The organism is Ferruginibacter sp. (genome assembly GCF_031391665.1).
Classification (GTDB): Bacteria; Bacteroidota; Bacteroidia; order Chitinophagales; family Chitinophagaceae; genus Ferruginibacter.
This window is the reverse complement of sequence record NZ_JANMUN010000171.1, coordinates 1-106,434: the sequence shown is the minus strand read 5'-3', so window position 1 is coordinate 106,434 and position 106,434 is coordinate 1. Positions and strand designations below refer to the sequence as shown.

General features: G+C 36.5%; 88 protein-coding genes, 1 tRNA gene and 1 pseudogene. 36 read left to right on the top strand and 54 right to left on the bottom strand.

What is annotated here, in order from left to right:
- The 3 genes and pseudogenes from ACY651_RS13060 to ACY651_RS13050 all read right to left on the bottom strand — a co-directional run.
- Positions 1–861: IS91 family transposase (locus ACY651_RS13060; RefSeq protein WP_462253425.1), on the bottom strand; the 861-nt coding region annotated here is incomplete at its 3' end.
- Positions 862–871: 10 nt separating this feature from the next.
- Positions 872–1,009: pseudogene (locus ACY651_RS13055) on the bottom strand (hypothetical protein); the annotation flags it as partial.
- Positions 1,003–1,833, bottom strand: a complete 831-nt coding sequence (locus tag ACY651_RS13050; protein WP_462253423.1) for a tyrosine-type recombinase/integrase — start codon at positions 1,831–1,833, stop codon at positions 1,003–1,005. The pseudogene ACY651_RS13055 and the gene ACY651_RS13050, both read right to left, overlap by 7 nt.
- Before the next feature lie 444 nt (positions 1,834–2,277).
- Here ACY651_RS13050 and ACY651_RS13045 point away from each other — a divergent pair, with 444 nt between their 5' ends.
- From ACY651_RS13045 to ACY651_RS13030, 4 genes are all read left to right on the top strand, one after another.
- Positions 2,278–2,730 carry a hypothetical protein gene (locus ACY651_RS13045; protein WP_462253421.1) on the top strand — a complete coding sequence of 151 codons (453 nt, stop codon included), beginning with the start codon at positions 2,278–2,280 and terminating at the stop codon, positions 2,728–2,730.
- A gap of 224 nt (positions 2,731–2,954) precedes the next feature.
- Complete coding sequence (locus tag ACY651_RS13040) at positions 2,955–3,188, top strand: thioredoxin family protein (protein ID WP_462253419.1); 234 nt, start codon at positions 2,955–2,957, stop codon at positions 3,186–3,188.
- Between the two features lie 72 nt (positions 3,189–3,260).
- Positions 3,261–3,524 (top strand): DUF2024 family protein, encoded by a 264-nt coding sequence (locus ACY651_RS13035; protein WP_462253417.1) that lies wholly within the window; start codon positions 3,261–3,263, stop codon positions 3,522–3,524.
- Positions 3,525–3,526: 2 nt separating this feature from the next.
- Positions 3,527–4,123 (top strand): MarR family winged helix-turn-helix transcriptional regulator, encoded by a 597-nt coding sequence (locus ACY651_RS13030; protein WP_462253415.1) that lies wholly within the window; start codon positions 3,527–3,529, stop codon positions 4,121–4,123.
- Between the two features lie 178 nt (positions 4,124–4,301).
- Here ACY651_RS13030 and ACY651_RS13025 read toward each other — a convergent pair whose 3' ends face one another.
- On the bottom strand, positions 4,302–5,186 hold the full coding sequence (locus ACY651_RS13025) for an alpha/beta hydrolase (protein WP_462253413.1): 885 nt from the start codon (positions 5,184–5,186) through the stop codon (positions 4,302–4,304).
- Between the two features lie 92 nt (positions 5,187–5,278).
- On the opposite strand from ACY651_RS13025, the gene ACY651_RS13020 reads away from it, so the two are divergent.
- From ACY651_RS13020 to ACY651_RS13000, 5 genes are all read left to right on the top strand, one after another.
- Positions 5,279–6,232 carry an ATP-grasp domain-containing protein gene (locus ACY651_RS13020; RefSeq protein WP_462253411.1) on the top strand — a complete coding sequence of 318 codons (954 nt, stop codon included), beginning with the start codon at positions 5,279–5,281 and terminating at the stop codon, positions 6,230–6,232.
- Positions 6,229–6,870 (top strand): Uma2 family endonuclease, encoded by a 642-nt coding sequence (locus tag ACY651_RS13015; RefSeq protein ID WP_462253409.1) that lies wholly within the window; start codon positions 6,229–6,231, stop codon positions 6,868–6,870. Before ACY651_RS13020 ends, ACY651_RS13015 begins: the two co-directional genes overlap by 4 nt.
- 12 nt (positions 6,871–6,882) lie before the next feature.
- Positions 6,883–7,995 (top strand): carboxylate-amine ligase, encoded by a 1,113-nt coding sequence (locus ACY651_RS13010; RefSeq protein ID WP_462253407.1) that lies wholly within the window; start codon positions 6,883–6,885, stop codon positions 7,993–7,995.
- 52 nt (positions 7,996–8,047) lie between these two features.
- Positions 8,048–8,121, top strand: a tRNA-Arg gene (locus ACY651_RS13005).
- Positions 8,122–8,321: 200 nt separating this feature from the next.
- Positions 8,322–11,027 (top strand): family 78 glycoside hydrolase catalytic domain, encoded by a 2,706-nt coding sequence (locus ACY651_RS13000; RefSeq protein ID WP_462253405.1) that lies wholly within the window; start codon positions 8,322–8,324, stop codon positions 11,025–11,027.
- Positions 11,028–11,130: 103 nt separating this feature from the next.
- On the opposite strand, the gene ACY651_RS12995 is transcribed toward ACY651_RS13000, so the two are convergent.
- The 7 genes from ACY651_RS12995 to clpB form a co-directional block, all read right to left on the bottom strand.
- A complete protein-coding gene (locus tag ACY651_RS12995; RefSeq protein ID WP_462253403.1) occupies positions 11,131–11,760 on the bottom strand; it encodes a Crp/Fnr family transcriptional regulator in 630 nt (209 codons plus the stop codon).
- Positions 11,761–11,822: 62 nt separating this feature from the next.
- On the bottom strand, positions 11,823–12,323 hold the full coding sequence (locus ACY651_RS12990; RefSeq protein ID WP_462253401.1) for a YeeE/YedE family protein: 501 nt from the start codon (positions 12,321–12,323) through the stop codon (positions 11,823–11,825).
- Positions 12,324–12,333: 10 nt separating this feature from the next.
- On the bottom strand, positions 12,334–12,903 hold the full coding sequence (locus ACY651_RS12985) for a YeeE/YedE family protein (RefSeq protein ID WP_462253399.1): 570 nt from the start codon (positions 12,901–12,903) through the stop codon (positions 12,334–12,336).
- A gap of 43 nt (positions 12,904–12,946) precedes the next feature.
- Positions 12,947–14,362 (bottom strand): MBL fold metallo-hydrolase, encoded by a 1,416-nt coding sequence (locus ACY651_RS12980; protein WP_462253397.1) that lies wholly within the window; start codon positions 14,360–14,362, stop codon positions 12,947–12,949.
- Between the two features lie 114 nt (positions 14,363–14,476).
- Positions 14,477–15,271 carry a sulfite exporter TauE/SafE family protein gene (locus ACY651_RS12975; protein WP_462253395.1) on the bottom strand — a complete coding sequence of 265 codons (795 nt, stop codon included), beginning with the start codon at positions 15,269–15,271 and terminating at the stop codon, positions 14,477–14,479.
- A 158-nt stretch (positions 15,272–15,429) separates the two neighbouring features.
- Positions 15,430–15,996: a DsbA family protein gene (locus ACY651_RS12970; protein WP_462253393.1), complete on the bottom strand. Its 567-nt coding sequence runs from the start codon at positions 15,994–15,996 to the stop codon at positions 15,430–15,432.
- 75 nt (positions 15,997–16,071) lie between these two features.
- Positions 16,072–18,702 (bottom strand): ATP-dependent chaperone ClpB, encoded by a 2,631-nt coding sequence (gene clpB, locus ACY651_RS12965; RefSeq protein WP_462253391.1) that lies wholly within the window; start codon positions 18,700–18,702, stop codon positions 16,072–16,074.
- Between the two features lie 128 nt (positions 18,703–18,830).
- Here clpB and ACY651_RS12960 point away from each other — a divergent pair, with 128 nt between their 5' ends.
- The 4 genes from ACY651_RS12960 (at position 18,831) to queG (ending at position 22,262) form a co-directional block, all read left to right on the top strand.
- Entirely contained in the window at positions 18,831–19,952 is a 1,122-nt protein-coding gene (locus ACY651_RS12960; protein ID WP_462253389.1) for a serine hydrolase domain-containing protein, read from the top strand.
- 46 nt (positions 19,953–19,998) lie between these two features.
- On the top strand, positions 19,999–20,790 hold the full coding sequence (locus tag ACY651_RS12955) for a hypothetical protein (protein WP_462253387.1): 792 nt from the start codon (positions 19,999–20,001) through the stop codon (positions 20,788–20,790).
- Positions 20,791–20,970: 180 nt separating this feature from the next.
- Positions 20,971–21,333: a hypothetical protein gene (locus tag ACY651_RS12950; RefSeq protein ID WP_462253385.1), complete on the top strand. Its 363-nt coding sequence runs from the start codon at positions 20,971–20,973 to the stop codon at positions 21,331–21,333.
- Positions 21,333–22,262, top strand: a complete 930-nt coding sequence (gene queG, locus ACY651_RS12945) for a tRNA epoxyqueuosine(34) reductase QueG (protein ID WP_462253383.1) — start codon at positions 21,333–21,335, stop codon at positions 22,260–22,262. The genes ACY651_RS12950 and queG overlap by 1 nt, the downstream gene beginning before the upstream one ends.
- Here queG and ACY651_RS12940 read toward each other — a convergent pair.
- The 6 genes from ACY651_RS12940 to ACY651_RS12915 form a co-directional block, all read right to left on the bottom strand.
- Positions 22,259–22,810 (bottom strand): hypothetical protein, encoded by a 552-nt coding sequence (locus tag ACY651_RS12940; RefSeq protein ID WP_462253381.1) that lies wholly within the window; start codon positions 22,808–22,810, stop codon positions 22,259–22,261. The two genes, queG and ACY651_RS12940, sit on opposite strands and share 4 nt — an antisense overlap.
- A gap of 1 nt (position 22,811) precedes the next feature.
- On the bottom strand, positions 22,812–24,080 hold the full coding sequence (locus tag ACY651_RS12935) for an LVIVD repeat-containing protein (RefSeq protein WP_462253379.1): 1,269 nt from the start codon (positions 24,078–24,080) through the stop codon (positions 22,812–22,814).
- A gap of 58 nt (positions 24,081–24,138) precedes the next feature.
- Positions 24,139–25,584: a porin family protein gene (locus ACY651_RS12930; protein ID WP_462253377.1), complete on the bottom strand. Its 1,446-nt coding sequence runs from the start codon at positions 25,582–25,584 to the stop codon at positions 24,139–24,141.
- Positions 25,574–26,134 (bottom strand): RNA polymerase sigma factor, encoded by a 561-nt coding sequence (locus tag ACY651_RS12925; RefSeq protein ID WP_462253375.1) that lies wholly within the window; start codon positions 26,132–26,134, stop codon positions 25,574–25,576. Before ACY651_RS12925 ends, ACY651_RS12930 begins: the two co-directional genes overlap by 11 nt.
- 115 nt (positions 26,135–26,249) lie before the next feature.
- Positions 26,250–27,581, bottom strand: coding sequence for a RagB/SusD family nutrient uptake outer membrane protein (locus ACY651_RS12920; RefSeq protein ID WP_462253373.1), 1,332 nt, complete (start codon positions 27,579–27,581; stop codon positions 26,250–26,252).
- Between the two features lie 19 nt (positions 27,582–27,600).
- Entirely contained in the window at positions 27,601–30,681 is a 3,081-nt protein-coding gene (locus ACY651_RS12915) for a SusC/RagA family TonB-linked outer membrane protein (protein WP_462253371.1), read from the bottom strand.
- Between the two features lie 430 nt (positions 30,682–31,111).
- Between ACY651_RS12915 and ACY651_RS12910 the strand changes: the two genes are divergently transcribed.
- Positions 31,112–32,314, top strand: a complete 1,203-nt coding sequence (locus tag ACY651_RS12910) for an anhydro-N-acetylmuramic acid kinase (protein ID WP_462253369.1) — start codon at positions 31,112–31,114, stop codon at positions 32,312–32,314.
- A gap of 91 nt (positions 32,315–32,405) precedes the next feature.
- On the opposite strand, the gene ACY651_RS12905 is transcribed toward ACY651_RS12910, so the two are convergent.
- Positions 32,406–32,855 (bottom strand): hypothetical protein, encoded by a 450-nt coding sequence (locus ACY651_RS12905; protein ID WP_462253367.1) that lies wholly within the window; start codon positions 32,853–32,855, stop codon positions 32,406–32,408.
- Positions 32,856–32,859: 4 nt separating this feature from the next.
- Positions 32,860–33,972, bottom strand: coding sequence for an ABC transporter permease (locus ACY651_RS12900; RefSeq protein ID WP_462253365.1), 1,113 nt, complete (start codon positions 33,970–33,972; stop codon positions 32,860–32,862).
- Positions 33,973–34,070: 98 nt separating this feature from the next.
- Between ACY651_RS12900 and parS the strand changes: the two genes are divergently transcribed.
- The 6 genes from parS (at position 34,071) to ACY651_RS12870 (ending at position 38,655) form a co-directional block, all read left to right on the top strand.
- A complete protein-coding gene (gene parS / locus ACY651_RS12895) occupies positions 34,071–34,529 on the top strand; it encodes a type II RES/Xre toxin-antitoxin system antitoxin (RefSeq protein WP_462253363.1) in 459 nt (152 codons plus the stop codon).
- Positions 34,526–34,981 (top strand): RES family NAD+ phosphorylase, encoded by a 456-nt coding sequence (locus ACY651_RS12890; RefSeq protein WP_462253361.1) that lies wholly within the window; start codon positions 34,526–34,528, stop codon positions 34,979–34,981. The genes parS and ACY651_RS12890 overlap by 4 nt, the downstream gene beginning before the upstream one ends.
- Positions 34,981–35,460, top strand: a complete 480-nt coding sequence (gene folK, locus ACY651_RS12885; RefSeq protein WP_462253359.1) for a 2-amino-4-hydroxy-6-hydroxymethyldihydropteridine diphosphokinase — start codon at positions 34,981–34,983, stop codon at positions 35,458–35,460. Before ACY651_RS12890 ends, folK begins: the two co-directional genes overlap by 1 nt.
- Before the next feature lie 78 nt (positions 35,461–35,538).
- Positions 35,539–36,171 (top strand): deoxynucleoside kinase, encoded by a 633-nt coding sequence (locus ACY651_RS12880; protein WP_462253357.1) that lies wholly within the window; start codon positions 35,539–35,541, stop codon positions 36,169–36,171.
- Positions 36,172–36,262: 91 nt separating this feature from the next.
- Complete coding sequence (locus ACY651_RS12875) at positions 36,263–37,507, top strand: MFS transporter (RefSeq protein ID WP_462253355.1); 1,245 nt, start codon at positions 36,263–36,265, stop codon at positions 37,505–37,507.
- Between the two features lie 248 nt (positions 37,508–37,755).
- Complete coding sequence (locus ACY651_RS12870; RefSeq protein ID WP_462253353.1) at positions 37,756–38,655, top strand: MBL fold metallo-hydrolase; 900 nt, start codon at positions 37,756–37,758, stop codon at positions 38,653–38,655.
- A gap of 124 nt (positions 38,656–38,779) precedes the next feature.
- On the opposite strand, the gene ACY651_RS12865 is transcribed toward ACY651_RS12870, so the two are convergent.
- A complete protein-coding gene (locus ACY651_RS12865; protein ID WP_462253351.1) occupies positions 38,780–39,265 on the bottom strand; it encodes a YkgJ family cysteine cluster protein in 486 nt (161 codons plus the stop codon).
- A 113-nt stretch (positions 39,266–39,378) separates the two neighbouring features.
- Between ACY651_RS12865 and ACY651_RS12860 the strand changes: the two genes are divergently transcribed.
- A complete protein-coding gene (locus tag ACY651_RS12860) occupies positions 39,379–40,161 on the top strand; it encodes a universal stress protein (RefSeq protein WP_462253349.1) in 783 nt (260 codons plus the stop codon).
- Positions 40,162–40,459: 298 nt separating this feature from the next.
- On the top strand, positions 40,460–43,393 hold the full coding sequence (gene gcvP / locus ACY651_RS12855; RefSeq protein WP_462253347.1) for an aminomethyl-transferring glycine dehydrogenase: 2,934 nt from the start codon (positions 40,460–40,462) through the stop codon (positions 43,391–43,393).
- Positions 43,394–43,496: 103 nt separating this feature from the next.
- On the opposite strand, the gene ACY651_RS12850 is transcribed toward gcvP, so the two are convergent.
- Positions 43,497–43,769 carry a short-chain dehydrogenase gene (locus tag ACY651_RS12850; RefSeq protein ID WP_462253345.1) on the bottom strand — a complete coding sequence of 91 codons (273 nt, stop codon included), beginning with the start codon at positions 43,767–43,769 and terminating at the stop codon, positions 43,497–43,499.
- Between the two features lie 186 nt (positions 43,770–43,955).
- Complete coding sequence (locus ACY651_RS12845; protein ID WP_462253343.1) at positions 43,956–45,035, bottom strand: 3-oxoacyl-ACP synthase III family protein; 1,080 nt, start codon at positions 45,033–45,035, stop codon at positions 43,956–43,958.
- 506 nt (positions 45,036–45,541) lie between these two features.
- On the opposite strand from ACY651_RS12845, the gene ACY651_RS12840 reads away from it, so the two are divergent.
- Positions 45,542–45,745 carry a cold-shock protein gene (locus tag ACY651_RS12840; protein ID WP_462253341.1) on the top strand — a complete coding sequence of 68 codons (204 nt, stop codon included), beginning with the start codon at positions 45,542–45,544 and terminating at the stop codon, positions 45,743–45,745.
- A gap of 58 nt (positions 45,746–45,803) precedes the next feature.
- Here ACY651_RS12840 and ACY651_RS12835 read toward each other — a convergent pair whose 3' ends face one another.
- From ACY651_RS12835 to ACY651_RS12800, 8 genes are all read right to left on the bottom strand, one after another.
- Positions 45,804–47,003 carry an MFS transporter gene (locus ACY651_RS12835; RefSeq protein ID WP_462253339.1) on the bottom strand — a complete coding sequence of 400 codons (1,200 nt, stop codon included), beginning with the start codon at positions 47,001–47,003 and terminating at the stop codon, positions 45,804–45,806.
- A 143-nt stretch (positions 47,004–47,146) separates the two neighbouring features.
- The gene (locus ACY651_RS12830) at positions 47,147–47,578 is read right to left on the bottom strand and encodes an acyl-CoA thioesterase (protein WP_462253337.1); all 432 of its coding nucleotides are present in this window, start codon (positions 47,576–47,578) and stop codon (positions 47,147–47,149) included.
- Between the two features lie 10 nt (positions 47,579–47,588).
- Positions 47,589–49,007 (bottom strand): serine hydrolase domain-containing protein, encoded by a 1,419-nt coding sequence (locus ACY651_RS12825; RefSeq protein WP_462253335.1) that lies wholly within the window; start codon positions 49,005–49,007, stop codon positions 47,589–47,591.
- Positions 49,008–49,155: 148 nt separating this feature from the next.
- A complete protein-coding gene (locus ACY651_RS12820; RefSeq protein ID WP_462253333.1) occupies positions 49,156–51,066 on the bottom strand; it encodes an SPFH domain-containing protein in 1,911 nt (636 codons plus the stop codon).
- A 416-nt stretch (positions 51,067–51,482) separates the two neighbouring features.
- Positions 51,483–52,193, bottom strand: a complete 711-nt coding sequence (locus ACY651_RS12815) for an SGNH/GDSL hydrolase family protein (protein ID WP_462253331.1) — start codon at positions 52,191–52,193, stop codon at positions 51,483–51,485.
- Positions 52,194–52,260: 67 nt separating this feature from the next.
- The gene (gene glgP / locus ACY651_RS12810; protein ID WP_462253329.1) at positions 52,261–53,913 is read right to left on the bottom strand and encodes an alpha-glucan family phosphorylase; all 1,653 of its coding nucleotides are present in this window, start codon (positions 53,911–53,913) and stop codon (positions 52,261–52,263) included.
- 369 nt (positions 53,914–54,282) lie between these two features.
- Complete coding sequence (locus tag ACY651_RS12805) at positions 54,283–54,804, bottom strand: class IV adenylate cyclase (RefSeq protein WP_462253327.1); 522 nt, start codon at positions 54,802–54,804, stop codon at positions 54,283–54,285.
- Between the two features lie 8 nt (positions 54,805–54,812).
- A complete protein-coding gene (locus ACY651_RS12800) occupies positions 54,813–55,199 on the bottom strand; it encodes a RidA family protein (protein WP_462253325.1) in 387 nt (128 codons plus the stop codon).
- Positions 55,200–55,290: 91 nt separating this feature from the next.
- Between ACY651_RS12800 and ACY651_RS12795 the strand changes: the two genes are divergently transcribed.
- Both ACY651_RS12795 and ACY651_RS12790 read left to right on the top strand, forming a co-directional pair.
- On the top strand, positions 55,291–55,950 hold the full coding sequence (locus ACY651_RS12795; RefSeq protein WP_462253323.1) for a metal-dependent transcriptional regulator: 660 nt from the start codon (positions 55,291–55,293) through the stop codon (positions 55,948–55,950).
- Positions 55,943–57,820: an Nramp family divalent metal transporter gene (locus tag ACY651_RS12790; RefSeq protein ID WP_462253321.1), complete on the top strand. Its 1,878-nt coding sequence runs from the start codon at positions 55,943–55,945 to the stop codon at positions 57,818–57,820. The genes ACY651_RS12795 and ACY651_RS12790 overlap by 8 nt, the downstream gene beginning before the upstream one ends.
- Positions 57,821–57,913: 93 nt before the next feature.
- Here ACY651_RS12790 and ACY651_RS12785 read toward each other — a convergent pair whose 3' ends face one another.
- Genes ACY651_RS12785 through ACY651_RS12765 form a run of 5 tightly spaced genes read right to left on the bottom strand, consistent with a single transcriptional unit; the run spans position 57,914 to position 62,798 of the window.
- Positions 57,914–58,483 carry a hypothetical protein gene (locus ACY651_RS12785; protein ID WP_462253319.1) on the bottom strand — a complete coding sequence of 190 codons (570 nt, stop codon included), beginning with the start codon at positions 58,481–58,483 and terminating at the stop codon, positions 57,914–57,916.
- Positions 58,484–58,522: 39 nt separating this feature from the next.
- Positions 58,523–59,524 carry a glycosyltransferase family 9 protein gene (locus tag ACY651_RS12780; RefSeq protein ID WP_462253317.1) on the bottom strand — a complete coding sequence of 334 codons (1,002 nt, stop codon included), beginning with the start codon at positions 59,522–59,524 and terminating at the stop codon, positions 58,523–58,525.
- Between the two features lie 15 nt (positions 59,525–59,539).
- Positions 59,540–60,796, bottom strand: coding sequence for an MFS transporter (locus ACY651_RS12775; RefSeq protein WP_462253315.1), 1,257 nt, complete (start codon positions 60,794–60,796; stop codon positions 59,540–59,542).
- A complete protein-coding gene (locus ACY651_RS12770) occupies positions 60,783–61,511 on the bottom strand; it encodes a DedA family protein (protein WP_462253313.1) in 729 nt (242 codons plus the stop codon). The genes ACY651_RS12775 and ACY651_RS12770 overlap by 14 nt, the downstream gene beginning before the upstream one ends.
- 21 nt (positions 61,512–61,532) lie before the next feature.
- Positions 61,533–62,798, bottom strand: a complete 1,266-nt coding sequence (locus tag ACY651_RS12765; protein WP_462253311.1) for a dicarboxylate/amino acid:cation symporter — start codon at positions 62,796–62,798, stop codon at positions 61,533–61,535.
- A gap of 138 nt (positions 62,799–62,936) precedes the next feature.
- On the opposite strand from ACY651_RS12765, the gene ACY651_RS12760 reads away from it, so the two are divergent.
- Entirely contained in the window at positions 62,937–64,589 is a 1,653-nt protein-coding gene (locus ACY651_RS12760) for an amino acid permease (protein WP_462253309.1), read from the top strand.
- A 143-nt stretch (positions 64,590–64,732) separates the two neighbouring features.
- On the opposite strand, the gene ACY651_RS12755 is transcribed toward ACY651_RS12760, so the two are convergent.
- The 4 genes from ACY651_RS12755 to ACY651_RS12740 all read right to left on the bottom strand — a co-directional run bounded on the left by ACY651_RS12755 (position 64,733) and on the right by ACY651_RS12740 (position 67,058).
- Positions 64,733–65,170 carry a single-stranded DNA-binding protein gene (locus ACY651_RS12755; RefSeq protein WP_462253307.1) on the bottom strand — a complete coding sequence of 146 codons (438 nt, stop codon included), beginning with the start codon at positions 65,168–65,170 and terminating at the stop codon, positions 64,733–64,735.
- Between the two features lie 196 nt (positions 65,171–65,366).
- Complete coding sequence (locus ACY651_RS12750; protein WP_462253305.1) at positions 65,367–65,837, bottom strand: DinB family protein; 471 nt, start codon at positions 65,835–65,837, stop codon at positions 65,367–65,369.
- Positions 65,838–65,859: 22 nt separating this feature from the next.
- Entirely contained in the window at positions 65,860–66,213 is a 354-nt protein-coding gene (locus tag ACY651_RS12745; RefSeq protein ID WP_462253303.1) for a SnoaL-like domain-containing protein, read from the bottom strand.
- A gap of 92 nt (positions 66,214–66,305) precedes the next feature.
- Positions 66,306–67,058, bottom strand: a complete 753-nt coding sequence (locus ACY651_RS12740) for an XRE family transcriptional regulator (protein WP_462221159.1) — start codon at positions 67,056–67,058, stop codon at positions 66,306–66,308.
- A gap of 334 nt (positions 67,059–67,392) precedes the next feature.
- Between ACY651_RS12740 and ACY651_RS12735 the strand changes: the two genes are divergently transcribed.
- From ACY651_RS12735 to ACY651_RS12720, 4 genes are all read left to right on the top strand, one after another.
- Positions 67,393–67,857 carry a hypothetical protein gene (locus tag ACY651_RS12735; RefSeq protein WP_462253301.1) on the top strand — a complete coding sequence of 155 codons (465 nt, stop codon included), beginning with the start codon at positions 67,393–67,395 and terminating at the stop codon, positions 67,855–67,857.
- 146 nt (positions 67,858–68,003) lie between these two features.
- On the top strand, positions 68,004–68,789 hold the full coding sequence (gene surE, locus ACY651_RS12730) for a 5'/3'-nucleotidase SurE (protein WP_462253299.1): 786 nt from the start codon (positions 68,004–68,006) through the stop codon (positions 68,787–68,789).
- The gene (locus ACY651_RS12725) at positions 68,786–69,088 is read left to right on the top strand and encodes a hypothetical protein (protein ID WP_462221156.1); all 303 of its coding nucleotides are present in this window, start codon (positions 68,786–68,788) and stop codon (positions 69,086–69,088) included. Before surE ends, ACY651_RS12725 begins: the two co-directional genes overlap by 4 nt.
- A 25-nt stretch (positions 69,089–69,113) precedes the next feature.
- On the top strand, positions 69,114–69,677 hold the full coding sequence (locus tag ACY651_RS12720; protein WP_462253297.1) for a GNAT family N-acetyltransferase: 564 nt from the start codon (positions 69,114–69,116) through the stop codon (positions 69,675–69,677).
- Positions 69,678–69,744: 67 nt separating this feature from the next.
- Here the strand turns inward: ACY651_RS12720 and ACY651_RS12715 are convergent, their stop codons facing one another.
- From ACY651_RS12715 to ACY651_RS12700, 4 genes are all read right to left on the bottom strand, one after another.
- Positions 69,745–70,149, bottom strand: coding sequence for a hypothetical protein (locus ACY651_RS12715; protein ID WP_462253295.1), 405 nt, complete (start codon positions 70,147–70,149; stop codon positions 69,745–69,747).
- A gap of 61 nt (positions 70,150–70,210) precedes the next feature.
- Positions 70,211–73,828, bottom strand: coding sequence for a sensor histidine kinase (locus tag ACY651_RS12710; protein ID WP_462253293.1), 3,618 nt, complete (start codon positions 73,826–73,828; stop codon positions 70,211–70,213).
- Between the two features lie 226 nt (positions 73,829–74,054).
- Entirely contained in the window at positions 74,055–74,861 is an 807-nt protein-coding gene (mazG, locus tag ACY651_RS12705) for a nucleoside triphosphate pyrophosphohydrolase (RefSeq protein WP_462253291.1), read from the bottom strand.
- A gap of 6 nt (positions 74,862–74,867) precedes the next feature.
- Positions 74,868–75,932: a DUF3667 domain-containing protein gene (locus ACY651_RS12700; RefSeq protein WP_462253289.1), complete on the bottom strand. Its 1,065-nt coding sequence runs from the start codon at positions 75,930–75,932 to the stop codon at positions 74,868–74,870.
- A gap of 12 nt (positions 75,933–75,944) precedes the next feature.
- Between ACY651_RS12700 and ACY651_RS12695 the strand changes: the two genes are divergently transcribed.
- Positions 75,945–76,865 (top strand): hypothetical protein, encoded by a 921-nt coding sequence (locus ACY651_RS12695; protein ID WP_462253287.1) that lies wholly within the window; start codon positions 75,945–75,947, stop codon positions 76,863–76,865.
- A gap of 37 nt (positions 76,866–76,902) precedes the next feature.
- On the opposite strand, the gene ACY651_RS12690 is transcribed toward ACY651_RS12695, so the two are convergent.
- From ACY651_RS12690 to ACY651_RS12665, 6 genes are all read right to left on the bottom strand, one after another.
- Positions 76,903–79,845: a TonB-dependent receptor gene (locus tag ACY651_RS12690; protein ID WP_462253285.1), complete on the bottom strand. Its 2,943-nt coding sequence runs from the start codon at positions 79,843–79,845 to the stop codon at positions 76,903–76,905.
- Between the two features lie 3 nt (positions 79,846–79,848).
- Positions 79,849–81,093, bottom strand: a complete 1,245-nt coding sequence (locus tag ACY651_RS12685; RefSeq protein ID WP_462253283.1) for a hypothetical protein — start codon at positions 81,091–81,093, stop codon at positions 79,849–79,851.
- Between the two features lie 220 nt (positions 81,094–81,313).
- Positions 81,314–82,555 carry a hypothetical protein gene (locus ACY651_RS12680; protein WP_462253281.1) on the bottom strand — a complete coding sequence of 414 codons (1,242 nt, stop codon included), beginning with the start codon at positions 82,553–82,555 and terminating at the stop codon, positions 81,314–81,316.
- A gap of 29 nt (positions 82,556–82,584) precedes the next feature.
- Positions 82,585–83,886, bottom strand: coding sequence for an OmpA family protein (locus tag ACY651_RS12675; RefSeq protein ID WP_462253279.1), 1,302 nt, complete (start codon positions 83,884–83,886; stop codon positions 82,585–82,587).
- A 298-nt stretch (positions 83,887–84,184) separates the two neighbouring features.
- Positions 84,185–85,003 (bottom strand): PhzF family phenazine biosynthesis protein, encoded by an 819-nt coding sequence (locus ACY651_RS12670; RefSeq protein ID WP_462253277.1) that lies wholly within the window; start codon positions 85,001–85,003, stop codon positions 84,185–84,187.
- Between the two features lie 35 nt (positions 85,004–85,038).
- Entirely contained in the window at positions 85,039–87,417 is a 2,379-nt protein-coding gene (locus ACY651_RS12665) for an alpha-ketoacid dehydrogenase subunit alpha/beta (protein WP_462253275.1), read from the bottom strand.
- A 132-nt stretch (positions 87,418–87,549) separates the two neighbouring features.
- On the opposite strand from ACY651_RS12665, the gene ACY651_RS12660 reads away from it, so the two are divergent.
- The 4 genes from ACY651_RS12660 to ACY651_RS12645 all read left to right on the top strand — a co-directional run bounded on the left by ACY651_RS12660 (position 87,550) and on the right by ACY651_RS12645 (position 94,225).
- Entirely contained in the window at positions 87,550–88,044 is a 495-nt protein-coding gene (locus ACY651_RS12660; RefSeq protein WP_462253273.1) for a DUF1573 domain-containing protein, read from the top strand.
- A gap of 21 nt (positions 88,045–88,065) precedes the next feature.
- Positions 88,066–88,596: a DUF1573 domain-containing protein gene (locus tag ACY651_RS12655; RefSeq protein ID WP_462253271.1), complete on the top strand. Its 531-nt coding sequence runs from the start codon at positions 88,066–88,068 to the stop codon at positions 88,594–88,596.
- Between the two features lie 182 nt (positions 88,597–88,778).
- Positions 88,779–93,125 carry a PKD domain-containing protein gene (locus ACY651_RS12650; RefSeq protein WP_462253269.1) on the top strand — a complete coding sequence of 1,449 codons (4,347 nt, stop codon included), beginning with the start codon at positions 88,779–88,781 and terminating at the stop codon, positions 93,123–93,125.
- Positions 93,126–93,187: 62 nt separating this feature from the next.
- Positions 93,188–94,225, top strand: coding sequence for a PorP/SprF family type IX secretion system membrane protein (locus ACY651_RS12645; RefSeq protein WP_462253267.1), 1,038 nt, complete (start codon positions 93,188–93,190; stop codon positions 94,223–94,225).
- Positions 94,226–94,259: 34 nt separating this feature from the next.
- On the opposite strand, the gene ACY651_RS12640 is transcribed toward ACY651_RS12645, so the two are convergent.
- Positions 94,260–96,563, bottom strand: a complete 2,304-nt coding sequence (locus ACY651_RS12640) for a DUF5703 domain-containing protein (protein WP_462253265.1) — start codon at positions 96,561–96,563, stop codon at positions 94,260–94,262.
- A 25-nt stretch (positions 96,564–96,588) separates the two neighbouring features.
- On the bottom strand, positions 96,589–97,506 hold the full coding sequence (locus ACY651_RS12635) for an AraC family transcriptional regulator (RefSeq protein ID WP_462253262.1): 918 nt from the start codon (positions 97,504–97,506) through the stop codon (positions 96,589–96,591).
- 624 nt (positions 97,507–98,130) lie between these two features.
- On the opposite strand from ACY651_RS12635, the gene ACY651_RS12630 reads away from it, so the two are divergent.
- A complete protein-coding gene (locus tag ACY651_RS12630) occupies positions 98,131–99,561 on the top strand; it encodes a sialate O-acetylesterase (protein ID WP_462253260.1) in 1,431 nt (476 codons plus the stop codon).
- 26 nt (positions 99,562–99,587) lie between these two features.
- Here ACY651_RS12630 and ACY651_RS12625 read toward each other — a convergent pair whose 3' ends face one another.
- The 3 genes from ACY651_RS12625 to ACY651_RS12615 all read right to left on the bottom strand — a co-directional run.
- On the bottom strand, positions 99,588–102,896 hold the full coding sequence (locus tag ACY651_RS12625) for a glycosyl hydrolase (RefSeq protein ID WP_462253258.1): 3,309 nt from the start codon (positions 102,894–102,896) through the stop codon (positions 99,588–99,590).
- Between the two features lie 120 nt (positions 102,897–103,016).
- Positions 103,017–104,177, bottom strand: coding sequence for a glycosylase (locus tag ACY651_RS12620; protein WP_462253256.1), 1,161 nt, complete (start codon positions 104,175–104,177; stop codon positions 103,017–103,019).
- A 164-nt stretch (positions 104,178–104,341) separates the two neighbouring features.
- The coding region (locus ACY651_RS12615) for a glycoside hydrolase family 2 TIM barrel-domain containing protein (RefSeq protein ID WP_462253254.1) at positions 104,342–106,434 on the bottom strand (2,093 nt) is incomplete at its 5' end.

Genomic DNA, 106,434 nt, shown 5'->3' with positions numbered 1-106,434 from the left:
TACGGCGTTAAGCCGGGTGGTTTTGCCATGATTGTGCAAAAAACCATAGTGCCTGATCTTTACATAACGCCGGGGTAAAAAATGCAGCTCAAAGCGGCGTAAAAATTCTGCAATGCTTAAAGTCATTGTTTTTTGTTTGCCTGCATCGGCGTAATCCTTGTACTTAAAAGTTATGCTATGTTCGGTAATGTTAACGATGCGGTGTTTGGTAATGGCTACTTTATGACTGTAACGCCCCAGGTATTCAACTACCGAAGCCACACTGCCAAAGGGACTTTTGGCATATACGTTCCAGCTTTTAAAGCCGGCTTTTTTGAGGATATTTTCTGTATCAAGTCCTTCGGTTTGTAACAAACCCTGCACACAGTGTTCTGCGGGCAATAAAAGCAAGCGTAACTTTTTTAAGAAGATGGCTTTATATACCGTTTTTAAGGCCGCTGCCGGAAACAAAAATTTGTCGTTTTCCCTTTTGGCCTGTACCCAGCTTTTATCCTTTACACCTCCGCCACTCACTATGCAGTGCAGGTGCGGATGAAAGCTTAAATCCTGACCCCAGGTATGCAGCACGGCGGTAATGCCACAGGTGGCGCCAAGATACTGAGCATCGGCGCTAAACTGTAAAAGCGTTTGTGAGGCTGCTTCAAACAACAGGTTAAACATGGCTTTGCGGTTGCCAAGTATCAAAGGGTTAAACTCATGCGGTACAGTAAACACCACGTGATAATAAGCCGTTGGAAAAAGCTGTGCCGTAAGGTTTTCTACCCACTGCTCTTTTTTTAAGCCACCACAGTTGGCCCCGCCATGGCGGGGGGTTACCACAGCTATGGTATTGCTGATGGATATGATTGCAGTTTTTATCATCGCATTTGTAATAATGCATACCCAGGGCGGCCGTATGGCAGCCATGCAACTGATTAAAAATATGCCGGCTGTATGTATTGCCATGCTGCAGGCAGGGGTGGTTAAAAACCTGTTGTAACTGCACACCAATGGGTACGGTGCTCAACATTTATTTTGCATAACGGTATCAAATGGAGATACAATGGCCGCACGTTTGCTTTGCTGCAGGTGCAGGTAAATCATGGTAGTATCCAGGTTACTGTGGCCAAGCAGTTCTTTAATGGTATGTATATCGGTGCCTGCATCCAGTAAATGAGTAGCAAAGGAATGCCTGAGGGTATGTGCCGAATAATCTTTGCCCCCCAAACCTATTTTGGTAATGTACAATTGTAAAAAATGCTGAATGCTGCGTTCATGCATGGGAGCCCCGGCACGCTGGCCTTCAAACAAATATGTTTTGGGCCTGTAGCTTTTGAAATAGGTACGCAACGGTTCCAGCAGATCTTTAGGTAAAATGGTAAACCTGTCTTTACCGCCTTTGCCTGCAACTACTTTCAACTGGTAACTTTTGCTGTCTATATCGGTGAGTTTGATCTTACGCAGTTCGTTCATGCGCACGCCGCTGCCATAAAATAAGCTCACCACCATCAAATGTTTTTGATTGCTGATAACTGCCAGCAATTGCTGAATCTGCGCTACACTGAATACCTGGGGCAGTTTATGTGTTTTACGGGGGTAAAAAGCCGATGGCACAATGAATGCTGATGGATACACATGCTTATAATAAAAGCTGCAGGACTGTGCTACCTGGTGGCATTTTTCACGCCCCACGCCATGCTCTTTAATAATAAAGCTGATGTAATTGATAATGTCCTGCTGACTGATGGAACAAGGCAACAGGTCGTGGTAGTGCGAAAAAAGAAAACGCATCTCCTGCATGTAATTGCGGATGGTTCGGGTGGCATACTGTTTGGCCAAAAGCGTGTTGTGCAATTGCTGAAGGCAAACCTGCGCTTCTGCTGATAGCGTTACTTTGCTGTACTCGTTTTTTTTAACATCTTAATTTGTTTTTAAATGAACACTTAAGATCGTAATTTTATTCTGTTAACAATACTTCGCCGTAGGTGTTGGTTCAACATTGGGTTTGCTGCAAGGCTGGCTGGACATTGGAGCAATGGTCATTTTATCGCTGTTGTGCTTCATCTGGGCTGGACAAACATTGTTGGGCTTTTGTTTGTTAACCTGTACTTTTATATCTTTAACCTGCCTGCCGGCAGGCAGGTCAGCAGCGGTTCCGGGCGGACGAGCGATGAATTCCAGCCCTGCAAGCAAGCCCTGCTCGTTGTACGTAATTTGGCGACAATTCCTAAGTTCGGTGTACTGACAAAATATAAATACAAATTGATAAAATATTTTAAATCAGAAAACTAACCATTTATGAAAATTGCATATAGCCTAATGTCAGTCATTTCATTCTTTCTCTTTGGTTGCGTTGAACAAGCCAAAAAATCATACCCCATTTTTGTTGTGACTGACACGTATAATCTAAATCAAAAAAAAGATTCAAAAGTAATTCCCCAAATCTATGAGTCTCAATCAGTGAGCGGGTTAATACTCGATTGCTCAAAATACAACTTTGCGTTATTCCAAAAAATGAATGAAAACAAACTTCCTGATCAAGTGCATATTATGTCACAAGCAGGATTATTTACCGTTAAATTAAATGCGCAGGGACAAACTATAATTGACAATTCGACAATGAAATCGATTGGTGGAAATAAAATACATTTTAGTGGATTTGCAAAAAGTGACACCGCAATGTTATTCATTGGCACAAAAAAGAATAATGTGATGGAAACTATTTGGCGTGGGAAAGTTGCTATCAAATAAATTACGTACAACACGAACTGGGTTTGCCAAAATGGGGGCGGACGGAAGCCGTGTTTCAACTTTTTGTTTTTCAATCTGGCAACACAACAACAACAACAACACACAACATTTCCTCATCCCCAGTTGGTCAAAAAATAATATTGCAGCTCTGTAGTATTATAATTAGGAATCCTTACTATATTTGTTATGGCAATTGTGTCATTAACAAATTAAAAAGTAAACAAATGAGTAAGTCAATTTTCTACCATGCAGGTTGCCCTGTATGTGTAAGTGCAGAACATGACATCATTAATCTTCTCGGAGCCAACAATGTGGACGTAGTTCACTTTGGTAACGACAAATCAAGAATTGACGAAGCAGAAAAAGCAGGGGTAAAATCTGTTCCTGCTTTGGTAACTCCAAACGGAAATGTGCTTCATATTAACTTTGGTGCATCAATGGCAGACGTAAAAGGTTAAAAACCTTTTAACAGCCAGTTTAGCAGAACAAACTGGCTGTTATTTTTCTTTCACTCAAAACAATATAAAATTATGCAGGTAGCAGTTTGGGACACTTACGTTACAAAAAAAGATGGAGCAGTTATGCATTTTGACATTATTACCCCCGACCACATAAAAGATGAAAAAACAATTCATACTTTTGGTAAGGAATACTTACTATCAAAAAATCAGGAAAATCAACCGTTGACAGCAAAAGAATGTAGTTTTTGTCATATTGAGAAAGCGACAGATGAAATGGCGCTAAGTATTCAGCAAAAAGGATATTATATTATTGAAATGCAAAACTGTAAATAAATTTGTCGGTATTTAATTTAGATAATCAAAATGTGAATCTTGACAACAAAATAGTTGCAGGACTGGAACGCTTATCACAAGTGTTTAGAATTCTACTTTGGGAGAAAGCCAAAGAACATAGTTTAAGCCCAATCCAAATACAGCTATTAATTTTCATTCGGCATCATTCAGCAGACAAAACTACCATAAGCTACCTTGCACAAGAATTTAATTTTACCAAGCCGACAATTAGTGATGCTATAAAAATTTTGGAGCAAAAAAAATTAATTCAAAAGATAACTGACCAAACTGACACCAGAAGTTACACTATAAATTTAACTACAACGGGCAAGAAAATTGTTTTAGAAACAGAAAACTTTGCCAATCCCCTGACAGAAATTATATCTGCAGCAAATGACACTGCCAAAATAGTTTTATGGGAAAATATATCAAATCTTATAGTAACCCTAAATAAACTGGAAATAATAAGTGTTCAGAGGACTTGTTTTAACTGTAAACATTATTCCATCAAAAATAAAACTCACTTTTGTAATCTGCTTGACCTAAAACTATTAACAAAGGACATAAGAATTGACTGCGGAGAATTTGAAATGGCATAAAACATGGGATGCACAAGGCCGAACAGCTAACATTGGTATTGCCAATAGTGGGGCTGGACATTGGAGCAATCAACAGCGGTCATTTATTAATTTAGCTTCAGTGCCGGGCTGACAGTTGGTTAATTTGTTGTTAGACATTCGTTAGATTTTTTAAAAAATAAAACAAATTATAATAACTTTATTTAGTTTGGCAATTCTCCATTACACCCCATCCCCATTTTAAAAAATCCGGAAAAGCTTTTGCCCAGGTAGGTACATCATGTTTGCCATCCTGTAATTCTACATATTTAATATCAGTTTCTTTGTGGTAACCTTTTGCAACCAATTCGTCAATCAAACTTATGGCATCATCAATGGAATCAATAACACCATTATTGTTTCTGTCTGCCGTTTCATCTAAAGTACCCACTTCAAAAAAGAATTTAAGCCATGGTGCGTAATTACCTTTTTTAATTTGACTGTGCATAATTCTGTCGGTGGTTTCATCAAAATCCACATCATCCTGGTCAGTATCCCGCCACCATAACGAACCACTGAAAACCCCTACTCTTTTAAATTCGTGGGGATAATTCCAAACTATATCCAAAGCACTTAATCCACCTAAAGAAAAACCAGCAAATGATTTTTCTTTAAATGATTGAATGGAATATTTTTTTCTGATAAAGGGTAAAAGTTCTTCAAAAATAAAAGAAGTGTATGACCCGGCTTTAGCTCCCCGGCCCTTGTAATCTAAAATTTTAGCAGTACCATACTCATTTTTTCTATCTGCACTGCAGTGGATACCAATACATAATAAAGGGCTGATGCTTTCATTTTCATACAAATTTTCCAATATCCCCGAAAAATTCATTGTCACTAAATCCTGGCCGTCGTTTATTAATAAAAGGTTAACCGGCTCCTGTATTGCAGAGGGTAAATAACAATCAACTTTTACATCTCTTTTTAAAAAATAAGATTCGAGTACGTAATTTTCTACAATAACACCAGTCATTTTTTCTCTCTCCATAGTCTCAAAAGTAAGAAAAGAAGATGAAAACAGGTAATACTGGCTTAACATCAGCATGTAAACAATATTTTTTTTATTGGCAGCTAAAAAATATATTTGAATACGCTTAAAACATAATTATATTTTATCAATAAATAAAACCAACTGATATGAAGAAAATTGGTGTGCTCTTCGGCAAAGAAAGAAGCTTCCCCATGGCTTTTGTTGAAAGGGTTAACAGTAAAAAAATTGACGGCATTGTTGCCGAGGCTGTACAAATTGACAAGGTAATGCAGGGTGAGCCAAGCGGCTATGCAGTTATCTTCGACAGAATTAGCCAGGACGTTCCGTTTTACAGGGCGTATTTAAAAAATGCAGCACTCTGCGGCACCACAGTAATTAACAACCCCTTTTGGTGGAGTGCCGATGAAAAGTTTTTTAATAATTGCCTGGCAACAAAAATCGGTGTGCCGGTTCCTAAAACTGTAATACTGCCCAGTAAAGATTTACCTGCTGATACTACCGACGAATCTTTCAGCAACTTAGCCTACCCGTTAGACTGGGAAGGAATTTTTAAATACATCGGTTTTCCTGCATACATGAAGCCATTTGCCGGTGGCGGATGGAAAAGTGTTTACCAGTTAAACAGTATTGAAGAATTTTTTGAAAAGCATGCCGAAACAGAACAACTGGTTATGATGCTGCAGGAAGAAATTAAATTTACAGAATACTACCGTTGTTATTGTATTGGCGGAAAGTATGTACGCATTATGCCTTACGAGCCACGTAACCCACATGCATTGCGCTATGTTGCCGATTTTAAACCTACACCGGAAAAGTATAAGGAGATGGAAGATATTGTACTGCGTATCTGCCGTTATTTAGGTTATGATTTTAATACAGTAGAATTGGCTTTACGTGACGGTGTACCTTATGCCATTGATTTTTGCAACCCTGCACCCGATGCAGAAGTAACCAGTGTGGGGCAGGAAAATTTTGATTGGGTGGTAGAAACTGCTGCCAATTATGCTATTGAAAAAGCAATGGAACATAAAGAGAATGCGGATAATTTAACCTGGGGTGAGTATATTAAACGCAGCAGCAATAAGCAAAAATTGTATTGAAAAATTATTTAACCATACAAAAAGAAGATTTTACCGAAGTAAAAGTTGAAGAGCCGCAAAGCCCTTACGGCTTTACTTATGCGGATTATTTAACCTGGAACTTTAAAGAAAGAATTGAATTGATAAGGGGAAAGATTTTTAAAATGAGCCCGGCTCCATCGGTACCACATCAAAAAATTTCTATTAATATAGAAAACAAGTTCACCATTTTTTTAGATGGCAAGCCCTGTAATATGCTTCATGCCCCAGTTGATGTAAAATTAAAAGGCAAGCCTTTTAGAAAGAAGAAATTACGGGATGATGAAATAACAACAGTTGTACAGCCTGATATTATTGTTGTTTGTGACCAGGAGAAACTGCAAGATATTCGAAGCGTAGATGGTGCCCCGGACCTTGTTGTAGAAATATTAAGCCCCGGAAATACAAAAACAGAAACTAAATACAAATTAGATTTATACGAAGAAAACTGCGTTCTGGAATATTGGGTGGTTTACCCGGAGTATAAACAGATACATGTATTTATTTTAAACAAAGATGAAAAATACAGCAAGCCTGTTATTTACGAAAGCGGAGAAAATATTTATTCTGTAATTTTAAAAGGCCTGAGTATTCCCACTGATGAAATTTTTAAACTCTAATTAAATTACAACATGGCAAATCTATCTTACAAACATTTTACACTTGGTGTGGAAGAAGAATATATGGTGATTGATCCAGTAACAAGGGAACTGAAAAGCCATGAACAAAAAATTGTTCAGGAAGGCCAAAAAGTTATTAAAGACAAAGTAAAAGCTGAGATGCACCAGGCCGTGGTGGAAGTAGGCACAGATATTTGCAACGATGTAGATGAAGCTTTTATGGATGTGAGTACACTGCGTAAAACCATCAGCGGTATTGCAGGCGAATTGGGTTTATGGGTTGGTGCATCGGGCACACATCCCTTCAGCCACTGGGAAAGCCAGTTAATTACACAACATGCCCGGTACGATGAAATAGTAAACGAATTGCAGGAGGCAGCACGTAGCAATTTAATTTTTGGGCTACACGTACACGTTGGTATGGAAACCAGGGAAATGGCAATACATATTGCCAACAGTGCAAGGTATTTTTTACCTCACATTTATGCATTAAGCACTAACTCGCCTTTTTGGGAAGGCAGGTTAACAGGATATAAATCTTTCCGCACAAAAGTATTTGATAAATTTCCACGAACAGGCATACCCGATTTTTTTGAAAGTATAGAAGCTTACGACAATTATGTAAACCTGTTAATAAAAACCAATTGTATAGATAACGCAAAAAAGATTTGGTGGGATTTAAGGGTACATCCTTTCTTTAATACGGTGGAGTTTCGCATTTGCGATATACCCATGACGGTGCAGGAAACTATTTCTATTGCAGCATTATTTCAGGGCATTTGTGCCAAACTTTACAAGCTACGTAGCCAGAACCTGAATTTTATGATGTACAGCAGGGCTTTGTTAAACGAAAATAAATGGCGGGCCGGCAGGTACGGCATTGATGGCAGCCTGATAGATTTTGGCAAAGAAAGCGAGGTAAATACCAGGGTTTTACTGTATGAATTGTTAGACTTTATTGATGATGTGGTGCCACATTTGGGCAGCCGCCACGCAGTAAACAATGTGCATAAAATGATTGAGCAAGGCACCGGCGCCGACAGGCAGTTAAAAGTATATGAAGAAAGCAAAAATTTGGTGAATGTGGTGGACTATATTCATGAAAGTTTTTTAGCAGGCCTGTAAATGTTTGGACAGAAAAGATAATGTGGCTATATTTGCAGCCCATTTAATTACTGGCTGCGTAGCTCAACTGAATAGAGCATCTGACTACGGATCAGAAGGTTTTAGGTTTGAATCCTAACGCGGTCACTATAAGAGATTATCCAAAAGATGATCTCTTTTTTATTCCCATTGTTTTTACTGCCAGCATCTTAAATCAAATTTACAATTATTGATACAAAAGCAGCATCCTCTAGCCCACCTGCTAAATAATTAAAAATCAGTTATATTTAACCATACATTGAAAGATTTAAGATTATAAAAAATTAACCCTTTATAAAATTTTGCTGATGAAAAAAATATTCTTCCTGCCTATTAGCTTATTATTTGTTAGCCTATTTTTAAACGCACAGATTGCGGTAACAAATCTGCTTACTGAAAATGAAACCAACCCGGTAAGTATAGATGCTGCCTCTCCCCGCTTTAGCTGGCAGTTAACAAGCAGTAAAAAAAATGTTTTGCAAACTGCATACGAGTGTAAAGTAATGGACGGAAAAAATGTTGTTTGGAAAACTGGTAAAATAGCATCGCAGCAATCGGTAATGATACCTTATGCAGGCACTGCATTACAATCGGGAAAGCAATATACCTGGCAGGTAAAAGTTTGGGATAATTATGGCGCTGCATCAGCATGGAGTAATGCTGCAGTTTTTAATATGGGTTTACTTAGTGCCGGTGATTGGAAAGCAAAATGGATTGAAGCAGACTTTGCAGAAGACAGTGTAAACCGTCCGGCGCAATATTTTAGAAAACTATTTTCTCTTAATAAAAAAATAAAAAACGCCACTGCCTATATTACTGCACATGGCATGTACGAAGCACAAATTAATGGCAAACGTGTGGGTGATTATTATCTTACTCCCGGCTGGACAAGTTATAACCACCGGCTGCAATACCAGCAATACGATGTTACAGCAATGATGAGCAATGGAGAAAATGCCGTGGGAATTGTTGCAGGAACCGGATGGTACCGTGGTTATTTAGCATGGGATAACAATAAAAATATCTACGGTAAAAAAACGGGCATTTTATTTCAACTGCAAATTGAATACAGCGATGGAACAACGCAAACTATTGTTTCGGATGAAAGCTGGAAATCATCTTATGGCGCCATTAGGTATTCAGAAATTTATAATGGTGAAACTTATGATGCAAGAGAAGAAAAAAAAGATTGGGCAACAGTAAAGTTTAATGATGCCGATTGGTATAATGTAACAATTGGTGCCGCAGATAAAGCAAACTTAACAGCCACTTATAATGAACCAATAAAAAAACATGAGCAATTTAAACCCATTAAAATCTTTACCACTGCCAAAGGAGAATTGGTGGCAGACTTTGGACAGAACCTGGTGGGATGGGTACAATTAAAAGTAAAAGGAAATAAAGGCGATAAAATAACTTTACATCATACAGAAGTGCTGGATAAAGCCGGAAATTTTTACACAGAAAATCTCAGGGTGGCCAAACAGCAAACTACTTATATTTTAAAAGGAGGAGAAGAAGAATTTTTTGAGCCGCACTTTACGTTTCAGGGTTTCCGTTATATTAAGGTAGAAGGTTTTGCTGGACAATTGAAGCCTGAAAATATTACCGCTGTAGCTTTATACTCTGATATGAAACCAACTGGCACATTTACTTCTTCCAATACACTCATCAATCAATTACAACATAATATTCAGTGGGGGCAAAAAGGCAATTTTTTAGATGTGCCAACTGATTGTCCGCAAAGGGATGAACGGCTTGGATGGACGGGTGATGCACAGGCATTTTCCCGTACTGCTACATTTAATTTTGGTGTAAATAATTTTTTTTCTAAATGGATGAAAGACCTTGCATACGACCAGCAGCCCAATGGCAGTGTGCCCTATGTTGTACCCAATGTATTAGGTGCCGGCGCCGGTGGCTCTGCAGGCTGGGCCGATGCTGCAACCATTATACCCTGGAATGTTTACCTGGCTTATGGCGATAAACAAATTTTAAAAGATCAGTACAGCAGCATGAAAGCATGGGTTGGTTACATGGAGAAAGCCAGTAAAAATTATTTGTGGAACACCGGTTTTCATTTTGGTGATTGGTTATTCTACCGTCCGTTTGATGATAATGATGGCCGCTCTGCAGTTACCGATAAATATTTTATTGCTCAATGTTTTTTTGCATATTCCACACAGCTATTATTAAATACCGCAACGGTGCTGGGTAAAACAGAAGACGTTACCTACTACACCAATTTGCTTCAAAAAGTTAAAGACGCTTTTGTAAAAGAATATGTAACTGCAAACGGCAGGCTGGTTTCGGGTACACAAACGGCTTATGTACTGGCATTGCATTTTGATATGCTGCCGGAATCATTTCGTAAACCCACTTCAGAAAAACTGGCAGATAATATTAAAAATTATGGCAACCATTTAACCACCGGTTTTTTAGGCACGCCCTATATCTGCCATGTGTTAAGCAGGTTCGGTTACACAGATATAGCTTATAAATTATTATTGCAGGAAACCTATCCCTCCTGGTTATACCCTGTAAAAATGGGCGCCACTACTATTTGGGAAAGATGGGACGGTATAAAACCCGACAGTACATTCCAGGTACCATCAATGAATTCTTTTAATCATTATGCTTACGGTGCCATTGGCGATTGGATGTACCGTGTAATGGTTGGGCTGGATACTTACGAAGATGGGCCGGGTTATAAGCACATTAAAATACAACCACATATTGGCGGCGGTTTTACACATGCGTCGGCAAGCCTGCAAACTTATTATGGCACACTCAGCAGTGGATGGAAAACAGAAGCAGGTAAAATTATTTTAGATGTAGAAATTCCTGCAAACACCACTGCAACAGTTTATGTACCTGCAGCTAACGCAGAAGCAATAACAGAAAACGGAACTGCATTATCTTCTTTAAAAGACATTACAGTAACAGGAAAAGAAAATGATTTTGTAATATTAAAAATTGGTTCGGGTAAATATCATTTTGAGGTAATGAAATAATAAATAAAAACTTAGCTATTGTGCAGCAGTTACAATAAAAATATAGTTAGGTGAAAAGTATAAACTAATAAAGAAATAAATTAGCAGTAAAATATGAATTCAATTAAAACTCATTCATTAGTTTTATTTCGTTGCGGTATAAAATAATTTTTTTATCATTTTCTAATTGTTTCAGCAGCCTTGATACTACCACTCTTGAAGTATGCAGTTCATCGGCAATAAGATAGTGCGATGCTTTAATTACACTGGAACCGGAGAGGCGTTTTTTTTCTTTTAAATAAGCAATTAATCTTTCATCTAATTTATGAAAGGCAATGCTTTCAATAGATTTAAGTAATTCTAAAAAGCGTTCATTAAAACTACGCATGATATAATTTTTCCAGCCTGGGTATTTACAAAGCCATTCGTCCAGTTTGTTGTGTGGTATGGCAATTAATTCCACATCTTCCTCTGCGATGGCTTTTACTTCGCTTTTTTTAGCTTCAATACAACAACTGTAAGCCATAGAGCAACTTTCGTTGCTGGATAAATAATACAGTAAAATTTCATTACCGCTTTCATCCATCCTGAAAACTTTAATGGTGCCTTTTACAATAATTGGCATCATGCGGATATATTTTCCATAATCCATAATAAGGTCGCCTTCCTTAAAATGTTTTACCTCGCCAAACTGGTAAATTTCTTTTACTAAAGCCGGTTCAAAAGTTGCATCAAAATTTGTTTTATTATCCATATACAAATATCAAATTAATGAGCTAGAAAAATTGCTTATTAATTTAATAATTCTGCGTTATTCTAATGCGGCAATTTTTCTCTCACATATCCATACACCCATGTGCCTGCAATGGCACTTAGTAAAGTAACTGCAACAACCGTTGCTCCTGTGCCTATTTGTGCAAACAGCGGACCCGGGCATGCACCCGTTATAGCCCAGCCTAAACCAAATAATAACCCACCGTATACCTGGCCTTTATTAAATGTTTTTTTATGAAACTCAATCTGCTCACCGTAAATAGTTTTGATGTTGAACTTTTTTATCAGCCAAACAGAAATCATACCGACTACCACTGCACTGCCTATTACACCATACATGTGAAAAGATTGCAATCGAAACATTTCCTGTATGCGGAACCAACTGATAATTTCTGCTTTTACAAAAACAATCCCGAATGCCAAACCAACAATTAAGTATTTTATATTGTGGTACCATTTATGTGTAAGCTTGCTTTCATTAACACATATTGTATCAAGAGAACGAACTTCAAAATCTGTATTTCTAATTGCTATTTTTTGCATGAAATATTTTTTAAAGAGAAAGAATAAATGGAAGTACAAGATTAGCCATAATAAAACCACCAACCATAAAACAGCAGGTAGCAATTAATGATGGCCATTGCAATGTAGATAAACCCATAATGGCATGGCCGCTGGTACATCCACCGGCATACCTTGTACCAAAGCCAACCATAAAACCTCCCACCACTATTAATAAAAACCCTTTTACAGAAATTAAACTCTGCCAGTTAAAAATTTGTTTTGGCATAAGACTGCTGTAATCGGTAATGCCGTAGCCAGATAATTCTGCAGCCAGTTTAGGATTAATTTGTATTGCATCTAAATTTGCCAGTAAATTAATCGCTATCATTCCACCAAAAAAGATACCGGTTACAAAAAATAAATTCCAGGCTTCTTTTTTCCAGTCGTATTTAAAAAAAGGAATGTTAGCAGGCAAACATGCCGCACATATATGGCGCAGGGAGGAGCTGATGCCAAAAGATTTATTTCCGATTATTAAAAGTGTTGGTACTGTTAATCCTATCAGTGGCCCGGCTACATACCAGGGCCAGGGTTGTTTAATCCATTCTATAAAACTCATAATTATTTTTATATTTTTTTAATTAAATAATGCAGGTTAAAAATTACGTTTTCATCACCTTACTCTGGCATACAAAATCTGTTTTAGGAAGAGTTGTTTTACTGATAGCATCAAACCCTCCTTCTATCTCCGTAAAATTTCTATACCCCCGTGCCTGTAAAATTGATGCTGCCATCATACTGCGGTAACCGCCGGCACAATGCAGAAAAAAATGTTCTTCGGGATTTATATCTTTTATCCATTCGTTAATTGCAGCTAACGGTCTGTTATAAGCTTCATCCACATGCTCTGCTGCATACTCGGTTTCTTTACGAACATCTATAATTTTATCTTCTCCAATAGTAACATTTTTTGCAAATTCAGCTGCAGTTATTCTATCAATAACATCAGCTTGTTTACCCGATGCCAGCCATGCAGCAAAGCCGCCTTTTAAATGCCCCATTACATTATCAAAACCAACACGGCTTAAACGGGTTACTGTTTCTTCCTCAAGCCCTTCATCAGTTACTAATAGCAAAGGTTGCTTTACATCAATAATTAAAGCACCCACCCACGGCGCAAAATCGCCTGCTAATCCTATGTTTACAGATTGCGGAATAAAGCATTTATAAAAATCTGTATTGGCCCTTGTATCTAATATTAATGCTTCAGTATTTTCTGCCGCTGCTTCAAATTCATCCGGCGTTAACGCTCTCATCCCATTATTTAAAACTGTTTCAAAACTTTCATAACCTTTTTTATTCATGGCTACATTTAAGCCAAAATAAGCAGGTGGCGGCAGCAAACCATCGGTAACTGCTTTTACAAAAGCTTCTTTGTTAGGCTGGTTTAAAGCATAGTTCATTTTTTTTTGATTGCCCAAAGTATCCACAGTTTCCTTCATCATATTTTTTCCGCAGGCACTACCGGCGCCGTGTGCAGGATAAACAATTACATCATCTGCCAGTGGCATAATTTTATTATTCAAACTTTCGTACAGCAACCCAGCCAGTTCATCCTGCGTCATGTGTGCTGCTTTTTGCGCCAGGTCGGGCCGGCCCACATCACCAAGAAATAAAGTATCGCCGCTAAAGATGCAATAGTCTTTTCTATTCTCGTCCTTTAAAAGATAGGTTGTGCTTTCCATAGTATGACCAGGTGTGTGCAATACTTTAATGATAATATTTCCAATTTTAAATTCTTCATTATCTTTTGCAGCAATAAATTTAAAATCTGGTTTTGCAGTAGGACCGTACACAATTGCTGCTCCGGTACTTTTTGCCAAATCTAAATGGCCGCTTACAAAATCTGCATGAAAGTGCGTTTCAAAAATATACTTAAGTTTAACGCCATCTTTCTGCAGCCTTTTTAGATAAGGTTCCGTTTCCCTGAGCGGATCAACAATAGCAGCTTCGCCATTGCTGGTAATGTAATAAGCGCCCTGTGCAAGGCATCCGGTATATATTTGTTCTATGTTCATTTTATTTTTTATTTTATTGTACAAATATGTTTAATAATTAAAACAGTTTTGGTAACATTTGTTGCATTTAAAAAATAGAAATTTATTTAATGATTTTCTAAATGACTCCTCTGCTTAAAAAAATATTTCTTTAACAAGAATATAAAGTCCCATTATCAAAACAAACCATCCAAATCCTTTTTTTAAATTATCGCCTTCTACTTTTTTTGCTAAAATCCCGCCAACAAAAATACCTGCAATAGCGATAAGTGTAATGCTGATTAAAAATTTCCAGTCAATTAAAAAATGCCCTAAATCCCCGGTAAAACCAATAAGTGAATTGAGTGCAATTATTAATAAAGAAGTACCAACAGCTTCTTTCATGGGCATTTTTAAAATTAGTACCAGTGCAGGTATAAGTAAAAAACCTCCGCCTGCTCCTAAAAAACCGGTAGCCAGCCCAATTAAAATACCATACAAAAGCAGTTTTGATATTTTATTTTCTTCCTTTATTACAACAGTTGTATAATTTATTTTTTTGTTTCTTATCATAGCTATTGAAGCCAGCAGCATTAAAATGGCAAACAATACCATAGTTGCTGTTGATTGGGTTACATAAAATTGTGAGGTATTAATTATAACTGCCGGAATTTTTGGTAACAATAATTTTCTTGTAACAAATACTGTTGTAATAGAAGCAATACCAAAAAGCAGCGCCGTTTTAATTTTTACAAACCCTTTTAGATAATTATTAAATGCGCCGGCTAAAGATGCAGTACCGACAATAAATAAAGAATAAGATGTTGCCAGCACAGGGCTTACACCAATAACATATACTAATATGGGAACAGTTAAAATAGATCCACCGCCACCAATTAAGCCTAAAGAAATACCTACCAACGCTGCTAAAGCATAACCTAAAATTTGCATGTTATTTTATTTTATCCTGCAGCAAAGATGTTGGTTATATTTTTTGCGGTTGGTTACAAAAGTTACATTGTTTGCAGCAGATTAACAGAAAATAAAAAATGTACCAATTCGAGCTGCAACAAAAAACCCCAACTTTTCAGTTGAGGTTTTTATAAATTTTATGCTCTTTGTTTTACCGGTGCTTTTTTCTTTACCTTTTTTAGTGCTGCTTCAATTGCAGTACTAAGGTTTTCGAAAGATCCTTTTACGGTTACCTGTTCGCCATTTACAAAAAATGCAGGAATTTCTTTTACACCTTTATTAACGCCATCCTGGTAATCGTTGCGTATTTGCCAGCCGTAAGTAGAGTTAATCAATTCATCTAAAAAATGCTTATTAACTACACCAGCTTCTTTAGAATATAATTTTAAACTGGTTGTACCTAATTGGCGGCGGTTTTCGAAAAGTATGTTGTGCATTTCCCAAAACTTACCCATTTGACCTGCAGCTAACGAAGCTTCTGCAGCCTTCATAGAGCGCTGGTGAATTTTTGTAAGGGGAAAATGACGGAAGCTGAATTTTATTCTGCCTTCAAATTCTACTAACAATTTTTTTACTACTTCATTTGCTTTTGCACAATCTTCGCTTTCGTAATCACCAAACTGTGTTAAGGTTACTGCTGCATCGGGGTTACCAACAAATATGTCTTTACTTGGGATGATTTCCACCACCTCTTTTACTTTCATTGCCATAATTTATCTTTTGTCTTTTTACTGCTGTTAAAAAACAACAGTTTGTTTTATTAATCTAATGTTTTACTATTATTTTTTTGCGGCTGCTTCTTTTTCCGGCTCATGCACATCGTTTCTAAAAACCACTGTGCCGTCAAATACATCTACCAAAACCGGTTTTGTTTTATCAATCGTTCCTGCAAGTATTTTTTTACTCAACTGGTTTACTATCTCTTTTTGTATCAGCCTTTTTAATGGCCTGGCACCAAATTGAGGATCGTATCCGTTTTCTGCCAGATAATCCAAAGCATAATCTCCAAACTGTAAATTAATACCGCTTTGTGCTACCAGTTGCCTTAAATTATCTAACTGAATTTTGATGATACCTTTAATCTCTTTCTTCATTAAAGGCTGAAACATAATCACTTCATCAATACGGTTTAAAAACTCCGGACGAATAGTTTGCCTTAGTAACACCATTACTTCATCTTTTGTTCTTTCTACCACCTCATCCTTGTTCTTTTCCGTTACTTTTTCAAAATTTTCCTGAATAATATGGCTACCCATATTACTCGTCATTATGATGATGGTATTTTTAAAATTTACTATACGACCTTTGTTATCCGTAAGCCTGCCATCATCCAATACTTGCAAAAGTACATTAAAAACGTCAGGATTTGCCTTTTCTATCTCATCAAGCAGTACAACACTGTAGGGTTTTCTCCTTACCGCCTCTGTTAACTGACCGCCTTCATCGTAACCAACGTAGCCCGGAGGCGCCCCAACAAGCCGGCTTACAGAGTGTTTTTCCTGGTATTCGCTCATGTCAATACGGGTCATCATGCCGTCATCATCAAACAAATAATCGGCTAAAGCCTTGGCCAGCTCTGTTTTACCAACACCGGTTGTACCAAGGAAAATAAAAGAACCAATAGGTTTTTTAGGATCCTGCAAACCCGCCCTGCTCCTGCGTATAGCATCTGATACTGCTTCAATCGCTTCATCTTGCCCCACTACCCTTTTGTGCAACTCTTCTTCCAGAAATAGCAGTTTTTCCCTTTCGCTTTGCAGCATTTTTGCTACAGGAATTCCTGTTGCCTTAGCCACATTTTCTGCAATATCTTCTGCATCAACTTCTTCTTTCAGCATCCGTTTTTCGCTGCTGCTATCCAGCTCTTTAGTTAAATCTTCTACAATCTTTTCCTGCTCCTGCACTTTGCCATAACGAATCTCTGCAACCTTGCCATAATCACCTTCTCTTTCTGCTTTTTCTGCAGATAACTTTAGTTGCTCAATGGCAGCTTTGGCATTTTGAATTTTTTCAACAATCTCTTTTTCCTGCTGCCATTTGGCTTTATAAGTATCTCTTTCTACAGAAAGATTAGCAATTTCTGTATTCAGTTCTTTTAATTTTACCGCATCATCTTCTCTTTTTATGGCTTCTCTTTCTATTTCTAACTGGCGAATTTGCCTTTCCAACTTATCCAGTTCTTCGGGCATGCTGTTCATTTCCAAACGAAGTTTGGCTGCACTTTCGTCAATTAAATCAATGGCTTTGTCGGGTAAAAAACGGTCGGTAATATAGCGGTGCGATAGTTCCACTGCAGCAATGATTGCCTCATCTTTTATACGCACATGATGGTAAGTTTCGTACCGGTCCTTTAATCCACGTAAAATTGAAACCGCATCTTCTATCGAAGGTTCGTCAATCATTACTTTATGAAAACGGCGTTCGAGCGCTTTATCTTTTTCAAAGAATTTTTGATACTCACTTAAGGTAGTGGCACCAATAGCCCTCAACTCTCCCCTTGCCAAAGCAGGTTTTAAAATATTGGCAGCGTCCATAGCTCCATCGCCACCGCCTGCGCCAACTAATGTGTGTATTTCGTCAATAAATAAAATAATTTCTCCGTCGCTGCTGCTTACTTCTTTTACCACGCTTTTTAGTCTTTCTTCAAACTCGCCTTTATATTTTGCACCGGCAATTAACTGCCCCATATCTAAAGCAAAAATGATTTTACTTTTTAAATTTTCTGGCACATCGCCGTTTACAATACGCATGGCCAATCCTTCGGCAATGGCAGTTTTACCCACACCCGGTTCACCCACCAAAATGGGGTTATTTTTACTTCTTCTTGATAAAATGTGCAGTGTTCTGCGTATTTCTTCATCTCTTCCAATAACAGGATCCAGCTTGCCCTGCCTTGCCATTTCAATTAAATTTTTAGCATACTTATTTAAAGCGTTAAACTGTGTTTCGCTGGTTTGAGAAGAAACGGTAGAACCTTTTTTTAATTCTTTAGTTGCAGCCACTAAACCTTTTTCGGTAAGGCCGGCATCTTTTAAAATTTTAGCGGTGTTATCATTTTGCTGCAGCAAAGCAATTAACAAATGCTCCGGTGCTACAAACTCATCGTTAAATTGTTTTAGAATATTAGAGGACCGCAGCAATACATTGTTCATATCCCTGCTTACATTTTGTGCAGGTTCGCCACTTGAAACTTTTGCCAGTTTGTTTATACTCTCTTTCAACTTTGTTTCTACAAAATTGATGTTAACGTTATTCTTTTTTAATAAAAATTCAATGGCAGAATCTGCATCATCCAATAAAGATTGCAGCAAATGCTCTGTTTCAATATTGGCATTATTATTATTAAATGCCAATTGTTGTGCATGCTGAATTCTTTCCTGCGATTTTATGGTTAAATTTTGTAAACTCATACCCCTCCGCCCCTAAAGGGGGACTTTTTTTAAATTGATGATTAAACTTTTTTTGCAGATTTTCATCTGATTGCATAGTATTACTCAAAAATCATTCATTTTTTTACTATACAAAAACCAGTGCTATTATGTCACTAAAAGCTCAACTCTTCTGCCGCAAATTCAGCCTGCTTATACTTTTCATGCTATTGTTACAGGCAGGTTTTTCTCAATATAATTTTAGCAAAGTAGATGATTGGTTAAGTAACAATTTAAAAGAGATTGGAGGGAGGGCTGTACTGGTGATTTATAAAGATGGTAAATTAGTGTATAGTAAAGCTGAAAACGAACTAAGCAGCAGGCAAAAAAGAATAGGGAAATTTATTGCCAAAAGGCAGGGCAAAGATGCAGATGAAATGATGCAGGATTTTACTATCAGCACCAGGGAAAGAATTGCCAGTTGCAGCAAATGGCTAAGTGCTGCTTTAGTAATGACATTTGTGGATGAGGGCAAATTGCGTTTAGAAGATACTGTGGGTAAATATTTACCCATAATGACCGCAAACAGAAAAGGTAACATCAAAATATGGCAATGCCTAAGTCATTTAACTGGTATAAAATCGGGTTCGTTAAAAGAATCTATGAATGTAATGAAAGAAATGAAAAGCATGGATGAAGCGATTGAAGCGATTTCAAAACAACCTATGGAAGGTGAACCGGGAAAAACTTTTCATTACAGTAATACCGGTTTACAAATTGCAGGAGCCATTATTGAGAAAGTAAGCGGCAAAAGTTTTGAAACATTATTTGGAGAACGAATTGCAAAACCCTGCAACATGTTAAACAGCGATTTTGGAAAAGGTAAAGTGGCTTTACCTGCCGGTGGTGCATGGAGTACCGCCGCAGATTATAGTAATTTTTTACAAATGATTTTGCAGGAAGGCATGTTTAACGGCAAAAAAATTTTAAGTAAAACATCAGTAATTGAAATGCAAAAAAATCGTGTAGCCAAAGATGCTGTAATTATTTCATCTCCAGCCGAGGCCGGTAATTGGGGCTATGGCTTTGGAGAATGGACGATGGAAGATGTGATTGGTGATAAACCATCTGATGCTGTCACAAGCCCTGGATTATTTGGCAGTTTTCCATGGGTAGATACTAAAAAGCAATATGCAGGTTTTTTAATGACGTTTAACCTTAAAAGTAAAGGCAGAAACGAAAGGTACAAAGAGCTGAAAAAAATTGTAGATGAAGCTTTAGCTGTGAAGTAAGAATTTACAACCATTTACCCTAAATTTGCGGCAGCTTAAAACCGCAATGAAAAAAATATCCGTACTGCTTTTGCTTACAGTAAATTTCCTGTACGCATTTTCGCAAAATAAAAATAAGTTGTTTAAAGGCATGTATCTCCAATGGGGATACAATACCGAATGGTATACCAAAAGCACTATCCATTTCAGGGATGTGGTTAATGGTGTAAAGCACGACTTTACAATTTACAAAGCAGTAGCCCACGACAGAAATGATTTAGATGCTATTACAAAAAATCCTGTAGAAATTAGTATCCCTCAATATAATTACCGCATTGGATTTTACCTGAATAACGAACATAATAAAGCAATTGAAATAAATTACGATCATGCAAAGTATATTGTTTACAATAATCAATTGCTGCATGCTAAAGGAACTATTGGCTCAACTTATTTTGATAAAGACACTGCATTCAGCAAATCTGATTTGCAATTTGAACATACTAATGGTGCTAACTTTTACCAAATAAATTATGTAAGACAGTATGTTTTAAAAAGTAATGGTTCCAGACCTCTATTTACGGGCTTATGGAAAGCTGGCGCCGGAATACTTATACCAAAAACTGATGTAACACTTAGCGGTAAGAGGGTAGATAATAAATTTCATATTGCCGGTTATTGTATTGGCGCCGAAGGCGGTGCCCGCTGGTACTTTGGAAAGAAATGGTTTTTGGAAGGTACCGCAAAAACAGGTTTTGCCAACTACACCAATGCACTGGCTGCAGGTAGCGGAAGAGTTAACCACAACTTTGGTTATTTTGAATTGATAGGCACTGTTGGATACGATATAAAATTTTAGCCCCTAAATCCTTGCACAGCATCTAATGAAAAAAGGGAAATTATAGATTAAAAAATTAAAAAGATATTGGGCATTCAATAACCAATACTCTTAAGTCAGTTATAAGCTTTTATCACAAACTTACTGAACTGCCTTGCATAATATTGCAGGGCTTTTGTATTTTTATATAAATTGAAATGCATGACGCCAAATAAAAAACTACGGCTGGCACCTAAGCATGTTTACCACCAAAGGCTTTGGAAAAGCGCAGCCTTTGGTATTTCAATAATGATGGTATGCCTGCTGATTGGTATTTTAGGATATAAATTTACTATACCGGAATTTGACTGGTACGACAGTTTATTAAATGCATCGATGTTATTAAGTGGCATGGGGCCGGTAATTGATGCAAAAATAGTTTTAACAAATGCTGCTAAAGTATTTGCATCGGCGTATGCATTATTCAGCGGCGTTGCTTTTATAAGCACCATTGGCATTTTAATTGCGCCAATTGCTCACCGCTTTTTTCATAAACTGCATATAGAAGATACTAACCAGGACTAATGAACGCTGCAGAAAATAATACAACACTTATTAAAAACTATGCAGCAAGCTTAGGTTTCGATTTTTGCGGTATAGCTAAAGCAGTACGTTTAGATGATGATGCCAGAAGACTGGAACAATGGCTGGGTAAAAATTTTAACGGCAGCATGCAGTACATGGAAAATAATTTTGAGTTAAGAATTGATCCTTCTAAATTAGTACCCGGCGCAAAATCCGTTATTACCTTATTGTTGAATTATTTTCCGTCGCAACAACAAAATACTGATGTGCCGAAAATTTCAAAATATGCTTTTGGAAAAGATTATCACGAAGTAATTAGAGATAAATTAAAACTCCTGCTTCAATACATAAAAGAAAATATTGGTGATATTAATGGCCGTGGTTTTGTTGACAGCGCCCCGGTATTAGAGAGAAGCTGGGCACAAAAAAGTGGCCTGGGCTGGGTAGGTAAAAATGGAAATTTAATTAATAAGCAATCGGGTTCGTTTTTTTTTATTGCTACATTAATTACCGATTTAGAATTGGAGTATGATGATGCATTTGCAAAAGATTATTGCGGCACCTGCACAAAATGTATCGACCACTGCCCTACCGATGCTATATTGCCCGACAAAGTTATTGACGGCAGCAAATGTATTTCTTATTTTACAATCGAATTAAAAGATGCGTTGATACCTGACACAATGAAAGGCAAATTTGATAACTGGATGTTTGGTTGCGATGTTTGCCAGGATGTTTGCCCCTGGAACCGCTTTAGTAAACCAACCAATGAAATTAATTTTTCTCCTCTATCCGAAATTTTAAATTTTACTAAAAATGACTGGGAAGAATTAACAGCAGAAAGTTTTAAAATAATTTTTAAAAACTCTCCATTAAAGCGGAGTAAGTTTGAAGGAGTAAAAAGAAATTTAAAATTTATACAAACTTAAAACTGGTAACCCATTCTAAAAACAAGGCGGCTGAATTTATAGTGGGTATCAGAAATTCCTTGCATTCCAAAAAAATCTGAAGTGGTTTCAATTTGCCTGATGTTTTTTACAGTATTACCAATACTAAAAAAGACGCTGCCTTTTTTTGCTATTTTTATTTTATACCCAAAACCGCCATCCGCATAAAAACCTCCTTTTGTTTCAACGGTTGAAAATGTACCCACTATTTTCTTGTCTTTTGCTACAATGTTTTTTCCGGCATTTACATAAAAAAACAAACTGTTAGTTTTTAAAGATATCTCTTTTTTAAAAGCAGCAAATACTGGTAATGTTTCTTTATAGTACATATCGATAGCTACGCCTGCGCCTGCAAACCATTTTTTATATGCTATCCCATTTTCGGTTTGTGCGGCAAATGCAACAGGCAATTTACCTGCAATAAAACCTGCCGAATTGTAAGAATTAAAAGCTGCTGCACTTTTCTTTTGTGCAGCAACTTTTAAGCAACAAGTAAAAACCAATATTATTGTAAATAAATACTTCAGCATTCTAATTTTGCACTGCAATTTTTGAAAGTAATTTTATATCAGCAGCATTTGTATAATCATATTGATACAATCCATCTTTTGCAACTACCAATGCAATATTATTATACGCTATTACATCATTTGCTTCGGCAATTACAAATTGTTTTATCAACGAAATTGAATTAGGATTTGCAGCATCAAAAACTTTTAATCCATCATTACCATCACAAATAAATAACAGGTTACCATCTTTACTTAAACCCCGAGGGCTGGTTAAAGGATAAGATTTTATCAATTGCGGCGATTGTATATTGGTGATATTTAAAACATCTAACTGATTGGTAAAACCTGTACATCTTGTACCGGAGTGTAAAGTAACATAAGCAAAATTATCATCGGCAATTACAGGGTCGCAGGTACGCACATGGTTAAACGATCCCAGCTTAACAGGATTAACAGGATTTTGTACGCCATAAATAAACATACCCGTGTTTGACCCAATAAATAATTTGTCTTTAAAAGGAAATACCGTTTCTATTCCCCATCCTAAATTGATGGCATTTACAATAAATGGATTTGCATTTGATGAAACATTTACAACACGTAATGAATCGTTGGATACAGAATACATGTAATCATTTAGCAAAGCAAATCTTGCTAAAGAGCCGCTGATACCAACAGGTGAACTGTTGGATTTGAAAGAAGACATTCCTGCATCTGCAGTATTAAACAAAATTCCACCACCATTAAAAGGCGCAATTACCCCGTCATTACAATCAACTGCTACTGTTTCAGTTTTTTTAACCCAGTCATAAACCACTTTAGTAGAATCTACATTAAAGCCATAATAAAAACGTTCAGGAAAAACGCCGTTTACAAATTTTGTTACAGCTATATTTAATGGATTGCTGATATCCATGGCCACCAGGTCGGTATAAAAATCTGCATATAAGATGTCACCCTTCACAGCAATATCAACATTACCGGGAATATCTATAAAAGCAAAATTTTTTGGGCTTGCAGGATTTGTATTATCTATTATGTGAATGCCCTTATTTACTTCATTCAAAAAAATATAATTATCCTTAATATAAATTTTACCGGGGTTTGTTACAGCTTTAGAGGCATTGCTTTTAATATTAGCCCTTACTTCGGCCGTAGTTTTATACACCGGTTGAAAATATGTGTAAGTATACGTTTTAGAACAAGTGTCTTTTACACAACCCGGTAGTAAAAACAAAAATGCTGTACAAAAAACTAAAGCTATTGTTTTGCTGATTAAATTTTTCATAACTAATTATTTTAAGGGTTGACAATGCACTTTAAACTACCGTTGCATTAGAATTAATTTATTTTTTAAATGGGATTTTTAAATACACTAAAGAACTTACTAAATGTTGTTTACCAAATGATTTTTTTGTTACCGAACTTATACCATAATTAAAATGATAACCAATGGAAAAAGGAAACTTTGTTTTTTGTGCAAGATCAATACCTGCACCTGTATTAAAAGAAAATAAAAGCTTATTAAAAATTGCCCTGTCAGTAAAATAAGCTGTGGAATTACTGTTATAAACCAGTGCATTTGAATTTATTAAAAAAGCAACGGAAGGCCCTGCCTCAACATATAATGAAGATTTTTTTAAAAGCTTATACCGAAACAAAAATGGCATTTCGATAAAATGAAATTTATTTTTATAAGTGGCGGTGTTACCTGTTTTGTAATAATAATCAGCAGCAATACTTTTATTAACATCATAATTGTAGTTAGTCATTGAATCTACCCGGTTGCCAATTTTAATAATATTACTTTGATACAAATAATTTAACCCCGTTGTAAACTTCCACTTATCATTAATTATTTTTTGTGCATATAAACCAAAACTAAATGCACCACTTTTTGATGGATTAGCTGGCTGCACTCTAACCTGGGGGTTAATTGGCGGAGCCGAAATTGCGTTTGCATTCGCATCAAAAAAAACAGGTGTATTATTAAACAAGTTGTTTTTAACAGTAGAAACTCCTGCTGCTGCATTAATTCGGTATTGCCATTTTACATCACTTATTTTCTTTGCTGTTTTTTTAGCAGTTGAGGCCACTGTAGTATCTTTTCTTAATACTGGCATTATATCAAGTTCAGTTTTTTTAATTTCAGGCACTTCAATTTCATCCTTCAAATTATTATTTGATAACAAAACTGTATCAGCAGCAACCGTATTTTTTGCAGTAGTACTGCTTTCATTTTCTGCAGGTTCATTTACAATTATTTCTTCCGCAGCCGAAGTGGGTGCCGGTTTTTTTATTGAAACACTTGTTTTGCCTTTTGTTTTTAAATGAATATTATTTTTTGTTACTAAATCTGTTTCTGATTTAGTACTTAATTCTAAAACATTTCCTTGCTTAATTTTTATTTTTAAACCCGATGATTTTAAATTTTGTTTGAGCTTACTTTCTGGTATATCAATCAGCACTTCATTTTTTGATAAAACAATAGCATCGCCAACAGGTTTTTCTTTATTTGAATCAATTGAATTTGGAGCAGCTGAACTATCTAAAATATTTTTCTTTGCTGCAAGGTTATCAGTTATTATTTTTTTATCGTTGTCTTTATATTTATTCATGAACAGGAACGAACCTGCTGATAAACCGGCAAACAATAAAAGAAAAACAATCCAGCGGCGTTTTTTTTCTTTTGGCAATTCCGCTTCCACTTTTTGCCATACAGCATCTGCCGGAGTAAGTTTTAACTCCTCCATTTTTTGCTGCACATTTTTTTCAAATTCACTATTTTGCATACGACTGCATTTTATTATCTGAATAATATTTTTTTACCCACGTTATCATTAATGCTCTTGCTCTTGCATACTGGCTACGGGAAGTGCCGTCGGTTATACCCAGCAATTCACCAATCTCCACATGCGTATAGCCTTCCACGGCATGTAAATTAAAAATGGTTTGGTAGCCAGTAGGCAATTGCTGAATTAAAGAAGCCAGCTCTTTGGTATTTAATTTTATTTCGGGGTTATCATCTGTAACCGGGTGCAGGTCTAATTTTTCAAAAGCCAGGTCATTTTGATATTTAGCATTTCGTTTTAAATAATTCAGTGCGGTAGTAACCATTATCCTTCTTACCCAGGCCCCCAGTTCGCCATCAAACCTGTACTGATGCAAATTTTTAAATACCCTTATAAATCCTTCCTGCAGTACATCTTCGGCATCTGCAAGCGATTTTGTATAACGATAGCAAACCCCCAGCATTACTTCGGCAAACTGGTTGTACAGTTGTTTTTGCGATGCCCGGTTATTATTTAAACATTCTTTTACCAGCAGTTGTTCATGCTCCATGTAAACATATTCAGTAAGTTGACAATTGATTATTGCCTACCGTTGCATTTGCAAAATAAAAAACCCCAGCTACATTGCTGTAACCAGGGCTGCTATTATGAGGACTGCTAAACTCTTAAATTGCCGGATCTGCGGGTGTATTTGTATTATTATCCCTTTCGGTAAATGGATAAGGATAAAAAGTTCTGTTCCTCTCCTCCGTTGTTGAATTTGGAGCAGGACGGGCAAATCTTCTTGCATCCTCCAATTCCATACCACTCATAAATAATTCAATTCTGCGTTGCTTGTAAATATCTGTAAGTAAACTTGCCTGATCTAATGTTCCGCTGTAAGCAGGTTGGTTAGCACCAATACCATAAACATCAGTTGTTTTAGTGCGTACTGCATCTAATGCCGTTTTGGAAGCAGCAAAATTATTTTGCCTGGCATAGTTTTCTGCTATAATTAAACTCATTTCTCCAGGTAAATAAACTGGGTAGGGTGTTGTTATTATTGCAGCGAATCCTTTCATTGGATAAATACCACCAACCTTACTAATATAAAATCCTATTCTAGGTTCTGTTGAAGCAGGTACTGGAGCAAGGCCATTTTTTAATCCCAAGGTAGAATCAATAGCACCATATACATTTACAGTTACATTTTGTTCTCCTAAAGGATTAGGTGTTGCAGCAGAAAATCTAAATTCAGATTTTACAGTTGTACTTGCTGCACCAGCAAACGTAATTGCTTTGTTGCCACTTACAGCATTATAAGTTCCAGTTGCCATACTATGCATATTATAATAACGTGCCAGTAAAGCTTTCACTGTATTTTTAGCGTCTATCCCAGCTGGGACTTTAGTTAAAAACTTCGCACTGGGATTAGTGGTGGTTAAATCTGCATCTGCACTTTCTAATACAGTTATTGCTTTTTGGATAGCATCAATACGTGGAGAGAAAGTTGCGTTTAATCCTTTTGTTAAAGGAATTTGCTCATAAAACTGAGCTAATGTTCCCAAGCTTAAAGCATAAAAAATACTTGCATACGCTTTTAATCCAACTTTATCGCCTGCATCGGTTGCAATACCTAAATTGTCTAAAATTGTTTCTGCTTCTGTTTTTAATAATAAGTTTTGCCCCCATAATTGTGTAACAGTACTGTTGCCCGGTTGTACGGCACCTTTACCAGCTTGCAATGCAGCCTCTGTCAAATTGCCTGCATTCAAAGTGTTTAATCCAAAAACAGCATAAGCTCCACCAATAGGTGCATTATAAAGAGGACTTTGCCGACCAACAGTAAATCTTCTTTGCATGCCTGCGCAAAGATTCATTAGCGCATCCACATTTGTAGTAACACTGGGCACAGAACCTGCGCTGGGGTTTACATATTCTTTATTGCAGGAAGATGTGCTGACAGCAACACCAGCAATAAGCAGTATAATCGTTATTTCATTTAATATTTTTTTCATTGTTGTACTTTTTTAATAATTAAAATGATGCCTTAAAAGTTACCTGAAAAGTTTTAGGAATGGGTACATTACCAAAATCTATCCCTCTTAAAACAGCACTATTACCGCCTGCATTTGTTTCTGGGTCATAACCGTCATAAGTATCCCAGCTTACTAAGTTTCTGCCTACTACAGAAATAGTAGAGGACGAAACAAATTTTAAAAATTTAGGTAACTCATAGCTTAAAGCAACTTCTCTTAATTTTAAATAAGAGCCGCTTTCTACTCTCCACTCTTCAGTGGCATAAATGCTCCAGATATAACCACGTGGCAACAGGCCTTTAGCTTCTTTTTCAGCATAATCGCCAATGCCAACACCCTGTCTTGTTCTTCTATCGGCGTTAAATACTTCCTGACCAAAAGCGCCATCTAATAAAAAGCTAAACGCTAATTTTTTATAATTAATACTATTGCTAAAACTAACAATCCAATCTGGGTTAGGGTTGCCAATTACTTTTCTGGCAAGGTTGGTACCTGTTGTTGTTTCAGCAATTGGTCTTCCGCTTGCATCTAAAGTCAAATTGCCATTAGCATCTCTTTTAAAATAATTACCAAAGAAAGCACCAGCCGGATAACCTGCAAGTATTACAGAAGGTGATCCACCATTATTTGCTAATGTAATTGGTGATACCTGACTTGATGCAGTAATTAAATTTTTGTTTCTGTTAACGGAACCGTATAAGGTCCAGTTAAAATTTCTGTTTTGTACAGCGGTTGCATTAATGCCCAATTCCCATCCTTTGTTAGTAAGGTTTCCTATATTTTCAAATCTGCTGCTACCTCCACTACTTGGTGCTAATGTTCTTTCTACCAATAATGAGTTTTCAATTATTTTTTTATCATATACAGTGAAATTAATTCCAACTTTATTATTTAAGAAAGATAAATCGGCTCCAAATTCAAACTCACTTGCTCTTTCGGGTTGTACAATTTCGTTACCTAAAGCCGTATTGATATTATATGTAGCCAGGCCATTTATATTGCTTGCTGAATAATTGGTAAATCTGTCATAACTGCCAATACCAGTTAAATTTCCTGCCTGCCCCCAGCTTGCTCTTAAGCGTGCCGAGCTAAACCAATTCATTTTTGCTTTATCCCAAAATGCCATATCACTTATATTCCAGCTACCACTTAATTTAGGGTAAAAATAGGTTCTGCTATCTTTTGGAAAAGAAGTACTTCCATCAATTCTGCCAGCGGCAGTTAAAAATAAAATATTGTTATAACCAAAAGTTTCTTGTGCATAACCGCCAAACACTTGTCTTTTATCATCGGTATATCTTGCTGGCAAAACCACTGCTGCACCATTAATGGTGGATATGCCATTTAACATATCTCTTCCTTCATTAAACAAACCGGTTATACTTTGATATTGATGATTAAAACCAACAGTAGTTAAAGAAGTTAACTTATTAAATTTAGTGTTGTAGGAAATATTGAAATCATTATTTATAGAGAATGAATTTACTAAAGCACTTGAAGCATATCCTAAACCTTCTTGTGCAGAAATGTATGGATATCTTTCGATGGCATTTTTTCCTTCTTGTGCAATATTGTCAATGCCTAAAATATAATCTATACTTAAACCCCGTACAGGCTTAATTTTTATTTGCAGGTCTGTAATAGTTCGGTTTACAGCCTGTGTCAGTTTCATATCTTCAATTACACTTAATGGGTTTACTCTTGTAGGTTCCACACCTTTTAAATTACCGGCTGCATCCCTTTGTGTAATGTCGTATAAATTGTTTGTAATGTTTATACTGTTAATAGGGCTCCAAAATACATTACCATTTGGTTTTTCGTTTGAGAAACTATTGGTATATGCCACACCGCCTATAACAGTTACATATTTGCTAAGGTTAGTTTCCACCCTCGATTTAAAATTAAATCTTCTAAAATTGGTGCCCTTAACAATACCCTCATTGTTGTAATAACCTCCGCTAAAAAAGTATTTTGTTTTATCTGTACCACCACTTACTGAAAGATAATTGTCGGTTCCAAGTCCTTTTTGAAAAATTTCATCTTGATAATCATACCTTGTCACATCAACTAAATCTGTTGCTAAAGTTCTTAAAATACCATCAGGCCTTGTATAATTTATTGTAGCACCAGTATAAGGTGTTGGTGAGGTATTAGCATTACTAATATTACCTAAGCGTAAACCAGCAGTACCAAACTGTTTACCATAAGTTGAAATATAAACCTTTTTTCTTAGTGAATTTGAAATAAGACTTGTACTAAAATCAACTTTCATTGCGCCAGATTTACCTTTTTTAGTAGTTATTAAAACTACCCCGTTACTGGCTCTGGATCCATAAATTGCAGAAGCGGCAGCTCCTGGTATAATATCAATTTTTTCAATATCGTTTGGATTAATATCCGCCATTCTATTAGTACCAATTTCTGCTCTTGCACCTGCAGGCACATTTAAGTTAGTTACATTAGTAGTACTGTTACTAACTACAACACCGTCTACAACATATAAAGGTTCTGAACTGCCGCTGATTGTACTCGTTCCTCTCATTCTAACAGATATTCCACCTGAAGGATCTCCGCTTGTTTGCGAAATTTGTGCTCCTGGGACTTTACCTTGTAATGCAGCACCAATATTACCACTGCCGGTATTTTGTAATTGTTTTGCACTTACTGAGTTTACAGTGTTACCTAATTGCTTACGTGATTGTGATAATGATGAACCTATCACTACTACTTCATCTAAACCCAAGGCATCTGTTTGCAGTTGTGCATTTGCGTTAACATCTGCCCCACTTACAGTAATAGTTTGTTCAGTTGTTTTAAAGCCAACACCAGAAAATACAACTACGTAAGTGCCGTTTTTTAAAGTAGTATTTAATTGATAAGAACCGTCAATAGCTGTTGAAGTACCACTATTATCGTTTTTAAGAGTAACAGAAACATCAGGTATGCCTTTTCCTTTTGCATCAGTTACCTTTCCACCTATTTTTACCTGGGCCATTGCAGTTATGGCAAACAGGTTCATAAGCAGAAAAAAACTAAGCACTTTGTATTTGCTTAACTTTTTTAAAATGTAATTTTTCATGTCGCAGTTTTAATTGTTTACTAATTTTAATTGTGGTTTAAAAGGGCAGGCTTTAACGGCTAAATTTTAACAGGGGCAGTTTTTTAATTATTAAAAACCTGCATCAACTTCCTGCATTAATGTAAATGCATAATTTGATGCTGGTATTTTTTAATAAGAAAAGATTTTTTTGTTTTATTAAAGTGGCGAAAGGAACTCAAACCAAAATAGCAATGCAGAGAATATAATAACTGGCCATTGCTGTGCAGGATGAGAACACTCTTTTTAATTGTAAGCATTGTTAGTTGCAGTATTAAAGTGACCGTAAGATAGAGTAAAAATAAATACCTGCAAAAAATTGCAGAAACAATAAATAATGCCGCAAAAAACCGCAATCGTTTGCATAAACTGGCTTTCGCCTAATTAATGAACAACTGTTATATTTACTATTATGAATAAAAATATCAGCCAGCTTTACAATATTACCAATAAACCTGAACGAAAAATTATTGGTTTAATGAGTGGCACTTCGTTAGATGGGCTGGATATTGCTTTGTGCAATGTTTCATCTAGTGGCTTGCATACAGTGCTTGAGTTAATTCAATTTGAAACCATTGCATTTGATGATGATTTCAAAAATGAAATAAAAAATGTTTTCAGTAAAAAAGAAGTTGATCTTGAAAAGCTTACTTTATTAAATCCATGGATCGCATTACAACATGCAACAATAATTAATACTCTTTTAAAAAAATGGAATATAAAAAATGAGGAGGTTGATTTAATTGCCAGCCACGGACAAACTATTTATCATGCACCAAAAACTTTGCACGGACAAAGTAAATTCGGCAACGCTACTTTACAAATTGGCGATGGCGATCATTTAGCAGTTGCAACAGGAATAATTACGATAAGCGACTTTCGCCAAAAACATATTGCCGCCGGTGGCGAAGGTGCACCATTAGCAGTGTATGGCGATTATTTGATTTTTGGCAAACCCGGCGAAGACAGGATCTTATTAAACATTGGCGGTATTGCTAATTTTACTTTTTTACCGGGCAGTATGGACAGTTCTGCAATTTTTAGTACCGATACCGGCCCTGGCAATACCCTGATGGATGCTTACATGCAGCAACAATTTTCCGGAAAATATTTTGATGAAAATGCTGCCGTTGCTTTAAAAGGAAAAATTAATACTGATTTATTACATGCATTAAAAGACAATGATTTTTTTGCAAAGCCTTTTCCAAAAACTACAGGGCCCGAATTATTTAATCTGGATTACCTGTACAAAGCAAAAGAAAAAACTTTTACACAAAATATTTCTGTTGAAGATACGATGGCAACATTAAATAAATTTTCGGCAGATACTATTACCGATGCAATTTTAAAAACAAGAGATAAAAATAATCCCTGCAAAAATTTTTCCAGCGGGGGCGGTATGCACAACCCATTACTGATGCTGCATTTAAAAAAAGCTTTGCCAAATTTTAGTTTTGATACTACCACTGCATTAAACATAAACCCCGATGCTAAAGAAGCTGTATTGTTTGCGGTACTGGCCAACGAATGTATTTGTGGTGATAGCGATTATTTGCAAAAAGGCATTGCAGGAATGCCGGCAGTTACTATGGGCAAAATTAGTTTCCCGCAGTAAGTTTAAATTTCCTTAACCCTTGGAGGGTTCAGAAAAATTTTATAATCATAAGGTATTACACAACCCTCCAAGCGTTTGACAAGCCTGTTTATTATTTACCGGCTTCTATTTGCACTTTTAAATTAGTAAGCGAAGTATCCATTACAGCTGCTACATTTTTACTTAAAATCATTGCGCTGAATTTTTTCCAGGGTTTATACCAGGGCAATTTTTGAATAACTGCCCAGTTTACCAAAACCGAATTAGTTGGTTCGGCATAAATGATAAAGTTTGAAATCATTTCCCGGTTATTTGTTACCGAATAAAAAAACATAGTATCGCTGTTGTTAAGCGTATTATTTTTAACAACACCTTCTTTAACAAATCCGTTCCACGTTTTCCAATCACCGGTATTATTTAGTTTTTCAATTACAGCTCGTTTACTTTCATTTATGGAAACTGTTTTTGATGTAACCACCTGCGATGGAAATAATAACGAAAACAAAAAGAACAATAAAGAAAAGGCAATAATGTTTATCAGTAAAAATTTAAAATATTTCATGTATTTACTCCCATTTAAAAACTTTAATTGCAACAGCATATACTATTACTCCCCATAATATTAAAACCCCTATTTCATTTCTTACATCCCATAAATTTTGCCCTTCAAAAGCTACAGCCCTCATGGCGGTGTTTAAATAAGTAAGCGGTAATGCTTTGGATATTGGTTGCAACCATCTGGGAAAAGCTTCTACAGAAAAAAAAGTACCCCCCAGTAAAAATTGCGGCAATGTAATAAGGTTTGCAAAAGGCGGAATGGTACTGTCGCTTTTTGCCAGGCCGCTTACAATAAAACCAAAACCCATAAAAACTAATAACCCTAAAAAGCTTAACACAAGCATTTCCAGCAAAGTTTGCCAGCCATTAACTAATGTAAAACCAAACAAAAAATAACCCACTAAAATAATTACAATAGCAGTAAGCATCTGAAAAATTACCCTGGCAAAACCTTCTCCTAAAACAATATAAGTTCTGGTAATAGGTGTGGCAAAAAACCTTTTTAGTACAAGTGTATTTCTCAAATTAAAAAACATAAAGGCTACACCAAAAACACCGGAGCTTAATAAAGAAAAACCTAACTGTCCCGGCAAAATAAAATCAATAGTTTTATACTCTCTAACTTCTGTTCTGTTTACCGGATTTATTTTATCCTGTGCTGCATACGATGGCCGGTTTGCAAACTTGGCATCATTTATTTTATTGGACATCGCATTTAATATGGGTAAAACCTGGGGCCATTTATCATCGCTGGCATTGGTGGTTGCAATAGCATATTCATAAGCCGGAAATTCTTTGCCTGTTTTAGTGATCTTGATAACTCCAGCAATTTTTCCTTTTACCAAACTCATTTGTAATTCTTTTTCCGAATTGAATTGTACAATTTTTAACCGGTTGCTTGTTTTTATTGAATCAAAAAGTGCATTGGCAGTATCGCTGTTTTTATCAATTACAATTTTATAAACCGGTGTGCCGCCATTGTTACCAATAAAACCAAAAACCAAAATAAAAATAAAAGGAAAAACAAAACTGAATATAACCGCAGAGGGGCTGCGGAAAATTGACCGTAAGCTTGCTTTTGTAATGGCCAACATTGCCCTTACCTGGCTGTACTTTTGCATCTGAATTAATTAAGCCGCAAAACTATCGGTAAAAAAGCATTTTAAAAAATTTGCATTACCCGACAGATGTCGTATATTTGGGTGTCAAATGTCGGATAATGAAAAAAGTAATAACTAAAAAGAAACCGGTTGCATATAAATCAGCCGATGCTTTAAGCAAAGCAGAAGAACCTATTGCGCCCTATTACCGCAGTGTAAAAGTAATGCCTGCACTTAAAGATTTTACATACAACGAATTTAAAAAAATTGCAGATAAAGTACCCTTTACCCAAGCCGAGTGGGCATCTATATTACATGTTAGCGAACGTACCTTACAACGTTACGCAAAAAATAATGGCTCCTTTGCACCCATCAATGCCGAAAGAGCCATGCAAATTGCCCAGGTTATTAAAGAAGGCATTATTACATTTGGCAATGTAAATTTATTTTATTCCTGGATAAAAAGAAACCCCTACATGCTCGAAGGCAATTTATCTTTTGAATCTTTAACTACCAATGAAGGTATTCAAAAAGTATTAACACAATTAGGAAGAATACAACACGGCATATTTGCATGACAGTTTTTAGAATTACAAACTCCAATTACAAAGATGACCTTTCTGGCCAGGGCGCTAAAATTTACGGGGGCAGGTGGAATGTACCAGGCCACCAGGCACTATATACTTCGCAGCATATTTCATTGTGTGTACTGGAAATGCTGGTTAATATAAGTTTAACCGAAAGCAGTGTTAAATACCATCTTTTAAAAATCAGCATTCCCGATACGATGATACCCGCCATAATTTTAAATAAAAAATTAAAACCAAACTGGCAGGATGATGAAGCTTATACAAGATTTATGGGAACCGAATTTTTAAAAAATAAACAAGCCGCTCTGCTTAAAATACCATCGGCAGTAATTGATGAAGAAAACAATTACCTGCTTAATCCTTTACATTCAGATTTTAAAAAAATAGTTATCAGCAAAAGCAACCCTTTTAAATTTGATAACCGCCTGTTTAATTTTTAATGAATAAATTATATCTTTTATTGGGGAGTAACCAGCAGCAACCGCAAAAACAATTGTTGCTTGCGCAAAAATTTATTGCAAAAACAATTGGCAAAACTGTTCGTAAATCTGCCCTTTATCAAACCGCTGCCTGGGGCAATACCAACCAGCCCGATTTTTTAAACCAGGTAATTATTGTGCAAACAAAACTTACTGCAGCACAAACAATGCAATCCATTCTTACCATTGAAAAAAAAATGGGCCGGATAAGAAATAAAAAAAACGATCCCCGTATTATTGATATCGATATACTTTTTTTCAACAAAGAAATTATTAACACTACCAATTTAATGGTACCGCACCCGCAATTGCAAAACCGCAATTTTGTTTTAGTACCACTCAATCAGCTCTCTCCTAACTTTAAACATCCATTGCTAAATAAAACTATCCACCAATTATTAAGAAACAGCCCCGATAAATTAACTGTGAATAAAATTTAACGCCAAAAGAAACTATTCCATTTATTTTGCAGCTTCTACTTGCATATTTGCCCATTGGCATATTTGCACATAATTTTTATGAAGTATAATTTTGTTACTATTGAAGGAAATATTGGCGCCGGCAAAACCACCCTTGCACATTTATTGAGCAAACATTTTAATGCCCGTTTAATTTTAGAAGAATTTGCAGACAATCCCTTCTTACCAAAATTTTACGAAAACCAGCAGCAGTATGCTTTTCCGCTGGAGCTTTTTTTTATGGCAGAACGCTATAAACAATTGAAAGATCTGTTGCAGACAAAAGATATGTTTCAAAACATTACCATCTCCGATTATCTTTTTACTAAATGCCTGTTGTTTGCTAAAGTTACTTTGGCCGATGAAGAGTTTCGCCTGTACCAAAAATTATTCGACATTATCAATCCGCAAATTGTGCAACCCGATATTGTAATTTACCTGCACAGCCCTGTAAATAAACTGCAGGAAAATATAAAAAAACGCAACCGTGGTTACGAGCAATCCATACCCAACGACTATCTTTTTTCTTTACAGGAAACTTATACGCAGTACATCAAGCAGCATAATATTAAAACACTTTTTGTTGATGCTTCTAATGCCGATTTTTTAGGTAACGAGTTGCATTTAAAAACTGTTATTAATGCTTTGGATAAAGACTACGAAGATGGGCAGCATTATATAAGTTTACCGTAGCACTTTTTTACCGGGTGACTCACCCCCAAAGGGTGAGTCACCCGGCAAAAAACACATTCAAACTTCAAAAAAAAATTGCACCTTCGCAGTAATGAATTTATCATTCAACAAAACTGCACTCTCCCCGCTTAAAGAAAAAGAATTCCGTTTATACATCATCTGCCGTTTTGTTTACATCATGGCTTTACGCATGGTGGGCACAGTAGTAGCGTACGAATTATTTCAGCTTACACAAAGTTCTTTTGCTATTGGTTTAGTTGGCCTGTCAGAATTTATACCGGTTTTTTCGCTGGCATTATACGCCGGCCATGTAATTGATAAATCAGAAAAAAGAACCCTGTTATTAAAAGGAATGATCGCTTATTCATTTTGTGTAGTGCTGTTAATAATTTGCACTTTGCCCGCTGCACAACAAAAATTAAGCAAGCACTGGTTAGAATATTGTTTTTACGCCATCATTTTTTTAACGGGAATTATAAGGGCATTTGCCGGTCCGGTTTCCAATGCCATCATTGCACAATTAGTACCCCGAAATATTTTACCCTTTGCCGCATACATCAGTTCTTCCACCTGGTTAATTGGGTCTATTGTTGGCCATGCAAGTGCAGGTTTTTTAATTGCAGGCATTGGCGTAAATAATACTTTTATCATTGTGCTTATTTATATTATTACTGCTGCAACCATTTTATCTTTTATAAAAAGAAAACCCATTTTAAATGTGCAAAAAGATATTGGAGCATGGGATAGTGTAAAAGAAGGTTTACGTTTTGTGTACCACAATAAAATTATGATGGGTGCCATATCGCTTGATTTATTTGCAGTGTTATTTGGTGGCGCCGTGGCTTTAATACCCGAATTCAGCGAAAAGATTTTACACACCGGCCCCATTGGTTTTGGCTGGCTAACTGCAGCATCGGATATTGGTGCTATTTCCGTTATTATTTTGCTTACACTTTTCCCTATGAAAAAAAAGCAGGGCAAAACAATGCTGCTTGCCGTTGCAGGTTTTGGTATTTGCATTATTGCATTCGGCCTTTCCAGTATATATTTTATTTCGTTTGTTGCATTGCTGTGCAGCGGTATTTGCGATGGTATAAGTGTAATGGTACGTGGCACCATTTTACAACTCACCACCCCCGACGAAATGCGTGGCCGTGTGTCTTCCGTTAACTCCATGTTCATCAACAGCAGTAACGAACTCGGCCAGTTTGAAAGTGGTTTTGCCTCCCGTGCATTTGGCTTAGTTCCCTCGGTAATCTTTGGTGGTTTTATGACGTTGCTTGTGGTGGTAGTTACCTGGTTTAAAGCGCCTGCTTTAAAGAAGATGGAGTATTAAACCTGCGGTTTTATTTTTATTTTGTTACGGGCATTGGTATTTCTATTGGGCTGCGGTGGCGTCGCACTCTTGTACGACATAACTTTATTGAACTTTTATTCCAGCGTAATTCTCCGTCTTGGTTCGTGTCTTCAAATGCCATTCGCTAAAATATTCAATGGATCTTCTTCCCTAACCAATTAACCGCAACAATTTTACCCCATTCTTGTTTACAATTTTGTAATTTACAATTCTAAAACTAAATCACTATGCAACGCAGATCCTTCCTCCGCAATACCTCCTTTACAATTGCAGGCTTAGCCTTATTCAATAAACATGTAGCCGCAGCATTTTTTGCACAACCTGCATGGAAAATTAAAATGCTTACCAAAGATATCGGTGTGTTTACCGAAAAAGGCGGCACCATTGCATTTTATATTTCTAAAAAAGGAATGGTGGTGGTAGATTCACAATTTCCCGAGCAAAGCCAGCATTTAATTGATGAACTGAAAAAGAAAAGTGAAAAGCCATTCAAATTGTTAATTAACACCCACCATCATGGCGATCATTCTTCGGGCAATATTGCTTTTAAAGGAATGGTGGAGCATGTACTGGCACACGCCAACTCCTTGACCAATCAAAAAAACAGCGCCGTAAAAAGTAAAAACGAAGACAAACAATTATACCCCGACCAAACTTATACCGATACCTGGAGCCAAAAAATTGGTAAAGAAAAAATTACAATGCATTATTTTGGTGCAGGCCATACTAACGGCGACAGCTTGGTGCACTTTGAACATGCCAACATTGTACATATGGGAGATTTAATGTTTAACCGCCGCCATCCTTTTGTAGATAAAAGCGCCGGTGCCAACATGGGCAACTGGATAAAAGTTTTGGATAAAGCCATTTCCACTTTCGATAATAAAACTCAGATAATTTGCGGCCACTCGGCAGAAGGATTTGATATACTGGCCAACACTTCGGACTTAAAAGCCTTTGGCGATTATTTAGGTAATGCATTAAAATTTGTTGATGGAGAAATTAAAGCAGGCAAAACAAAAGAGGAAATTTTAAAAGCAACCACTTTCCCCGGTATTGGCGAATGGAAAGGCGATGGTTTAACTAGGCCATTAGAAGCTGCATTCGCAGAGCTTATGATTAAATAGGGTCAGGCCACTACAAAAAAAATTCTTATGTGTCAGGCCACTACTAAAAGTTTTTAGAATCTAACAGCATTTGAAAACGAAAATCTTTTTGTTTTACAGAGTCTTGATAGTGGCCAGACACCTATCACAATTTCGCTGCACTCAATTTCTCCAGCACAAAATAAACTATTGGGCAAAAGCTGGAATTTTTTAAAGTAAGCGGTTGTCTTTTTAACAGCACATCTTCATCGGTATAAGGAAAACGCTGGCAATCGCTGGGGCGTACATCATAAATGCTGCAGTAATTATCAGTGCCCAAAAATGCACAGGGTTTTGTTCTCATAACATAATCACCATCACTATCCACAAAAAGATAGTTATTAATCAAATCGCCTTCTTTTATTTTAAGGTGCTTGCTTATGCGTTTAATATCCGGTGCTTTAAAACGTGGCGAATAACTTTTACAGCAGTTACCGCATTGCAGGCAGTCAATTTTTTCAAATGCTTCTTCATGCAGATCGGGCAATGCTTTCAGCACTTTATTTTTATCGGCCCGGTGCAAAAATTGCTTGTACACTTTTTGGTGGTCGGCCGATTTTTTTTCCCAGTTTTCCAGTAAATCCTCTTCCATTGTGCAAATATCGTTTTTTTGAAGCTGCTCTCCAATGGTAACTTTTATTAATACTCAAGAAATTTAGTGTGCCTGTTCTGTATAATTTCAGTTATTTTGTAAAAAATTATTACATGTTACAAGTTATCGTTCCCCTGGATTTTTCTGAAACTTCTTTTAATGCGGCGCATTATGCCTGCAATATGTATGCAAAAAGAAATGATGTAAACATTATTTTGTACCATTATTATGCCGATGGCGAAGATTTGGCAACAGCTCAAAATTATCTAAACACACTTAAAAAAGAATTGCAGGCCTGTGCATCTCAAATAGAAACCTATACAGAGTCTGGTGATAATTTTATTGATAGCCTTACTGCTTATGCTCACGTAAAATCTGCTTACATGATCGTAATGGGCCTTACAGGAAAATCATCACTGGCGCAGCGTTTTTCAGGATCCAACACTTTAAAGATGGCAGAAAAAAATGTTTGCCCGGTTTTAATTGTTCCGGATGATGCAAAATTTAAAGCAGTTGAAAATGTACTGATTACTTCCGAAATGAAATATGTAGATGAAACCCCTACTTTACTTGCGGTAAAAAGAGTGCTGAATGATTTTAAACCATCGCTGCATATTTTAAATGTAGATGACAGCCATTACATTTCCTTAACAACTGCCTTTAAAGAAGAGCGGGACAAAATGGAGGAATTGCTGAAAGAGTTTAAACCCGAGTTTTATTTTATGCGGCTGTACGATTTTCATGAAGCGGTTAATTTATTTACACAGGATAAAGAAATTGACATGATAATTATTGCCCCAAAACACCATAGTTTTTACGAAAGGTTGTTTAAAACCCAGCATACAAAAAAAATGATTTATCAAAGCAAAGTGCCGGTACTTGCTGTGTATGAATAATATTGAGCAGACAATGCTGCTTAATTTCTACCAATTGTAAACTTTTATTGTATAAAATTGTTTAGTGCTACTATACAAAGTGGCACTTTTTATTGCGGTTATACAGCAGTTTTCCACAGTAAAAAATCAATCATTTTATTGATGCGTAATCTTGTTATGTTATCGTAATTTTGCGGCGGCATAAAACCTTTTATCTACGCTTAGATAAAAGGTGAATAAAGATATACCGTTGAAGAGTGCGACGCCAATGAAGTTTGATAGTAGCACTACAGCCTGGTACAAAAAAAATATTTCATTTATGAATCTTTTCGAGCAGCAACAACACGAATTTACAGCAAGGCATATTGGCCCAAACGAACAGGAAACAAAAGCCATGTTAAACGCCATTGGCGTTAATTCAATTGATGAATTAATTGACAAAACAGTTCCGGCCTCTATCCGTTTGCAAAGCCCTTTACAAACCGCTGGCCCGGTTAGTGAATATCAATACTTAACCGATTTAAAGAAAACAGCATCGTTGAATAAAGTATGTAAATCTTACATTGGCCAGGGTTATTACAATACCATTGTACCCAGCGTAATTTTGCGTACAGTTTTTGAAAACCCCGGATGGTACACCCAATACACGCCTTACCAGGCCGAAATTGCACAGGGCCGTTTGGAAAGTTTGTTGAATTACCAAACTATGGTTAGTGATTTAACGGCGCTGCCCATTGCCAATGCCAGTTTGCTGGATGAAGGCACTGCTGCTGCAGAAGCCATGGCCATGCTGTTCAATCATAAAAATAAAGACCACGACCATATTACTGCGCCAAAGTTTTTTGTAGATGAAAATGTTTTTGCACAAACAAAAGATATTTTAATTACCCGGGCTACACCCATTAATGTGGAATTAATTTTTGGTGATTACAAAACAGCCCAGTTAGATGAATTATTTTTTGGAGCTATTGTACAATACCCCAATGCCAATGGTGCGGTGGAAGATTACCGGAATTTTATTGACAAAGCTCATGCTGTAAATGCTCAGGTGGTAATGGCAACCGATTTATTGTCGTTAACCTTATTAACGCCACCCGGTGAATTGGGTGCCGATGTTGCTATTGGAAATTCGCAACGCCTTGGTGTGCCCATGGGTTTTGGCGGACCGCATGCGGCTTTTTTTGCAACCAAAGATGAATTTAAAAGAAATATTCCGGGCCGTATTATTGGTGTAAGTATTGATGCACAGGGCAACCGTTGTTTACGCATGGCATTGCAAACAAGAGAGCAGCACATTCGCCGTGAAAAAGCAACCAGCAATATTTGTACAGCACAGGCATTGTTAGCAAATATGGCGGCTATGTATGCGGTATATCATGGAGCAGATGGATTAACCAATATTGGAAAGAGAGTAAGTTTATTAGCACTTACATTAAGTGATGAACTGGCAGAATTAGGTTTTACCAATGTTAATGAATATTATTTTGACACTTTAAAAATTCAGGTTAAAGATGTTTCTGCTATTCGCAAACTGGCAGAGCAGCAGGAAATTAATTTTAATTATACTGATGAAAATTACATTGGTATTTCGTTAGATGAAACTACTTCTCAAAACGACATTTTAAACATACTGCATGTTTTTGCTTCATCGCAAAATAATGATACCGCTATTGCTAATTTTGATGCAGATATTTTGTTAGAAAATATTCCGGCATCGTTAACCCGTACTTCAGAGTTTTTACTGCACCCGGTTTTTAATACGCACCACAGCGAAACTGAAATGATGCGTTACATAAAATCTTTAGAGAATAAAGATTTGAGTTTAAACACATCAATGATAAGTTTGGGAAGCTGCACCATGAAGCTAAATGCTGCAACGCAATTAATTCCTGTAAGCTGGCCCGAATTTGGCGGCATACATCCTTTTGCGCCTGCATACCAATGGAAGGGTTACCAGCAAATTGTTACAGAATTGGAAAACTGGCTGAGTAATATTACAGGTTTTGCAGCAACATCTTTACAACCTAACAGTGGCGCACAGGGCGAGTACGCAGGATTACTAACCATCAGGGCTTATCACGAACACCGCAATGAAACTAACAGAACTGTAATATTAATTCCTATTTCGGCACACGGCACCAACCCTGCAAGCGCTGTAATGGCGGGCTTTAAAGTTGTGGTTACTAAATGTGATGAGGCTGGAAATATTGACGTGGCTGATTTAAGGATGAATGCAGAAAAATATAAGGACACCTTAGCTGGTTTAATGGTTACTTACCCAAGTACGCATGGTGTTTTTGAAGAAAGCATAAAAGAGATTTGTGCCCTTATACATGAAAATGGCGGATTGGTTTATATGGATGGTGCAAACATGAATGCACAGGTTGGTTTAACATCTCCCGGAAATATAGGGGCAGATGTTTGCCATTTAAATTTGCATAAAACATTTGCTATACCGCACGGAGGAGGAGGCCCGGGCATGGGACCGATTTGTGTAAATGAGAAGCTGGCGCCTTTTCTTCCCGGACATTTTATCGTGAATGGTGAATCGTCAATCGTCAAACATAACGGCGCTGCACTCACGGCTCACCACTCACAACTCACGACAGCAGTAAGTGCTGCACCTTATGGCAGTACCTCCATCCTCTTAATTAGTTATGCTTACATAAAATTATTAGGCCCCGATGGTTTAAGAAAGAGTACAGAGTATGCTATTTTAAATGCCAACTATATGAAGGCACGTTTGGAAGATGAATATAAAATTTTATACAGTGGTAAGAATGGCACCTGTGCACACGAATTTATTGTTGACCTTCGTCCGTTTAAACAAAGCGCAGGCATAGAGGCAGAAGATGTTGCTAAAAGATTGATGGATTATAATTTTCATGCGCCTACTTTAAGTTTTCCGGTTGCAGGCACTATTATGATTGAGCCAACAGAAAGCGAAGACAAAGCAGAACTGGATCGGTTTTGCGATGCCTTACTAAGTATTCGTGAAGAAATAAGAGCTGTAGAAAATGGCACAGCAGATAAAGCTGATAATCCTTTAAAGCATGCGCCGCATACCCAAATGGTTATTTGTGCCAACGACTGGAAACATAATTACAGCAGGGAAACTGCCGCCTTTCCTTTAGAATTTGTAAAACAAAATAAGTTTTGGCCAAGCATCAGCAGGGTTAACAATACTTATGGGGATAGAAATTTAATTTGCACCTGCGAACCGGTGAGTGCTTATGCAGAAGAAGTAGTATAAAAAATTTAGCGATATTTAAAAAGCCATCCGAAAATTAACGGATGGCTTTTTTTATTTTGCCGGAATAAATACTGGCGGAGTTATTTTAGTAATCTCAACTGAATTAAGTAGTAACAGGTTTTTCTTTTGCCTGTGTTAACCTTGTAAATTCAGAACCGCTGAAAATTTTAGATAACTGGTTGTTATTTGTTTTTTTCCATTCAGGGATGCTGGCTTCAGTAACAATGCGCCAAAAATTTTTGGCTTTTAAATCTTCGTAGTCGTTGGTTTTTACAAACACACCAACAATTGTGTTACGTTTTTTAAATTCAATCTTAACTGCATTTTTTGCAAGATGAGCTGGCTCTAAAAACTTAATAATAAGATCATTATTCATGTTGTAATTTTTTGCAAATGTAGGCTAATTAAGGCTTTCAGCCGAATCTATTTGGTTTAACCGCTTTATAACGCTAATTATCAGCTGTTTAAGTTTGAGTTGAAAATATTTTACGGAAGTTTAAAGACCAGTTTTCTTGTTATAAAAAAATTGAACCAAGCCTTTTAAATTGTACCTTTTTTGCTGCTACACTCTGTAACAAACTGCATTAATATTCATTCCGGCACCAACAGAAGCAAACAAAATAATATCGCCATCATTCAGCTGATGATCTACCATATTATTTTTTCGTACCATATCCAGCAATGTAGGTATAGTGGCAACAGAGCTGTTACCCAATTTATGTATGCTCATGGGCATTATATATTCGGGCACATTTTTTATGCCGTACAATTTATACATCGCTTTAATAATGCCTTCGTCCATTTTTTCGTTGGCCTGGTGTATAAAAACTTTTTTCAATTCGCTGATATCCACTCCTGCTTTATCCAAACAATCCTTCATAGCCTGCGGTACATATTTCATAGCATACTCATACACTTTTCTGCCTTTCATTTTTATGTAGCGTACTCGAGGGTCCGAATCTGGAAAGTTTGACTTGCCCATATTTAAATAGTCCACCTCGTCCATACAATGCGATTGAACGCTGCTGGCTAAAATGCCACTTTGTGTTGCAGTTGAATTCTTAGCTTCCAAAACGCTTGCGCCTGCCCCATCCGAAAAAATCATGCTGTCACGGTCGTACATATCTATTACCCTTGATAAAGTTTCTGTACCAATAACCAAACATTTTTTTGCCGTACCTGCTTTAAAAAAAGCATCGGCCTGTATTACACCCTGCAGCCAGCCGGGGCAGCCAAATAAAATATCGTAGGCCACACAATTTGGATTTTTAATTTTTAAAACATGTTTTACTCTTGAAGCCAATGCCGGCAGCACATCAGTTTGAATAGTATTTGTTATAACGTTACCAAAATTATGCGCCACAATTATCTGGTCTAAACTTTCAGGATCGCATTGTGCATCATCAATAGCATTTTGTGCAGCAATGGCCGCCATGTCGGACGAATCCATATCGCTATCCGCATACCGCCGTTCTTCTATACCAGTTATCTGTTTAAACTTATCTACTATTTCCTGCGGATCAGTGGCAATTTTTTGATTGTCTTCTCCATAAAAATTAAGGCCGGTAAACTCTTTGTTGGTTTTTATATTAGCCGGTATAAAACTTCCTGTTCCGGTAATTACTGTTTTAATCGTACTCATGCATAAATAATTAAAAAATAAAACAACTGTGTAATGGCTGTAAAGTTATAAAATAAAAGGGCAATGCTGTGTTGCAGGATTATGGTAGTACCCTGCTTTAAAATAACAGTAAGGCATTGATAATACTATTGCATGAAAAAATATTATTCTTTAGATTTTTATTTCCCAATGCTCACCATTTATAAAAACTGATTCAGCACTCTTACTCATTCTTCTCAGTGGCTACCAGAGGTTAGAAACTATACAAATCCTGGTTTTCCAATTCATACTTTATTAGCTGAACAATAAAAAACTGCAGAAAGGTTGAAAAAATGCAATTGATAATGCCTTTATCATTAGTATATAGCAGTATTAATTCCCCCCATCAAGCCCTTCCAAAACATATTAATTTTTGATCTAAAAGGTTGGTAATAAAGAGGAATAAAGGAACTTAAAAAAAATTTATCCTCATTTTATTAATAAAAAACTATATTTGCACCTTATTAAATAATACAATACAATTTAAAATGGACAAACAACAAGGCACCGTAAAGTTTTTCAATGCAGAAAAAGGATTCGGTTTCATCAAACACAACGACTCTAACAAAGAAACTTTTGTACACGTAAGTGGATTAAAAAGCCAAAATATTAAAGAAGGCGACAGTGTTGAGTTTGATTTGCAAGAAGGCAAAAAAGGAATGAACGCAGTTAATGTGGAAGTAGTAGGATAACACCTCGCTTTTAAAAAACCTTTCAGGGCTGTATCAAAAGTACAGCCCTTATTTTTTGTCAGCGTTTTGAGCGAAGGGCATTAAAACCAAAAGCGGTAACAATACAAATCAGCCCCAGTATCCACCACAAATAATTAAACCCTAAGGAATGTGCAATTTGAGTACCGCTTAAACTGCCAATAACCTGAGCGCTGCTCCATGCCATGGTGTACACGGCTGCGTAACTTCCACGGTTTGCAGTGGTAGTTCGGGCAATATAAAAACTGTTCATAAAGGGCATGCCGACAATTTCGGCAATGGTTACCATTAATATAACTGAAGATGCCAGCACAAAACCATTTGCCAAAGGCATATTTAACATAAAATAAGAGAGGCCCATTATCAGCGTTCCATACATCATCAATTTTGTGTACGCTATTTTACCTTCTAATTTAAAAACTATTACCATTTCAAAAAAGGCAATTACAATTCCATTCATTGCCATTATTATTCCAATCCAAAATTCATTTAAATGCAGGCCTTCTTTAAAATACAACGGCACTGTGGTAAACAATTGAAAAAAGCAGGTGGCAAAAAGTAACACCAATAAAGTAAACAACATAAATACTTTATCCTGAAAAGGGCCTTTACTTTTATCTGCATGAGGATGGATTGTTTCGTGCTGTTGTATTAATGTAACTTTTGGCAGAATGAGCAGCAACATAAATCCGGCTGCAATATTAGTAAACCCATCTACCCAAAATAATAACTGGTAACTTATTGAAGCCAGGATCCCCGCCATTGCACCGCCTATTCCCCAACCTAAATTAATGGCCAGACGAATTAATGAAAAAGATTGTGTCAGGTTTTCCTTTTTACTGTAATGGGCAATTGCAGTGGAGTTTGCAGGTCGAAAAGACTCATTAATTAAACTGGTAAAAAAAATGCAGATACAAATACTGAGGTAAGAATCCATTTGCCCCAAAACAATGAACATAATACCTCCACCAAATAAACCAGCAAACTGCAAATAATAAAATCCAAATTTATCACTAAGCCTGCCACCAATGTATGCGCCAACCAATGAGCCAACACCATAAATAGCCACTGCTAAACCTCCCTGGGTTTCTGTATAACCCCGATGGTTACAATACAATGTCATAAAGGCTAATACCATTGTACCACTCCGGTTAATCAGCATAACTACTGCCAGTAACCAAATGCGGCGTGATAAGCCGCTGTAAGCATTTTTGTATAAATTAATGGTGGTTGATAACATAAAAAAAGCGCTGCAAAGATATTTAATTGCAACGCTTAAAAATATTTTATCAAAATTATAAATGCAGTAAAACCTATTACAGCATATTCAGCTGTGTGATAAATTACAAGCCAACAAACAACTAGAAAATTATAAACAGGTTTTTATTGATTATAGTTTTCTGCTTTAGGCATTTGTGCAAAAGCAGTTTTAAATCTTTCGGAAGGAATAGCTAATTTTCTTTTTACAGTATCCAGCCAGGCACCATCAACGGTAACTATGGCTGCAAGTGTATCGGTGTTTTTCCAAATTTCGCAGGCAAAACTCCAGCGGCTAAAATCTTCCGTGGCTTTCAACAGTTTTATTTTTATTTCAATTTCGTCTCCAAATTTTAATTCTTTTTTAAATACGGCCTCTTCTCTAAATAAAATTGGGCCAATATGTTCTTCCTGTAATACCTGCATTGTGATGCCGTATTGCGCCAAAATGAGTAAACGGGCATTGGCACAGTAATCGTAATACTTGCTGTGCAGCACATGAAAATTAGGATCAATATCCGCCCAGCGGATTTCTGTTTTAACTGTAAAGGTTGACATTGTTTAAAAATTATTTATCAAGATATTTTAAAATTTCTACACCAACTGCATCATTATTAACACCTGTATTTGCCAGTATAATAACTGCATTTTTAGTTTTTTTGTTCAAAGCTAAAAAACTTTTATAACCGCCGGTTTGCCCACCGTGAAATAATATATCGCCCCAACCCCAATTTTGTATAAACCAGTTTAAACCAATTTTTTGCTGACCGGTATTAAAAGTGGGTTGATGGGATAACTCAATAGCTTCATTTGATTTTTCGTTGTTTGTTCCTAAATTTAGTGCCGCATATTTTAGCATATCTTCTGTGTTACTTCTTAAACAACCTGCGGCAGCTAAAGCTTTAAAATCCCATTGGCTTTGTGGAATAATGTTTTCTGTATAGCCTTGCATAAATACTGCACTGTCAGTTCTTGTAAGAAATTGTTTTGTTGTGGTCATAGCAGCTTTAGAACAAATAAAATCAGTAACCATTTTTTCAAACGGCATTTTATTTACTTTCTCTAAAATATTACCCAACAATCCAACTGCCAAATTACAATACTCAAATTTTTCACCGGGCTTACGGCTTAGCGTTGCATGTTTAAGGTATTCCAGCAATTTCTTTTCATCATAATCTTTGTAAGGATTCACTAAATCAGTCGCTCCAAAATTATCTGGTAGTGGTGGCAGCCCCGAGGTGTGATTGGCAAGATGAACAATTCGTAATGTGTCCCCTCCAAACTTTAAAACATTTTTTGTACCCAAAAATTTACTTACAGGCTCGGTAAGTTTTATCTTTTTATCTACCACAGCCTTCGCCAAAAATAAACCTGTAAATGTTTTAGTAACAGAACCTATTTCGTATAAATTTTTAGATGATGGCACTACTTCATTTCCCTTTTTTGTTTCTCCATAATTACAAAAATAAGTTTTACCCTCTTTTAAAACTCCAACACTTAATCCCACTGTTTTACTTTCAAACATAAATTTTTGCAAAATAGTATCTATCTTTTTATCTAACGCATCAACCAGTTTATTATCTGTTGTAGTTTTTTTAAACTCTCCTGATACTTCTTTTTTATATGGCTGAAATAAAAAGGTTTGTATCATATCCAGGGAATCAAGGCTTAAATACATGGACAGAATTGCAGCATCTGCAGTTACTTTGTATTTGCTTATTCCCTTATCAAACTTTTCAAATTCGCATAATTTAATTTCTCCTAAAGGAAATAAATTATTTTCTGCAACATTTTTAAAACTTTCTTCGCTTAATTGTTTTTTAAACCCTGCGCCGGTTAAAGAATATAAACCATCTGCATTTTTTTCATTAAATAATTTTACCACTTTTTTTTGCACAGCATTAATTTTTTCCTGCTGCGAATTTTGCGAATTTGTATCGCATGAAAATAAACTGAACAGACAAACAATCAAAAATATTTTTTTCATTTTTATAAATTTTACTAATAAGAAAAAATTGCAGGCAAAGCTTGTTAAACGGACAGTATTTTGAAACAACCCGGCTTCGACAAGCTCAGCCTGACAACCTTTATAATTTACAGTTTGGTTGGTTACAAGCCCAATTCCAAATTACCAATTACTTTTTTAAGTCCTCATTCCGCTTCGCAACTTCTTCTAAAAGCTTCAATCCTAATAACCCACTAATGCCACCGTTTGCAGTATCGCCGCCGCCATTAATCAAAATGTCTGGCATTATTTTTACATTCTGCATACCGATAGATTCCATCACTTTTAATTGAGTAAAGTTATTGCCGCCCATTGCCTCAACTGAAAGTTTGTAAGATTCCGCATTTGATTTACCAATCGCCAAAATCTTTTCCGCTTCGGCATTACCTGTTAAAGAAATTTGTTCGGCATTCGCTTTTGCCAACAATTCAATTTGCTCCGCATTTGCTTTTGCCAATACCCTAATTCTTTCTGCATCACCATTAGCTAAGAGTTTCAACCTATCTGCTTCGGCAGTTGATTGTAAACGAACACTGTTAGCTTCACCCGTTGCTTTTTTTACAGAAGCATCTGCAACTCTCTCAGCAATCAACACACCCTGGTCGGCTTTTACAATTTCCTTTTGTATATCTGCAATAGCTGTTTCTTTTTCTAAACTCTGCCTGGTTTCCTGTGCCCTCATTTCTGTTTCGTAAGTTACTTTTTGTTCTTCAGCAATTTTTCTGTCCGTCAACGTTTTCATTAAACTTTCGGGTGGCAAAATATCACCTATCAAAGTATCTACACCGTAAACATTATATTGATCAAGCACTTTGCCAATATGCATTTTTGCACTTTCCTGTCTTTCCTTACGTGTACCAAGAAACGCAATTACATCACTGTCCTGTGCACTGTTTCTAAAATAGTTACCAATGGTAGGCTCCAGTACCTGGCTTACCAGGTTGTTCATGTTACCAAAACGTGCAATTACTTTTGGTGCTTCGGTAGTTGGTATGTGTATGATCTGCGACACATCCAAATTAAAAGGGAAACCGTCTTTACTACGTACAGTAATAGTAGATAAATGTTTATCCAGCTGATGACTTTCGCTTCTTGCATTGGCCCAGTTTAATACTAAGTTGGTTGTAGGTACTAATTCCACTTTCATAATAAATGGATTGATGGGATATTTACCAGGGCCTAACGGTTCGGCCCACACACCTTTTTGTCCTTTACTAACAATATTCCCATGTTTAAATTCTGCGCCGCTTAAGTCAACACCTTCGGCACCCACATAACTGATTACTACACCCACGTGGCCAATTGGTATTTCCATCATGTTTACCATATCTACTTTTGCAAACCATGGGTTTAAAAAATAAGTACCGGCAAGCACTACCTGTTCCTGCAAACCTGTATAACCGCCGCTTTGCATAAATACATCCACATCCTGAAATTTATTATGCCCTTCCACAATGCGTCCCGCAATTTGTCCTTCATCCAATGGTTTACCTTCCTGCGTTGTTACCACGCCTACCGCATTATCAGGTATCGATGTCATATCTGTCATCATCACTTCAAATAAAAAAGTGTTAATACGATAACTGCCAGGCGTCATGATTGCAGTTTGACGGCCTTTGCGACCTCCATTTTTTAAAAAATCTACTGCACTTTGAAAACTGTCGCATTCTACTTTTCTACCGAGGATAGAACCGGTTTCTAATTCGGCACCATCCTTCGCCAATACCAATCCTAACTGACCGGTAGGAATGATGGTGAAAGATTGAAACGTAATGTCGAACTGCCAGATCCATTTAGCAAAATAAATACCCGGAGGTAATGTTTGCGCCTGAAAACCTGCTTCGCCGTCGATGGCCACAATGCGGCCTTCGGGTAATTGCTGTTTACCAAAAAGCACAAACTTTTTAGTTACTAATCCAATTTTATCTTCCGGCACTATTACAACGCCAAAAAATACACGAAGAATAAATTTGTAAAACAATAAGATAAATAAAGGGATACCGATTATCAATCCCCATTTGATGAGTTCATGATTGTCCATGTTATGCAGGGTTTTAGTTGATGAAAATAAGAAATGTTTTTGTAACATGGTCTGACGTCCCGTCTGACCATGTTTTATAACTACCAAACTTTGTCAGTAAATATGAATTCTACTTGCTAAAAATAAATCAATAAGAAAACGCAGATTTAATTTGATTTGGCTTCAGGTTGTTTACATGGTCAGACGGCACGTCAGACCAGCTGCTTATCTGCCCGGAGGAGAAGTATTAAAATTGCTGAGGATAAAATCACACAGAAAGAAAAGAATAAAAGCAGTAAGTAGTTTCATTGTAAATAAATTACCACACAAAGATGCAATGCTTTAATATGCTCTTTATATAAATTCGGGAGGAATGGTAGAGTATGTGTTAAGATTGGTATAAAAACATTCGGGAATGGAATTCCTCTTACTTTTTTCTACAAAGCAGCTTTAATAACAGGCGCAAGCATTGCCGCCCATTTCTGGTATTCTTTACCGGAAGGATGCAAACCATCAACGGCAACTAACGAAGCATCGGTTGCTGCCATACGGGATGAAGGTGTAATATCAATATATTTTACAGCTTTGTCTAAAGTAATTTGTTTATTAATTGCATTAAATGCATCTACTTGTTTTGCAATTTCATTCCTGTCTCTGCCGTTTGCAAAAGGTGTAACTCCCCAATCAGGTATAGACAGTACTGCAACCCTGCCGGGTCGGTTACCTGCAAACTGTATAGCTTTACTTAATAATTCAGTAAACTCTGCCGCATATTCAGTTTGGCTGCGGCCCTGGTATTGATTATTTACACCAATCAAAAGTGTAACAAAATCGTAAGTTGATTTTGAAGGCGGTGTTGCAGCAATGGCGTTTAATAAATTACGTGTTGTCCACCCGGTTACTGCAATGTATTCAGGAGCATTGAAATTAATGCTATCCAGTTTTAGCAAGCTTACTGTTTGTGCCGGAAAACGTTCGCTCTCATTTACCGATTGACCAATGGTATAAGAATCGCCAAGTGCCAAATAAGTTTTAAACATACCGGTATTTATAATTGCAGGCATGGCTTCAGTTTTAGTTTGTTTATTGCAGGCAATAAGCAAATATAGAGCAGCGAAGGAAAAACTGATTGAAAAAATACGTTTCATAAAATTATAAACGAATTTTTGAAGGAAATGGTTCAAAAAAAAGGCCCCATTTTTGGGGCCTTAACATTTATTTGTACAGAATTTCATAATACTCTTTTGTCATACGGTTACTGTCGAACTGAAATCTTACATCTCTCATTCCATTGTGAATGATTTGGCGCCATACTTCATGATTGTCATAATACATTGGCAATACCTGGTTTTCTAAAATTTCATACAATTTATTCAGATCGTATTCATCCTGCTCATGCACACTTATATTTTCATAATCAATTGGTGGTACTACAAAACCATTATTACCATGATTGATAAATTCACAAATCCAGCCATCATTAGTGCTGCAGTTTACAGCGCCATTCATTGCAGCCGTCATACCACTGGTGCCACTTGCCTCACGTGGTACACGTGGATTATTTAACCATAGATCCGACGCTTGCTTTAAGCGTTTGCTCAAACCTAATTCGTAACCAGTGCAAACCGCAACATTGTTATATTTTTTACTAAGGTGAACAAGATTATTAAAATCGCTGATAGCTGGATAATCAACCGGGTAAGGTTTACCTGCCCAAATAATTTGCACAGGATATTTTTTATTACTCAATAATCTTTCGAATCTTTCTGTATCTCTTGTTAAAAGTTCTGCTCTTTTATATCCTGCAAAACGGCGGGCCCACACAATGGTAAAAATATTTTTATCCATCAGCTTGCCTGTTTGGTCGGCAACAATTTCAAAAGCCCTTTTCTTTAAATAAGTTTTTCTGTCATCAAAAGCAATATCATTTTTATGCTCTAAATAATGATACAATTGTTTATCCGCCCAGTAGTTCCAGTTTTGTGCATTGGTTATAGCTTTTATTTCGCAAATATCTTTGTACTTGCTCCACATTTTTCTGCTTACTTCGCCATGCAACTGGCTAACACCGTTTGCTAATTTTGCAAATCGTAATGCTGCCAAAGAATGATTGAACTGATCACCTTCCATACCAGTTAGCTTTCTTACATCATCTAATTTCATTCCGCAGAAGTAACTCATTTTTTCGCAAAGATGAATATCGTGTTTTTCGTTACCTGCTTCTTCAGGCGTATGTGTAGTAAACACCATTCTCTTTTTAACTTCTTCGGCACTGCCATATTTTTTATACAAATAAAATGCAGCGCTTATTGCATGTGCTTCGTTTAAATGATATAGCTCCGGATTAAAATTTAATTCATCAATTAATTTTGCTCCGCCTACTCCCAATAAAATAAACTGTGCCACTTTGGTAGCCACATTAGCATCATACAACCGGTGTGTTATAGTTTGAGAAACATAATCATTCTCCGGTAAATCGGTACTTAATAAAAATAGTGGCGCACTTTTAAAAGTTTCAGGATTTAAATAATATGCTTTTACCCAAACCGGGTGCTCATGAATATCTATTTGAAATTTAATGCCGGTATCTTCTAAAAAATTATAAATTTTTTCGTTCCACTGTACCTGCAAAGTTTGATCCTGGTTACGGGCCTGATCGTAATAACCATATTTCCACAAAATGCCAATACCAATTAAATTCTGGCGCAACTCGTATGCACTACGCATGTGTGAGCCGCTTAAAAAACCTAAACCACCACTGTAAATCTTTAATGGCTGGTGTACCGCAAACTCCATGGAGAAGTAAGCAATTTTTTTCTTGTAAGTTTCATCAACGGAATACGGAACAGCGAAATTTTTAAAGCTCATTAGTTTTTCTTTTTTGAGGACGCAATATAAATGGAAATTTCATTAAAACCGAAGGGTTTTAAAAAATACTGTGTAAAATTGACACTTGAGGTTTCCATTTTACAGTTGCCTTTATTCGCTATCTTTTTTTTTACGGTTAAAAACGGGCTTTGTCTATTCCATATCAATACAGCAAACTCGTTTTATTACAGGGTAATTTTGTACAATTACACAATAACAAATATTTATACTTAAAAGAAAATTAAGTAACCCTAAAGATACTTTTTAAGAAGAAAAGAGATATGCACATTTTGCATAAACCTGTTGATAAAAATCAATTAACGAAGCACAAACGTTTGCAGTAATTGTCAAATTATTTTACGTAAAGTGTTAGGAGTTCTTATCCAAAATCAAATCGCTGTAAGAAAGAGCGATATAGTCTTCGGATTTTATATCTAAAAAATCAGCATAAAAATCACATTGTTCCTTAAGTTTTTCAATTCCAATATCGCCGTTTCGGTCAATGGCCTCTACTTCTACAAAAGTACCTAAGCCTTCTACCACATCAAAATGAAACTTAACGTTATCAATAAAATAAATTTTTCTTTTTTTATCAACTACTACTTTAATGCCGTTAACTTTTATTAAAATTTCTTTTAGTGTTATATCCGGATGATGCTGGTACAGTAAAATATCAGATTGCTTTGCCCCGGCTGTATTGATGCGGTCGTAATAAATTAAAGAGTTTTCAATATTACCCTCTCTTAATTTTAACCGGCCTGTGGCTACATTAAAATACGTGTCCGCCTGGTTATCTTCACCAATATATTTTGGATCAAGTGTAAGTAATTTTTTCTCTAGGCCATTAATGTCTTCAGTCTTGGCTTTAAATTCAAAGTTGATTGTTGTCATACTGTTATTTATTTGTCTTCAATTATTGCGGTTACTTCAATTTCAATTAATAAATCATCATTAATTAAACGGCTTACTTCCACCATTGTGGAAACCGGTTTAATATTTTTAAATATTTCGCCATGCGCTTTGCCTACTTCTTCCCATTGCGAAATATCGGTTACAAACATCCTTGTGCGTACCACATCATTTAAAGTGGCACCAGCTTCAGTTAAAGCATTTTCAATTTTTTTAAAAATAAAAACTGTTTGTTTGTAAATATCGCCTTTGCCAATTAATACATCTCCATCCATTGCGGTGGTGCCTGCCACTTCAACCATATTGCCTACACGTATTGCCCTGCTGTAGCCTACAATATCTTCCCATGGCGAGCCTGAACTTATTTTAATCTTCATAAACGGCAGTTAATTTAATCTATAAAATATTTTAAAATGCTAAAGTATCAATTTTTATTTTTAGATTTGTCTAAATTTTATTTTCAGTAAAATGAACTTTACAGTAAGCGAAGAGAATTATATTAAAAGTATTTACCACCTACAGCAGCATGCAGGCATTGTTAATACTAATGCCCTTGCTGCCGAAATGCAGACTAAAGCTGCATCGGTAACAGATATGCTTAAAAAATTATCTGCAAAAAAAATATTGCAATACGAGAAGTATAAAGGATTTAAGCTCACCGATAATGGAAAAAAAGTTGCGCTTACAGTAGTTCGAAAACACCGGCTTTGGGAATATTTTTTAGTAGAGAAATTAGGATTTGAGTGGGACAAAGTGCATGACATTGCAGAGGAACTGGAACACATCAGCAGCAGTGAATTAATTGAAAGGCTGCAACATTTTTTAGGCAACCCATCTTTTGATCCACATGGCGACCCCATACCCGACAGCAATGGAAAAATACCCAAATTAAATCAGCAGAACCTTACAGCATTGACATTAAATAAAAACGCTGTTGTAAGTTCGGTAAGTAACCAATCGCCCCAAATGCTGGAAATGCTTAAGCATTATTCCATTGCTATAGGTACATCAATAAAATTAATAAAGCGTTTTGAATTTGATGGCTCATTAGAAATAAAAGTTTTAAAACAACCTGCCTGCATTATCAGTGAGCAGATAGCAAAAAATATTTTTGTTCATTATGAATAATATAAAACATACCGATACTTCATTAAGCGAAGTGCACGAAACAATTGATACCACTAAAAAGAAAATAGGCTGGAGAAAGATTTTTTCTTTCTTAGGTCCGGCATACCTGGTAAGCGTAGGTTATATGGATCCGGGCAACTGGGCTACCGATCTTGCAGGAGGGAGTAAATTTGGTTACTCATTAGTTTGGGTTTTATTAATGAGCAATTTGATGGCTTTATTATTACAGGGTTTGTCTGCAAGATTAGGCATTGTAAGAAGAAGGGATCTGGCACAGGCTAACAGAGAGGCTTACCCCAAATTAGTAAATTATGCATTGTGGATTTTAGCAGAAATTGCCATAGCAGCAACCGACCTTGCAGAAGTGTTAGGAATGGCGATAGGTTTGCAATTACTTACAGGCCTTCCTTTAATATGGGGCGTTTCGTTAACAGTGCTTGATACATTTCTTTTATTGTACCTGCAAAGATTGGGCATGCGTAAAATGGAAGCTTTTATTATTGCTTTAGTAGCTGTAGTGGCTATCTCTTTTTTAATTGAAATTCTTTTGGCTAAACCTGTTCTTGCAGAAGTTGCAAAAGGTTTTATTCCCACTTTCCCATCGGAAGAAGCTCTTTACATTGCCATAGGAATTATTGGTGCTACTGTAATGCCGCACAATTTATATTTACATTCCGCCCTGGTGCAAACCAGAAAAATTGACCGCACAGACGATGGCATCAGGCAGGCTTTAAAATTTAATCGCATTGACAGTACCATTGCATTAAACATTGCTTTTCTGGTAAATGCTGCAATATTAATTTTGGCCGCAACAGTATTTTTTAAAACAGGTAATTCTAATGTTGCAGAAATAAAAGAAGCTCACCGTTTGTTACCCGGTTTTTTAGGAAACACTGCTCCTATTCTTTTTGCTGTTGCGCTAATTGCAGCCGGGCAAAGCAGCACCGTTACCGGCACCTTAGCAGGGCAAATTATTATGGAAGGGTATTTAAGCCTAAGGATTAATCCTATACTTCGCAGATTAATAACGAGGTTGCTGGCTATAATACCTGCACTTATTGTTATAGCAATTTATGGAGAAAATAATGTGGATGCGTTATTGGTACTAAGCCAGGTTATATTGAGTTTGCAATTAGGCTTTGCCATTATTCCATTAATACATTTTACCAGCGATAAAAAAACAATGGGCATTTTTGTTATCAAACCAATTACAAAAATTGCGGCTTGGCTTATTGCATCGGTACTTATTTTTCTTAATTTAAAAATGCTGGTAAATGAAGCCTCTGGTGTATTTGCAGGAGACAATGTGCTGGCAAAAATTGCTTTATTATTAATTGGTGTAATTTTTTTAGTGCTGTTAGTTTATATCATATTACAGCCATTGATAACAAAAAATAAAGAGAAGCTGTCAATACAAATGCATCCTGGAGTAAACACCCTGCAAAATCTTGCTATTCCTACATTTGCAAAAATAGCAGTGGCATTAGATTATACTGCAAACGATGAAAGATTATTAGCCTATGCCATTGGGCAGGGAAAAGAAAAAAGCACTTATTTGTTATTGCATATTGTTGAAAGCGCTTCTGCAAAATTATTAGGAAAAGACAGTGATGATTTTGAAACGGTAAAGGACAGAGAGCAAATGGAATTATATGTGCGGCAATTAAAAGAAAGAGGCTATGATGCAGAAGGTAAAATAGGCTTTAGAAACAGGGTTAAAGAAATTGCACGAATTGTAAATGAGCATAACGCCGATATGCTGGTAATTGGCGCACATGGTCACACCGGTTTAAAAGATTTTATTTATGGCGAAACGGTTAATGCTGTAAGGCATGAGTTGAAGATACCGGTGCTGGTGGTTAATCTTTAAAAGAGTGAGTTTTTAGAAGAATGGAATTGGGAATTAGGAATTTGGAATTTGGGTTAAGGTTTGAAAAGCATTTAGAAACTGAACTCTCAATATCTATAACAAAGCCAATTTCTTTTCAATCTTATCATTCCAATCTGCCTGAATATTTTTTAATCTGCCATTTCTTGTTTGACCATCATATTCGTTTTGCATCCGCTCTAATTCTTTGCAACTCTCGGTATAAATTTTATCAATTAATGCATCGTAATTATTTCGGGTAAACTTTGCTTCTTTTAATTTTTGGATAAATAAATTGGTAACAATATAGGTTACATCAAAGTGATGCTGCTCATGATTTAGTGCATAATCTGATTGCCCACCGCTTCTTACCCATGAATTTTGTTTATGAAAATAACAATAAACATTAATTGAAATAGTTGTTTTACCGTTCAGATAATGCATACCTGCCGCATATCCAAAGCCCGATGATGTAATAGCAGTGGCATCACTTTGTGAATCTGTTTTACCTTTAAAATTTGACCAGTCTAATTTTTTATTGGCATTATAATAAATGGTATCGCTTTTAGCAGCCGGTTTGTTTTGTGCCCAGTTAACGGTTACAGAAATTTGCGAAAAAACGGGTAAACTTATAAAAAGAAAAAATATAATTGTAAGCTGCTTCATAATATGTTGTATCAATAAAACTCAAATCAACAACATTTATTATTTACCCAGCTGCATGTTAACGATATTTACAATTTCGTTAACAGCAATTAACTCCATGCATTTAAAATGACCTTTGGGGCATTTATCGTAGCCAATTTTACTGCATGGCCTGTACCAAAGTTTATTTATTTCAATTACATCATAATGCTGAGTAGATGATTTGCCGTAATATGGATACATGCCAAAAGCTGGAACAGTATTTCCCCAAACTGAAATAATGGGTTTTTGCAAAGCTGCTGCAATATGCATCAGGCCTGTATCGTGGGTGATAACTAATTTGGCGCCCCGTAAAATATCTGCCGATTCGTTTAAATTAAATTTACCACAGGCATTGTAAATTTTTATTTCGTCAGGAGCAGCAATTATTTTTCCATCTATATAATCATCTTTGTCGCCTAACAATATCACCGGATGTTTTATAGCAGCACACAACTCTTTTAATTTGCGCAGCGGCAATTTTTTTGTAGCCAGTGCTGCGCCAATTACAATAGCAATATAACCCAGTGAGTGAGCCGCAGGTAAATCTTTAATTTTAATTTTATCTTCTTCAGGAATAAAATAATCCAGCCCCAATCCATCATTAACAATTCCCAATGAAGCGACGGTTTCTAAATTTCTATCAACAATATGTTTTTTGGGCAGGGTGTTTATTTTAAAATTGGTGTAGATAAATTTTTCTACATTCAATTTATTAAACGAAAATGCTTTTACATTTTTTAAAAATCTTTTTATACGCAGCGTACGGAGGTTGTGGTGTAAGTCAATAATACAATCGTACTCTTCTGTTTTTAATTCATGCAGCATCAGTTCAAAACTATCACCAAGTGTATGTATTTTATCAATGTAAGGATTGGAAGCTACAATAGTTTTATAAGCCTGTTTGGTAAGGAAATGAATTTCTGCATCGGGCAATTGTTTACGCAGGCAACGGATAACCGGCGTGGTTAAAACTATATCGCCGATGGATGAGAAGCGTATGATGAGAATTTTTTTTGCCACAGATAATTTTTACTATTAAGTCATCAGCTCTTCGCCTTCTGTATAATTAAGATCTTTATGAAAAGTTTCTTCTGTAAAATAAAATGCAATAAAAGTTATGATAAGCACAACTATACCAGTAACAATACCACTTTTTACTAATGACCATTCCCAGTTTTTTTGAAAAAGGCTTAGGAACATAAGATTAATTAAAGGTAAGGCCCCTCTAACCATATTAGGAATTGTTGTTGCGGCTGTTGCCCTGAGATTTGTACCAAATTGCTCTGCACCCATAGTTACAAAAATTGCCCAAAAACCTGTGCTAAAACCTAACAGGCCGCAAATAATATACATCCTTACATCAGAATTATTTACTCTACTAAAGAAAATTATTAAAGAGATAACACAAAGAAAATAAAATAATAATAACGCCTTCTTTCTGCTTTTAAAATATTGACTAACCAATCCAATTAAAATATCGCCAATTGCAATGCCGGTATATGCAAACATTATTGAACGGCCAGAGTCAACGGTTGTACTTCCAAACATTGATTTACCAAACCTGTCACTTTGATTAACCAAAATACCAATCACATACCATGTAGGTAATCCAATTAAAATAGCCAATACATATTTTTTAAACCGTTTTGCATTATTAAAAAACATAAAAAAATTGCCTCGCTGCACATTAGATTCTTTCACCTGTTTAAACATACCCGACTCGGCTACACTAATACGCAGAAAAAGCAGCATTATGCCAAGACCCCCGCCAATTTTATAACAAAGCCTCCAGTCTTCATTAGTATATTGATAGGTAAAATAGGCCGCAACAGCACCAAACAATCCAATACCTGCTACCAGCGAAGTACCAATGCCTCTTTTATTTTTTGGCAAAAGTTCGCTAACCAATGTAATACCAGCACCCAACTCGCCAGCTAAACCAAGGCCTGCAACAAAACGGCACATTGCATACTGATCTACAGTTTGTATAAACCCTGTTATAAAATTTGCTGCAGAATACAAAATGATGGAGCCAAACAAAACTGATAACCTTCCTTTTTTATCTCCCAAAACGCCCCAAATAATTCCACCCAATAACAAACCAATCATTTGCCAGTTGATTATTTTAGTGCTGTCAACCAACAAAGTTGCATCGGTAGCACCAACCGCCATTACACTTGATTTTTTTACAATGGTAAACAACAACAAATCATAGATATCTACAAAGTAACCCAATGCAGCAACAACAACAGCAATGTTAAAAATAGAATGTGATGGTTTACTGGCCTGCATTTTTCTTTTTATCTCTTTTAGATTTTATCATTTTAAAAATAATGGGTAAAGTGGAAACTAATACAATTACAATTACAATTATTTCCAGTTTTTCCTGCAAAATTGGAAAGGCTTTGTTTAAAAAATAGCCAGCGCAAATCATTGTAGTAACCCATGCAATACAACCCAATACATTATAATAAAAATATTTTTTTCTATCCATTTGCACAATGCCTGCAATAATAGGGGCAAACGTTCTGATGAATGGAACAAAGCGGGCAACTACAATTGCAAAACCTCCATTCTTATCGTAAAACTCTTTTGCCTGGTGCAGGTAACGTTGTTTAAAAAGAAAAGTATCCTTTCTGTTATACAATGCAGGGCCGCCTTTTTTTCCAAACCAATAACCAACCATATTGCCTAAAATACCGGCAATGGTAATCAAAACAATTAAAACTAATAAATTCAGCCATTGATTATTTATATCACCTAAACCAAATACATTTAAAAATTGGTGTGCAAGTCCGGGCCCAACTGTACCATCGGGCTGCTTAATTTCGTTTGCATAAATACCGGCAACAAATAATAAAGAATCACCCGGAAGGAAAAATCCGGCAAACAAACCTGTTTCGGCAAATACTACAAATAAAACAAGCCAAAGTCCTCCATTGGCAATATACCATTGGGGTTGTAATAATTGTGTCCATTGAAAGTCGAGAAAAATAAAATCTAACATTTAAATTGTTTTATGTTTTTGTTACGGATGCTCCAATTGTCCTTCCCATTTACTAACTGCGGCTGTTGCCAATGCGTTTCCTAAAACGTTGGTCATTGTTCTGCCCATATCGCAAAATACATCAATCGCTAAAATTAAACCTACCCCTTCCGGCGGTAAACCAAACATAGCACCGGTTGCCAATACCACAACCAGCGAAGCCCTTGGCACACCTGCAATACCTTTACTGGTTACTAAAAAAACCAACAGCATAATTATTTGCTGCCACACATCGCCTGTTATTGATGTTATATTAAATGCCTGTGCAATAAACATACTGGCAAATGTCATGTACATCATACTGCCATCTAAATTAAAAGAATAACCTAAGGGCAAAACAAAACTCACAATTTTATTATTGCATCCAAAGCGTTCCATCTCTTCTACCAGTTTGGGATACACGGCTTCGCTGCTGGCGGTACTAAATGCAATTGACATGGGTGTGCTTATCCTTCGCAGCAAAACCGGTAAACGGTTTTTTAAAAAAAGATACCCTACAAATAATAACAGTGCCCACAAAATGGCAAGGCCCAAATAAAATTCGCCGACATATTTACCAAAGGTTACTAAAATGCCCAGCCCGTTTTTTGCAATTGCAGCAGCCATTGCGCCAAACACACCCAGCGGTGCGATATACATTACATAGGTAACCATTTTAAGTACTACATGCGCCAGCGAATCCAATGCATTTACAATGGGCTCACCTTTTTTACCAATGGCAGTAAGTGCAACACCAAATAAAACGGAGAACACCACCAATTGTAAAATTTCATTGGTTGCCATAGCTTCCACTACACTTCGTGGCACTACATGTTCTACAAATTTTGATAAAGAAAACCCTTTTGATTTTTCCAGTAAATCATTAACCCCGGCCATATCGGTATTGGAAATATCGGCACCAACACCCGGTTTAAAAATATTTACTAAAATTAAACCAAGGCTAAGTGAAATTAAAGATGCAGTAATAAACCACAGCATTGCTTTGCCCCCAACTCTGCCCACCGTTTTCATATCACCTAATTTGGCAATACCTACAACCAATGTTGCAAATACAATTGGTGCAATAATCATTTGCACCATGCGGAGAAAAATAGTGGTGAGGAGTTTTATATTGTCTGAAAAAGTTTTTATTGTGGCACTCCCGTAATTTTCATGCACATAATATCCTACCATAATACCCAATACCATTGCGACAAGAATATATAATGTAAGCCTGCTTTTTTTTGTTGGTTGCTGCGTTATTTCCATTGCATAACATTTAGTTACGCAATATAATATTAAAACCTGTTATCCACCCATTGCTTATAAAAAAGTATAGTTGGTGATGTTTTTAAAAATTTATTGCTTATTTTTCCAATTCATTTTAAACTAAAACCAACTAACGATATGAGTTTATTTGTAAAAAAGCCAATGGCCGCTTTAATGAATGAAGCACAGGAAACCGGTAGCCATACATTAAAAAGAACATTAGGAGCTGGGGGTTTAATTGCATTAGGTATTGGAGCTATCATTGGTGCCGGCTTGTTTTCAATAACCGGTATGGCAGCGGCTAATCATGCCGGGCCCGCAATCACCATTTCATTTGTAGTTGCTGCCTTAGGTTGTCTTTTTGCAGGATTATGTTATGCAGAATTTGCCTCTATGATACCTGTAGCAGGCAGTGCTTACACTTATTCTTATGCAACGATGGGAGAATTTATTGCATGGATAATTGGTTGGGATCTTGTACTGGAGTATGCAGTTGGTGCAGCTACGGTTGGTATTAGCTGGAGCCGTTATCTTGTAAAATTTTTAGAAGGATTTGATATACACCTTCCAGAAAGTTTAACGGTTGGCCCATGGGACGGAGGCATTATAAATTTACCTGCTGTTTTTATTATTGTATTAATGAGTTTACTATTAATGAAAGGCACAAAAGAAAGTGCTATAGTAAATTCAGTTATTGTAGGTTTAAAAATCACAGTAGTTCTTGTATTTATTTTTCTTGGATGGAAATATATTAATAACGACAATTACACACCATACATTCCTGATAATTCAGGCAATTTTGGCAATTTTGGATTCAGTGGTATTATAAGAGCAGCAGCTATTGTTTTCTTTGCTTATATCGGATTTGATGCGGTTAGTACCGCAGCACAGGAAGCAAAAAATCCTAAACGTGATATGCCATGGGGCATTTTAGGTTCTCTTGCAATTTGCACAGTACTCTATATTTTATTTGCCCATGTAATGACTGGTGTAACAAGCTATACAACATTTGCAGGTAAAGATGGTATTGCTCCGGTTGCAATTGCAATCGACCATATGGGAACAACCAATGCCGCAGGCGTTGTAACACCAGATTATCCATGGTTAAACCGAGCTATTGTAGTAGCAATTCTTGCCGGCTATGCCTCAGTAATTCTTGTTATGTTAATGGGACAAAGCCGTGTATTTTTTAGTATGAGTAAAGATGGATTGATACCAAGAATTTTTTCTGCAGTAAATCCAAAAACACAAACTCCTGCCAAGAGTAATTTATTGTTTATGGTTTTTGTAAGCCTTTTTGCAGCGTTTGTGCCTGCAAGAGTTGTTGGCGAAATGACAAGCATTGGTACACTTTTCGCTTTTATTCTTGTATGTATTGGTGTATGGGTAATGAGAAAGAAAATGCCTGAATTACCAAGAGCTTTTAAAACACCACTTGTTCCTTTGGTTCCAATTTTAGGAATATTCGTTTGTTTGTTTATGATGGTTTTTCTGCCGATGGATACATGGATACGTTTATTGGTATGGATGCTTATTGGTATGGATATTTACCTGGTATATGGTGCAAAGCATAGCCATCTTGGTAATGGTACTAACAACAGAAAGGGAATGAAAATTGCCAGATATACTGGTTTGTCACTTTGTCTTTTACTGATTGTTGTAGGCTTTTTACATCAATATTCAGTAGGTTTTGAAACTGACAGAACACTTCTTTACATTTCACTTGCGTTTGCTGTTATTCATTTAGTAGTTTTTGGAAGAAAACTTGGAAGAATTGAATCAACAGATTAGTCTTAATTTATTTATAGAAATTTTTATAACAACGCCCCAAAATTTCGGGGCGTTTTATTTTTTATAATTTTTGCAGCCACAAAAAATATCAATAAAAAAACGGCGCAAAAAATTGCGCCGTTATAAAACTCATTTAATTAAAATTAAAATGGTAAATCATCTGTTGCCGGTACATTATCCGGAGCGGTCCTTACAACTGGCTGCACTGTAGTTGGTGTTGCTGTAGCATGGCTAACGTTGCCGGTATTTGCACCCTGGCTTTCGCTGTTACCACCTAAAAGCTGCACCGTTTGCACCCTCATACGTAAAGTTGCCGCAGCCTGTCCTTCTTTGTTTGTATAAGCATCTGCTTCTGGTGAGCCCTCGGCAAAAACTGTTCTTCCTTTGGTAAGGTATTGCGCTACTGCAGTTTTATCCGTCCAGTAAGCACATTCTACCCAGGTAGTTCTTTCTTTTTGATTGCCCTGTGCATCTTTGTAGCGCTCAGAATGAGCAACACTGAAATTGATTACGCTTTTGCCATTGATTTCTTTAACGATACAATCTTTACCAAGATTGCCGATAACTTGTAATTTGATCATAATTGTGTTTTTTAAATGTTAATCGATGTATCTGTGTTGTATAAAATTATGAATTTAAAAGAAACCGTTATTCCCAAGTTTCAAACATTTTATCCTGCTAAAAAGAAACAATAATTTTGCAGCTTCAAAGCCACATTAATTATTTTGTCACTCCAAACTATTATTTAAATACCCGTTTTTGCCCGGTATTGGTTTATTAATCCCAAATTTTAGGCCTTACTGTTTTAACTGTACGGAGGTAATCGAGTAGCTGGCCGGTATGCACCGCTTCGTGATAAGCAATGCGTAATAAATAATCTCCCAATTTTCGGTGCTGTCCTATTTGCTTACGGGTGATATACACTTCATCCAAATCTTTAATGGTAAAACTGTTTACCATTTTTAAAAATTTTTCCCGGTATGGCTGGGCATTTTTCAATTCATCCTCAATAGAGTTATAGGGGTTGGTTTTTAACGGGCTTTCAAAATCTCCAACATCGCCGCCATGCAAAATAATATGATGATAAATATTTTCCCCCTCCAGCACATGCCTTACCATTTCAATACAATTCATGGCTGTTTCATCGGGTTTCCAAAATAAAAATTCTTCATTAATACTTTTCCATACTTTTATACTGCGGCGACGCACTTCTTCAAAATTCAATATCAGTAATTCTTTTGCATTCATGGCCTGCCTGTTATTTTATTTATTAAAAAAAGAATTGTTCCAGCATTATTTTACCATCTTTTACTTCGTAAACCGCCACTTCATCCATCTTCATTCTTGGCTGGCCTTTAAGTGTTATATCCATACCCATGGTACAGGTAAAAAAATTGCCCGCCACCATTGGTAAAGAAGTATAACCGCCGTGCATTTCTTCCACCATACTGTTAAATTGTTTTCCTTTTTCAAGAATCGCCTCCATACCATCCGCATTTTTTAAAAAAGAATTTTCGGGTTCAATACTTTTTGCATCCTTACTGTATAATTCAGTTTGAATAGTATCGAAAGCACCCTGCTGCGATAATTCATAAAACCTGTCGGCCACCTGTTGTGTTGTCATTTTTTAAAATTTTAAAGGTTATTAATTTTTTTGCAAAATAATCTTCCTCTGCGTTTTAAACTGCAGTTGCATGTAAACAAAAAATTACATTTTTAATTCATCTTCTTCTTTAAGGTACTTACCTGGTCTTGCAAATTATTCACCAGGTTAGCCAAAGCATTTACATCCCAGCGCTGCTGCACCGTTACTTTGCTAATTACAGATTGAGCCATCCATAATTCCACCACATCATCTGCATTTACCTGGTAAGGCTGGTATTGAGGATTATCGCTTACTAAAGTGAGTTTATTTTTTGCCTTATTATTTTTTACTACTCTTTTATATACAATGCCTTCATTGCGGCTAACCACAATGTAGGGCATATTATTTTTTATATCTTCCAGCGAATCTACTTTTTCTCCTACAATAATACTGCCGCTTGGTGTGGGCATCATACTATCACCAATAATTTCGAATGCCCTGTAATTGCCACCACTCAGCATAGGCAAAGTGAAAGTATTTAATTCATCTATAAACTCCGTATCGGCATAACCGGCTAAATAACCTGCTGCTGCTTTTACGGGTACAAAATGAATGATATTTCTATCAGCACTCATCATTTTTTGCTGTCGCCGTTTGGCAAGGTAACTGCTGCCTGTATTGCTTAAATCTTTTAAAAACAATTCATCCAAACTAAGTTTAAACATATCGGCAATAATTTCCAATACATCTAAACGGGGGTCGGCACGTTCTTCTTCGTACGCTCCAATTAACGAACGTTTAATACCGAGTTTGTTAGCAAATTCCTCCTGTGTCCATCCACGGAGTTTGCGTAAGTATTTTAGGTTTTGACCGGCTACTGACATAGTGCAACTAATTTGATTAGTACAAATATACTAACAATTTTAGTTTGAACAAATTTATTTTTTATTTTGCCACGGAGGCACAGAAGCACAGAATATTTTGCTAATGAGATGAGGAGAAAATATGTTTTAGTTATAAAGCATGTTATGTTGTGAAAAATTTTGATGTTTTAATCCAAAATAGTGGAGATTAATTTACGCTTAGATAAAAGATGACTAAAGTTTTACAGTTGAAGAGTGCGACGCCAATGAAGCTCCAAAAGAACAAATGCCGGGCAAAAAAAAATGAAAATAAGTTTAGCAGCAGTTACCTTATTTTTGTAACAAATAAATTTTTATGAATTATTTTTTAATAGCACACAACATTTTAAGATGGGCCGTTTTGTTATTTGGTTTATGGACATTGCTTAATGCCCTAACCGGCGTGTTTAGTAAAAGAAGTTTTACTGCCGGCGATAACAGAACCAATTTATTATTTATGACCTTTTGCGATATTCAATTGCTGATTGGATTGGTTTTATATTTTAATGGCATGTGGTTCGACAGGGTAAAAAGCAGTATGGGTGAAGTAATGAAAAACCCCATGGAACGTTTTTTTGCAGTGGAGCATGCGCTGATGATGATTATTGCATGGCTGCTGGTGCATATTGGCCGCAGCATGGTTAAAAGAAGTGGTATTGATGCACAAAAACATAAACGCAGTTTAATTTATTTTGGCTTAGCCATTGTAATTATTATAGCAATGATACCCTGGCCTTTTAAAGCGGCGGGTATTGCAAGGCAATGGTTCCCTCAATTTTAAATAAAGGAATTTGGAATTGGATACCTGTCTGCCGACAGGCAGGTTTGGAATTAGGATTTTAAATCCACATCAGTAATTATTTTTGCAAGAGAAAAAATATACATTTCAAAATCCGAAATAGTAAATCATAAATCGAAAATTAATTAATGCCAGCAAAACAACAACAACCCGTTATTTTAATTACCAACGATGATGGTATTACTGCGCCGGGTATAAAAAATTTAGTAGAAGCAGTAAAAGGCCTGGGTAAAGTGGTGGTGGTGGCACCCGATAAACCACAAAGCGGTATGGGGCATGCCATAACTATTGGTACACCACTGCGTTTGAATAAAGTAGAAAATATGTTTGGCGAAGTGGAGGCATGGCAAACCAGCGGCACGCCTGTAGATTGTGTTAAACTTGCAGTTGATAAAGTATTGCACCGCAAGCCCGATTTATGCCTCAGCGGCATTAACCATGGTGCCAATCATTCTATAAATGTATTGTACAGCGGCACCATGAGTGCGGCAATGGAAGCGGCTATTGAAAGCATTCCCAGCATTGGTTTTTCTTTATTAGATTATAGTTTTGAAGCCGATTTTTCAGCTGCGAGGGAATATGTTTTTAATATTGCCAAATGGGTACTTAATAATAATAAAGAAAAGCGTTTACTGCTGAATGTTAACATTCCTCAATTACCTGCTGCAAAAATTAAAGGTGTAAAAGTTTGCCGCCAGGCAGATGCTAAATACAAAGAAGATTTTAATGAACGTAAAGATCCTCACGGAAAAAATTATTACTGGCTAACCGGCGAATTTTTAAATTTTGATAAAGGAAAAGACACCGATGTGTGGGCTTTAAAAAATGGTTACGTTAGTGTGGTGCCGGTACAATTCGACCTTACCAATTACACCTTAAAAAAGCAATTAGAAAAAAATAAATTTTTAAAATGATATTTAAAAAAGACAATTTTATTTTTGGATTTGTAATGGGGCTTATTGCACCATTTATTGGTTTTGCCGTTTTTAAATATAAAAAATTGGGGCCGCTTAATTATGGCGAAGCGTTGCAGTATATAATAATGGAACCCGGCCACCGTATGCTTACTATTGCCATTAGCCTTTGTTTGCTGGCCAACGCAATTTTGTTTACTATTTACATTAATTCCAATATTGATAAAACTGCCAAAGGTATTTTTGCTGCTACAATTATTTATGCGTTAACGGCACTGAGTTTAAAAACATTTGGATAGTATTTTATATTTTATTTATTGAACAATGCTTCAACTAAACTTCTCTCCTTTTCCATATTTAAAAACAAGGCGTTTAGTTTTAAGACCATTAACTATTGACGATGCTGACGCTATTGCTGCACTCCGCAGCAACGAAACAGTAAACAAATATCTGGAAAGAGTAAAAACAACTTCTGCTGAAGAAGCCCTGTTGTTTATTGATAAAATAAATAACAGCATCAGCAATAATCAATCTATTTACTGGGTAATTGCTTTAAAAGAAACAAACGAGTTAATTGGCACTATCTGTTACTGGAATATTGTTGCCGAAGATGATATCGCAGAAATTGGCTACGAACTTTTACCCGATTATCATGGTAAAGGCATAATGCAGGAGGCCATTACTGCTGTAATTAATTTTGGATTTGCAGAGATGAAAATTAAAACAATTACTGCCTTTCTATTGGCAACAAATATTGCCTCAATAAAATTATTGGAGAAAAATGATTTTAAAATTGACACTGTTGAAAAATATAAAGAAGAGCATGATGAGGCAATGAAGGGATATGCGGTTTATGTGCTGGCGAGAAATGATGATGTGATAAACTAATACTTTTGCAAGTTGCAATTTGCATGCATTTCCAAAATTTAGTTTTAAAATTCAGGAGGTATCATAATTAATTTACCTGCACAGTATCCGATTTAAATAATGCTTTATTATTGTAGAATTTTAAAATGTATTGACCTTTAACTGGCGTAAAGATGCTTACTGTTGTGTCTTTATAATAAACTGCCTGCGCACAAATAACATCCCCTTTTTTAGCGTTAGTATATGTGCCATTTGCATTTATTTCAAAAGTTCTGTTTGCAGTTTCCTTTATTTCGAAATTTAAAAACCGATAGCATAGATCTGGCGCTGCACATTTTACATTTGAAACAATATGCTGGCCCTGTACCTGATTTGAGGGTGTATTGGTTGATATAATACTAATATCAACAATAACTGTATCAGGCTCGTAAGTAGTTTTCTTGCAACTGCTAAGTACAATAAAAAAAATAAAGAAAAAAAATATTTGTCGCATATATAGATTTATAAAAGATGACAACGGATTTATTAAGACCGTTGCTCCATGCGAAAAATATTTACCCCACCACCGGCAACTCCACATAAAATGTAGAACCTTTACCTGCAATTGTTTGAAACCATATTTCTCCTTTACATTGCTCTACAATTCCTTTGCACATGGCAAGGCCAAGCCCGGTACCGGAAGTTTTGGTAGTAAAGTTGGGTGTAAATATTTTCGACCGCATATCTTCGGCTATGCCCAGTCCGTTATCTTTTACTTTTACTAAAATTTTATTGCCCCGCAATTCTTCTTCCACTTCAATTATGGCAATTTTATCTTCGGGCACAGCCTGTATAGCATTTTGAATAAGGTTGGTAAATAAACGGTTGATATGGGTACGGTCGGCATTAATTAAAACGGGGTGTGGCAATGGTGTACAATCCAACTGCACTTTATCATTTATTGCATACAACTGTGTAACGGTATACAGCACTTCATGCAAATCAAAAACTTCGTTGCGTGGGTTACCAATATTTGCAAACTGGCTAAACTCACCTGCAATTTGATTTAAGTGATCTATTTGTTCTACCAGAGTTTGCGCTACACTTTTAGTAAGGTCTTTTACATTATCACTATCATTAAGTATTGCTTTTTGCAGGTATTGTAAACTCAGCTTCATGGGTGTAAGTGGGTTTTTTATTTCATGCGCCACCTGCCTTGCCATTTCCCGCCAAGCACCTTCCCTTTCACTTTTTGCAAGAGCATTGGCACTGGCATCTAATTTACCCACCATCTTATTATATTCTTTAACCAGCTCACCAATTTCGTCATTGCGTTTCCAGTCAATCATTTCATTCATCTTACCCAAATTAACTTCTTTCATTTTATTACTGATAAAAGAAAAAGAACGGGTAATACGGTTGGTAATAAACAATGCCACAATACCTGCAATTAAAAATATAAATGCATTAAGGTTAATGATGGTTACTAAAAAGTTAGCGATCTCTAATTTTAATTTGCTTTGCGAAGTAAAATATGGAATGTTAAGATAAGCGTACTCTCTTCCGGCTTCATCAATTACAGGTACATAATTGCTTACAAATTTTAATGTGCCTATTTTTTCTTCTTTAAAATACTGCACTTCTTTTTGTTTATTAAGATGATAGTAAGCAACAGGATCCATCTTTGTACTTACTATACCTTTATTATAGGGCAATGGTAAAGAGGAAACCCTGAGGTTGCCTTCCAGATCGTAAAGGTTTATATCAGCATCATGAATTTCAGAAATTTTTACAATGGTTTGCTCCAGTTCTTTTTTAAACCCTTCGTCGTAAATTTTTATTACATCATCAAACACCGATAACTCAGCAAGCGAAGTACGTACTTCATTTTCCATTACGTTAATAGTACGGCTCAGGCGTTCCCGGTTATTATTCTCGTAACGTTTTATAAAAAATAAAATGGTGGCAATACCTATTACAACAAAAGAAAGGATGCTGATAAAAATTACCGTACCGTGTATCTGGTTGCGGATACTAAGCTGCCACGATGTTTTTAACTGTTCTTTATTTAAACGGGAACGGATGAAAATATTGATAAGCCAGAAAATGGCCGTTACCAGTAAAAATGCACAGAATAAATAAGAGAACAAAGTAATGGCTTCTATTAAAAAATTATCCTGCTTAGCAATAATTACTACGTTGCCGGGACCCGCTTTATACCACAATTCGTCGTAACCATTTTTTGTTTTTATTTCAAACTCTTCTTTAGGCACCTGCTGCTTTACAAGTTTAGTGGCAAATGCATAATCGTTATGATTGCTTATTAACTGCAAATTATTATACACTGCAAATGCATAAACAGATGAGTTTTCAATAGCATAGGCATTGCCACGGGAAAACAATTCGGGATATAACGCATCGGATTTATATTTTTTTGATCTTGCCAGAATAAATACATAACCCAATGTTTTACCGCCGGTATCAATTACATTTTTGCGGCTGATATAAGTATAGCGATCGTAAGATTCATCGTAATAATATAAATCAGCGATATTGGTTGGCCTGCCCTGTGTATTTAAAATAGTGTTCAACTCATTAAAGCCAGATGAATCTATATTAAATAATGGTTTTTCATTGGCATCAAAAGAATAAATTTTAGTTTCGTATTTATTATTGTAGCTGGAAAAATTTCCACTAACTAAACTGTCTTTAAATATTTGGTTGGTGGAATCATTTTTAAGCCGGTAAAAATTACTTGCCAGCACTTCGTTTCTAAAACTGGTAAGCAGGGTATTCATCAGCGTTTCGCTTGCAGGATCGGCCTTGGTAGAAAGTGTTTCGGCGTAATGCTTGCGGTTACGCAGTTCTTTAATATTATTTTCATGTACAATTACAGCCATTATAGACAATGAAAAAAAGAATAACCAAAAAACCAACTTAGATGAAGAAAGGCCTGTAGTTAAAAAAGCGAGATAATTACTGCTGAGTAAAATTAAAAATAATAATAACCATATGAGAAGGTACAACTCAAAAGTAACAATGGCAATGTTAAAGCCAATGGTTAAAAAAGTTAACCCTGCAACGGCAACAACAATATAAAGAGCAATAAAATTTTGGGGAAACATTGGCCGAAGCAGGTACATTAAAATTTGCCCCAGCACAAAATAGCCAATGGCAGTACAGCATAGCACCACAAAACCAATGATGCTGTAAATATTAAGTGTAAAAAAATTAATTACATCAAATGAAATTTGCGAATCGGCTACCATACTGCGTATGATATGGCCACAAACATAGGTGGCCGTAATTAAAACTATAGCTACAATTGCCAGCAACAACCATTTTACCACATGAAACCTAAGCGCAATGGTGTAATTTTTTTCCTGCAGTTGCTGGCGGATAAATAAAATTATCCATACAAATAATAGTGCATTAATTAGCAGATCCCCTAACGAACGAAGCACAAAACTGGAACCATACACCGAAGGGTCAAACAATTCGAACTGCCGGAAATTTAACGGCAGCGGAAAATAATAACTTACAATACGTAACCCAACAACAAGTACAATTAAAAATAAAGAAGCCTTCCACAAACGGCTGTTCATTGAAATATACACCGCACAAAAATGAATAAACAGCAGTATAAAGAATGTTCCTAAAATACGCAGCCAAACAGAAATGATATTATTTTTAGGGACAATAGTGCCCGGTTTTTTTAAAAGATAAAATAACTGATTACCATTTAAAGATTGTACCGATACTGCACCTGAATCAAGAGAGATGTCGTAATTATTTTCTATTTCTTCGCCAATGGCAAAAGTATTTTTAAGGTATTCGTTAGTTATTACATAATTCCACTTTACCGGTATTAAAGCAACCACCAGACCCTGCCCTATATTTACTTTGTGCCATACATAATAACCGTTGGGCAAAAGCACAAAGCCGGAACTGTCGGCGCTGTACAATAATGCATCGCCTGGTTGTACTGCCTGTGTGTTCCAAAAAAGTGCTTCGTACTGTGCTGCATCAGTTAGTTGGTACAGGTAAAAAAAATATTTTTTTTGGGTAAAGGCCTCTAAAAAAGTTTCATCGTAATTTTTTACAGAAAGTTTAGTAAGCAGTACGGTATCGTTACTGAGTTTTTTAAAATCATTTTCCTGCTGGTGAATATAAGTTTCAATTTTTTTTTGCACCGAATTAACAGAAGAATTATCGCTCCAGTAATTATCAATAATAAAAGATATAGTAATTAACCAGGCTGCAATTACCAGCAGGTAACTGTTCTTGTATAAAAATTGCCAAATGGTTTTAAATTTTTGCAGAAAAATGGGTTGGTTTATTAGTTAATTAGTTTATTGGTTTACTGGTTGATTAGCATTTAATTTGCACAACCAAATCTTACTCACGGCTCACGGCTGCTCATTCATTTTTTTTTATCCTGTTCCAAATCGCATCCATTTCCTCCAAACTCATATCGTGTAACTGCTTACCATCTTTTAACGCTTCAGCTTCCATTTTAGTAAAACGGCTGATGAATTTTTTATTGGTGCGTTCCAAAGCATTTTCAGCATCTACCTGCAAAAACCTTGCAAAGTTTACTAAAGAGAAAAAAACATCGCCTAATTCGTCTTCTACTGACAACTGACGACTGACAACTGACGACAGGTTATTGCTCACTGCCTCTTGTAAATTGCCAATGGCCTCCTGCAATTCCCCTATTTCCTCTTCTACCTTTTCCCAAACCTGCTCTTTATTATCCCACTCAAAACCCACCTGTTTTGCTTTTTCCTGCAGGCGCATAGCTTTTACCATCGATGGTAAAGCTTTAGGCACACCGCCGAGCACCGAAGTTTTACCTTCCTTTAATTTTAACTTTTCCCAGTTTCTTTTTACTTCTTCGTCATCTGCTACTTTTACGTCTCCGTAAATATGCGGATGCCGGTGAATTAATTTTTCGCAAACTCCATTTATAACTTCATCCAAAGTAAACTCATTTTTCTCGGCTCCAATTTTTGCATAGAAAACAATATGGAGTAACAGATCTCCCAATTCTTCTTTAATACTTTTATAATCGTTGGCCGAAATGGCGTCTGCCAGTTCATAAGTTTCTTCAATGGTTAACTGGCGCAGGGTTTCGATAGTTTGCTTTTTATCCCAGGGACACTTCTCCCTCAGTTCATCCATTATTGTTACTAACCTTAAAAAACTTTCGCCTGCTGTGTTCATGAAAAATTATATTTTAAAAAGCGATAAAAAAGTAAATGCTGTAAAAAGAATAATTGCAATGATAAGGTTTGCAAATTGAAGAATAAAAAATTTTAAAATCGTTTTACCTCTTCCCTGCTGATAAAAATTCCGCATGGCTTTATAATTGTAAAAAAATACCAGTATAATTAATATGCCCGACAGGTATTGTAACCAGTTTGCACCCGTTGCTTCGGCAATTTTATTTATACCAAAAATTACCAGTAATGCAATAAATACAAATACAAAAAGATGTATAGTAAATATGGCATGGTTTACATAATAATATTTACGGTGCCTCGAATATAAAATTTTAAGAAAAAATGCAAAAAGCGGCAATGTAATAAAAAGTATTTGTGGAATGGAATGAAGCAAATTATTTATCACTGCTGCCACAGCTGCTTTAGGCTGCCCACTGTATTTTTCATTTATCTCAATTTGTTTGTACACCAGTTGCCGCTCCACCCAATTATGGTCTTTGCCATGCGCCAATGCACTGTCATATTCCTTACGGGTTTTAAATTTTGATGGAGTCATTTTAAATGTAGCGGCAGCAATTGCAGCACTATCCAGGTATTTTAAATACTGCTGCCTGTTGTAAGCAAATTTTAAATCAGGGTCGTTAATAACAAGTGTATCAACAAATTTTTTATACTTTATCGAATCCATTGTTCTTATTTCCGAAACAGGAACCTTATTTACATCACCGGTTATTGTAATTGCTTTAGAAGCATCGAATTTGTACAACGAAAAGAAGATTAAAAAAAATAATGCAGAGGTAAATACATAAAAACGTATTGGGTTTAAATAGCTTGCACGCCTTCCCACCATATATTCTCTTGGTAAAAACCCGGGCTTGGTAATTAATAATTTTAACGAACTGAAAAATTTGCCATCAAAATGAGTAATATCCTGAAAAAAATGTGAAATTAAATGCCCTGCCGTTTCTTTGGGTTCAATATTTTCCTGGCCACATATATGGCAATATGTACCATAAACCTGTGCATTACAGTTTAAACAATTTTTTTCTTTTCGCTCTTTAAGATGGCTCAAAGCATGATAATTTTGTTAAAAATAATAAAGTTTGGCTTAAGTCTGTTTTTGGTATCGTTTGAGTTAATAAAAGAAAGTTTACTTTTGGCAGCAAATAAATTACCTATGATAAAAAGAGTTTTTGTAACAGTATTAATTGTAGCAGCATCGGTGGGTTTAAAAGCCCAGTATTATTATAATGATATCGTTAATAACAAAGCTGTGCTCGCTGAGCTAGCCATGCTAAAAGAGAAAAAGATAAAAGGGGTTAAGGTCTTGTCTCTGGAATCAAACGGCGGGGAGACTGAAGGCTTTACCTGCCAGAAAAAAATAAACAGGGATTTTACAGAAGTGGAGATCTATACCGAAACAAATGAATCCTATCCCAACACTTTCATTTCCTCTTTTAACAAAGCAGGACTGTTGCAAAGGACCATTGATTCATCCGAATCGGGAGCCACTACAATTGATTACCGCTATGATGGATCAGGAAGGCTGGTGTCCATCATTTCTTCCAAGCATTTTTCTGATGATGATGCCGGTTTTTCCAATGAGCAACACCTGTATCAATATAATAGCACCGGCATCCTGGAGCAAATGAGACTTGTTAAGAATAACCGGGACAGTACCCTGTACGTTTTCGAAGCTGATGAAGCCGGTAATATCATTATCGAAAAGAATGCAAAGACAGGTGAACTTTATTATTATTATTATGATCTGAAGAACCGACTCACCGAAGTTGTTCATAGTTATAACTTTCAGAAAAAACTTTTTTCAGAACTTACTTTCGAATATAATCCCGAAGGCCAGGTTACCAAAATGGTGACATCAGAAAAGGAAGGTGCTTACTTTTTTACCTGGCGCTATAACTATGAAGATGGCATACGCAGGAATGAAAGATGTTACTCCAAAGAAGGACGTTTGATGGGCACTATTGAGTATGAGTATAAGTAGTGCTGTCCTTGCATTTACAAGTTTTATTCTTTGTATTTTATCCTCTTCTATTAATCCTGTTACCCTGAGGTTGACTGGGTTGACTGTTACCTGGTCTTGCATTATTACGTTCGGCTCTTCCACTTCCTCCTCCACCAAATTTTCTTGTAAAATAAGAAAGTGTTATCATGAAATATTGCTGTAAGCCATTGCTAACACTGCTGGTTACCCCATCAGGATTGGCGAAGTAACTTATGTTTCTAAATTGTTTTAAAATATCTGTTGCCGTAAATTTCAATTCGGCCTGTTTGCTTTTTAAAAAACGGTAAGAGGCATTACCATTCCAGATGGTTATAGGTTTTACAATGCCGTTATTTTTAGAGTAAGTAAGATTACTGGAAATGCTGGCATCTTTATTTATGTTTACTGTAACATTAAATTCGCCTGACAAAGTACGGGTATTAAAGCGGCTGTTTCTATACCCGGTTTGCCTGCTGTTGTTTACACCTGTGTTGGCACCTACACCCGTAATCAAAATGGTTTTATAATAATAATTAAAACGCAGGCTCTGTGTAAAGTTGGTAGTATTGATTATGGTGTATATGTTATCGATATAACTGGGCGTCATTCCCATACTAACGTTTCCGTTATACTGTACCTGCACCTGGTTGCCTTTTATTTTTCTGCTGAAAGAAGTATTGTAACCAATATTTGAATTATAGCGCCTGTTTCCATTGATAGTGTATCGCACCTGCTTGCCGTTTAAATATGCAGAGTCGAGCCCATTTATATCCTTAGTGGTATCACGAAGATTTAAGGTACTGTCTGCAAATGGATTTAAAACATTGCTGAAACTTCCGTTAATATTTACAGAGAACTGAGAAGGTTTTTTAGGGCTGATAGTTGAAAAACTGAGATTAGCATTAAGGTTATGGCTCTTGCTGTTAACCAGGTTAAGCCCGCCTTTATACAAAGAGTAAAGATTTATGCTATCCACAACCGGCGCAATTTGATTGATGGATGGATAGCCATATCCGTTTTCATAATTCAGGTTTCCGTTTATGCGGTAGCCATCCGTAACCTGGCGGGAGTAATTAGCACCGGCATTAAAACGCAAAAACGAAAAGCTGCGGTTAATATTCCTGTTGGTACGGGAAGAAATGTTTTCTTCTTCGATAAATTGTTTGTTTACAGTAGTACGAAAACCGTAAAATCTTGACTTTCGGGAAGACCATTTATTAAAATTTTTATTTAAAGCCAGCGAAGGCACGTATTGAAAAGTAGAAATCGTTTCGTTGTAGGTAAGATAGTTGTTACTCTTTTCTTTTTGAGTGGCATCTATGTCAAATACTTTATTAACCTCTTCATTCTTCTGGTAATTGATATTATGGCTGGTGGAAATATCTATACCAAAAAGATTAAACCTGCCCAGCAGTAAACGCTTCAATCCATTATAGCTGAGTGTACTGTTAAAACTGGTATTGCCCGTTTGTTTAATTGAGTGCCTTTTAATTGTAGTGTTTTGTGTACCGGTAGCATTATAAAAATTATAGACAGTGTTTTCATTTCTGTCCGAAGTATTTTCGCTACGGGAAAAAGATGCATTGGCATCAATGGCTTTAAGTGGATTCTCCGAATCGAAATTAGTATAATTGACAGTGGCATTAAACGACTTAGAATCTGCATTGGTTTGTGAGTTGCCGTTGCGGTCGCTTACAGCAATACCCTGCCTTGTATTAATAACAGAGCCACTGTTATTTTCAGAAAAAGAATTACCTGTTCTACCCGTGGCGTTTACGCTGAAACGTTTGTTATAGTCCAGGCTTTTATTATAATTTAAACGTATTGAATGTTGCTGGCTCTGGCTGTTACTTTCAGCAAATGAATTAATGATCTGGTCACCATCTTTCAAATACCGCTCCTGATAGGTTTGTGAGTTGGCGTTACCCAAATTATTATCATAATCATAGCCGCCGGTTATCCTGTTGGCCCTGCGCTCATTATCGTTTTGCGAAAAGGAATGTGTGAATTGAATACCCGGCGATATTACCCTGTTAACACCATTGCGGCCAAAGTTGCTGCGGTTACGGTAGGTAGCAAAATTATTTCTAAAAGTGCTTTCCCGTTGTATATCGTTCAGGCCGGCAATTTCTGCATTAATATTGTTTGTTCCGCCTCCCACTGCTAAAGTGGATTGTTTATTATAAAATTGCAGTGCAATATCTGCTGTATATCTTTTATCAGTTCCATATCCTGCGCCATACTTTCCAAAATAGCCATTCTTTTTATCTGCCTTTAATTTAATATCCATTGTAAGCAGCGAATCTTTCGGCGCCTGCCCATCTGTAATTTGTGAGCGGCTGGCTTCAGTGCTCATGTCCACTTCATTGTACAACTGAATTTTATCAATGATATTTTTAGGCAGGTTTTGTGTGGCAATACGATGATCGCTGTTGCCTAAAAATGGCTTGCCGTCCACCAGTACTTTTGGGATGGTTTTTCCATTCATAGTTATAGAACCATCGGCCCAAATTACAATGCCGGGCACTTTATTCAACAGATCTTCTGCTACTGCATCGTTGGCCATTTTAAATGCTGCCGGATTTATTTCAAGCGTATCTCCATTCATACGTATGGGGGCAATAGAGGTTACCACTACTTCGTCGCTGCTTTTGATCTGCATAAAAATTGTGTCCATCTTTTTTACTGCAACATCCATTGTAAAAACCGTCCTGAATTCCTGATACCCAGCAAAGGATGCAGCCAGCACATATTTTCCCTGCATGGGTAAACCTGTTATTTCGTAGCGGCCAGCCTTATCCGTTATTTTAAACTGTACAACTGTTGAGTCGGGTTTATACACAATAACCGTTGCCGATTCCATTGTAGTACCGGTAACAGTATCTTTTATAATGCCGGCTATACGCCCCGTGCCCGGTTGCGCCTGCACAACTGTACAAATTGCAAAAAATATAAACAGTGTCAGGGTGATGTATTTCATTAATTAGTTTCTATAGTTGAAATTGATGAATACCGGGTTACTATCGGCCGTGGCTGTTTTTAAATAACCCTCCAGCAAAGGGGGATATTTGATGTTATCCTTTTTATGTTCTTCAAATATTTTTAAGGCATCTTCGGCTGATATCTTAGCGTATATAAGTGACCCGTCATTAAAACTCAGGTTTTTACATAGAGGTAAATAATAAGTGAGGCTGTCAGCATTTATTTTATCGTAGTTATAAAATATTTTAGTCTTTGTATCATATACAAACTGCTGCTGTTCAAACAGCATACTTTGCATGGTAAAATTTATATAACGGGGCGAAAGATTATACACATAAAATTGCTTCACCAGTTTTCTGTTCTGCCTTACATAATTGTCCTTTTCTGTTTTATTCTGAAATTCTTTTGCAAAAAAATCAGCAGGAATAGCCCTGTCCAGCGGTAATACAAAATCGTAAACTTTATATAAACTGTCTTTTTGTAAAGTATAAATGGTATAATCATACGGATGCGTTACCCATCTTTCATCAGCTTTAGCAGCAGGAGCAATGAAAACGGTTGCACCGTCGAAAATATAACGGCTGTCGTTTTTCTTATCATACTTAAAATATTGTTTAAGTAATGAATCTCCCAAATATATCTTTAGTTCGTAGTCTTCTTTTTTTGTAAAGTTTTTATCCACAGTTACCTTGTTTACAAAATGCATCCCGTTGATATAGGGCACGGGATTGAGTATATCTGAATGGACAATTTTTTGTTTATGTACAGAAAAGTTGAGGGTGTCTGTTAGATCAATAAAATATTTGCGGTAGTATTTAAGATTTTTTGGATTTTGATAATCCTCCAGTATTTGTGCATTGTCTTTGTTGGTTAAACGATACGTTTTATTTTGGCTTACCATTTCCAAACCGTCTTTTTCTTCATTATAGGTTAGCCGGCCAAAATCCAGTTTGTTACCAAACTTTTTTATAAAGCGGCCGTTCTTATTAAACACCAATATTTTTTTTGCACTGTAATCGCATACCACAAAGAATTTTTTGGTGGCAATGATCCGGCTGAATTTGTCAAACTTACTTTCAGAAGTGGTTTCAAAAACAACAATCCCATTACAGGTAACAAAATCTGATTGCTTGCCCCCGGAAGTAAACTTAGGCTCAAAGTAAATTTTCTCCTGTGCAATACACTTAAGAGAACAGAAAAAGCTGGTGCAGAAAAATAATAAAGCGGGCATTAGTTTAGGTAACATACAGAATATTTATACATGCGCCAATTAGACGACATTAATGTCTAATTACCGTCGCAAAATACCTGAATGTTTTATCAGTAAAACATTAAATGTTATAAACGGCTATTATTTAAAGCAAACAATATGAAAGGTCTTATTGAGTATGAGTATAAATAATTAGTGGAGGGTTGTGGTTTTTTAAAGCCTTATAAGTTTACTGTATTCCATTTATTTTTAAATATCAGTTACAGCTGATCCGCATTTCTGCTAAAAGCAATTGCGCTTTTTTACCAAGCGCCATTCCTGGTTGGCTGGCATATTCAGTATCTAATGCACGCATTTGCTGCTGCAATACCGTAAGCCTTGCAAGCCTGGAGGAGTTGCAGGCTAACTTTTGCTGAGCACTTTCAGATGCGCCACGGTTAAGCGCTTCCTGAGCTTCGCAAATATTTAATTCTGCCTCAAGTATACCAACATAAACTGATGTTAGTGGATCCATCATACCTGCATAAGCTTTTTGTGTTACGGAATCCTGAAAAGTATTGCCATGTGTTGAATTAGTAAGATTTTCTTCCTGCCTGTTTAATTCCTCTCTTTCAAAATTTACAATTGCCATGCGTTGCGATTGACAGGTACGTGCCCTTTGTGCACTTGCTGCATGACGCTCCACACGTGCTCTCTCTTTGTCTAATTCCAGTCTTCGCTTAATAATAAATTCGTCTTCTTCTATTTTGTAGTCGGTAGCATTAAAGCAGGCCATGGCCTGATCAATATTTTTTATAGTGCTCCTGTTACGTCCTGCCTGCATTTCCATTATCATAAATACACCTTCTTCGCATCTTACCACGCCTACACCAAATCCGCCAAAAAATTTTTGAATGTGTAATTTTTCCGGATACCTGTCGCCATAAATATACCATACCGTGGGTTGGTCGGGTAATTTATATGCCATAGCATTGGCCTTACCATCGCAAAATAGTTTACGTACATTTTTTCTTTCAATTGGCGCTACAGTAAGTGCATCTGTAAGCTGGTATTTGTGCGAATTGGTATTACCTGTAGATACCCAATGCTCCTGCACACCCTGCTTATTTTTCCGGTTAAAATAACGATAAGCATTGCCCTTGTAGCCAAATACCATAAATGAAAAATCAGGCAATTCAGGCATAATTAAAGTAATGGGCTCGCTGCCATCAACTTTACCAGCTTCAAAACCAATATATCCATCTGTTGTGTTAAGAAACACACCCTGCTGAACGGTGCCGCCATACACCATTTCCACATGAAGGGTCATATCAAAACAAAAACGTTGCCGGTTGGGCAACAAAGTCATTGGTACTGCGCCAGGCCTCAGTATGGGTGCAGAAATCATCCTGGTTCTTATTCCGCTCCAGCTTACGGTATCCGGCTCTGGTGGTTGTGCAGTTATGCTGTTTATCATCAGCAAAAAAAAGAATAAAAATATTATTTGAAATTTTTTCATTGCGGTTTAAATTATTTTTTAATAAGAATTCAGAGTTTTACAAATTCTACTCTCCGGTTTTTTGCCTTGCCTTGTGCCGATGTATTTTCAGCTACAGGTTGCACTGCACCTTTACCGTCTGTTTGTATTCTGGCATCATCAATACTGTAGTTAGTAATTAAATACTGCTTTACCGCCGCTGCTCTTTTTTTGGAGAGCGTAATATTTGTTGCTGCATTACCATCAATATCAGTATGGCCGATAATTTTTATTTTAAGCGATGCATTTCCTTTCATTGCATCGCCAAACTGGTTAACAATGCTGTACGATTCTTTTTTAATTACATCGCTGTTTACATCAAATAAAATATCATTGGTAACTGCTTTACCTTCTTCCATTAACTGTTTAATCAATAAACTCCTGGCATCTGTTTCGGCTGAGGCAATGCGGACATTACTAACGAATACGCCAAGCTCCGATGCCGGTATGATATACATATTGCAGAGATAAAAATTATTCCTCAGTTCGGGTGTTAATGCACGGGGCAGGTCGATTAGTTTTAATTTATCAAGGTATACCCTTACCCTTGTTTTATTTATTGCCATGCTGATATGCAGTACCCTGTTTGCATAAGATGGTAATGCAAAATCATTTTTATTACCGATAACATCTTTTAAACCATACTCTACTGTTTTTCCATTATTTTCATTGTACCTGCTGATGCTTACAAAAAATTTATCTTTATAAAAAAGATCTTCCTTTAAAATATCTTTTACCGGTGTAAGGCCAAACTGTATGTATGGCGTGGATCTTTCGGGCTGTGCCTGAAGAAATAAATCAAATTCAATGGTACAATTTTCCGGAAGCTGTTTATCAAGCAGCGGATTAACAATAGTATTATGAACAATTTCGAACCACTTCCCTTCTACTCCATCAATAGTTACAATTTTTCCACTGCCGTTAGTATTCCATTTTGCAGGAAAATCTGCAAGGGCATCCTGCTTAAAATCATCATAAAAAATTATGTTGTTGCCGGGCACAAAATCTGAAAAAGTATTTACCTGGGCCACGCCGTTTGATGGGTTGGTTGCAGGAATTACAGTAACATTTTTACTTTCTGAATTGTTATCTGCCGGCACAGTTTCTTCAGCAGTCTTTTTTGTTTTCTTCGGTTTCTTTTTAAACAGGCTGTCAATTGCCTGTTCTGTTTTATCAAAGCCTTTGTCAATTGCCCGGTCAGTTTTATTGTTTGCCCTTTGGTTGGCTTTACCCTTTACCCTGTCCAAAACATTTTGAGCGGTAATATTTGAAATTAAAAAACTTGCTAACAGATAAAGTGATATTTTTTTCATACAACAGATTTATGGTAAGTGAATTTTTACATTACAGGTAACAACAGCATTTTTTATACTGAAATGTTTTTCGATAAATAAAAAGAGATAGTGTAAAATTGGAGAATTAAGCAATACCGGTCAATTACACATTTGGGTGATATTGACTCTACGGAGCAATGCTGTTTTTGTAGAGATTTAATATGACAATAAGATGAACTGTCTCCTAAATTTTTTAAGCGTAAAATTTTTATTTAGAATAAAATAACGGGGAAGATAATTTTAAAAATGATGTATAAAAAATAGAAATCGTATTTTTTTACACTTCTATCTCGCCTTTCATGTAGTAAACACAGTTGCCACTCATGGTAACTCTATCTGCATTTAATTGTTCACACCAAATTTCGCCACCACGTTTGCTTAATTGCAGTGCATGCATTTTGTTTTTGGATAATTTTTCACTCCAGAAAGGAATGAGCTGGGAGTGTGCAGAACCTGTTACAGGGTCTTCATCAACACCTGCGCCAGGTGCAAAAAACCGGGATACAAAATCAACACGGTCTGACGTCCCGTCTGACCGTGTACTGCCTGGTGCCGTAATGATCATTTTATCAATATGCTTTTTCATTAAAGAGAAATCGGGCACACAATTTTTAACGGCGGCTTCATTTAATAATTCAACTAAGAAATCTCTGTGCTGGTAAACACCCACAATTTCCACGTCGCCTAATATCTTAGCTAAATCATTAGGATAAATATCTAAGCGTTCGGGTTTCCAACTGGGAAAATCCAGTGTTATTAAACCGCCATTTCTTTTAACTTTTAATATCCCGCTTTTACTGCTGAATTTAATTTCTTCTTTTTTAAAATCTAACAGCTCAAACAATACATACGCACTTGCCAGTGTTGCATGGCCGCATAAATTAATTTCTACCTCTGGTGTAAACCATCTTATTTCATAATCGGCACCGGCATTTAAAGCAGGCACAAAAAATACAGTTTCACTAAGATTATTTTCTAATGCAATTTTTTGCATCAAATCTATATCCACCCATTTTTGTAATGGAATAACAGCGGCGGGGTTGCCACCAAAAAGTTTATTGGTGAAAGCGTCAATTTGGTAGAGGGTGAGTTGCATAAGAAGTAAAAACCAGTTTTCAGTTTATAAAAAAATTATTCCGCCATCATATCCTTCACGACCGCAACCACATCTTCTGCATTTGGTTTGCTGAAATAATCACCATCGCTGCCATAACTGGGGCGGTGAGCCTTGCCCGTAATTGTTCTGGGTGCAGTATCTAAATGGCGGTAACCTTTTTGTTCTTCCATTACTTTATTAAACATGTATGCTGCGGCACCGCCGGGTACATCTTCATCAATAAAAATAATGCGGCTTGTTTTTTTAAGTGACTCAACTATGGTGTGATTAATATCAAAAGGCAATAAAGTTTGTACATCTATTACTTCGCAACTTATATTTAGTTTTTCCAGGCGGTCTGCTGCATCCATTGCAATACGCAATGTAGAGCCATAACTTACAAGCGTTATATCTTCACCTTCCTTAATAATTTCAGGAATACCTAACGGCACGGCATAGGCTAATAAATTAGAGGGCATTTTTTCTTTAAGGCGGTAACCGTTTAAACATTCAATCATTAAAGCCGGATCGTTGCCCTGCAGCAGAGTATTATACATACCAACTGCCTGCACCATATTGCGTGGCACACAAATGTACATACCACGTAAGGCATTAATCAGCATCCCCATGGGTGAACCGCTATGCCAAATCCCTTCTAACCTATGCCCTCTTGTGCGTACAATAAGCGGACAACTTTGCTGACCTACCGTTCTAAAATGTGTGGTGCTTAAATCATCGCTTAACGGTTGCAGGCCGTACAATAAATAATCAAGGTATTGTATTTCGGCAATGGGCCTTAAGCCTCTTAAGGCTAAACCAATCCCCTGCCCCATTATGGTAAGTTCTCTAATACCGGTATCAAAAATTCTTTCTTCGCCGTACTTTACCTGTAAGCCACTGAAGCCCTGGTTTACATCTCCAATATATCCTACATCTTCGCCAAAGGCCACCACTTTTTTATTACTTGCAAAAAGTTCATCAAAATATTTATTCAATACTTCGTATCCGTTTACAGTTTTTGCATCATCATCATACCATGCTTTTATTGGTGCAACTTTTAAAGCCGATTTTGGGCCCTGGTTGTACAGAAAAGTATTGTACAATCCTGCATTAAGATCTTTTAACTCCTGGTAATAATTTTTAATTGCTCCTGTTTTTTCATCATCAATAAAGTCAATTGATTTTGATAAAGCTTTTAAAACATCACGGCGCATGGGCTCCCTGTTAATGGTTAATTCATTAATGATGTTTTTCAGGTCGGTATTATTATTACCTGTTTGATTAAGTAGTTCAATTGTTTTGTTTACCTGTTCCTTTATTGGAGAAATGTATTTTTCCCATGCAGTTTGTTTACCGGCTTTTACATATTCTTTTGCTTCGTCCTGTATGGCGCTAAGCTCCTCTATTGTGGCTAAAGTGTTTTCCACAATCCATTCTTTCATTTGCTTAATGCAATCCCATTCTTTTTCCCACTCTAATCTTTCAGGAGTTTTATACCGTTCGTGGCTGCCCGATGTGGAGTGGCCCTGCGGTTGTGTAATTTCTTCTACATGAAATAATGCAGGCGTATGTGTTTCTCTTATTCTTTGCAATGCAGGCTCCAGCACTTCGCACATACCGGCGTAATCCCATCCTTTTAAATTATAAATATCAATACCATTGGTGCCTTCGGTTTTTTGCATACCCGAAAGTGCCTCAGATATAGAAGCTTTTGTAGTTTGATATTTTTTAGGAACAGAAATACCGTACCCATCATCCCAAACAAATACAGCTAAAGGGATTTGCAATACGCCTGCTGCATTTATGGTTTCCCAAAAATGTCCTTCGCTGGTAGATGCATCGCCAATGGTGCAAAAACAAATTTCGTTTCCGTTATTACTGAGATTTTTAAATTCTTGTAACCCCTCTGTTTTTCTAAACAATTTTGAAGCAAGCGCTAAACCCAAAGCCCTGGGCATTTGGCTGGCAGTTGGTGCCATATCGCTGCTGGTATTTTTTTGATTGGCAAGATTTAACCACTCCCCGTTTTCATCTACATTCTTTGTTACAAAATGTGCGTTCATTTGTCTGCCTGCGCTAAACGGGTCATTTTCTAAATACGGATCGGAATACAGTTGTGCAAAATATTGTTCTACATTAGTTATACCACTTGCCAGCATAAACGTTTGGTCACGGTAATATCCCGAGCGAAAATCACCGGGCTTAAAAAATTTTGCAGCGGCTACCTGCGCCACTTCTTTTCCATCGCCAAAAATGCCAAATTTGGCTTTGCCTGTTAATACTTCTTTACGGCCCAGTAAACTAATTTCCCTGCTCACACATGCAAAGCGGTAGTCTTTTAATACTTCGTTGCGAAAGTTATCGAAACTTAATTTTTCGTCTAAAGCGGTTTCATTAATGGCTGTATTTTGCATATGGATGGTATATGATAAGGCAAAAATATAAATTATAGTGCAGCTTTGTTAATAATCTGCTAACAGGTTAACAATTTACAACCGAATTATCCGTTTTAGTATCTTTGGAATGAAAATTGAAAATAGAATATCATGAAAAAAGTAATTACATTAATCTTAATTTGTTTTTTAGCTGTTGCAGTAAATGCCCAGCAAAATACAACAGCGATTACAGGAGCTCCTGCTACTGTTAAACTTGTTTCCGAAGCAAAACCAGCAGCACCGGTAGTTGAAACATTGGTGGTAAAAGAATCCGAATTTAATTTTGGTAAAATTCCACAAGGCAAGCCAGTTACCCATGTTTTTGAAATCATCAACGGCGGTAAAGATTCGCTTAAAATTGTAAATGTGCAGGCAAGTTGCGGTTGCACTACTCCTGAATGGGAAAAAGATAAAGCCATTGCACCGGGTGCTACTGCTAAAATAACTGTGGGTTATAATGCTGCTGCCGAAGGAGCATTTAATAAACCAGTTACAATTACTTACAACGGTACGGAAAACAAACAATTATTTATTAAAGGAGAAGTTTGGAAAACACCTGCTGCATCTGCGCCAGAAAATAAAAGCTTAAGCGATTTAAAAAATTAAACCACCATAAATCAAACAATAATGAAAAGAATTATTTTATCTCTATCAGCACTGGTAATCACTGCCACTTTATTTGCACAAAAAAAGGTTGCTGATGTTGCCAAATTTGCAAGCGAAACAATTGATTTAGGAAAAGTTAAACAGAGCGTTCCTGCAACTGCTACTTTTACTGTAACTAATATCAGTAACGAACCTTTAATTATCGAACAGGCAACTCCTGGTTGCGGCTGTACAATTGGCGATTATACTAAAGAACCAATAGCACCCGGCAAAACAGGTACTATAACTGCTACTTTTAATGCTGCAGCTTTAAATCACTTCACAAAAAGTTTAACAGTAAAATTTGCTGGTGTTGATGAAGCAAAAAGTATAATAATTACTGGTGATGTTTTATCTGCAGAAGATTACGCTAAACTTAAAGGCGAAACTCCGGCTGCAATGGTAAAATCACAACCTGCTGCTCCAGCTGCAAAAGCAACAACTTCTTTAAGATCTGCGTCGCGTAAAGCACCTGTAAAGGCAAAAAAGCCGACAATAGCAGTAAAAGGCTAAACAAATTCACCTCTTTATAATAAAAAACCTTCTTTTTAGAAGGTTTTTTATTATTTAATATATCTTGAAGAATATTTTTACCAGAACAAACGTTTTGCTACACAAGCGGGTCTTAATTACAACAATGTGTTAAAACGGAACAATTTTTGGTAAATAGAAGTATCTCTGCTTATTAATACTTAATGAAACTACAAACATTCAATACCTCCAATCATTTGAGATTATTTATACTCGCCATATTTATTTTAACCGGTTCATTTGCAATAGCCCAGCCTACTGCAAATTTCTCTGCAAGCCCGGTTAGTGGCTGTGCTCCTTTGGTTGTAACTTTTACAGATATGAGTACCGCTGGCCCCACATCCTGGCAATGGGATTTAGGCAATGGTACTTTATCTACCCAGCAAAACCCCACCACTACTTATTTTAATTCAGGATTATATACTGTTTCACTTACTGCCACTAACGCATCTGGCAGCAATACTTTTACCCGTACTCAATATATTAAGGTAGATGATAAGCCTACTGTTGATTTTAGCGCTTCAAATAGATCAGGCTGTTTTCCTTTAAGGGTAAATTTTACAGATTTATCTGTTGGAGGGTCGGCTGCCATAACGGGCTATGAATGGGATTTTGGAGACGGAGGTTTGTCAACAGCACAAAACCCTTTTCATATTTACACAACTTCTGGAAATTATACTGTTACTTTAAAGGTTACCAATGCCGGAGGCTGCTCAAAGGTTGTAAGCCGGCCAAATTTTATACAGGTATCTCCAGGAGTTATTGTTGATTTTAGTTTTACGGCACCGCAACTTTGCAAGCCTCCAGAAACAATTAATTTTACAAATCTTTCCACAGGCCCCGGAGTATTATCCTACGAATGGCAGTTTGGCGATGGTGGAACTTCAACAGCAGCAAATCCCAGTTATACCTATTTAACCGGGGGCAGTTTTAATGTTACATTAATTACTCAAAGCAGTTCGGGCTGTCTAGATACCTTAATAAAGCCAGCCGCAATAGTTATAAGAGATGTCGTTTCTGATTTTACCGGTCCCACTTCAATTTGCCAGGGAGTTACAGCAACTTTTACAAATACTTCGGCCCCGGTTTCTGCAGGTTCGTCATGGGATTTTGGAGATGCTACTTTTTCCAATGTAACCAACCCAACAAAAATATATACTGCACCGGGAATATATTTTATTAAGTTAGTAAACAATTATGGCAGTTGTGCAGACTCTGTTACCAAACAAATTACAGTTTTAGGTTTACCCATTCCCGATTTTAATGCCGCAGATGTTACTGATTGTAAAGTTCCGTTCACAGTTAATTTTTCCGATTTGTCTATCGGCGCAACGGGATGGAGCTGGAATTTTGGAGACGGTGGAACTTCAACATTACAAAACCCATCTCATACTTATACAGCCCTTGGCAATTACAATGTAACACTCATTGCTACAGGTGCAAATGGCTGCAGCGACAGTGTTATTAAAAATCAATTTGTAAGGGTGCAGGCTCCTGTTGTTGCAATTAATGGATTACCATTAGAAGGTTGTGTGCCTTTTACCATAAACCCAACTCCAAATGTTACCACTACAGATGGTATTGCATCTTACCTGTGGGATTTTGGGGATGGTGGAACATCTACTCTTGCAAACCCATCACACACTTATGTATTGCAGGGCACTTATACCGTAAAATTATATATTACTACTAACGATGGGTGTACTGACTCATCAATTTTTGTAAATGCAGTAAGAGCAGGTAATAAATCTTTAGCCAATTTTACCGCTTCTCCATTAGCACAATGTGTTGGGCAAGCTGTTCAGTTTACCGATTTAACTCTGCCATCAGACAGGTGGAGCTGGGATTTTGGGGATGGAATTGGTACATCAACCGTAAAAAACCCTTCATACATTTATACCGATACAGGGGTATTTTCCATCCGTTTAATTGCCTGGAATAATGGCTGTGCCGACACTTTAACCAGAGTGAGGTATATAACAGCTTTACCCCCTGTAGCAAGATTTATAAGTACATTCAATTGTAATAATAAACTGCAGGTAGCTTTTACAGATCAATCTGTTTTACCACAAACATGGGCTTGGGATTTTGGAGACGGGTTTACATCAAATTTACAAAACCCGGTACACACTTACAGCACTTTTGGCACGTACAATGTATCGCTAACGGTAACCAATGGCGGCTGTAGCAACACCAGGATTAACAGTGTCGTTTTATTTAACGAAGTGGCAAATTTTATTGTTGGAGATGACACTGTTTGCATCAGCACCGCTGCCGTATTTCAAACAGCAGGTATCAACCCAGCCAATGTTGCAACCTATTTTTGGGATTTTGGAGATGGGGTTTCAGGTTTTGCTGGAACAACTGCTTTTCATATTTATTTACTCCCGGGATTATATACAGTCTCTTTAACCATTACAGATACAAAAGGGTGCGTTTCCACAATTTCAAAACCAAATATCATCAGGGTTTGGGGCCCAATATCAAATTTTTCTTTTACGCCATTGACAGGATGCAAGCCGTTAAATGCAAATTTTAATGATCTTACAGTTACTGATGGCACTCATCCCATTTCAACATGGGTTTGGGATTTTGGGGATGGTATTTCTCAAACTTACAGCAGCCCGCCTTTTAATCATATTTACGATACTACTGGTTATTTTAATCCACGGTTAACAGTTACAGACAGTTATGGATGCAGCAATAGTTTTATTAGCGCCATTCAGGTATTTGTAACAAACCCCAAAGCAATTTTTTCAACACCGGATTCTTTAACCTGTGTTGGTAAAAACGTAACATTTGCCAATACTTCAACCGGTGTTGGGCTTACCTACAACTGGAATTTTGGAGATGCCACCACATCAACAGCTATTAATCCTGTAAAAGTATATCCAGCAGATGGCGACTACACTGTACGATTAATAGCAACAGATATTAATGGTTGTACAGATACGGCTACTAAAATAAATTATGTAAAAGTGCATACGGTTAGGGCTGCATTTACAGTAAATGATTCCATAAGTTCGTGTTCGCCTTTTGAAGTAATTTTTACCAACACCTCTTTGTACTCCACCAGCGCAACATGGATTTTTGGAGATGGTACCACCTCTACTTTAGCAGAACCAACACATTATTATTCAACACCAGGAACTTACGTTGCAAGATTAGCAGTGGCTGGCCCCGGTGGCTGCGTTGATACAGTTAACAAAACAATTATTTTATACCCTTCAACTGCAACATTGACCTATTCTCCACTGGCAGGCTGCTCTCCATTGCCGGTTAGTTTTTATGTTTCCACGCCGGGTCCTGTTACATATTTATGGGATTTTAGTGATGGTAATACTTTAGCCACAACAGATTCTGTTCTTATTTATAATTACTTATTACCCGGCCAGTTTTTACCAAAAGTAATTTTAGAAGATCAAACCGGTTGCCAGATTCCTGTTACCGGAGTGGATACTATTTATGTTACAAAAAGTGATGTAAATTTTGCTGCAGATGATACGCTGCTTTGCGATCGGGGCATTATTAATTTTACTGATTCTACTATAAGCAACGGCGTTATAAATGGCTATCAATGGAGTTTTGGAGATGGGGGTACATCCACATTACAAAACCCATCGCATAATTATACAGCACCGGGTTTTTATACCGTTCGTTTAATTGTAACAACTGCCAATGGCTGTTCCGATACTGCAATTAAAACTAACTATATTAAAGTGGTAGCCTCTCCAGTAATTGGCATCAATGGTAATATGCCCATTTGTATGCAGCAACGACTCACTTTCAGGGGGATTGTGCTTCAGCCCGATACTTCAAAAATAACATGGTTCTGGAATTTTGGAAACGGCAGCACTTCTATATCACAAAATCCTTTACCTGTTCGTTACGATACTGCCGGTAATTATCCATTACGTTTAATTGTAACCAACAGCACGGGTTGTGCCGATACTGCTGATCAAACAGTAGTGGTTTATCCGTTGCCATTAATAGAAGCTGGCCCAACCAAAATTATTGGATCAGGTTCTTCGTTTGCAATAAATCCAACTGGGTCACCGGTGATAGATTATTTGTGGTCGCCTGCCACAGGGTTATCCTGTACAAATTGTTACAATACAGTAACTACTCCAAAAAACACCACCACTTACACCATCAAAGTAACCGATGCCAATGGTTGTATTAGTACAGATAATATAACTATTGTTGTAATTTGCAACGACAAAAATGTTTTTATCCCAAATACTTTTTCGCCTAATAATGATGGGGTGAATGATTGGTTTTTTCCGAGAGGTACCGGCTTATTTGCTATACAAAGTATGCGTATATTTAACCGTTGGGGAGAAATGGTTTTTCAAAAGGTAAATTTGTTCCCCAACGATCAATTTGCCGGATGGAATGGTAAGTACAATGGTAAAACTTTAAATGCCGATGTTTATACTTACATTATAGAAATTGTATGTGAAAACAGCCAGTTACTTACTTACAAAGGAAATATTACATTGATACAATAATAATAATGCGAATTATACGTTTGGAATATTACAAATTGGCACTAACAACAAAAAACTGCACCATGAAAAAAGGTTTAGTTAAACCTTTATTGATTTTTTTTACTCTGATTGCCATTGGCAGCCAAGCCTATACACAAGACATTCACTTTTCGCAATTTTTTGAAACCCCTTTACTAAGAAACCCTGCTCTGGCTGGTATTTTTAATGGTGATGTAAGGATACAGGCTGTTTACCGCAATCAATGGAACAGTGTTACCGTACCATACCAAACCGGCTCAGTAAATGGAGAATATAAGAAACCTGTTGGCAAGGGGGATGATTTTTTAACACTTGGTGGCCAAATTTTGTATGATAAAGCTGGGACAGTTGCTTTACAATCAACCCATATTTTGCCGGCAATAAATTATCATAAATCTTTAAGCGCCGAAAAAAACATGTATCTCTCTTTAGGATTTATGGGTGGCTGGGTGCAACGCAGTATCGATAGAAGCAAGATCACTACCAACAGCCAGTACGATGGCACTGGTTTTAACCCCGGTTTAGCAAGTGGCGAAACTTTTCCAAGAAATTCTTATTCTTATTTAGATGGCAGTGTGGGCATGAGTTTTAATACACAAGTGGGAGAAAATCCTGATAACAATATTTACATTGGAGCTGCTTATCATCATTTTAATAAAGCCACAAAGGTATCTTTTTATGGTAACCCCAATTACGAAATGATCCCCAAATGGGTAGGATCGTTAGGTGTAAGGATGAACATTAACGAATACTCTTTCTTTACTTTATTAGGCGATTATTCCAAACAGGGAACTTTTACAGAAACAATGGCCGGTGCTTTATACTCCTGGAGATTAGATGATATTGAAGATCCGAAATACATTTTACATGGTGGCGCTTTTCTACGCTGGAAAGATGCAATAATACCTGTTGTAAAATTAGAATTTAAGCCACTGTCCGTTTCCGTTAGTTACGATGCAAACCTATCGCAATTAAAAACTGCAAGTAATGGCCGTGGCGGTTTTGAATTGGCTTTAACTTATCAAAAACATTTAGACAGGTACAACACCAGCGCCGATGCAGTACGCTGCCCTAAGTTTTAATACAGCAAAGCCTCATATCTAATGACCGCATAATTTATTTCAGCAATACATTTATATCTTTCATTCTTTCTGCCGGCATCACTTTTAGTGTTACCAAATTTCCATTTATTATTTCAGCTTCTACTGTTGTATTGTAAGGTGCATGTAATTTAAAATGCACATCAATATTTTTTGGCCATGCAGGAAATAAAAATATTTTATTTCCTGCAGTTTGTAATAACATTTCCTGCAGGCCAATCATGCCGCTGCCGCCCCAGTTATGATCGGGCACCCAATCGAAACCCGGACCCCAAAATGCAGGAAATCTTCTTTCAGAATTTTGGAGTTTTAAACTGGTTAGTTTCCATGCTTCGTCAGTTAATCCCAGTCTTGCAGCAAAAATATTATCCTGCTTCCAACCAACATGACTTTTAAATTTTACCACATTGGTATCATACAAAAAGGTATTGATAGCCGTATCTAAACCAGGTTTGCCCACGCCAAAAATGCCCCAAGGAAATACAGGATACAATTGCGGTGACTCTACATTGTTGATGCGTTCCCATGTTTTTGCCGGTGCAATTGTAGTGCGACCATCAAATTGGGTATAATTTAAATCTGGAATTCTTTGTAAAAATAATTGCCATTGTTTTCTTTTTTCTTCAGTAAGAAAATTTGGAGGCAATGCAACTAAACGTTTTGCAATAGTTTGTAATGCAGCAATAGTTGATGTAGAATTGTATGCCATCTTAAAAGTTTCTGCACCACTTCCGGGATATAAAACCAATTTTCCCTTTTCATCCAAAGCTTTTATGCCCCGCTGTTTTGCCAAGTATTGATAATGCTCATCAAAAAATTGCAAGCAACTTTCAATAAAAGGAATTTTATCACTGATATCTTTTCCGGTGTATTCATTTTCCTGCAGCATCATCAAACAAAATTCCAACACCGTATCCCATTCATATTCCAGCCATGCATTGTACTCTACACCCTTATCAAAATTGGCAGGTCGTTTTTGTCCATACTCTGCAAAATTGGGTAACCCAAAATTTTCCATTTGCTCTGTAAAGCAGGCGCCGCCATGGTTCCAGTACACTTTACTTCTTAGTTCAGCATTTTTTAAAATTCGAAAATAAAAATTTAATTGCGGCAGTAATAAATCCCAATCGCCATTTTTTATCATAGGAAAATAAACCAACCGTTGATTTTGCATGGTATGTAAACCGCCACCCCAATTGCGGTAATCTGGCGTTAGTTTATTTGAGGTATCTGTAAAAACCGGATCAACAGTTAATAAGCCGCCGTTAAATTTTGTTGGCCATTCACCACGTGCATTTATGGCCAGCATATAACGGAACAATTGAAAATTCCTACCCACTTCCCATGCTTTTGAATTTACATGAGCATTATCTATTTCGATAAAACTTCGGTTCCAAAAATTTTTCCACCAAAGCTGTGTATTATAAAACGCTATAACAACATTAGCAGATTTTTTCTTTACGGAATCTAAAGATTTTTTCCACGCATTAATATCTTCTACCTGTGCCGTATGCAACAATAAATTCAACGAATGATTTTTTGATGCAGCAGTACTTTTTAATTTCCAACCTTTAAAATTGGTGTTTACGTATTCGCCTTCGTAAGTGCCTGCTGGTATAAAATTTTTTCCACTGAAAGAACCGCCAAATGCCAGTTTGCCAAGTGGATTGTACAATTGATCTTTTACCGGTTCCATTGCCTGTTGTGCAACAGTAACATCAAAAATAGTTTGTGCAGTGTTGTAGTGATAGAATAAAACTTCATTGCTGTTAAAATCAATACTATCTTTTTTGTACACATTATTTTTGGGTGCAGCCCATTTATAGGAGTTGGCAAAATTTTCTCTTGCTTTTATTATTCTATCCTGGTATCGCCAGCTTTCGTAAGCGGCTTCAGCTACAATTTTTTTGTTAGCAGCTATATCAATATGTGCAGCCGAACTAAAAACATTGGCCCAAATTTTTACTGTTGCTTTTACGCCATTGCTTTCTCCTTCAACCGTTACATATCCCTGTTGCAAATGGAGTTCCTGTTTAAAAAATTTTCCATCAAATGGATTGGGAGATAATTTTACTCTTATTCTTCCTGCTTTCATCAATGCATTGTCTTCATTAAAGCTGCCGCTTTTTGCTGCATAAATTAACAGCTCTCCATTTTCTACCCACACATTCATGCCAATATCGCCGCCACCGCAGGGCATACTTTCCGAAGCATTGTTGCTTTGCGAATTCCAAACAATATTATATTTGCTGTTTTGTGCTTTTGTATTTATTGCAACACTAACAAAAAGTAAAACGTAAAAAATAATTATATACTTCATTATTTATTTTGTGGTAAGCAAAAAATTATTCGCTCTTTTTTAATGCCCGGTATTTTTTTGGAGATACACCAATGATAGTTTTAAATCTTTTTGAAAAATAATACGGATCATCAAAGCCCATATCAAAAGCAATGGCTTTTACTGCATGAGTTGTAAAATCTAACTGCTGACAGGCCTTTTGCATTTTCATCTGTAAAAAATAATCTATTGGAGCGTAACCCGTTTTATGTTTAAATAAATTAGAAAAACGGGAGACCGAATAATTGTAATGCTTACTCAGATTGTTTAATGAAATATTTTCGTCGATATGTTCCTGCATGTATAGTATGGCACTATCCACACAATCGGGTGTATCATTTTCAACCGACTCGTAATGCCGGGTATTGTAAATAAATAAAGTAAGAAAATGAGTGAGGCACATGTTGGCAAATAATAAATTATCGATACTGTAGCCTAACTGTAATGCTTTATAAATTTTAGTGAATATGGCAATAGTTTGTGCATTGTTTTTTATTAAGAATGGTTTAAAATGTTTTTGTACAGCCATAGTTTTATTAAATGCCGGTAAACCATCGCCGCCAAAATGTATCCAGTAAATACTCCATGGATGATCGGCATCTGCGCCATAAGCATGCGCTTTATTTTGAGGGAGTATAAAAAACTCGTTGGGACCTACCCGGTAACGTTGCTCTTCAATTTCGTACCAGCCGTGTCCATCCACACAATAAAAAATAAAATTTTCCGGCAAGCCTTTTTTTCTGGCAGTATAATGATCTTTTGCTTTGGGGTAAAAACCAATTGAACAAATATGCAAATGCTTTAACAGCAAATTATTTTGTACCCGGGATTTTAAAATAGTTTTAGGAATTTCGATACGCTGGCGGCCCAGGCCGTACCAAATATTTTTATGCGATCCTTCTTTATTGTCTTTAATTTCTTTCATGCTTACAATCCAATCGATTTAGAATTGAAAATTACTGAAATATTTGCAAGGGGTAATAATCTTATTTAAGTCATTGCAGATTGCAACGTTTTGCAAGCCTTATAACTCACTGACTCCGGCTTCTATTATTAAATAAAATTGCATTAAGATTTTGCTTTTCTTCTTTTCCTTGATGAAAAGAAGAAAAACCTGCCTGCCGGCAGGCAGGATCAAGGGCTGCGGAAAAAAAAGCTACGAAATTTTTTCCGAGGCCCATACTTCAAACTCTTTACTGAGTAGCGTAGCATGGCTTCTTTTTTGTTGAACCTTTTTTAATTTAAGCAAGTTTTGTTAATGGCTAAAGGCCTGAATTAAAAATGTTGAAGACACAGTAGTACAAATGTTCACCATCGCTGCTTCCCGGGATTGGGCTGTATTCAATCCCGGGGCTCCTTTTTTGTTACTTTTTTGCCTGCCCCGAGAAAGGTTTGTGGGCTGTTTCGGGGGGCAAGCAAAAAAGTAAACATTAATCAGAGTAGCAACAAATTATAACTGGCAATAAATAAACAGCATTAAAAATAACAGTACCAGATGCCAATAGAAAACTTTTACTCTATATTCGTTCCTCACAGCAAACCACTCACAATGATTGCATTTAAAAAAATCATCGCTGCAAGTATTATTGCAATAATAGCTATCCCATTTTTTCTTTCGGCAAAAGTACAACTGCCTTCATTTTTTAGTGATGGCATGGTATTGCAACAACAATCTAATGCGGCTGTTTGGGGTTGGGCAAAACAAAATGCAGCTATTAAAATAATTACATCCTGGAATAAAAAAAGTTACTCTGCCATTGCGGATGGCAATGGAAAATGGATGATGAAGATTGCTACACCGGTTGCAGGCGGACCTTACAGTATTTCTATTTCGGATGGTGACCCCGTGATTATAAAAAATATTTTAATTGGCGAAGTATGGTTATGCAGCGGACAAAGCAATATGGAAATGCCAATGAAAGGTTTTAAAGACCAGCCCCTCATGGGCAGTAACGATGCAGTTTTTAATTCTGCCAACGATCAAATAAGAATTTATACGGTGCCCCGTGCAGTAGAAAGATTTGCAAAAGATACCAGTAAAAATGCTGCATGGAAAAATGCCAGTCCCGAAAACATCAGCAATTTTTCTGCGACAGCCTACTACTTTGGCAGATTACTGCAACAACAATTAAAAATACCTGTTGCGTTAATTAATGTAAGTTATGGTGGCTCGCCTGCCGAGGCATTTATGAGTAGTGAATCGTTAAAATTATTTCCTGAAATAATTGTGCCATCTGCAAAGGGCACAGAAAAATTAAATAATAAAAACGCTGCTACTTTATATAATGGGATGATACATCCCGTTATAGGCTTTACTATTAAAGGTTGCCTTTGGTACCAGGGCGAAAGTAATTATGAACGGCCTGATCAATACGAAAAATTATTTGTTGCAATGGTGCAGTTGTGGCGCAGCGAATGGGGACAGGGAAATTTCCCTTTTTATTTTGCTCAGATTGCTCCCTATACTTATAATTATGCCGGTAACAAAACAGAAAAAATGAATTCGGCTTATTTACGTGATGCACAAAGAAAAGCTGCAGCGGCTATACCTAACAGTGGCATAGTTGTTTTAATGGATGCAGGCGAAGATAAAAGTATTCATCCTGCTAACAAAGAAGTTGTGGGCAAGCGTTTTGCTTATTTGGCTTTAGGTGATACTTATTTGTTTAAAGGGTTTGCATTTCAAAGTCCGGCATACGATTCTATTATAGTTAAAGACAGCATGGCCACCATAAAATTTAAATTTGCGCCTAATGGCTTAACCAGTTTTGGTAAACCTATTACACAATTTGAAATTGGGGGTGCTGATAAAATATTTTATCCTGCACAAGCCCTCATCAGAAATGGTACTGTTCAGTTAACCTCGTCGCAAGTTTTAAAACCAGTTGCAGTGAGATATGCTTTTAAAGATTTTGTAAATGGAGAATTATTTAGTGTGGAGGGTTATCCGGTTTCCTCATTCAGGACAGATGATTGGTAAGGCCAGAATTAAACCTCGGCATTTTATTACCATTGTTTTCTTATCGTAATTTTCACATTACCCATTATGCCCGAAGGGAGTAATGGCTTTTTGCTTAAGTAATAAGGAGAGTTGTAAAAAGTTGTTCTTTGTCTGTCAGGTAAAAGCTCATCGCCTTTCAATCGGTTGCGCCAAGTATTGGTTACTTCTATTTCAATTTTATTTTCCCCTGATTTAATTGCTTTAGTAATGTTCAGTTGATAAAGGGGGGTCCATAATGTACCGCAATCTATACCGTTAATTTTTATGGTAGCGATGTTGCAAACAGAATCAAATGCTATTGAAAGTTTAGCTTTTTTTATTTGATCCGGTGTAAAATTAAAAGTGTTAGTATAAACTGCAGAACCAGAGAAAAATTTAAATATGCTGTCCTTCATTAAATGCCAGCTGATTAAACGGTCTAATATAACAGTATCGCTTTGTGGAATTTTTAATTTCCAATTATCATTTAAAAGAATAGTTTGATTCTCTTTATCTGGTGCCATAACAATAGATTCGGCAACAAGTGGCTTTCTGAAAATAATAAATTTAGATTCGTAAGGCTCGAGATTGAAATGCTGCTTTTCGATATCATTCCTCTCCGAAAGATCAAAATACCTGTAAATATAACCTTCACTAAATGATGCAGTTTCAATAATTTTATTCTTTACTCTAAACTGTATATTAACTTCTTCTATAGCTGCTGATTGATTGGATAAAAAATAAATATCAGCATCATCATCCAGCTTCCGGTGAGTCCATGTAATACGGTGCCAGTTTTTTTCTATTATAATATCTTTCTTCACCCCTAAATTTTCAAAACTATTTTCTGTGTATGGGCCTTCAATAAAATTATTACTTACTTTTAGCAATGCAGCATATTCTTTATCTATAATAATTTTTGCTCCTCCCTTTGCAAGTTGTATTAATTTGTCAGCAACAGCAGTACTCATAGTTCCGGCAGGATTCATTGGCTCCTTACCAGGAATTACTAGCACTGCAAAACTGCTACCCTGCGGAGTATATACTCTTCCATCCTTTACTTTCATCTGCATTAAAATATCAGGATTAAAACCATCATATTGATAACCATTCAGTGGATCCAAATAATTAATCGGGTTAGCGATATTTGCTGAATGCGAAACTCCCTCTGGCATTTGCCTTTGTTCTTGTCCTTCATTTTTTAACCGTATATCTTCTTCCAGTACTTTTCTTTTTCCAAAAATACCGGGCAATGTATGTACTAATCTTTGCGGCAATATCGAACGCCGTGGAATTTCTTCGCCTGTAAAAACACCGATATCAACAACAGGTTTTCCTAATTGCAATAAGGCCTGGCACCTGGTTAAATAATCTATCCAAACTTGACTTTGTTTAAACCATGTTTGGTCACGCTGATAAAATAATCCTATGCCGTCCAGTGTCATTCCGGGTTTTTTATCCAGCCATGGATTATGCATAAATACATGCAGTACTAACCTGTTGATACCGGCAGCAAATGCCCTGTCGCCCAATGCTTTTAAATTTCCGGGATGTTCGCCCCAATCACTTCGTAATGTTGTAAATGCTTCTGCCTGTACGATGTTTTTTCCATAAATGTGTGCGCCACTTATAGCATCCTGCATATCATTCGGTTTATCATGTGTGGGACTGTTCAACCAAAATTCTCCCATGGGTATGTCGGCATATTTATAATGCATCATACCATCGCTAACAAATGTTGGTGCAATACTTTCTGCACTAAATGCACATCCTTTTTGATGCGCCAGTTTAGTAAGTGTTGCATAAAATTTATCGTTAACTAATTCTGCAATGGTTTGTCGTACATCATGTAATATTTTTTCTGATGTTGCTGCATTTTTAATTGGCGTTCCTGTCATAACCAATAACCACGGCATTAAATCGTAACCTCTTTTCTTTTTAAATTCAATTGCAAAATTTTTGCTCCAGTTCTGGCTGCCACATTCCCAGCTATCTACATGAAACATTTTTATTACTTCACCAGCAAGCAAAGGGTCTGTATTGGAATAAAATTTTGCAAACCAATTATTAAATTGCAATGTAATTGCTTCGCTATTAAATTTATCACATTCTAATCCTTTACCGCCGCCGCCTGTTGCATTGGTATAACCTGTGGAAGTGTGCCCGATACGCACAACTATCCAGTTTTCATTTGCCGGAGCTACCCAGTTTAATTTTCCGTTTAAAGATAATTTTCCAGTAAGATCTATAATTTTATTTACAGGAACAGCATCTTTTTCATTTACCTGCAAACTATCCGATGCTGCAGCAATGCGCCATACACTTCCATTCTTTGCTTCGTAATTATTAATTACCGGTTCGCCGCTTACATAAATTCCCTGCACCCGTAAAACAGGTTTCCATTTTGCAGCATCCAGTTCTTCGCTGCCGGGTTCGCTGCCGTTTTTTTGCCATACAAAGCGAATGTATTTTGCAGTAAAGTTTTTTATAGCATGTGTGTAGGCTTCATCCCAATCCTGCCAGCCATGGCGTGGTGGATGTAATGTATCTACTGCAGTAAAATTTATGCTGTCGTTACTTTGCTGAATGATAAAACGCTGCGATTGATACGCATTGTTTTGTTTTTTTATTTTGATCTGCCGTATTGTTATGGATTGCCGGTAACTGTATTGTATCCAGCAGTCAGTATCACTTTTAAAAGTTTCTTTGCTTTTGCTGTTGGATAAAAAAGAAGCATCGGTTCCATTACTTGTAGTGATAACAGGCGTACTGTTGCTGACTTCATTTTTATAATTTGCAGGATACGCAAATACTGCAATGTCTTTGTAATAATTTTCTTTTGTTTCTGGCTGTGGTAATTGAATGGGGCTTTTATTTCCACGCTGAATAAATGTTTTTGTCCAGGTTAACTTTTGCATGCTCAGCTCCGGCGTTATCCATGGGCCACCAGCGAGGGCAAAACCATCACTAACGTGAATGCCAAGCTGCAAATCCAATCGCTTTGCTTCCTGCATGGCAAATTTTACCATGACCCACCACTCAGGCGTTAGTTGCCTTACCTGTGGCTGAAACGGAATTGCAGCAGACGTATCTTTTATGGGCATTAAATAAGCACCACCAATACCAACTTCTTTCATGGCTTGTAAATCGGCAGTGATGCCTGTTTTAGAAACTGCACCATGCATCCAATACCAAAACACCCAGGGTTTTGCGGAGGCTGGTGGGTGAAGAAAATTTTCTTCGATTGCACCGATTGATTTTGTTTGTGCGTTTGCTTCGCTTATTAAAATAAGTGACAGCGTAAGTAGTAAAAAATATTTTAAATGTTTCTTCATTTTTTTTATCCCACTAAGGTACAAAGCACACAAATATTAATATTTGTACTGCTTTATTTTTATACTTTGTTTTCAAGATAGTTTTGTTTTAAACGAACAAACAATACCAGCAGATAGTTTCTACCTAAGTTCCCCTTTAGGGGACAGGGGCTTACTTGTTGCTACTGCAATACCTCTGTGATCTTTATTATCTACCGCACAATAAAAATGATACACCACACCTTTCCATTTTAACACAAAGGGTTTGTGTGCAAACTTTGCATCGAAAGGTTCTGATGATTTAATGAGATCATCGCCATTCCAATCTGTCCAGTTTACTAAATCATAACTGCAGGCAAAGCGGTTGAAGGCATCTTTTCTTCCTTCCCAAAATGCACCAAAATAAAACATCACCCACACATTGCCAATCTTTTGAATTACACCATCGCCGGTAATACCAATTTTATGATGCACCACCGGATCGGTTTGGTATCGTTGCCAATTGATCATATCATCACTTACAGCCATGCCTATTCTTTCGAACCAGCGCCATTTGGGAGTGTTGTTACTGGTATCACCATTGGCATTATAATACATTACAAATGGATGACCCAGGGTTTTTTGTTTATCCCAGATGATGGTGCTTTTAAATAATTTTTTATTCTCCCACCAGCGTACATCAATATCACTCATGGATAAAACAGGATCGATAAAAGGCTGCCATAAATGTGCTTTAGTTATATTTTTATTGGTGCTTGCTATTCCTATGCTGAGTTTACCCGTTTCGTAACCTTTCTCTTTTCCACCAATATAACTCATCCAGTATTTTTGGTTAAACTTTTGTAATTGATAAGAACCTTCCCAATTGTAATCCTGCAAGGCTATGTACCCGGCTTTTTGATTAGCATCCCAATTACTATTTTCTTTGAAAGTGGTATCGCCAAAACTTAATATTTTCCCCAGCGTTTTCCAATGTAATAAGTCTTTACTTTTTGCCAACCAGGTTTCGTAACCACGGCCATCAAATACAACATAGGTCATGTACCAGTTTTTTCCTTTTTTAAATACAGATGGGCAATCTATTTTTTTATTATCATTTTCAGGCGTTAATACCAACCCGTATTTGTATGGCGTTTTTACCTGCCCGTAAATTTGCTGCATTATATTTTGCGGCACTTCCTTTTGTGAAAAGGCATTCAAAAAAAATATTTGGGCTAAAGCCCAGCAAAAGAAAACTTTTGCTATCCCCGGCCTGAAGGCCGGGGCAATTGAAAATGCAATTCCTTTACTAAAAGTACTCATAATTAAAATTGTTATTCTTGACATGAAGGCCAGCAATTGAAAACACAATTACTTTATTAAAAGTACTCATCATTAACATTATTATCCTTGACATAAAGACCACGGCAATTGAAAATACAGTACTGTGTTTTAATTTTTCGACCCCTTGCAAATATTTATTCATTTTAGAATTTTATTTCTTTTGCTTTTTCTGAAGCATTGTTTTCTTTTGCATTATACGGTAATAAATAAAAACTGTACTGGTAATCCTTTGCTTTTATTTGATATTTTTCCAATGGCGCAGCCACATCGCTCCAGCTATCGTTACCACCAACACCCATTTGTATCAAATCAATATTTAAAGTGATGAAGCCGGCATCTTTTAATTTATTAGTATGCTTTGCATTTTGAATATTCTCTTCGGTATATGGCCATGCGCTCATACTTAATAAACTATCGGCAACAACTAACAATCCGTCTTTTTGTTTGTTGTATAAAAACATCCAGCGTACATCGGTACGGTTACCATTCTCCTGCGGCACCACATAATTTTCCATAAATTGATGCAGTGGTAAGCGGTAAGCGCCAGCATCGGCTCCATAATTTTTATCAATGTAATTTTCCATAGAGCCTTTGCCAAACCATTCAATATTTTCATAACTTCTGAGTATGCCCATTTGCATACCTACTTTAGGCATGTTGGGTAAACCGGGTTTTACATTGAGCGTATAATCAACCTTTATCACTCCGTTTGCATAAACATGATAAGCTACATTCACCAAAGCACTGTCGTGTATTAATGTGTATTGATTAGTTATAACAATACAATTTTCCTCTTTTGATGTATTTGTTTTCGATAGAACCAAATCATTATCATACCATTGTTTCAATTTTCGTTGCGGTTTCCAACCACGTTTATCATTGTCTGTTAAAGGACGTGTAAAGTGAGGAACCAATGGTTGATAAATTTGCTGAACCCCGTTTACTATGTAAGAGCTTAATCCTCCTTTATCAGTTGAACTAATGGTCAATGAAAAATTTGCATTATTTATTTCTACACCGGTCAATCCGTAACGAACAATAAACTCATAATCACCGGCAGTATTTTTTTGTTTAATCGCAGCCTTTACTTGAAACTGATCGGAGGCAACTTCAAATCCTTTGCCCGCCCAAAGTTCATCCTCCTTTAAATCAAAACGAATAGCTGCATGATATTCGGCATTGGCTTTTAATTCGGGCAGGTAATCAGCAATACTAATTACCGAATCTTTACCTGCTTCAATATTTATTGCCGGCATATCTTTAGCCACAATAACATAACCATCTTCTTTTATTAACACAATAGCGTTATAGGTATTGGTATTTTTTACCGCACTTCGGTTAGTTATTTTTATCAATCCTTTTTTTGAATCTATCAATTCACATGTTATAGGCTGAAAAATTCTTTTACATTCAAACATCACGCCTTTCGGTTTTCCATCAGCATTCACTATTCCTTTAATGGTAAAGTTGTCGAAATATTTTTCTCCAAAGTCGCCACCATAAGCATAATACTCAACACCTGCGGAATCTTTTTTTAATAAAGCCTGGTCTTTAAATTCCCAGATGCAGCCGCCAATAATTCTTTTGGTGTTTCTCCACTGATCCCAAAAGTCTTTTAGGTTTCCACCACTGTTACCCATGGCATGTGCATACTCACAAAAAAATATCGGCCTGCTATCACCGTTAGGTTGGTTGGCAAGCAGAGGCGCTGTGTAATCCGAAGGATACATCCGGCTCACTACATCAACATAATACTGATCTAAAGGATTTTGAATGCGGTGCGAATGATCGTTGCTTTTTAAATATTTTATATCGGAGGGATCGATATAACCTTCTTCTTTTTGGCTTCCCATTGCAGGCTCGTAATGCAATGGTCTTGTAATATCAAAATCATGTATCCAGGCGGCCATGGCTGCATGATTAGGTCCGCTGCCGGCTTCGTTACCCAGGCTCCACATTATTATGGATGGATGATTTTTATCACGCAATGCCATACGGCTGATGCGTTCGATGTAAGTGCCTGCCCACATCGCATCATGACTTAATTTTCCACCGAGGCCATGTGTTTCTAAATTGGCTTCATCAATTACCAAGATGCCAAATTCATCGCAGAGGTCTAATAAATACGGGTCGCTGGGATAGTGGGATAAACGAACACAGTTAAAATTGAAACGCTTCATAGTAGTAATATCCTGTAAAATATCTTCACGGCTTAATGCTTTTCCTTTTGTTGGGT

What these genes read in the sequence shown, in the direction of transcription:
- ACY651_RS13045 (WP_462253421.1), top strand. Translation starts at nt 2,278, where the DNA reads ATGAAAATTGCATATAGCCTAATGTCAGTCATTTCATTCTTTCTCTTT.
- ACY651_RS13040 (WP_462253419.1), top strand. Translation starts at nt 2,955, where the DNA reads ATGAGTAAGTCAATTTTCTACCATGCAGGTTGCCCTGTATGTGTAAGT.
- ACY651_RS13035 (WP_462253417.1), top strand. Translation starts at nt 3,261, where the DNA reads ATGCAGGTAGCAGTTTGGGACACTTACGTTACAAAAAAAGATGGAGCA.
- ACY651_RS13025 (WP_462253413.1), bottom strand. Translation starts at nt 5,186, where the DNA reads ATGCTGATGTTAAGCCAGTATTACCTGTTTTCATCTTCTTTTCTTACT.
- ACY651_RS13020 (WP_462253411.1), top strand. Translation starts at nt 5,279, where the DNA reads ATGAAGAAAATTGGTGTGCTCTTCGGCAAAGAAAGAAGCTTCCCCATG.
- ACY651_RS13010 (WP_462253407.1), top strand. Translation starts at nt 6,883, where the DNA reads ATGGCAAATCTATCTTACAAACATTTTACACTTGGTGTGGAAGAAGAA.
- ACY651_RS13000 (WP_462253405.1), top strand. Translation starts at nt 8,322, where the DNA reads ATGAAAAAAATATTCTTCCTGCCTATTAGCTTATTATTTGTTAGCCTA.
- ACY651_RS12995 (WP_462253403.1), bottom strand. Translation starts at nt 11,760, where the DNA reads ATGGATAATAAAACAAATTTTGATGCAACTTTTGAACCGGCTTTAGTA.
- ACY651_RS12990 (WP_462253401.1), bottom strand. Translation starts at nt 12,323, where the DNA reads ATGCAAAAAATAGCAATTAGAAATACAGATTTTGAAGTTCGTTCTCTT.
- ACY651_RS12985 (WP_462253399.1), bottom strand. Translation starts at nt 12,903, where the DNA reads ATGAGTTTTATAGAATGGATTAAACAACCCTGGCCCTGGTATGTAGCC.
- ACY651_RS12980 (WP_462253397.1), bottom strand. Translation starts at nt 14,362, where the DNA reads ATGAACATAGAACAAATATATACCGGATGCCTTGCACAGGGCGCTTAT.
- ACY651_RS12975 (WP_462253395.1), bottom strand. Translation starts at nt 15,271, where the DNA reads ATGCAAATTTTAGGTTATGCTTTAGCAGCGTTGGTAGGTATTTCTTTA.
- ACY651_RS12970 (WP_462253393.1), bottom strand. Translation starts at nt 15,996, where the DNA reads ATGAAAGTAAAAGAGGTGGTGGAAATCATCCCAAGTAAAGACATATTT.
- clpB (WP_462253391.1), bottom strand. Translation starts at nt 18,702, where the DNA reads ATGAGTTTACAAAATTTAACCATAAAATCGCAGGAAAGAATTCAGCAT.
- ACY651_RS12960 (WP_462253389.1), top strand. Translation starts at nt 18,831, where the DNA reads ATGTCACTAAAAGCTCAACTCTTCTGCCGCAAATTCAGCCTGCTTATA.
- ACY651_RS12955 (WP_462253387.1), top strand. Translation starts at nt 19,999, where the DNA reads ATGAAAAAAATATCCGTACTGCTTTTGCTTACAGTAAATTTCCTGTAC.
- ACY651_RS12950 (WP_462253385.1), top strand. Translation starts at nt 20,971, where the DNA reads ATGACGCCAAATAAAAAACTACGGCTGGCACCTAAGCATGTTTACCAC.
- queG (WP_462253383.1), top strand. Translation starts at nt 21,333, where the DNA reads ATGAACGCTGCAGAAAATAATACAACACTTATTAAAAACTATGCAGCA.
- ACY651_RS12940 (WP_462253381.1), bottom strand. Translation starts at nt 22,810, where the DNA reads ATGCTGAAGTATTTATTTACAATAATATTGGTTTTTACTTGTTGCTTA.
- ACY651_RS12935 (WP_462253379.1), bottom strand. Translation starts at nt 24,080, where the DNA reads ATGAAAAATTTAATCAGCAAAACAATAGCTTTAGTTTTTTGTACAGCA.
- ACY651_RS12930 (WP_462253377.1), bottom strand. Translation starts at nt 25,584, where the DNA reads ATGCAAAATAGTGAATTTGAAAAAAATGTGCAGCAAAAAATGGAGGAG.
- ACY651_RS12925 (WP_462253375.1), bottom strand. Translation starts at nt 26,134, where the DNA reads ATGGAGCATGAACAACTGCTGGTAAAAGAATGTTTAAATAATAACCGG.
- ACY651_RS12920 (WP_462253373.1), bottom strand. Translation starts at nt 27,581, where the DNA reads ATGAAAAAAATATTAAATGAAATAACGATTATACTGCTTATTGCTGGT.
- ACY651_RS12915 (WP_462253371.1), bottom strand. Translation starts at nt 30,681, where the DNA reads ATGAAAAATTACATTTTAAAAAAGTTAAGCAAATACAAAGTGCTTAGT.
- ACY651_RS12910 (WP_462253369.1), top strand. Translation starts at nt 31,112, where the DNA reads ATGAATAAAAATATCAGCCAGCTTTACAATATTACCAATAAACCTGAA.
- ACY651_RS12905 (WP_462253367.1), bottom strand. Translation starts at nt 32,855, where the DNA reads ATGAAATATTTTAAATTTTTACTGATAAACATTATTGCCTTTTCTTTA.
- ACY651_RS12900 (WP_462253365.1), bottom strand. Translation starts at nt 33,972, where the DNA reads ATGCAAAAGTACAGCCAGGTAAGGGCAATGTTGGCCATTACAAAAGCA.
- parS (WP_462253363.1), top strand. Translation starts at nt 34,071, where the DNA reads ATGAAAAAAGTAATAACTAAAAAGAAACCGGTTGCATATAAATCAGCC.
- ACY651_RS12890 (WP_462253361.1), top strand. Translation starts at nt 34,526, where the DNA reads ATGACAGTTTTTAGAATTACAAACTCCAATTACAAAGATGACCTTTCT.
- folK (WP_462253359.1), top strand. Translation starts at nt 34,981, where the DNA reads ATGAATAAATTATATCTTTTATTGGGGAGTAACCAGCAGCAACCGCAA.
- ACY651_RS12880 (WP_462253357.1), top strand. Translation starts at nt 35,539, where the DNA reads ATGAAGTATAATTTTGTTACTATTGAAGGAAATATTGGCGCCGGCAAA.
- ACY651_RS12875 (WP_462253355.1), top strand. Translation starts at nt 36,263, where the DNA reads ATGAATTTATCATTCAACAAAACTGCACTCTCCCCGCTTAAAGAAAAA.
- ACY651_RS12870 (WP_462253353.1), top strand. Translation starts at nt 37,756, where the DNA reads ATGCAACGCAGATCCTTCCTCCGCAATACCTCCTTTACAATTGCAGGC.
- ACY651_RS12865 (WP_462253351.1), bottom strand. Translation starts at nt 39,265, where the DNA reads ATGGAAGAGGATTTACTGGAAAACTGGGAAAAAAAATCGGCCGACCAC.
- ACY651_RS12860 (WP_462253349.1), top strand. Translation starts at nt 39,379, where the DNA reads ATGTTACAAGTTATCGTTCCCCTGGATTTTTCTGAAACTTCTTTTAAT.
- gcvP (WP_462253347.1), top strand. Translation starts at nt 40,460, where the DNA reads ATGAATCTTTTCGAGCAGCAACAACACGAATTTACAGCAAGGCATATT.
- ACY651_RS12850 (WP_462253345.1), bottom strand. Translation starts at nt 43,769, where the DNA reads ATGAATAATGATCTTATTATTAAGTTTTTAGAGCCAGCTCATCTTGCA.
- ACY651_RS12845 (WP_462253343.1), bottom strand. Translation starts at nt 45,035, where the DNA reads ATGAGTACGATTAAAACAGTAATTACCGGAACAGGAAGTTTTATACCG.
- ACY651_RS12840 (WP_462253341.1), top strand. Translation starts at nt 45,542, where the DNA reads ATGGACAAACAACAAGGCACCGTAAAGTTTTTCAATGCAGAAAAAGGA.
- ACY651_RS12835 (WP_462253339.1), bottom strand. Translation starts at nt 47,003, where the DNA reads ATGTTATCAACCACCATTAATTTATACAAAAATGCTTACAGCGGCTTA.
- ACY651_RS12830 (WP_462253337.1), bottom strand. Translation starts at nt 47,578, where the DNA reads ATGTCAACCTTTACAGTTAAAACAGAAATCCGCTGGGCGGATATTGAT.
- ACY651_RS12825 (WP_462253335.1), bottom strand. Translation starts at nt 49,007, where the DNA reads ATGAAAAAAATATTTTTGATTGTTTGTCTGTTCAGTTTATTTTCATGC.
- ACY651_RS12820 (WP_462253333.1), bottom strand. Translation starts at nt 51,066, where the DNA reads ATGGACAATCATGAACTCATCAAATGGGGATTGATAATCGGTATCCCT.
- ACY651_RS12815 (WP_462253331.1), bottom strand. Translation starts at nt 52,193, where the DNA reads ATGAAACGTATTTTTTCAATCAGTTTTTCCTTCGCTGCTCTATATTTG.
- glgP (WP_462253329.1), bottom strand. Translation starts at nt 53,913, where the DNA reads ATGAGCTTTAAAAATTTCGCTGTTCCGTATTCCGTTGATGAAACTTAC.
- ACY651_RS12805 (WP_462253327.1), bottom strand. Translation starts at nt 54,804, where the DNA reads ATGACAACAATCAACTTTGAATTTAAAGCCAAGACTGAAGACATTAAT.
- ACY651_RS12800 (WP_462253325.1), bottom strand. Translation starts at nt 55,199, where the DNA reads ATGAAGATTAAAATAAGTTCAGGCTCGCCATGGGAAGATATTGTAGGC.
- ACY651_RS12795 (WP_462253323.1), top strand. Translation starts at nt 55,291, where the DNA reads ATGAACTTTACAGTAAGCGAAGAGAATTATATTAAAAGTATTTACCAC.
- ACY651_RS12790 (WP_462253321.1), top strand. Translation starts at nt 55,943, where the DNA reads ATGAATAATATAAAACATACCGATACTTCATTAAGCGAAGTGCACGAA.
- ACY651_RS12785 (WP_462253319.1), bottom strand. Translation starts at nt 58,483, where the DNA reads ATGAAGCAGCTTACAATTATATTTTTTCTTTTTATAAGTTTACCCGTT.
- ACY651_RS12775 (WP_462253315.1), bottom strand. Translation starts at nt 60,796, where the DNA reads ATGCAGGCCAGTAAACCATCACATTCTATTTTTAACATTGCTGTTGTT.
- ACY651_RS12770 (WP_462253313.1), bottom strand. Translation starts at nt 61,511, where the DNA reads ATGTTAGATTTTATTTTTCTCGACTTTCAATGGACACAATTATTACAA.
- ACY651_RS12765 (WP_462253311.1), bottom strand. Translation starts at nt 62,798, where the DNA reads ATGGAAATAACGCAGCAACCAACAAAAAAAAGCAGGCTTACATTATAT.
- ACY651_RS12760 (WP_462253309.1), top strand. Translation starts at nt 62,937, where the DNA reads ATGAGTTTATTTGTAAAAAAGCCAATGGCCGCTTTAATGAATGAAGCA.
- ACY651_RS12755 (WP_462253307.1), bottom strand. Translation starts at nt 65,170, where the DNA reads ATGATCAAATTACAAGTTATCGGCAATCTTGGTAAAGATTGTATCGTT.
- ACY651_RS12750 (WP_462253305.1), bottom strand. Translation starts at nt 65,837, where the DNA reads ATGAATGCAAAAGAATTACTGATATTGAATTTTGAAGAAGTGCGTCGC.
- ACY651_RS12745 (WP_462253303.1), bottom strand. Translation starts at nt 66,213, where the DNA reads ATGACAACACAACAGGTGGCCGACAGGTTTTATGAATTATCGCAGCAG.
- ACY651_RS12740 (WP_462221159.1), bottom strand. Translation starts at nt 67,058, where the DNA reads ATGTCAGTAGCCGGTCAAAACCTAAAATACTTACGCAAACTCCGTGGA.
- ACY651_RS12735 (WP_462253301.1), top strand. Translation starts at nt 67,393, where the DNA reads ATGAATTATTTTTTAATAGCACACAACATTTTAAGATGGGCCGTTTTG.
- surE (WP_462253299.1), top strand. Translation starts at nt 68,004, where the DNA reads ATGCCAGCAAAACAACAACAACCCGTTATTTTAATTACCAACGATGAT.
- ACY651_RS12725 (WP_462221156.1), top strand. Translation starts at nt 68,786, where the DNA reads ATGATATTTAAAAAAGACAATTTTATTTTTGGATTTGTAATGGGGCTT.
- ACY651_RS12720 (WP_462253297.1), top strand. Translation starts at nt 69,114, where the DNA reads ATGCTTCAACTAAACTTCTCTCCTTTTCCATATTTAAAAACAAGGCGT.
- ACY651_RS12715 (WP_462253295.1), bottom strand. Translation starts at nt 70,149, where the DNA reads ATGCGACAAATATTTTTTTTCTTTATTTTTTTTATTGTACTTAGCAGT.
- mazG (WP_462253291.1), bottom strand. Translation starts at nt 74,861, where the DNA reads ATGAACACAGCAGGCGAAAGTTTTTTAAGGTTAGTAACAATAATGGAT.
- ACY651_RS12690 (WP_462253285.1), bottom strand. Translation starts at nt 79,845, where the DNA reads ATGAAATACATCACCCTGACACTGTTTATATTTTTTGCAATTTGTACA.
- ACY651_RS12685 (WP_462253283.1), bottom strand. Translation starts at nt 81,093, where the DNA reads ATGTTACCTAAACTAATGCCCGCTTTATTATTTTTCTGCACCAGCTTT.
- ACY651_RS12680 (WP_462253281.1), bottom strand. Translation starts at nt 82,555, where the DNA reads ATGAAAAAATTTCAAATAATATTTTTATTCTTTTTTTTGCTGATGATA.
- ACY651_RS12675 (WP_462253279.1), bottom strand. Translation starts at nt 83,886, where the DNA reads ATGAAAAAAATATCACTTTATCTGTTAGCAAGTTTTTTAATTTCAAAT.
- ACY651_RS12670 (WP_462253277.1), bottom strand. Translation starts at nt 85,003, where the DNA reads ATGCAACTCACCCTCTACCAAATTGACGCTTTCACCAATAAACTTTTT.
- ACY651_RS12665 (WP_462253275.1), bottom strand. Translation starts at nt 87,417, where the DNA reads ATGCAAAATACAGCCATTAATGAAACCGCTTTAGACGAAAAATTAAGT.
- ACY651_RS12660 (WP_462253273.1), top strand. Translation starts at nt 87,550, where the DNA reads ATGAAAAAAGTAATTACATTAATCTTAATTTGTTTTTTAGCTGTTGCA.
- ACY651_RS12655 (WP_462253271.1), top strand. Translation starts at nt 88,066, where the DNA reads ATGAAAAGAATTATTTTATCTCTATCAGCACTGGTAATCACTGCCACT.
- ACY651_RS12650 (WP_462253269.1), top strand. Translation starts at nt 88,779, where the DNA reads ATGAAACTACAAACATTCAATACCTCCAATCATTTGAGATTATTTATA.
- ACY651_RS12645 (WP_462253267.1), top strand. Translation starts at nt 93,188, where the DNA reads ATGAAAAAAGGTTTAGTTAAACCTTTATTGATTTTTTTTACTCTGATT.
- ACY651_RS12640 (WP_462253265.1), bottom strand. Translation starts at nt 96,563, where the DNA reads ATGAAGTATATAATTATTTTTTACGTTTTACTTTTTGTTAGTGTTGCA.
- ACY651_RS12635 (WP_462253262.1), bottom strand. Translation starts at nt 97,506, where the DNA reads ATGAAAGAAATTAAAGACAATAAAGAAGGATCGCATAAAAATATTTGG.
- ACY651_RS12630 (WP_462253260.1), top strand. Translation starts at nt 98,131, where the DNA reads ATGATTGCATTTAAAAAAATCATCGCTGCAAGTATTATTGCAATAATA.
- ACY651_RS12625 (WP_462253258.1), bottom strand. Translation starts at nt 102,896, where the DNA reads ATGAAGAAACATTTAAAATATTTTTTACTACTTACGCTGTCACTTATT.
- ACY651_RS12620 (WP_462253256.1), bottom strand. Translation starts at nt 104,177, where the DNA reads ATGAGTACTTTTAGTAAAGGAATTGCATTTTCAATTGCCCCGGCCTTC.